We start from the raw sequence: 115,343 nt of genomic DNA, 5'->3' as shown, positions 1-115,343 counted from the left end.
TCGGTGCTGAGCGAGCTACAGCATCTTAAATCATTGATTAACAACTTATTGGAGCTCACCCAAGCCAATATTGCCAGCACCAGCAACGACGAAATCCGGCTCGACGAACTGCTCTGGGAAGCCCGCGAAGCCCTGCCGCCCGAACTGCGCCGCCGGGTGCAGATTACAATGGGTGAGCTGCCGGCTACCCCCGAGCAGCTGGAAATCCGGGGCAACCGGCAGTTGCTGAGCCGGGCTCTGACCAACCTGCTCGACAATGCCCTGAAGTACTCCGAGAGCCAGCCGGTGGCCGTGCATTTCGGCTTCGAGCACGGGCGGGTTCACCTGCGAATCGAGGATCACGGCATCGGCATTGCGCCCAAAGACCTTAGCCGCATCTTCCAGCCCTTCTTTCGGGCCGATAACGCCCGGGCGGTGGTGGGCCACGGCGTGGGCCTCCCCCTAGCCCGCCGCATCATCGAGCTTCACGGCGGCCAACTCCACATCCACTCCCAGCTCGGCACCGGCACCGTGGCGGAAGTGGTGTTTTAAAGTACTTATGAACGTCATTCCGAGCAGAGTGAGGAATCTCGCGCGCTATCGTTGTTGGGCACAGAACGTCATGCTGAGCTGGTCGAAGCATCTCTACCGCAGTGCTAATCAAGTAGCGTTGCAACGAAGCGGGAGAGATGCTTCGACCAGCTCAGCATGACGTTCTTACATAAAGCCGACTCGCACCAGCTTATTATTTCTTCCTATACAAACCCGCTTAAATAACCTCTAAACCCACTTTTCATCGAAATATTCAGATTCTAATCCGTTTCTAATGCCCCTCTAATTCGGGCCTAATACGGCCGGCGTACTCTTGCATATCAAACCTTTTGAAAGGATATGCAACGCCTTCTTTTGCTCCTGACCGCCCTGCTGCTGACCCGCGCCGCTGCCGCCGCCACTCCGGACGCCCCCGCTCCCGACACTACCCGCCTGACCTTGCCCGAGGCTGAGCAGCGCTTCGTGCAAAACAACCTCTCGTTGCTGGCCCAGCGCTACAGCGTGACGGCGGCCGAAGCCCAGATTGTGCAGGCCCGCCTCTGGGACAACCCCACGGTGAGCATCGAGCAGAACACCTACAACCCCCAGACCACCAAGGTGCTGGACGTGACCCGCACCGGCAACACGGCCTTCCAGGTGCAGCAGCTCTTTGCCCTGGCCGGCCGCCGCAAAGCCGCCGCCAGCGTGGCCCAGCAGAACGCCCTGGTCGAGCAGTTCACCTTCGAGGATCTGCTGCGCAACCTGCGCTACCAGTTGCGCACCACCTTTTATGATCTGTACTTCAAGCAGCAGACCATCGGGGTGTACGACAAGGAAATCAGCACCTTCCAGCACACCGTCAGCCAGTACCAGAGTCAGTACGACAAGGGCAACGTGGCGCTGAAAGAGGTAATCCGGCTCAGGGCCTTCCTGTTTCAGCTCCAGAATGAGCGCCAGGCCCTGCTGACCGATATAGCCAGTGAGCAGGCCGACTTCCACGTGCTGCTGCGCGACAACTCGGGCACCTACTACCGCCCCGCCGCCGACCCTGCGGCCCTGCGCAACCTGACGCTGGGCGCCTACTCCGAGCAACAGCTGGCCGATACTGCCCTGGTGCAGCGCGCCGACCTGAAAGCCCGCCAGGCCTACGCCGAGCAGCAAACCCAGAACCTGCGCCTGCAACGCGCCCTGGCCACCCCCGACCTGGCCGTGGGCTACGTGTACGACCGGGCCGGCAATTACATCCAGAACTACAACGCCGTGACCCTGGGCCTGGCCGTGCCGCTCTTCAACCGCAACCAGGGCAACATCCGCACGGCCCGCGCCCAGATTGAGGGCAGCAAGGCCCAGGTGGAGCAGCAGCAATTGGTGGTCCAGACCGACGTGCACCAGGCCTACCAGCTGGCCCGCCAGGCCGACCAGCTCTACCAGGGCTCCAGCCGCGACACCGGCGACTTCGACCGGCTCATCGGCGGCATCGAGCAGAGCTATGCCAAGCGCAACCTGACCATCGTCGAATTCCTGGACTTCTACGAGAGCTACAAGAACAACCTCGTGCAGCTCAACGCCCTGCGCGCCAGCCGCGTGCGGGCCTTCGAACAACTCAACTTCGCCGTCGGCCGGCCCATTTTCAAGTAGCTTTTTGTAGCCTGTCATCCTGAGCTTGCGAAGGACCTTATGGGATACGAACGACAGACATAGCAACGGCTTTTTCAGACGTGGTTAGGTCCTTCGCAAGCTCAGGATGACAGCTACTTTCCCTCCCAAACGACATTTCACCCCAACGTATATGAACCGCCTTGCCCCCCTCCTGCCCTTTGCCCTGAGCGTTACGCTGGCGGGCTGCTCCCACAAGGATGCCGAAACGGCGCCCAAGCCCGAAGCCGGCTTCTCGCTCTCGGATACCATGCTGCGCGAAATCAAGATTGATACGGTGCACGCCCAGCCCGTGCGCGACGAGCTGACGCTCTCGGGCCAGATTGCCTCCGACGGCGACAAAACCGTGAAAGTGTACCCGCTGGTGGGCGGCGTGGTCGAGCAGCTCTCCGTGGAGCTCGGCGACCATGTCACCAAGGGTCAGGTGCTGGCCGTCATCCGGAGCGGGGAAATTGCCGATTTGCAAAACCAGCGCAGCTCGGCCGGCACCGACCTCGACATTGCCCGCAAAAACCTGCAGGTGGCCGAAGACCAGTTTGAGGCCGGCCTGGCGTCGGAGCGCGACGTGACGCTGGCCCGTAAGGAGCTGCAGCGGGCCCAAGGCAACCTGGGCAAAACCCGCAAGCAGATGAGCGTCTACGGCGTGTCGGACGACGGCACCTACGAACTGCGGGCCCCGATTTCGGGCTTTATCACCGAGAAGAACGTGACGGACCACATGCAATTCAACGCCGACAACGTGGGCAACCTGTTCACCGTCAGCGACCTGGACGACATCTGGATTCTGGCCAACGTCTTCGAGTCCGACATCAGCAAGGTGAAGGAAGGCTACGCGGCCGACGTGACGACCCTGTCTTACCCCGACAAGCACTTCACCGGCCGCATCGACAAGGTGTTCAACGTGTTGGACCCCGAAAGCAAGGTGATGAAAGTGCGGGTGCGGCTCAACAACCCCGGCTATTTGCTCAAGCCCGAAATGTACGCCCAGATCAAGGTCCAGAACACCGAAAACCGGCAGATGCTGGCCGTGCCCGCCAAATCGGTGGTCTTCGACAAGGACCGCAACTTCGTGATGGTCTTCAAGGACCGCAGCCACGTGGAAACCCGGGAGGTGCAAGTGGCCAAAACCGTGGGCGACGTGAGCTACGTGCAAGCCGGCCTGCAAGCCGGGGAGCGAATCATCGGCCAGAACCAGCTGCTGGTCTACGACGAGCTGAACGACTAAGCCGGTCAACCCACAGCCAACAGAACGTCATGTCGAACGCAGTGAGACATCTCGCGTGCAATGCCATTGTCATGCTGAGCTTGTCGAAGCATCTCTACCGCTTCGTTGCAGCAGCAAGTACCACTGCGGGAGAGATGCTTCGGCTCCGCGTTGCTCCGCTCAGCATGACGTTCTTTTTCGACAACGTCAGCCCGCGAGATGTCTCGCTTGGCCTCGACATGACCTTACATACCTAAGAATTCAAGCTCCCTACCATGGGTAAGTTCATTCAATCAATCGTCGCGTTTTCGCTCAAGAACCGGTTTTTCGTGTTCTTCATGACGGCCCTGCTCATTGCCGGCGGCGTGTATAGCTACCTGCACACGCCCATTGAGGCGTTTCCCGACGTTACCAACACCCAGATTATCATCGTCAGCCAGTGGCCGGGCCGTTCGGCCGAGGAAGTGGAGCGCTTCGTGTCGACGCCGATTGAAGTGGCCATGAACTCGGTGCAGAAGAAGTCGAACATGCGCTCCATCAGCATGTTCGGGCTGTCGGTGCTCAAAATCAACTTCGACGACGACGTGGACGACTTCTACGCCCGGCAGCAAGTGAACAACCTGCTGGCCGGCGTCTCGCTCCCCTCCGACTGCGAAAACCACGTGCAGCCGCCCTACGGTCCCACCGGCGAGATTTTCCGCTACACCGTGCAGGGTAAGGGCCGCTCGACCAACGACCTGCTCGCCATTCAGGACTGGGTGGTGGAGCGGGCCCTGAAGTCGGTGCCGGGCGTGGCCGATATTGCCGCGTTTGGGGGCACCAAGAAGGTGTATGAAATTACGGCCGACCCGGCCCAGCTCCAGATGTACAACCTCACGCCCCTGGAAGTCTTTCAGGCCGTGCAGAAAAGCAACATCAACGTGGGCGGCGACGTCATCGAGAAAAACGGGCAGGCCTACGTGGTGCGCGGCATCGGTTTGCTCGACAACCCCGAGGAAATCGGCAACGTCATCGTGGACCACGTGAACGGTACCCCGATTCTGGTCCGCAACGTGGCCCGGGTCACCGAAAGCCACCTGCCCCGAGTGGGCCAGGCCGGGCTGGATGGCAACGACGACGTCATCGAAGGCATCGTGATTATGCGCAAGGGCGAAAACCCGGCCGAGGTGCTGGGCCGCGTCAAGGCCAAAATCGAGGAGCTCAACACCAAAGTGCTGCCTTCGGACGTGAAGCTGGTCACGTTCTACGACCGGGACGTGCTGATGGACAAGTGCACCGAAACCGTGATTCACAACCTGATTGAGGGCATTGTGCTCGTCACGCTGGTCGTGTTCCTGTTCATGGCCGACTGGCGCTCCACGCTGATAGTAGGCGTGGTGGTGCCGCTGGCCCTGCTGTTTGCCTTTATCTGTTTGCGCCTCAAGGGCATGTCGGCCAACCTACTCAGCATGGGCGCCATCGACTTCGGCATCATCATCGACGGGGCCGTGGTGATGGTGGAAGGCATCTTCGTGGTGCTCGACCACAAGGCCCACCAGGTCGGGATGCCGGTGTATAACAAGCTGGCTAAGCGGAGCTTAATCAAGAAAACCGGCGGCGAATTGGGCAAGGCCGTGTTCTTCTCCAAGCTCATCATCCTGACCTGTCTGCTGCCCATCTTCGCCTTTGAGAAAGTGGAAGGCAAGATGTTCAGCCCCCTGGCCTACACGTTGGGCTTTGCGTTGGTCGGCGCCCTGCTGCTCACCCTCACGCTGGTGCCGGTGCTGGCCTCGATTCTGCTCAATCAGAACGTGCGGGAAAAGAATAACCCCATCGTCAACTTCTTCGACCAGATTGTGGTGCGGGCCTTTGGCTTCACGATGGCCAACAAGGCGCTGAGCCTCACCGTGGCCTTTGCCCTTATGACCGGCGTGCTGTACTCCTTTACCTTCCTGGGCTCCGAGTTCTTGCCCGAGCTCAATGAAGGCGCCCTCTGGGTGGAAGCCAAGCTGCCCATGTCCTCGTCTTTGACGGCCACGACCAAGCAGGTGGCCGAGTTTCGCCGGATTCTGGGCTCCTTCCCGGAAGTAAACGGCGTGCTGAGCCAAACCGGCCGCTCCAACGACGGCACCGACCCCTCGGGCATGTACTACGTGCAGTGCCAGGTCAACCTCAAGCCCCAGGAAGAGTGGAAGCGCCACATTACCAAGGAGCAGCTCATCGACGAGATGGACAAGAAGCTGCGCGTGTACCCCGGCGTGATTTACAACTATTCCCAGCCCATCATCGACAACGTGGCCGAGGCCGTGGCCGGCATCAACGCTTCGTTGGCAGTGAAGATTTTCGGCAATGACCTCCAGGAAATCAATGCCAAGGCTGACTCGGTAGCCACCATTCTGCGCGGGGTGCGGGGCGTGAAAGACCTGGGCATTCTGCGCAACCTGGGTCAGCCCGAAATGAGCGTGCTGCTCGACCAGAACCGCATGGCCACCTACGGCGTGGCCGCCGCCGACGCCCAGGCCGTGGTCGAAATGGCCATCGGCGGCAAGGCGGCCACCCAGCTCTACGAGGGCGAAAGGAAGTTCGACATCCGCATCCGCTACCCCGAGCAGTACCGCAGCACCGAGGCTGAAATCGGAGAATTGCGGGTGCCCACGCTCAAGGGCGGCCGGGTAGCTTTGAAGGAAATTGCCACCATCCGCACCGCCAACGGCCCGGCCTCGGTGTACCACGACAACGGGCAGCGCTTTATTGCCGTCAAGTTTTCGGTGCGCGACCGGGACATGGGCTCCACCATTGCCGAGGCCCAGAAGAAGGTCGATGCCCAGATTCACCTGCCCAAGGGCTACAGCATTGCCTGGGCCGGGGAGTTTGAAAACCAGGTACGGGCCCAGCACCGCCTCAGCCAGATGGTGCCCGTGGCGCTGGTCATCATCTTCATTCTGCTCTTCATCACCTTCGGCAACGCCAAGGATGCGGGCCTGGTGCTGGTCAACGTGCCCTTTGCCCTGATTGGCGGCATCGTGGCCTTGCATGTCACGCACACCAACTTCAGCATCTCGGCCGGCATCGGCTTTATTGCCCTCTTCGGCATCTGCATTCAGAACGGGGTAATTCTGATTACAGTGTTCAAGCAGAACATGCGCAAGAAGATGAGTTTGGCCGCGGCGCTAAAACGCGGGGTAGAATCCCGGGTGCGCCCGGTGGTCATGACGGCCCTCATGGCCATGATTGGCCTGTTCCCGGCGGCCCTGAGCACCGGCATCGGCTCCGAAACCCAGAAGCCGTTGGCCATCGTCGTTATCGGCGGACTGGTGTCGGCCACGGTACTGACGCTGCTCATTTTCCCGCTGATTTTCAACGCCGCCTACAAAGCCGGGCACACCCACTACGGCGACCCGGAAGAGGAGCAGCTCACGCCCGAGCCCCAGTTGGTGCTGCACTAGCAGCCGAGTTGAGTAAGCATAAAAAAGGCTGGCAGGATCATCCTGCCAGCCTTTTTTATGCTTACTCAATCAACAGCCCCACAAAGCTTTACCGCTCCAGCTTGGCGCCAGGGTCTACCGTCACGCGCTGGGGCGTGTTGGCTACGGCCCAGCCGGTGGCGTACATCCAGCGCGTCATGCGGGCCAGCTTGGCAATATCGATGCGGGAGGCCTCGTCGCGGGGCGTGTGGTAGTCGGGGTGCAGCAGGGTGGTGAAGAACAGGCCCGGGATGCCCGCCCGCACGTAGGGCACATGGTCACTGCGGAAGTACCAGCCCTCGGGGTGGTCGGGGCTGTCCCAGGACGTGTCGAGGCTGAACTTGGTAAACTGCTGGTTGGCTTTCAAAGCCATGTCAACCAGGGCCGTAGAGTTGCGGTGGGGCCCCGTGGAGCCCAGTAGGGCCGCCGAATCCGGGGCGTTACGCCCGATCATGTCGCCGTTGAGCACCGCTACGATGGACGACTTGGCCACGGTCGGGTTTTCGGCGTAGTAGCGCGAGCCCAGCAAACCCCGCTCTTCAGCCCCGTGCCACACAAACAGCGCCGAGCGTTGGCCGGGCCGCTTTTTCCAGGCCCTGCCGATGGCCAGCATGGCCACGCTCACCGTGGCGTTGTCGTCGGCCCCGTTCCAGATGGAGTCGCCGGCCACGGGCGTCCCGATGCCGTCGTGGTCGTGGTGGCCGCTGAAGAGCACGTTTTCCTTGGCCAGAGTTAGGTCGGCTCCCGGAGCCCGGGCAATAACGTTGACCGACGGATACTCGAAGGTTTCCATGCCCAAATCAGCCTTGAGCGTAGCCGTGCCCAGCGAAAAATACTCCTGGGCCGCCTGCCGCAGCAGAATAACCGGCACGGCGGGCGCGGCCACGGGCATGGAGGGCAACTGGTACAGACCGTCCTGGTAGCGGTGGCCCACGAAGCCCAGCTGGGGCTCGGCCGTGGCATTGGCCACCAGCAGAATGGCCGCTACGCCCTTGGTGCGCAGGGCTGCGCTTTGCTTGGCCAGAGCCGCCAGAATGTAGCGGTAGCCCCACAAACTCATCTTGGGCGCCGGCAGCGGCACCGGGGCCAGCAGCTTCATGGCCACCACTTTACCGCGCAGGTTGCGGCCGGTGGTATCGGCCATGCTGTTGAGCCATACCACCGGCGCGTTCAGGTGGGCTTCCACCGGGGCCGTCACCCAGGCATCCTGCCACAGGCGCAGGGGCTGGCCGTTGAGCTGCAGACGGGTATCGGCCGACACGGTGGTGCGGCGCAATTGGTAAAACTGGAAGTAGGTGCCATTGTCGCCGGCCGGCTCCAGGCCGATTTTGCGGGCCCGCTCGGCCACCCACACGGCGGCGCGCAGCTCGTCGGGGGTGCCGGCGCGGCGGCCCCGCATACTGTCGCTGGCCAACTCAAAGAGGTCCTGGCGCAGCTCGGCTTCCTGGATGGCGGCAAAGGCCGGGGGCGCAGTGGCCGCAATGGGCCGGCGAGCGCAGCTACTAACCAGGCTGCTCACCAGCAACAAACCGGTCAGGGTGGGCAACAGGGAGGCCAGCGGCGAGGAGATTTTTTTCACGGGGCGACAAATGAAGAAGTGAAGCCCGGCGCGGCGGGCGGCGGCAAGCTACTACGGCCGCCGTCTTGTACGCAACTCCTCCCCGGCCCGCCTACTGGCTCTGTCTCGTTGCCCGGCTCAGACAATCAGCTTGTAGCCGATGCCGCGGATGTTGAGAATCTGAACCTGAGGGTCGTCCTTGACGTGGCGGCGCAGGCGGGTAATAAATACGTCGAGGCTGCGGCCGTTGAAGAAACTGTCGTCGCCCCAGAGCTCTTTTAGCACCGTATTGCGTTCCAGCACCTGGTTGCGCTGGTCGTAGAGGCGCTTGAGCAGCTCGGCTTCGCGGTTGGAGAGGTCGGCGCTGGGCCCCCCGTCGAGGGCCAGCTTCTGCTTGGGATAGTCGAAGCGGTAGCGGCCGATGGGCAGCGGGCCGGCCGGAGCAACGGCCGCGGTAGGTTGCCGGCTCAGCTGGGCGTTGATACGCACGATGAGCTCGTCCATGCTGAAGGGCTTTTTCAGGTAGTCGTTGCCCCCCAGCTCGAAGCCCTGCACCACGTCGGCAGTCTGGGAGCGGGCCGTCAGAAAGATGATGGGCACGGCTTGGTCCCGGGCCCGGATCTGGCGGGCCAGGGTAAAGCCGTCGAGCTTGGGCATCATCACATCGGCCACCACAATGTCGGGGGTGCGGGCCTGAAACCTGCGCAGGCCTTCTTCCCCGTCGGCGGCGTACTCCACCGTGAAACCGCGCATTTCCAGGCTGTCTTTCACAATCAGCGCCAGCGCGGCTTCATCTTCAATGAGCAGAATGGTAGGCATGGGCAAGGGGATGATGCGGAGGTCTATATTGGGTAATGTCGAGCAGAGCGAGGCATCTCGCGTGCTGACGTTGCAATGGTAAACAGTCAAAATCAGGACGTCATGCTTGATCTGGCGGCCACGCAGTCGAAGCATCTCTACCGCTTCGCTGCAATGGCAACTGATTACCATTTACGGGAGAGATGCTTCGACTCCGCTTTGCTCCGCTCAGCGTGACAGTTACCATTGCAGGCGAGATGTCTCCCGCTGGTCGACAGGACGTTCTTAATTTAAGCAGGCAAGCACTTTAGGCGGGCAGCCAGAAGGAAAACTCGCTGCCTTGGCCAGGCTCGCTGCGCACCTCGATGCGGCCGCCGTGGCGCTCCACTACCTGGCGCACGTAGTACAAACCCAGCCCGAAGCCCTTGACGGCGTGCAGATTGCCGGTAGGCACCCGAAAAAACTGGTCGAAAACAGCCTCCTGGTAGGTGCGGGGAATGCCGATGCCGTCGTCGGTGACGGTGAGGCGCCAGCCCTGACCTTCGGCCTCGCCCCGGATACCGATGGTGACCTGCTCGCGGGAATACTTGATGGCGTTGTCGATGAGGTTGCTGATGACGTTGCCGACGTGGAGCCTATCGAAGCAGACGGGGACGGCGCCGGGCATGCTCACCTGAAAATGCACCGGTTTGGGGGCCCGCAGCTGGTGGCGGGCTACGAGCTCCTGCACCAGCTCGACGGGCTGCACCGGCTCGGGGTGGAGCTCCAGGGTCTGGCGTTCTTCCACGGCAATGTGGAGCACTTTTTCCACCAAATCGGAGAGGCGCTGGAGTTCCTGCCGCGAAATGGCCAGGTACTTTTCGGTCTTCGCGGGGTCGTGGAGGGCGCCGAAGTGCTGCAGCGCCTCCACCGCCGCCGACACCGTGGCCAGGGGCGTTTTGAGCTCGTGGGTCATGTTGTTGATAAAGTCGTTCTTGACTTCGGAGAGCTTCTTCTGCCGCAGAATCGTAGTCAGCATCAGGCCAAAGCAGCCGGTGGTGAGGCCCAGCAGCAGCACCGAGCCGGCCAGTAGTCCGCCCATGCGGCGCAGCACGTACGACGTTGGGGCCGCAAACGAAGCCTGCACGTACTGGTCGCGCACGGGGTTGAGCAGCAGCGGCGGCGTACGGAAAGCCCGGCCCGCCCGCGGCGCCTGCTGGGCAAAGCGCACGAGCTGCACGCCGCTGCGCGCCTCGGCCCGGGGCCGGATGGTGAGCGTATCGAGGGTGAAGGGTGCATCGGCCTGACGCAGGCGCAGCTCGGCACGGTAGGCACGGCTGAGCTGGGCCAGATTTACGGGGCGCTTGTCGGACCAGTCGTGGAGCAGCAGCCGGGTCAGGTTGCGGGCCAGGGTGTCGGCGGCGGGCAGTGGGCCCCGACCGGGCCGGCGGCGCAGCTCCCGCTGCACGCTCACGGTTTGCAGCGCGCCGTCGGTAGTGGTGGTTTGGCGGGTGGTGGTCAGTTCCAGCTGGTCGGCGGTGTCGCCTTCGCCAAACTGGCGCAGAATCACGCGGACGGGCTTTTTGCCGGGGCCGGCGGGCAGCAAGTCCCGGGCTTGGCGCAGCTGCTGCTGCTGGAGCACGGTGCGCAGGGCCTCCCGGGCGGTGCGCTCCAGCTGGGTATTGGTGAGCTGATACGTAGTGTAGAGCCAGTACGCCTGGAAGCCGTTGATGCCCAGAATGCAGAGCGTCATAAGCCAGAAGATGGAGCGGATGCGCCGTTTCATAGGGCGGGGGCTAAGGGGAACGGGACGAAAATAGCTGGTTCCGAAGGGTTTTGGTGGCCCGTTAACACTCTTTAACAATCTATAACAGTGCTTAACACGCCAAAGCCGGAGGTTTGAGCCGTCAACTAACCGCTCATTTCCCATGAAAAAGCTTTTCCTTTTGCTTAGCGCCAGCACGGCTCTGCTGGCCAGTGCCCGGGCCCAGACTTCGGGCCAGATTCAGTACGAAGTGACCCAGAAAGTTGACCCCTCGCAGATGCGGGTCATGGTAAACGGGCAGGAGGTGAAGCCCGGCAGCCCCGACTTCCCCAGTGACATTTCCGACGTGCGCACCTTCCCGATGACGCTGAGCTTTGCCGGCGGCTTTGCCAAGGAAGAGCGGCAAAACGGGGCCGTGCGCACGGTGGTGGAAGGCGGCCCGGGCGCGGCTCCGCAAACCACCAACCTGGGCCGGCCCTTTGAGGAAGCGGTGTACGTGAACATGGCCCAAAACCAGCTCAGCACCGTGCTGACCGTGAAAAAGGACAACGCCACGACCACCTACCGCACCGATGCGCCCTTCGGCAAAGCCGCCGACTGGCAAAATACCGACCAGACCAAGAAAATTGCCGGCTACACCTGCCGCAAGGCCACGGTGCCCTTCAAAAAGGAAACCTACACCGTGTGGTACACCACCGAGCTGCCGTTTACCTACTCGCCGGTGAAGGAACTGCTGCCCGAAAAAGGGGTGGTGCTGGCCCTGGAAAGCTCCCGGGAGCAGTACCGGGCCACGAAGGTGAATCTGAAAGCCGTGGCCGAAGCCGAAGTGAAGCCCACCGCCCAAGCTCAAATCGTAACGGCCGCCCAGCTGCAGGATTTGCGCGAAAAAGCCCGGGCCGACTTCCGCCAGCGCCTCTTCGACCAGGAGCAGCGCGGCAACTAGCCCCCGACGATGCGCCTGTTCCTACTTTTGCTGCTGGCCGCGCTCCTGGCCGGCCCGCCCGCCCGCGCCCAGAAAGCCCCGGCCGGCAAAGGCACCATCACCGGTACCGTCCTGGATTCGGTGAGCGGCAAGGTGCTGCGCGAGGCCTCGGTGTCGTTGCTGGCTGCCCGCGACTCATCCTATCTGACCTTTACCATTACCAACGGCGACGGGCAGTTTGGGCTGCGCAACGTGGCCCCGGGCTCCTACCAAGTGCTCATCACGTTTCTGGGCTACAAAAGCCGGCTGGTGCCCGTGCGCCTGACCGAGGCCGACCCCACGGTGGCCCTGGGCGGGCTGGCGCTACGGGCTCAGTCGCACACGCTGGGCGAGGTGGTGGTGGAGCAGGAACGGGCGCCGGTGGCGGTGCAGGGCGACACGCTGGCCTTCAGCGCCCGGGCCTTCAAAACCCAGCCCAACGCCGCCGTGGAGGCGTTGCTCAAGAAGCTGCCGGGCGTGGAAGTCGACCGGGCCGGCAACATCCGGGCCCAGGGCCAGGCCGTGAGCCGGGTGCTGGTCGATGGCAAGCCCTTCTTCGGCGACGACCCGAAAATGGCCACCCGCAACCTGCCCGCCGACATCATCGACCAGGTGCAGCTCTACAGTCAGCGCAGCGACCAGGCCGCTTTTTCGGGCATCGATGACGGCAACCAGCAGCGCACCCTGAACCTGGTAACCAAGCGCGACAAGCGCCGGGGCTACTTCGGCACCAACGGCGCCGGGGCGGGCACCGACGGCCGCTACCAGGCCCGGCTGGGGCTAAACCGCTTCAACAACGGCCGGCAGCTCTCGGCCCTGGGCATGGCCAACAACCTCAACCAGCAGGGCTTTTCCGACAACGGCGGGCCGGCCTCGGCTTCCTTTGGGCCGCCCGCCAACGGGCCCGGCGGCGGTACGGCCCGCGTCCGGACCGGCGGCAGCCGCGCTACCGATTCCGACAACGAGCAGCCCGACAACATCCTCGAATCGGGGGCGGTGGGGCTCAACTACCGCGACGCCTGGGGTAAGCGGGCCGAAGTGGCCACCAGCTACCTGGGCAGCCGCACCCGGGTGCTGACCGACCAGCAGAGCCGGCGCCAGAACGCCACCACCCAGCCCGACGAGCCCACCGAAACGGCGGCCCCGCTGCTAACCGACCAGCAAGTATCGGCCCGCGAAACCACGCCCGGCCACCGCTTCAACCTGCGCCTCGACTACACTTTCGACTCGTTGACGACGGTGCGCGTCACGCCCTTTGCAGCCTGGCAGCGGCCCAAGGAGCAGCGCCAGAGCGCGCAGCAAACCTTCCGGGCCGGGCAATTGCTCAACCAGGGCCAGGTAAGCTACCAAGCCAGCACGCCTACCTGGAGCGGGGCCAACAACCTGCTGCTCATGCGCCGCTTCCCAACTGCCGGCCGCACGTTTTCCCTGAACCTGAACACGACCCTGAACGACCAGCGCGAACAAACCACCAACCAGGCCACCAACACGCTCTATGCCGCCGCCGGCACCGCCCGCAGTAGCAGCCTCGACCAGCAAATCCGGGACAACACCAGCGGGCTGACCAACGCGCTGAACCTGTCGTGGACCGAGCCCCTGTCGTTGACCCGCAAGCTGGAAGGCCACTACAACCTGAGCGCCACCCAGGACCGCGCCGACCGCGCCGTGCGTGACTACGCCGAAGCTACCGGCCACTACGACGCGCTGAACCCGGCCCTGAGCAACAAGTTTACCAGCCAGTTTTGGGCCCAGCGGGCCGGGCTGCTGCTCCAGACGCGCCGCCTGCGCTACACCTACAGCCTGGGCCTCGACGCCCAGGAGTCGGGGCTGCGCGGGCAGAACCAGACAGCCGACAGCCTCTTCAGCCGCCGTTTTCACCATGTGCTGCCCAACGCCCTGCTTAGCTACAACGGCAGCCAGAGCCGCACGCTGCGCCTGAACTACCGCACCCGCCTCAACGCGCCCCCGGCCGCCCAGCTCCAGCCCGTGGCCGACAACTCCAACCCACTGAATATGCAGGTGGGCAACCCCGCGCTGCGGCCCGAGTACGTGCACGCCCTGGTCGGGTCCTTTTCGCAGTTCAACGCCCGCACCAACCGCAGCCTGTTTGTGCGCCTCGACGCGGCCCAGGTCCAGGACCGGATTGTGACTTCCACCACCTTCAGCGCCAGCGGGGTGCAAACCACCCGGCCCGTGAATGCCGACGGCTACCGGGCCCTGAACGGCTTTCTGGCCTGGGGGCAGCGCCTGGCCGCACACAAAGTGAATCTGAACCTGACCACCAACGCCGGCCTGACCCGCAGCCGCAGCTTCGTGAACGAGGCCCCGAACCTGGCCCGCACCTGGAGCCTGGGTCAGGGCCTGAGCCTGAACTCGACCTACAACGACCGGCTGGAATTTGGCCTCAGCGGCAACCTGACCTACCAGCAGGCCCGCTACTCCCTGCTGCCCCGCCAGAACACGGCCTACTTCACCCAGACCCTCACGGCCGACGTGTTTTACCAGTTGCCCGGCCACTTTATCGTAACGTCCGATATCTGGTTTGTAAACAACTCGGGCCGGGCCGCGGGCTACAACCAGCGCGTGGGCCTATGGAACGTGGGCCTGACCAAGCAGTTTTTGGCCAATCAGCAGGCCGAGCTCAAGCTGCAGGTCTATGATTTGCTCAACCAAAACCGCAGCGTGGTGCGCAACGTGACGGACACCTACCTCGAAGACGTGCGCAGCCGGGTGCTGACGCGCTACCTGCTCTTAAGTTTTACTTACAACCTGCGTAAGTTTGGGGTGTAGCCCGCCGGCGGCCGGAGTTGAAATTCGCTGAGGATGAAGGCGAACCAACATATTAGACGAGTAATATACTGTTCGGCTAATAGTTGTTTCTTACTTTTACACATGCGGAAACTACTTCCCATACTATTTTTAGGGTATTGCACTTTCTTCAGCGGGTGGTCCCGGGCCCAAAGTCCGCAGACGGCCGGCCTGCGCGCAGCCCTCAGCCAGGCCCGGCACGATACCACCCGGGTGCTGCTGCTGGCCGACCTGAGCGCCTCTTTCCGCTATTCTCGCTTCGATTCGGTGCTGTGGTACGCCCGGCAGGGCTTGCAGCTGGCCCGCCGCATCGGCTACGCCAAAGGCGAGGGCCGCTGCCTCTCGCGCCTGGGTATTCTGACCAGTGAGCGGGGCAATCTGCCCCAGGCCCTGCGCATCGACTTGCAGGCCCTGCAGCTGCACGAGCAAAGCCACGACCCCGAAGCCACGGCCCGCACCCTCAACCAGATGGGCCTGCTTTACCACGCCCTGGAAGACTACCGCCCGGCCCTGTCGTACTTCTTCCGGGCTAAAAGGATTTATGAGCAGGGCTTCGGCGACGATTCCCAGCTCATCAGCGTGCTGACCAACCTGGGCGCCAGCTACGAGGGCCGCCACCAGCTCGACTCGGCCGCCTACTTTCTGAACCGGGCCTACGACCTGACGCGCCGCTCCCGCACCGTGCACCAAAGCTGCTGGGGCAACCCGCGACCCTACGTGCTGCGCGAGCTGGGTTTGCTGCAGGCTTCGCTGGGCCGGCCGGTCCAGGCCCTGGCCTACTACCGGCGCAGCGCCCAGGCCGCCTTCCCGGAAAACGACCGGCGCAGCGCCTGCCGGGCCTACCAGTACATGGCCGAGCTTTACCACCAGCGCCAACAGCCCGATTCGAGCGTGTACTACGCCCGTAAGGCCCTGGCCCTGGGCCAGTCGCTGCCGTTTATCATTGGGGTGGTGCGCACTAGCCAGCTGCTTACCGAAGCTTTCCAACGCCAGCAGCGCACCGACAGCACGCTCAAGTACATGCGCATTATGTTGCAGGCCGAAGACAGCCTCTACAACCCCCAGCGCATCAAGCAGCTCGACGCCATCGGCTTTGCCGAGCAGCAGCGCCTGCGGGAGCTGGAGCAGGAACGCACCCAGTTTGAGGCCCGCAACCGGCTCTACATTCTGGCCGCCGTGCTGGGCAGCCTTCTGCTGCTGGCCTTGCTCTTGTGGCGCAACAACCGCCTGCAGCAGCGCGCCAACGCCCGCCTGTCGGCCCTGAACCAGGAAATTACCGACCAGCGCGACAGTCTGGGCCGGATGCTGCACGAACTCAAAATTACCCAGAGCCAACTGGTGCTGCGCGAGAAAATGGCTTCCCTGGGTGAGCTGATGGCCGGTGTGGCCCACGAGATTCAGACGCCCGTCAACAACATGCGCGACCTGGCCGGCATCAGCGTTGACCTTGTGGACAGTCTGCGCCGGGAGCTGGTCAAACCCGAGGCGGTGGAAGAGCCCGACGCGGTGGCCGACAACCTGCAGACCCTGGGCCAGTACCAGCAAAGCATTGTGCGCTCCAGCCAGCGGGCGGCGTCCATCGTGAGCGGCATGCTGGAATACTCGCGCAGCAGCCCCGGCCCCCACCAGGCCACCGACGTCAACGCCTTTGTAGAGGACTATTTACGGCTGACTTACCACGATACCCGGGCCAAGAACCGCTCCTTTTACGCCGCCCTGCTGCCCACCCTGGACCCGGCCGTGGGCAGTCTGTCCATCATCCGCCACGACTTGGGCCGGGCCCTCATCAGCTTGTTTACCAATGCTTTCTACGCCGTGCAGCAGCGCCAGCGGCTGGGCCAAGAAGGCTATATTCCCCAGGTAGCCGTCAGCACCCGCAAAGTGGATAGTCACATCGAAATCCGGGTGCGCGACAATGGCCTGGGCATAGCGCCCGAGCTGCTGCCCAACGTGTTTGAGCGGTTTTTTACGACCAAAGCCCCCGAAGCCGGTACCGGCCTGGGCTTAGCCCTGAGCTACGACCTGATAACCAAGGGCCACGGCGGCACGCTCACCGTTGAAAGTCAGCAGGGTGAGTACACCGAGTTTATCATTACCCTGCCCGTAGCGGCCCAGCCCAGCTTCGCGGGGTTGGCCGCCCCGCCAGCAGCCCGCTAGAGCTCTTTTTCCAGTACCAACAGCTCCAGCGGCTGGCGCGGAATTCCAAACCGGGGATTGTCGGGGAAGGGTACTACGGCGCCGGTGCGGCGGTAGCCTTGGCGCTCGTACCACGCCAGCAGCTCGTGGCGCACCGATATAACCGTGATTTTCATTCGGCTACAGCCCTGGGCCCGGGCGTAGTCGTCGGCGGCCCCGAGCAGGTATTTGCCAATGCCCCCGCCCTGCCGCGTGGCGTCCACGGAGAGCATGCCCAGATACATAGTGCCGGCCGGCTGCTGCTGCAAGTACACCGAGCCGACCAGTGCCCCGGCCGCGTTGCGGGCCATCAGCAAGGTAGCGCCCTGGGCCGTCAGCATTTCCGCCAACGATTCGGCGTCGATACGCGGGCCGTCGAGCAGGTGGGCTTCGGTGGTCCAGCCCTGCCGGGAAGTTTCGCCGCGGTACACGCTGTTGACGAAGGCCACCAGGGCGGGCACGTCGGCGGCCGTGGCCGAAGTAATGGTAAACGTGGGGTTCATAGTACAAAAGTATACCTTGACGGTTGTTGCCTAAACATCCGCTTTTTTCCGTCTTTCAACTTCCTGCATGCCCGCCGACCTTGCTCCCGCCATCCGCGTTGCCCACGTCCGCAAGCAGTACGGGACCCATGCGGTGGTACAGGACGTGTCGTTTGCCCTGGCACCCGGCGAAACCCTGGTGCTACTCGGGCCCAGCGGCTGCGGCAAAACGACCCTGCTCAAGATGCTCAACCGCCTGGTGGAGCCCGACGCGGGCCTGGTCGAAATCAATGGGCGCGACGTGCGCCAGCAGCCGGCCGCCGCGCTGCGCCGGGGCCTGGGCTACGTAATTCAGCAGGTGGGTTTGCTGCCCCACTACACCGTGGCCGAGAATATTGGGGTGGTGCCCCGCCTGCTGGGCCAGCCCGAGGCCCAGGTCGAAGCACGCACGGCGACCCTGCTTACCCGCCTGCACTTGCCGCCCGCGCGCTACGCCCGGCAGTATCCGCACCAGCTCAGCGGCGGGCAGCAGCAGCGCGTGGGCCTGGCCCGGGCCCTGGCCGCCGACCCGCCCATCATCCTGCTCGACGAGCCTTTCGGCGCCCTCGACCCCATCACCCGGGCCAGCATCCGGCGGGAGTTTCGGGAGCTGGAGGAGCTGCGCCAGAAAACGGTGGTGCTCGTGACCCACGACGTGACCGAAGCCTTCGAGCTGGCCGACCGGATTCTGCTGCTCCACCAAGGCCAGGTGCAGCAGCTGGGCACCCCGCGGGAGCTGCTGCTGCAACCTGCCACCGACTTCGTGCGCCGGTTTTTTGCCGCCGAGCGACTGGCCTTGCAGCTGCGCGTGTTCACCCTGGCCGATTTGCAGCCCTACCTGCAGCCCACTGCCGCGCTGCTGCCGGCAATGGACACGACGGTACACGAGGCCCTGGAAAACCTGACCAGCGGTGCCCAGATGCAATATTCTTTTGATGTAGCCCAGCTCATGGCGGCCTTTGGGCGGGCCGTGCAAGACGCCGAATCCGCATGGAAACTCTAACTGAGCTGCTCACCTTCTGGCACATTCAGGCCGGCAAGCTGGGCGAGCAAACCCTGCAGCATATTGGCCTCACGGCCGCCTCGTTGCTGCTGGCCGTGCTGCTGGGCGTGCCCCTGGGGCTGTTGCTCACCCGCCGGCCCCGCTGGGCCCCGGCCGTGCTGGGCGTGGCCGGCGCCTTGCAAACCGTGCCCAGCATTGCCCTGCTCGGCTTCCTGATTCCGCTGCTGGGTATCGGGCCTAAACCCGCTATTTTCGCCCTGTTCCTGTACTCGCTGCTGCCCATCATCCGCAATACGCTCACCGGCATTCAGGGCGTGAATCCGGCCGTGGTGGAAGCGGCCCGGGGCCTGGGCCTGACCGACGGCCAAGTGCTGCGCCGGGTGGAACTGCCGCTGGCCTTGCCGGTGCTGTTTGCCGGCATCCGCACCGCTACGGTCATCAACGTGGGCGTGGCTACGTTGGCGGCCTACGTGGCCGCCGGCGGCCTGGGCGAGTTTATCTTCGGCGGCATTGCCCTGAACAACCCGGTTATGATTCTGGCCGGGGCATTGCCGGCAGCCGCGCTGGCCCTGGCCTTCGATGCCGCCCTGGCCGGTTTGCAGCGCCTGAGTTCCCGGCAACTGGTACGCGTGGGCGCCGCCCTGCTGGTGTTGCTCCCGCTGCTGGGTGCGCTTTACCTACTGCCCCGGGCCGCGGGCAAGCTGCTGGCCGGTTTCAGCCCCGAGTTTGTGGGCCGCGCCGATGGGCTGCCGGGCCTGCAGAGCGCCTACCGGCTCCGCCACCTGCCCAGCGTGGTCTTGGCTCCGGCCCTGGTGTATGAAGCCGCCCGCCACCAGGACGTCGATTTGATTGACGGCTACTCCACCGATGGCCGCATCCGGGCCTACAACCTGCTGGTGCTGCGGGACGACCGGCGCGTGTTTCCACCCTACTTCGCGGCTCCGGTCATTCGGCCGGCCGTGCTGCGGGCTCACCCGGAGCTGGGGCCCGTGCTGGCCCAGCTGGCCGGGCAGATTTCCGACTCGGTGATGACCAACCTCAACTACCGCGTCGACTACCTGCACCAGGAGCCGCGGACGGTGGCCGAGGCGTTTCTGCGGCGGCGCGGCCTGTGGCAGCCGCCCCGGCCGCTGGCCGCCGGGGCTCCGGTAGTGCGGCTGGGCTCCAAGATTTTTGCCGAGCAATACATTCTGCTGGAAATGTACGCGGCCCTGATTCGGGGCAATACCGGGCTGGCCGTGGAAACCAAAACCGGCCTGGGCGGCACCACCATCTGCTTCGAGGCCCTGCGCACCGGCGCCATCGATATGTACCCCGAATACACCGGCACGGGCCTGCTGGTGCTGCTGCAGCCCTCGGCCGCCGTCCTCGACTCGCTCGGGGGCCGCCCGCCGGCGGTGCTGCGCTACGTGCGGCAGGAGTTCCGGCGGCGCTACGGGCTGGAGTGGCTGGCTCCGCTGGGCTTCAACAATACTTACGCTCTGCTTATGCGCCGCCAACAGGCGCACGCCTTAGGTATTAGTTCTATTTCCCAGCTTAGTCAGTATTTACTGCCGTAGCGGCTTGGGTGCTAGCCGGATTGGGGCTGGTTGAGAAAAATGCGGAACGTGGTGCCCACGCCCAACTCACTTTCTACCTCAATGTGCCCCCCCTGGGCCTGCACCAGCCGGTTTACCAGGAACAAGCCCACGCCGGTACCCTCACCCGCTTCGGGGTGGAAGCGCCGGAACAGGTGAAACAGCTCCGAGCCGTCCCGCTCCAAATCGATGCCCAGGCCGTTGTCCTGCACTTCCAGCACGGCCTGGTTTTCGGTGGCCGTGCTGCGCACCGTAATCTGCGGGGGGCGCTCCGGCTGCCGGTATTTCACCGCGTTGGCTAGCAGGTTCAGCAGAATAGTGCGCAGACTGGTGCGCACGGCCACTATTTCGGGCAGCGCGTCGAAGTCGGTGCCTACCGTGCCCTGGGCGTCGAGCAGCTGGGGGCGCAGGGTCTGGAGCACGTCGGCCGTCAGGTCGGCCAGCAGCACGGGCTCGGTGTTTTCCTCGCCCGGGGCGCGGTCTACCTGCACCACAGCCGACAAATCGGTGACGGTCGTGGTCAGGTCGCGCAGGGACTCGTCGACCAAGCGCAGCACCTGGGCCTCGTCGGGGTCGTTGAAGGTGGCCGTGCGGCGCAGCTCCTCAAACAGGCCCCGCAGGTTGTTGATGGGCTGCTTCAGGTCGTGGGAAGCGGCGTACACGAAGTTGTCCAGGTCGCGGTTGGTGCGGGCCAGCTCCCGGTTACGGGCTTCCACTTCCTGGTTGGCAGCCAGCAGGCGGGCGTTGGTGAGCTGCACCTGCAGCCGGGCTTCAGTCAGCTCCTCCAGGGAATCACGCAGCTGCTGGTTCACGGTCTGGAGCTGCCCGTGGTAGCGGCCCACGTACTGGCGCCACTCGTTTTTCTCAATGGCGTGCAGTACCGTTTTGCACAGCAATTCCTGGTCGAAGCGGCCCTTCACCAGATAATCGAGGGCGCCGTTGTTGAGGGCGCGCACGGCCAGCTCCTCGCTGCCGCCGCCCGTAATCATGACCACGCACAGCGTATCGGGCGGCGTGAGCTGCTTCAAATCCTGCAGCAGGGTCAGGCCGTCGGTGTCGAGCAGGTTGTGGTCGAGCAGCACGCAGTCGGGCCGCACCCGCCGAAACTGCTCTATTCCTTCCTCGCCCGAGGTAGCTTCAACTATTTCCAACCGCTCGTGCCCTATCTGCTTGCCCAGATAGCGCTTATACAACATCCGGTCATGCTCGTTGTCGTCAACGAGAAGGATTCTTTTCACGCGGGCAATAACCTAATTGGTCGAGGGTAATTCCGAGGTATTGAGCCAATAGCGCACCAATAACCGGGTTTTTTCTTCCAGGGCCGCGTACTCGATGGGCTTGGTCAGGTAGCTGTTGGCCCCCAGCCGGTAGCAGTCTTCAATATCGCGGCTGTTGGTCGAGGTGCTGAAGATAATCACTGGAATAGACTGCAAACGCGGGTCGCGCTTCAAGGTTTCGAGCACGGTGCGGCCGTCGGTGCCGGGCAGGTTCAGATCCAGCAGCACAAACACGGGCAGCTGCTGGGGCCAGCTTTCGTGCTTGCCGTAGCCTTGCAGATACTCCAAGGCTTGGTCCCCATCTTCGCAGCGCAAGAGCTGGTTGGGCAGGGCGTGTTTGCGGAAAGCCCGACCCAGCGCCGTGAAGTCTTCCACACTATCTTCCACCACCAGAATGGGCTTATGAGTTGAGGCTGTCACTTTACAGGTGCTTTGAAATAGAGAAATAAAACGTGGCCCCTTGGCCTAGTACGGATTCAACCCAGATTTCGCCATCCTGCTTCTCCACCATTTTCCGGGCGATGGCCAAGCCGGCTCCCGTGCCCCCGCCATACTTTTCCTGGGGGTGTAAGCGCTTGAAAATCCGGAAGATGGACTCATGATGACGCGGGTCAATCCCGATACCTTCGTCCTGAACATAGAAGACGTGAAAATCGTCCCGGCCGCCGGAACCGCGCGGGCCCCGGACGCCCTCGGCCGCCAGCCCGATGCGAATCTGCTTCTCGGGCTGGTTGCTGTAGCGCATGGCATTGGTCAGCAGGTTGTTGAACACTTCGCGCACCCGCACCGCGTCGCAGCGGAAGGTGGGCAGCGCATCCACGATGGTCACCTGGGTGCGGGTTTGCTCGAAGCGCGGGTGCAGCAAATCCACCAGGTCCTCGACCAGCTCCTGCACGTTGGTTTCCTCGATGTTGGCTTCCTGCCGGCCCACGCGGCTGAGCTGCAGTAACGATTCGAGCAAGGACTCCATCCGCTGGCTCAGGCGCACCAGGGTCTGGAGGCGGCCTACGCCCTCGGAGTCGAGCTTTTCGGCGTAGTCTTCGAGCAGGAAGATGCTGTAGTTGTGAATGCCGCGCAGGGGCTCCTTCAAATCGTGGGAGGCTACGTAGGCAAACGAGTCGAGCTCGTCGTTGCTGCGCTCCAGCTCCGAGTTGAGGCGCACCAGGCTGGCGGCCCGGGTCTGGAGCTCGTTGAACACCTTCAGGCGCACATCCGACAGGTGCAGGCGGATTTCCTTGGCCGCTTCCACTTCCATCGGCAGCCAGGACGCCGAGGTGTTGACCACCGTCTGGGCCCAGGCCTCAAACGACTGCCGGGGCGAGAGTTTGAGCTGCCCGTCCTGCAGCACTTCGGCCTTCTGGGTTTGCCCGGCCCAGGTCACGGTCTGGATTTGCTCGGGCCGGAACCAGATGATGTAGTCGCCGGCTTCCTGGGCCAGGGAAATGGCAATAAAGCCGCTGGCCACCCCCCGAATGGCCAGGCCCTCGGGGTTGTGCTTGACGTAGGAATCGGTGTAGAACACGTCTTCCTTCACGTTGACCTTCAGCCAGTTGATCAGGCCCTGGATCTGCTCTTTGGTGGGCGTGGTACCCAGCGAGATAATATCGCCCTCGAAGCAGATGGCGGCCCCGCCGCAGTTGAAGGCGTCCCGAATGGTGGGCATGCGCTGGTAGAGGCCCTCCACGAAGTTGCTGTGCTGGCCCACCAGCTCGAAGATGCGCACCTGGGTGTCGCGGATGTGGAGGCGGTAGGCCTGCTCGTCCTGCTGCTGCTTGGTTTTGAGCAGGGCCGAGAAGGTTTTGCCCAGGAACAGGCACAGCTCGCGCAGCTCGTAGCTTACCAGGCGCGGCGTCATGTGGTGGCAGGTAATGAGGCCCCAGAGCACGCCTTCCTGGATAATGGAAATGGTCATGGTGGCCGCCACGCCCATGTTGCGCATGTATTCCAGGTGAATCGGGGACACGCTGCGCAGCACGGCGTAGGTCATGTCGGGCGGGCGGTGGGCCGTGGGGTGCAGCACGGGCACGAGCTTGGCCGGCTCGTAGCTCACGTTGGGAATAAAGCGGAGCCAGTTTTTGAGGTACATGGCCCGGGCCTGCTGCGGAATATCGGTGGCGGGGTAGTGCAGGCCCATAAAAGGCTCCAGGTCGTCGCGCTTGGCTTCGGCCACCACCTCGCCGCTGGCATCTTCGGCAAACTTGTACATCAGCACCCGGTCGAAGCCGGTGATGTCGCGCACCTGCTCCACGGCCAGCTGGCAGAACTCGGCCACGGAACTGGCGCCCAGCATCTGGCCCAGGGCCAGGTTCAGGGAAGGCAGGTCGACGGCGCTGACCGCCGTTTCGGCCACCGGCTCAAACTCCAGCCAGAGCAGACCGTCGTAGCGGTGGAGGATGATTTTGTAAAACGGCCGCTCGGCCACCGCGTCGAGGCGGGCCCCCAGCAGTCGGGCCGCTTCGGTGAGCGTGGGCAGCAGCTCCTCAATTTCGGCGATGGTAGCCGCGCCCAGCACCTTGTCCAGCCCGTGGCCGATGAGGTTTTCGGCGGGCACGCCAATCAGGGCCAGGGTATTCTCACTGGCGTGGACCACCCGCCGGGTTTCGGGCTGCAAACACAGCAGAAAGCCGTAGGGCTGCACCGAGCCGGGAATGTGAATGGGCTCCCGGTCGCAGTTGGTCAGCGTAATGGGCGAATTGAGCAGACTCTCGTCGCTGTAGATTACGGTTTCTCGATCCACGCGTGTAAAGTTTGAAACGTTGAAGCAGCTGAAGCCACAATTTCAGCCTGGTTGTCTTCGGTAGCGGCCTCGGCCAGCAGCTGGCAGAAGCTTTTCCACAGGGGTCCGGTTTGCTCGCCGTTGCTGGTGAAGTAGCGGCGGCCTTCGATACCGGCCTTGGCCAACTGCCGGGCCAACACCTGGCCGCCCAGCGTGGAGCCCTCCAATACGTACATGGCGCCCAACAGTTGAGGCCAAGTGTCGAGCTTAGGCAGGGCCGGGCACTGGGGCAGGGCGGCCGGGGTCACCCCCAGGTCCTGGGGAATAAGGTGGGCCCGCAGGCGCTGCCCTACTTGCCACTCGGGGCCCAGCGGCTGCTCACGCAGGCGGGTTTCGTAGGGCGCCAGGAAGCCGTACATCTTGGCCAGAAACTGCCCGGTAACCGCCTCCGTAATAGTGTCCTGCTGAATAGCCCGGTTAAACTCATTCTGCTCCAGGGCATCGTGGTAAGGCCGGGTTTCGGTGCGCAACAAGTGCAGAATAGCGGGGCGCTGAATAGTGGCTGACATACGGAGCGGCGGGTACAACGAGTAAAGATAAAGCAAAGACAACGGGATTTACGCGCCGGGAAGTTCAAGTTATCCGGCCAATACGGTTGCGTCAGCAAGTCGTGGAGCCTTTGGGGCCGCCAGGGTTCGGTTCAGGTCATCTTCAGAATCAGCGCGGACTTTTACAGTATTCCGAGCCTTACCCTTTGCCGCATGCGCCTGATTTTCACCGGACTTTTTCTTTTACTCACCTTCGTAGCCCAGGCCCAGCACGAGCTGCGCGCCGTGGTGCAGGACAGCCTGACCCGGGAGCCGCTGCCGGGCGTGACGGCCGTGGTGCCGGGCTCGGGCATCGGGGCCAGCACCGACGCCCAGGGCCGCGTGACGCTGCCGGGTCTGCCGGCGGGCAGCACGGCGGTGGCCTTCTCCTTGGTGGGCTACCGGGGCCGGACGCTGCGCGTAACGCTGCCCCAGGCGCCGGGCGCCGTGCTGAGCGTGCGGCTGGCTACCAGCAGCGCCGAGCTGGGTGAGGTAATCGTGACCAGCACCCGCACCAACTCCCGCATCGAGGATTTGCCGACCCGAATTGAGGTGCTGGGGGCCGAGGAAATTGAGGAGGAAGGCGGCCTCAAACCCGGCAACATCGTGAGTTTGCTCGGCGACGTGGCCGGCATTCAGGCCCAGCCCACGTCCGTCACCACGGGCAGCACCGATTTGCGCATCCAGGGCTTGTCGGGCAAGTACACCCAGCTGCTGCGCGACGGAGTGCCGCTCTTCGGCGGCTTCGCCGGCTCCTTCGGCATCCTGCAGATTCCGCCCCTGGATTTGCGGCAGGTCGAAATCATCAAGGGCGCCTCGTCCACGCTGTACGGGGGCGGGGCCATTGCCGGCATGATTAACCTCGTCTCGCGGGAGCCCCAGCTCAATGCCCCGGAGCGCACGTTCTTGGTCAACCAAAGCACGCTGCGCGAAACCAACCTCAACGGCTTCGTGGCGGCCCGCAACGAGAAGCTGGGCTACACCCTGTTTGCCGGCGGCACCCGCCAGCAGGCCGTGGATGTGGATAAGGACGGTTTTTCGGATTTGCCCCGCCTGCGCAGCTTTCTTCTGCACCCCCGCCTGTTCTGGTACCCGGCCGAGAATCAAAAGCTGATCGTGGGCTACACCGGCACCTACGAGGAGCGCCGGGGCGGCGACGTGCAGGTGCTCGGCGGCCAGCCCGACGCCCGCCACCAGTTCTTTATCAGCAATACCAGCTGGCGCCACACGGCCGATGCGCGCTACGAAAACACCGCCGCCAGCGGCAACCAGCTGCTGCTCAAAGCCAACCTGAGCGACTTTCAACGCACGGCCACCACCAACACCACCGGCCTCGACGCCCGCCAGCTCTCCTATTATACCGAGGCCAGTGAGCTGCTGCACGTTGCGCAGCATACTATAGTAGCGGGCCTGAACGTGACGGGCGAGAGTTTCCGGCCCCGCCACCCCGGGCAGCTCCGGCTGCGGAGCTACGACTACGTGACGCCGGGCCTGTTTGCCCAGGACGACTGGAAGCCCACGGCGGCCTTCACCCTGCAAACCGGCCTGCGCCTCGACCACCACAACCAGTACGGCACCTTCGTGCTGCCCCGGGTGAGTGGGCTGCTGCAGTTCAGCCCGGCGTGGTCGGCGCGGGTGGGCGGCGGGCTGGGCTATAAGGCGCCCACGTTTTTTGCTAACGAGCTCGACGAGCGGGACTACGCCAACCTGCTGCCCTTTGCCGCCGACGTGCAAGCTGAGCAGTCGGCTGGGGCCAACGTGGACGTGAACTTCCAAACCAAGGGCGGCAGCGGGGAAGACAGTTACAGCCTGACGGTGAACCAGTCGTTTTTCCTGACCCGTATTGCCCACCCCCTGCTGCTCAGCCAGGACGACGCCACCGGCCTGATCCGCTTTTTCAATGCCCCGGCGCCGTTTGTGACGCAGGGCTTCGAAACCTACGTGCGCTACCGTCAGGACGAAACCGAGCTCTACCTGGGCTACCTCTTCACCGATGCCCGCCGCCACCAAGCGGCCGACAATCCTTACCTGAGCCTGATTGCCCGCCACAAAGTAGCCGGCGTGGGCACCGTGGAGCTGGGTCCGCACTGGCGCGTGGGCGTGGAAGCATCCTACATCGGGCAGCAGTATCTGGATAACGGCCGCCGCACGCCCGGCTACTTCATTACGGCCGGCATGCTGCGTTACACCACTGGCCCGGTTTCCTTCGTGCTCAACGGCGAAAACCTGCTCGACTACCGCCAGACCCGCCGCGAAGCCGTGGTGCTCAGCGACGCCCAGGGCAGCTTCGCCAACCCCGGCTTCCGCCAGCTCTGGGCCCCGGTAGAAGGCCGCGTCCTTAATCTGTCGATGACGCTGAAGCTGTAGGGTTCAGCCTGGAACGCCCAGAGTAGAACGTCCTGTCGAGCAGAGCGAGACATCTCGCGTGCTGACATTGTTGGGAAAAGAACGTCATGCTGAGCGCAGCGTAGCGAAGTCGAAGCATCTCTACCGCAATGGTAATTCTGACGCCTGCACAACGAAGCGGTAGAGATGCTTCGACTCCGCTTTGCTTCGCTCAGCATGACGGTTACCATTGCCCGCGAGATGCCTCGCTTTGCTCGACAGGACCTTTTTCAGCTCGCAAACCCCTGGTAGCATTCGATGGCGCGACGTTTCTGAATGCTACTGAGCCGCTGCTCAGGACCTGTGGCGGAAAGCCTCGGGCGTCTGGCCCACGTACTTTTTGAAGTAGCGGGTAAAGTAGGAGGCATCCTCGAAGCCCACGGCATCGGCTACCTGGGCCACCGACTGGGCCGAGTGGGTGAGCTGGCGCTTGGCCTCGGCCACCACCCGCTCGTGGATCAGGTCACTGGCGGTTTTGTTGAGGATGCGGCGGCAGATGGCGTTGAGGTGGTTGGCCGTCAAGGCCAGGCGCTCGGCGTAGTAGCGCACCGATTTTTCCTGGCGGAAATGCTCGTTGAGCAACTGGCTGAACTCGCGCACCTGCTGCTGCCCGTAGGCGGGCGGCGAGTTTGTTTCTTCCTGCGGAAACGTGCGGGCGGCCAGCTCCAGCGTCAGGTAGACGTAGGCGCCCACCACGGCGTCGCGGTTGGGCAACGCGACTTGGTCTTCCTGGTAAACGCGCTGTAACAGGGGCAGAATGTCGGTTTCGGCCGCCGGCAAGTATACCACGGGCTGGTGGCCGGGCGCGAAAAACGGGTATTCGGCCAGACGGCTGGCCGGGTAGTACTGAAGGTAAAATTCGGCGGTGAAGAAGAGAATGAAGCCCTGAGCATCGGCCGACAGCGCCCAGGAGTGGACCTGGCCCGGGGCGAGAAAAAACAGGCTGCCCGGCCGGAGCTCGTGGGCAATCAGGTCGATGGTGTGGGTGCCCTGGCCCTGGGTGATGTAGAGCACGAGGTAGAAATTGTGGGCGTGGGGCTCACTCACGTGCGGAAACTGCCGGGCGTGAGTTTCCAGCTGCTGAATGTAGTACCAATGGTTGTTGCCGGCCCGCGGAAACGCGTCGAGGGCCAGTACGGGCAGGGCGGGTGCTTTCATGCGGCCGGCAAGGTACCCGCCACCGGGCAAAGTTCCACCGTCTCCCGGTTCAGCCGCCGCTCCATGACTTGCCGCTGGCAGCTAGTTTAGGCACCACCACCGCTGACCTTGTTGTTTGTCGTTCTGGTGCGCGAACTACAAAGTTCGCGCTACTGCGCCACTTCCGATCCGGCGCTCTGGGGACGCGACGCGTGCTGGAAGCTGTAGTACAAATAGCCCAGCGCGGGCAGAATAAACACGCTGCCCACCAGCAGAGCCCAGCCCAGGGCCGACACGGTTTTGGCCGGGGCCAGCTGTTCCACCAACGACAGGTGCTGGCCATTGCGCAGGCGGATAAAATCGGGAAAGTGGGCGTAACCGACGGCCAGCAGAATCATCGTGACCTGAAAGCCGGCCAGCACGCGGGGCAGCCAGGTGAGGCCGCGGCCCAGCACGTACCAGAGCAAACCGAGCGAAATAGTGGCCAGCCCGATGGCCGTGAGCCCCACCGCGTTGCCAAAAATCCAGCTCATCAGCGGCAAGCCTTCGTAGCGGGCGGCCACGAAGACCAGGGCCCCAGCGGCAAAGGCGACGATAATCAGCAGGCGGGTTTTGCGGATGAAACGCTGCCGGTCGGCCTCAGTAGTAGCTTCTCCTATGGTATAGACCGAGGCCAGAAAGCCGCACAAGGCCACCGTGAAGACGCCCACGGCCACCCCAAACCAGTGCAGCCAGCTCCAGACGTAGGCCGAGAGAAAGTCCGGGGCGGCGGGGTCGATGTAGCCGGCCAGGGCGCTGCCGGCCAGAATGCCAATAAAGAGCGGCGTAACCAGGCTCGAATACACGAAAATGGTGGCATACACGCTCTGCATCCGGTCGTGCACCGCGTCGTAGTGCCGGAACACGAAGGCCGTGCCCCGGGCAATAATGCCCAGCAGCAAGAGCAGCAGCGGAATGTGCAAGCTCACCGACATCACGCTGTAGATGCGCGGAAAGCCCACGAACAGGATGACAATGGCAATGATGAGCCACATGTGGTTGGCCTCCCAGATGGGCCCAATGGCCTGATAGAGCGTTTCGTGGGTTACGCGGCGGTTTTTGCGGGACGTAAACAGCTCGATGATGCCCGCCCCGAAGTCGGCACCGCCGAGCAGCAGGTAGAGCAGAATGGCCAGGTACAGGTAGGCAATAACGACGTAGTCCATGAAACAAGCAGCGGCTAGGCGTGGGCGGCTTCGGGCGTACCGGCGGGCACGTCGTAGAGCTGGGGTACCATCCGGATTTGGCGGTAGAGCAGGAACACCACGACCAGGCTCAAGGACAGGTACACGGCCGTAAACAGGTAAAACGAGTAGGCAATGCCCGGCATGGGCGTTACGGCGTCGGCCGTGCGCATCACCCCGTTGATAATCCAGGGCTGCCGGCCGACTTCGGTGACCGTCCAGCCCGCTTCTACGGCCAGAAACCCGGCCGGCGTAGCGGCCACGAACAAACCCAGCAGCCAGCGGCTCGTGAGCCACTGCTTGTTGCGCCACAGCGCCAGGAAGTACACGGCCGCAATGCCCATCATCAGCGTGCCCAGCCCCACCATCAGCTGGAAAGCAATATGCGGCACAAGTACCGGCGGCCGGTTTTGGGGCGCAATCCGGTCGAGGCCGGTGACTTCCTGCTCGAAGTTGCCGTGGGCCAGAAAGCTTAGCATCCCCGGGATTTTGAGGGCGTAGTCCACGCGCTGCTTGTCTTCGTTGGGCAAGCCGCCGAGGACCAAAGAGGCGTGCTTTTCGGTGTGGAAGTGGGCTTCCATGGCGGCCAGCTTGGCGGGTTGGCGGCGAGCTACGTCCTTGGCCGAAAAGTCGCCGCTCAGGGGCTGGAGCAGGGCGGCCACGGCCCCGAAGGCGGCGGCAATGCGGAAGGCCCGGGTATGAAACCCGGTATTGCGGCCCCGGCGCAGCATCAGGGCGTGGACGCCGGCCACGGCAAACCCGGTGGCGGCAAAGGCGGCCAGCGTCATGTGCAGGGCCTGGGACAGCCAGGCGTCGTTGAACATGGCCGCAATGGGGTCAATGTTGAGGTACTGCCCGTTCACGTAGTCGAAGCCGGCGGGGCTGTTCATCCAGGCGTTGGCGGCCACCACCAAGATGCCCGAAGCCAGCCCGCTCACGCCCACCACGACGCCCGTAAACCAGTGAAACCAGGGGTTGAACCGGTCCCAGCCGTAGAGAAAAAAGCCCAGGGCAATGGCCTCAATGAAGAACGCCGTGCCTTCCAGGGAAAACGGCATGCCGAAGATGGGCCCCGCGTGTTCCATGAATTTAGGCCAGAGCAAGCCCAGCTCAAACGACAACACCGTGCCCGACACGGCACCCGTGGCGAAGAAAATAGCCACGCCCTTGCTCCAGGCCCGGGTCACGTTGCGGTAGGTATTGTCCCGCGTCCGGAGCCAGAAATAGTGGGCCACGGCCATAAAAAACGGCATAACCATGCCGATGCAGGAAAAGATGATGTGAAAGCCCAACGACAGGGCCATCTGGGAGCGGGCAGCAAGAAAATCATCCATACGCAACGGGGCTGGGCGGAAAGCGGAAAAGTAGCCGGTAGTAAGCCAGAAAAAAGCCCCGAAGCCAGAATTTCTGACGGCGGGGCTAGCAGTTACAAAACAGCGGGGGCGTTGGCCCGACTTCGGGGCGAGGCTTCATCGGTGGGAAGTCGCCGCAGATTAGGGTCGTATTTGATGCCCCCGAACAAGTAAAGCATGATGGCCCGGGAGTAGCGCAACGTGGCCGGAGCCGTCACCAGCACCAAAGCCGTGACCAGCAGCACGTACACCCACACCGAGGGGTTGTTGAACAGGTAGTAAGCCGCTACCCCGCCGATGGCAAACCAGGCCACCGAAAAGGCGTAGCTCACGAACATGGCGCCCCAGTAAAAGCCGGGCTCGGGCTCATAGGCCACGCTGCACACCGGGCACCGCTCGGGCATGACGGCGTACTTGGTGAGCTTATAGGCCGGGTACGAAAACAACGGGCCCTGGTGGCAGCGGGGGCAGCGCAAATCAAGCAGGGCCAGCGTAGACGAATCGATGGGTTTCATAAGGCAGAAGTCTGGGCTTCGATAACAAGACAAAATTACCTACGGTGCCCACGCCAAGTAAGACACAAACCCGCGCATCTACCGCACAAATCAACGATGGTATACCCGCCGCCTGGGCACTCTGCCATTGCGCCCCGACTAGTCTCTCTGAGCTAATCATAAATCAATTGTATAGTGAAATCCATATTATTCACCCGGAGAAATGAATGCGTATAAACACAAAATAAAATTGAAATAAATCTATTTAACATGATGTGTTATATTAATTATTGATAAATTACACTTAAATATTACTTCTGTCCTCACTTTAAGAGTTTCTGCATCCCGGCCGGGCCCTAGCCTACGCCTGGCCAAGCCCTGTGCCTTTGGCTGCCGCAGCCAGGCAGCTTGCTCTTTTATCTACCACCTTTTGCATACCACCTGTATGACCACACCCGTACCCTCCATTCTCCGGCGGAGAAGGAGCAGCGCCCTGGGGTTGCTGCTCACGCTAATTCTCTTTTTAATTGCCTTAGGCGGCGCTGCCCAATCCAGCTACGCGCCCACCGTCACCTCGGACAAGGATGACTACGCTCCCGGCGAAGTGGCCCACATCAGCGGCAGCGGCTGGACCCAGGACCAGACGGTGCACGTTGAGTTTAAGGAGGAGCCGGATTATCCCGACTACCACCGCTACGATGTGCCGGTGGCAGCGGATGGCAGCTGGCAAATTGATTACAGCATCGAGCAGCGGCACTTGGGCGTGAAGTTCACCGTGCTGGCCGCGGGCGGCACCACCGCGTATTTGGCCTCTTATCAATTCACGGACGCGGGCGAATATCCATCGGGGGCGGCGCTGATTACGACTACTGCGCAGTCTTTCTGCCTTAATGGTACTACCACGGCTCTGCAAGCCAGGGTGCTTACGTGCGGCTCGGGAAGCAAGGCCAACATTGTGTATAGGTGGTATTATAACCTTACCAATACGACCAGCTTAACCAATGCGGTACTGGTTCAGGCAACGCCAACGAGTGGGGGGGGCATCTGGGCAACCAACACTAACGGGGGCACCTACAGCTATACGCCCAACTCCACGGTTGCCGGCACCCGCTACTACTTCTGCCAGATAACCCAACTGTCGGCGCTGTCTGGGGACCCAGGTTGCGGCAACACTGCGGCGCCCTTTTCTACCGCTACGGTGGCGGTTACGGTAACTCCCCCCGTTAGTGCGCCCACGCTCATTACCGTGGTGGCCGGCAGTACCGAACCGAATTGCCCGGTCACGAGTGCCACCACCACGGCCTATACCTCCTCGGCCGCCAACAGCACAGGCCTCAGCTGGTCGTTGAACAACTCGGCGGCCGGCACCATCAATGCCAGCGGCGTGGTAACCTGGGCGGTGGGGTTCGTCGGCACGGTCAATATCGAGGCAACGGCCGTGGGCTGCAACTTCTCTTCAGCCTCCACGACGCGCACCGTGACCCTGCGGGGCCCCACCGTTAGCGTGACGGGAGCCGCTACGTTTTGCAGCGGCGGCAGCACCATGCTCACGGCCAACGCCACGGCGGGTGCCGGCACCATCACCGGGTATCAGTGGTTTCGTAACGGCTCGGCTATCAATGGCGCACCCGCCCAGCAGCAAACCTACACGGCTAGCACGGCGGGAACCTACACCGTGCTGGTTACCAACAGCAATACCTGCACGGCCATGTCGGCACCCCTGCCCGTAACGGTTACCCAACTGCCCGTGCTGACCGTCACGGCTCCGGCGGCCGTGTGCGCCCCGGCCACCGTCAGCCTGACGGCCGCAGCCGTAACGAGCGGCAGTACGCTGCCCAGCGGCAGCACGCTCAGCTACTGGACCGATGCCGCCGCCACCACGCCGCTGAGCACCCCGGGCGCCGTAGCCGTCAGCGGCACGTATTACATCAAAGCCACGAACGGCAACTGCTCGGATATTGAGCCCGTGGCCGTGACCGTGACGCCCGCCCCCACGACGGCCAATGCGGGTCCGGCTCAAACTATCAGCGGCACCAGCACCACGCTGGCGGCCAATACGCCCATCGTCGGTACCGGCAGCTGGAGTATCACCGGGGGCCTCGACGGGGTGGTAGCCACTCCCGACAGTCCGACCTCGGGCTTTAGCGGCGTGGCCGGCACCACCTACCACCTGCAGTGGGCCATTGCCAACGGCAGCTGCACCTCGACGTCGCAGGTAACCATCACCTTTTCCGAGCTGCCGACCACCCTCACCGTAGCAGAAGCCACGGGAGTTTACGGCGGCACGACTACCCTGACGGCCACGCTCAGGGCCGGCAGCACCCCGCTCAGTGGCAAAACCATTGCTTTCCGGCTCAATAACCTGGCCGTGGGCACCGCCACAACCGACGCCACCGGGGCCGCCGCGCTGCCCAACGTCAGCCTGGCCGGTATCAATGCCAGCCCCACGGCTTATGTAGGGTATGTGGCCGCCAGCTTTAGCGCCGGGCCGGGCTACGCCGCCAGCAGCGCCACTGGCAGCCTGCTGGTGCAAAAGGCCCCGCAGACCATTACCTGGCCGAACCCCGATGCCATTGCCTACGGCACGGCGCTTTCCAGCAGTCAGCTCAATGCTGCCGTAACCGGCGTGGCGGGCGGTTCGGCGCCCGGGGCGCTTAGCTACACACCAGCCGCGGGCATTATCCTCAGCACCGGCCCGCAGCAAACCCTGTTGGTGGAAGCCGCCGCCACGACTAACTACCAGGCGGCCAGCGCCTCCGTGTTGCTGACCGTTACGCAGGTAACCCCGGACGTGACGGCCAGCGGCGGCACTTTCCCCTACGACCACCAGGCCCACGGCGGCACGGGCCAGGCTACCGGAGCTGGTACGCCGGCGGAAGTACTGACCGATGTCACCCTGCGCTATGTTGGTACGGGCCTTACCACGTACGGTCCCGCGGCGGAAGCTCCAGTTCGGGCCGGTACCTACGCGGTTACGGCGGTCTACGCCGGCAGCCTCAACTACACCCCGGCCACCAGTGAGCCCGCCGCCCTGACTATTCAACCCAAAGTCCTGACGGCTTCCTTTACGGCGGCCGGCAAAGTATACGATGCTACCCGGGCGGCCAGCATCACCGGCCGCGCCGTCAGCGGAGCCATAGCCGGCGACGAAGTCAGCCTGACGGGCGGCACGGCCACTTTTGCCGACAAAACCGTGGGCCCGGGTAAAACCGTTACCGGCCTGGGCTTCGGCCTCACCGGGGCCGATGCGCCCAACTACCGCCTGCTGGCGGGCCCGGTTACGGCCACGGCCAGCATCACCCCCAAAGCCCTGACGGCGGCCGTCACGGCCGACTCAAAAACCTACGACGGGACCACGGCGGCCATCCTGACCACCACCAACTTGGCCGGTATAGTGGACGGCGATGCCGTCAGCATCTCGATTGGTGGGGCGGCCTTTGCCGATAAGCACGTGGCCACCAGTAAAACCGTAACGGCCACCGACCTGACGCTGACGGGTGCCGACGCGGCCAATTACAGCGTCAACGCCACGGCCTACACCACCGCCGATATTACTCCCAAAGCCCTGACCATTGCCCTCAGCGCCCAAGACAAAGAGTACGACGGCACCTCCACGGCCGGCACGGCGGCCTTGCTGGCGGCAGGCAGCGGCCTGCTGACCGGCGACGTAGTAACGGTGACCAGCAGCAACGGGCAGTTCGACTCGAAAACGGTGGGCGCCGGCAAGCAGGTAACGGCGGCCGTAGCCATCAGCGGCGGGGCCGACGAGCACAACTACGCAGCCAATCCCACGGCTAGCGCCACGGCCAGCATTACGGCCCGCTCCCTGGTTATCGGCATCAGCGCCCAGGGCAAGCAGTATGACGGCACTACGGCGGCGGCCGTCAGCGCGGCCATCAGCAGCGGGCTGGTGCCGGGCGACAAGGTGAGCGTAGCGGCCACCAATGGGCAGTTCGACGACAAAAACGTGGGTTTGAGCAAGCCCGTCATGGCCGGCGTGAGCAAGTCGGGGGCCGATGCGGGCAACTACGCGGCCAACGCCACGGCTACTACTGCGGCCGCCATTACGGCCAAAGCCCTGGTAGCTTCCGTAACGGCCAGCGCGAAAGTGTACGACGGGCAAACCGGCGCCACCGTTACGGGCCGCACCCTGAGCGGGCAGCTCCCCGACGACGAGGTGGTGCCCGGGGGCGGCACGGGCAGCTTCGCCAATAAACACGTGGGCACCGGGAAAACCGTAACCGTGACGGGCCTGACCCTGACGGGCGCCGACGCGGCCAACTACAGCGTCAACGCCACGGCCTTCACCACCGCCGATATTACTCCCAAAGCCCTGACCATTGCTCTGACGGCCGCCCACAAGGTATACGACGGCACCCGCACGGCCTCGGTAACGCCGGTGCTGCGGCCGGCCAGCGGCCTGGTAGCCGGCGACGTCGTCACGCTCGGGGCCGCCAATGGCTTATTTGCCACTAAGAACGTGGGCACCGATAAGCTCGTCACGGCCGACGTGAGCCTGCCGGGCGGGGCCGACAAAGACAACTACGCCCCCAACACCACGGCTTCGGCCCAGGCCAACATCACCGTGCGGGAGCTGAAGGTGACGGCCACCGCTGCCAGCAAGGTATTTGATGGTAACACGGTGACCCTAGCCACCCTCCAGGACGACCGGGTGATCGGTGACCAGCTACTCCCGGTTTACACCACGGCCAGCTTTGCCGATGCCAACGTGGGCACGGCCAAAACCGTGACGGTGAGCGGCATCAGCATCGGCGGCGAGGATGCGCCAAACTACCTGGCCAATACCAGCACCACGGCCACGGCCAACATTTCCACCGCCACTTCGGACCTCATTCTCAGTCATAGCGGCCCGGTGCAGTACTCCGACCAAGTGACGCTCACGGCTACCGTGACTTCACTCTCGGCCCTGAGCGTGCTGACGGCTGTGGGGGGCACCATCGACTTTAAGCTGGGCACTACCACGCTGGGCAGCGTCGCGTTTCCGGCGCCCGGCGGCCTGAGCACGGTTAGCAAGACGTTTATTATCAGTCAGAAAGCCGGCAGCTACGCCATTACGGCCCTGTTCCGACCTAACACTACCAACGTGGGAGAGGCTACCGGCGCCACGCCTACGAATTTGGTTGTAACTCCGGAGAATACCGACGTGGTGTACTCGGGCCTGGAATACTTTGGCACGGCCAACTCGACTTCGGCCACGGCCAACGTGGAGTACATTGCTACGCTGACCGATGCTGCGGACAATTCGCGGGGCATTATTGGCAATGCCCGGGCCGCGTTTAAGGAGGTGAACGGCCTGGGGGAAACCAACCTGTTCGGCACGACTACCTTCGCCGTCAGCCCCGTCAGCACCGCCAACCTGCAGGGCACGGCCCGCACCGGCGTACTACCCGTAACGCTGAGCTCAGCCGACTTCGGCAACGGCGGCCGCACCTTCGATTTGCTGGTGGAAGCCCAGGGTGGCTACTACGCCGGCCGCACGCCCGAGCACACCCTGATTACCATTGCCGTGCCCGGCCAGGACTACGTGAATGGCGGCGGCAGCGTAGTGGTGGCCCAGTCGGGCGGCTCGTATGCGGCGCCGGGGGGCTCGAAGATGAACTTTGGCTTCACGATGAAGTGGAACAAGAGCGGCAAAAACATCCAGGGCCAGGCCACCATCATTTTCCGCCGGCTGGTAGGCAGCCTGTGGCGCACTTACCAGATCAAGAGCAACTCGATTAACACCCTGGGCACCGTGTCCAGCGCCAGCGGCAACCAGGGCGACTTCAACACCAAGGCCACCCTGAGCGACATCACCGACCCGCTGAATACAACCGGCCTCAGCGGCGGCCTGGACTTGTCGGTGCAGGCCTTGGAGTCGACCGTGACCGGGGCTCCGCATAAGATTGGCGTCACGCTGCGGTCCTCCACCGGGGAGCTGCTGTTTTCCAGCAACTGGACCGGGGGCAAAACGGTACTTCAGGAACTCAAAGGCGGCAAAATCAGCGTGCGGAGCAGCACCGCCATTACCACCACGGCCCCCGCTCCCACTACGACGACGAGCGTGACGCTGGGCAGCACCCCGGCCAAAGCCGCCGCCTTGCTGAGCAACGCCGCCGGGCTCGAAATCTACCCCAACCCGGTCGTGGATCAGGCCACCATCCGCTTCCGCCCGACGCTGGGCGGCAAGGCCCAAGTGTATTTGTACAACGAGCTGGGCCGCCTGGTAGCCACGCTCTACAACGCTGAGGTGGTCGGCGGCCAGGACTACCAGCTCGACCTGGGCCGCGCCGAGCTGCCCAACGGCGTCTACACCTGCCGGCTGATTACCAACAGCACCGTCGAAAACCGCCGCTTCAGCATCGTGAAGTAGCGGCGCGCTGCCGACGCCATGGCAGTGCGTAAAAAAGGCCGCCGGGAGTTTCCCGGCGGCCTTTTTCGGTCTTTACGCCCGGGCCCAGCTATTTCGCAGCAGTAGTTTGCAGGGTCACACTGGCGCTTTTCAGGCCTTTGCCGGTGGCTTGCAGCTGCACGGGCCCGGCCTTATCGGCGGCCTGCACGATGGCCACGAGCTGCCCCTGAAATGCTTTCATACGGGGCTCGTGAAACAGCTCCAGGCTGGCCGCGTTGCCGTTGGCCGCCGCCCGAAACTGCCCCGCCCCCGTGACCTTGAACTGCACTTCGTTGCTGGCTTCGGGGCAGAGGTTGCCCTGGGCGTCTTCCACCCGCACGGTTACGTAGGCCAAGTCCTGCCCGTCGGCGGCCAGGCTGGGGCGGTCCGTGACCAGCTTGATATGGTGGGGCTTACCGGCGGTGCGCACTTCCTCCTCGGCCACGGCTTTGCCCTGGGCGTCGTAGGCCACTACTTTCAGGCTGCCGGGCGCGTATTTCACCTCGTTCCACATCAGGCGGTACTGGGTCTGGGGCTTGTCGGATGAGCTCTTGGTTTGGCGGCCCTGGCTTACGCCGTTCACGAACAGCTCGGCCGAGGGATAATTCGTGTAGCAAAACACCGGCGTGGTCTGGCCTTCGCGGCCGGGCCAGGTCCAGTGGGGCAGCAGGTGGAGCGTGGCCGCGGTGGGGTTCCAGCGGGAGCGGTAGAGGTAAAACCGGTCTTTGGGCAAACCCGCCAGGTCCATGATGCCGAAGTAGGAGCTGTGCGAAGGCCAGGCTTCGTCGTAGGGCGTCGGCTCGCCGAGGTAGTCGAAGCCGGTCCACACAAACTCGCCCATGAGGTAGCCCAGCGCGTCCTGGGCCGCGAATTCCTCGTCCGGCGTCTGGGACCAGTTGCAGGCTTCCAGGTCGTAGGACGACGACTGATTATCCGGATACTTCTTATCCTTGGCCGTTACCACCGGAAACTTGTACACCCCGCGGGAGCTGACCGTGGAAGCCGTTTCGGAGCCCAGCATCAGGGCCTGGGGCAGCTTGGTGTAGGCTTCGGGGTAGCGGTGGGGCTTGTAGTTGAAGCCCGGCACGTCGAGCAGGGCCGCAAAGCCGTTGCCCACTACCGCGTCGAACTGGTCCATACCGGCCGTCACGGGTCGGGTCGGGTCTTCGCGGTGCACAATGTCTTGCAGGCGCCGAGCAATCTTGGTGCCGCCGGGGGCCCACTGGTCGGGCACCTCGTTGCCGATGCTCCACATAATGACCGAGGGATGGTTCCGGTCCCGGTGCACCATGTTCACCACGTCGCGCTCCGACCACTCGTCGAAGTACTGGCTGTAGCCGTTCTTGACCTTGGGCTTTTTCCACTCGTCAAACGACTCCACAATCAGCATAAAGCCCATTTCGTCGGCCAAACTCACCAGCTCCGGGGCCGGCATGTTGTGAGTCGTCCGGATGGCGTCGGCGCCCAGGTCCTTGAGCAAGGTCAGCTGCCGGCGCAGGGCGGCCGGGTTGATGGCCGCGCCCAGGGGGCCCAGGTCGTGGTGGTTGCACACGCCCCGGAAGCGGCGCGGCTGCCCGTTCAACGAAAAGCCCTTGTTGGCCTCAAACGTAAACGAGCGGATACCGAAGCGGGTCTGATACTCGTCTTTGAGCACCGAGCCGGCGTACAGCTTCGAGGTGGCCGTGTAGAGCACCGGCGTTTCCGGCGACCAAAGCCGGGGCTGGGGCACCACCAGGTTTTGCTCGAACTGCTGCCCGTCGGTAGCGGCCAGGGGCGTACTGGTGGTGGCTACCACCGTGCCCGCCGCATCCCGGATTTCGGTGTCGAGGCGCAGGCTCTGGGCCGCCGTGGCGCCGGCTACTGCGGTGCGCAGCTTTACCTTGGCAAAGTCGGCGGTGATGGTGGGCGTGGTGACGTAGGTGCCCCACACCGGGATGTGCACCTCATCGGTAACGACCAGGTGCACGTTGCGGTAGAGGCCGGCGCCGGGGTACCAGCGCGAGGCTTCGGGCTGGTTTTCCAGGCGCACGGCCAGGGTATTGGCGCCGCCGCCCGGGCTCAAAAACGGGGTGATATCGAAGTGAAACGAGTTGTAGCCGTAGGGCCAGTAGCCCACTTCCTTGCCGTTCACAAACACGTGGGCGTTGCTCATGGCCCCGTCGAAGACCAGCTCGGCGCGCTTGCCCGGCCCGAAGCCCGGCACCGCCAGCCGCCGCCGGTACCAGCCCGTGCCGATAAAGGGCAGCCCGCCGGTGCGGCCGGCTTTGGTGGTAGCCTGCTTCTCGTTGTTCTGCTCAATCTTGACCTGCTGCAAGTCGTTGGTGCTGCTAAACGGACCGTAGATGGCCCAGTCGTGGGGCACGCGCACGGTTTGCCACTTGGCGTCCTGGAAGCCGGGCTGGGCCGCGCCGGCCACGTCGCCCTTGGTAAATTTCCAGTCGGAAGTCAGCAGAATATCCTGCCGCGACTGGGCCAGGGCCGGGGCGGCCACCATCAGGAGCAGGGCCAGAAAGGAAGAAGAAAAGCGCATGCGGAAGAGTTTGGAAGCAAATGGAGTGGCAAGATACCCAGCTGGCCGAAGGCACCGGGCCCGCAGCGGGTGAGCAAGCGGCATTTACCGCAGGAAAATCGACTCAATATCAACCTGGGTAGCCGCGGCGGCATCTACCAGCAGCTGCACCACTTCGGTGTCGGCCAGCCGCAGCGGGCCGGGGTTAGAACTTTGGAAGCGCAGCGGCAAAAAACCCGGATACGGCCTCGGGCTCAGCAGTAAAGCACTGGCGTTGAAGCTACTCAGCGGAATCCGGATTTCGCGCAGCTCAGTAGTTAGCGGTACGGGCGCGGCAAAGGCGGCGGCATCCTGGGTGGCCAGCACCACCTGCGCCCCCACCGGCCGGCTGGCCCGGGCCTTGACTACCACCTCCGTAAAGCCGCTCAAATCCTGGCGGCGGGCCGGCAGCTTGTCACCGTAGTAAGCCCGCAGGCAGGCGGCCGGCCCGGTTTCGGCGGCCGGAGCCGCAGCCTCTTTGGCCTCGCCCTGCACGAAGCGCAGCGCCAGCGCCCCGGCCGCTTCGGTCGTGACGTACTCCGTCCAGGCGGTGCGGCTCAGGCTGCGGGCTTCCACCTGGCCTTGGTCGGCGGCAGCCCGAAACAGGAACAGCGGCGTTTGGGCCGTTACCAGCGGCACTTCCCAATGCTCCGGGGAGAAAAAGTCCCATTCCTGGGGCTGGCCGCGGAAGCCGCCGGGAAAGGTGAGCGGCTGCCCGGCCTTTTTCAGCACCAGCCAATAGCGCAGCAAGCCGGCGGTGGTCAGCTCGGCCGGCACGGTGGCTTCCACGGTGGCATACGCCGGCTGCCGCACGGGGAGCACCCGCGTACGGCCGTAGTAGTGCTGGGCCACCAGAAATACACTGTCGGCGGCTTCAATGCCGGTCAGCGTGGCCCGGATAATGAGGGGCTGCCCGGCCGTGGCCTGGGCCGGCGGGGTGTGGCGTACCTGGGGCCCGAGCTTGGTGGGCGCCGGGGCCGCAAACTCGCCCAGGCGCAACGAACCCAACGGCGAATCGGCCGTCCAGGCGCTGGTTTGCTTGCCGGCCGCGGCCAGCAGGTACACGCCCGGCCGCACCGTCAGGCGGCCGTCGGTGGCCTGTGCCTGGGCGGTGTTGCCTTCATTGAGGCCGCGCAGCGTAAAGCGGGGCCCCAGCTCGGGCAGCGCGAGGCGCAGGGGCTGGTCGTTCCACAGAATCTGAGTCACGGGCTTTTGCAGGGAGGCCGTTTCAAACGGGTCCCGGATAGGCACCGCGTCGGGCAGCACTTCCAGCCGCCACATGCCCGGCGCCACCCGGTCCAGGAAGTAGGCCCCCGAGCCCCCGTACTGCACCAGTGGGGAGCTGCCCACACCGGCCACGTGCCGTAGCTTGGCCACTTTCTTGACAATCGTTTGTGTAGAAGCCGTGTAGTAAAATTCCTCCTCGGTGCTCATCTCGCTCAGCCCCCGCCGGTAGCTCACCCGGAAGGCATCGAAGACGGAGTCGGCGGGGTAGCGCCCGAAGCTTTGGCCCCGCCCCACCCGGCGAAATACCTTGCCGGCAATAAGCAGGCTCAGGGCTTTGGCCGGGGTGTAGGCCAGGTTCAGATAGTGGGTCTGGTACTCGGTGTTGGCGTAGGCAATGGCCAGCGGGTCGTAGGCAAACTGGGTGGCCCACTGAAACCCGGCTTCCCGGAAGCTGCGGGCCATCATCGGGTACATCACCGGCTGGATTATGTCGCCCGACTCAAACTCGTACACCAGCTTGGCCCGGCGCCGAAACCGCGGGTCCTGCCGAAACGGAATGGGGTACTGGTCCACGTGGGGCAGCAAATTGCCGCGCAGCGTGTGCCCGCTCACTAGGCCGGCCGGGTACCACTGAAACGTCAGCCCATCCACGTTGGCGGCCAGGATGGCGTCTTCCACTTCCGGGTTTTCGGCAATGTTGTAGAAAATGGGCTTGCCGTAGCCTGTAGCCCGCATAGCGGCCACCATGCGGTTGGCAAAGGCCGTTACCTGGGCCGCCGGCTGCTGGTAGCGGGGCTCGTTGCAGACCTCAAAGGCGAGAATGTCAGGGTCTTCGCGGTTGAGCAGCCGGGTGTACTGGTTGCGGTGGTTGAGAAACTGCGTCAGATAGTTTTCCTGGGCCCGGATGGCCCGCGGATTGGTGTAGGCCTGCACTTTGGAATACATGCTGGAAAAGCCCGTGCCGGAGTCCTTCTCGGGGTAGCCGTTGTTCCAGTAAGCAATGGGCGTCAGAATAACCTTGATGCCGCGCTGCTTGAGTTGGGCCACCAGGTAGTCGAGCAGGCGCAAGTGCTCATTCTGCTGCAGATTGCCCAGCGTGTCAGTAATTTCCACGTCCCAGACGTGAATCCGAAAGGCGTCGAGGCCCAGGCGCGCAAGGTGGTACACATCCTGGTCGATGGCCTTTTCGGCGCTGCCGCCCACGGCCTGCTGGGCCCGGTAGGCGTGGGCAAACGGGGCGGTGTAATTGACCCCAAACAAGGCCACTTCCCGCTTGGTCTGCTGCCAGCGCAGCACGCCCTGCCCGTCTACGTACACGTCGCCGGTGGGCGGCGGGGTTTGGGCCCGGGCCGCCGGGCAAAGGCTAAACACGAGGGCCGCAAGGCCGAGCAGCCAGGGAAGAGCGGATGGCATAGAGAAAGTAAAATGGTAAACAGACCCGGGAGCGGTACTATCCGGCCTACGGCTGAACGGGCCAAACAGCAACGGCCAGCCCCAGGTTTTGTCCGCTGCCAGTTCCCATTCCGCCGGGTCATCGCGCCGCGGCGGGCTATTCCCGACGGCCAAAATCCCGCCCAGGCCATACCCGTTGCCAAAGAAAGCAAAGCATTTCACAAGTTAGCGCCGCGGAAGTCCCGTGATTATGCTTTTTCGTCCTTTCAATCGCAGTGTTGATACGCAGCTTTAATTACGAACTAGGAATTATGCGGCCAACTATACTACTTGCTCCCGCCTTCACTGCTCTGCAGGTGTAGAGCATTATAAATTATATAGCAAGGCATATTATTATTATGGAAAAGCAATTGATGACGATCCGCGCGTGGAAAGATGCCGAATACCGCGCTACCCTCACCCCCGAGCAACTGGCCCAGGTGGAGCCCAATCCTGTCGGCTCGGCTCTGACCGAGGAAGAACTCACCCAAAATACTGGCGGCCTGATGGTTGGCCCCGGCTGGTGGCCCACCATTAGCGGTGAGTGTAACGGCGGCTACTGCTGCAACCCCTTCGGCTCGAACATCGGCTAAGCTGGGCAAAACCGCTGTTAATTCGCAGCACCGCTTACTTTTTCGCCTGCACTAAATTGCCGCACTGCGAACTTGGGCAATGTTCTTCTTGCAAAGGCTTCCCATCCAGATATAAGCAAAACGCTGGCATATTTATTTACGGCGAATTTATTTAAGAAAGGCAACTCCGTAATTGTCCAGATTACGGAATCTAATTTCTCCGCTTGCTTGTGCCTTAACTGCTCTGCAGTTGTGGAGCATTGTAAAAATTATAAGTAAGGCATATTTTATTATTATGGAAAAGCAATTGATGACGATCCGCGCGTGGAAAGATGCTGAGTACCGCGCTACCCTCACCCCCGAGCAACTGGCCCTGATTGAGCCCAACCCCATCGGGGCAGCCCTGACCGAGGAAGAACTCACCCAGCACACCGGCGGTGAGGCCTTCGAAGACGTAGTTGGCCCGGGCTGGTGGCCCACCATCAGCGGCGAGTGCAACGGCGGCTACTGCTGCAACCCCTTCGGCTCGGGCCGCTAGGCTGCCCGCAACCAACGCCTGACTAGCGAATCACGCTACTCCGTTCCTACCTCCTGCTTTCGTTGGGCCTGAAGCGCGGCACTCCCCTTAGGGCTCCGTTTTCCGAGCAAAACGCCCCCTGGCCATCGGCCTCAGCCCGACTCCTCAGCCCCGGCGAAGGCAGGACGTAAGCCCAAACGCATCCGGTAGCTCACCAAGCTACCGGATGCCTGCTTACCAGTTCTTCTACCACTTGCGCACGTGCTGGCCCCGGCTGTTCACCAGCCCGTTACCTCTATCCTATTCTAGCCTTATCGTTATTCTATTCTATTCTATTCTATTCTCTTCCTATCATGAGCGACAAAACCGTTAGCCTCGCCGAACGCGCCGCAACCCTGCGCCGGACTGCTGTTTATGCTACTTCCCGCGCGCGCAATTCGGAATCAGCCTCTTCCTTTCGCGTGAAAGCGTGGCTGGAAACGCTGCGCCACCCCGGCATTCTGGAAAAGCGGCTCAAGGGCATCGGTTTAAGCCAGGAAGAATTCACCACCATTATCAGCCAGCCCGCCGAGCCCGACCAAGCCGTGGAAGCGGCCCTGGCTACCGTGCTATCCGAGCTGCGGGCACCCAACCGGCCGGAGCCCACCGACAGGCTCTCGGCCTCGTTCCGCCACGAATACCCGGTGGCCGGCTTCTTCGATGTCGTCGAGCCCATTTTGTTCTGGCAGCAGCAGCTCCTGGCCGCTGAGCTGGCCGAGCGCCACCCGGCCCACGCCGAGCTGCGCCACACTGGCATTCTGAAGTGCAAGCGCGGCCTGGGCGCCATCCTCTTTGAAATTATCAACCGCACGCTGGTCCTGGACATGAACGTGTCGCGGGAGCTGGGCCTGCTGCAGGGCGCCACGCCGGCCGAGCGGTTTGCTTTTTATTTGAACTCGCTGCGCAATCCGGCCAAAATCGAGAGCCTCTACGAGGAATACCCGGCCCTGTTCAAGGTGCTGTATATTACGCTCAGCAACTGGCGCCGCAACAGCGCCGACTTAATCAGCCGCCTGATTACCGATCAGGCCCAAATTGAAACTGAATTCGGCATTGTGGCCGATACGCTGATAAAAGTACAGCTCGGGGCCGGCGATGCGCACGTGGGCGGCAAAGCCGTGACCATTCTGACCTTTGCCTCCGGGCACAAAGTGGTGTACAAGCCCCGCTCCCTGGGCTCCGACGAGAAGTTCCACGACATCATCCGCTGGATCAACACCCAGCAGCTGGGCTTCACGCTCAAAACCGTGCGCACCATCGGGCGCGCCGACTACGGCTGGGTGGAGCACATCGACCAGCTGCCCTGCCAGAATGAGGCCGAAGTAGCCTGCTTCCACCAGAAGCTGGGCGCCCTGCTGGCCCTGTTGCACCTGACCAACGCCACCGACTTCCACTACGAAAACCTGATTGCCCACGGCTCCGACCCCACGCTGATTGACCTCGAAACCCTGGTTACGCCCAACCTGAAGGCCATCGACTCAATTGAGGGCATCCTGGAAGACTCCGTGCTCAAGATTGCCATTCTGCCCACCTGGCGCTACGACAAGCAGCAGCGCAAACGCGTGGACCTGAGCGGCATCAGCGTGGCCCAGGACCAGCAGAGCCTGACGTTGCGCCCGGCCTGGAATGCCTTCGAAACCGACGAAATGCGCATCGAGCCCCAGCAAATGCCGCTGGGCCGGGGCAAAAACAACCCGACGCTGAACGGCCAGAAAGTGGCCGTATCCGACTACATCCCGCAGCTGGAAGCCGGCTTCCGGGCCGTGTACTCGCTCATCGAGCGGAACAAGGAGCTGTTTACCGGTCCCGGCGGCTTTATCGACGCCTTCGGCACTACGCCCGTGCGGGTACTACTGCGCAATACCAGCGCCTACGGCGACCTGCTCTACGCCAGCTACCACCCCGACTACCTGATTCATTCCCTGGACCGCGACCGGCTTTTCGACCGGCTCTGGCACCAGGTGGAGTCGGACCGGCTGCCGGCGGCCCTGATCCAGCTGGAGCACGAGGACCTGACCCGCCAGGACGTGCCCCTGCTCACGGCCTTCCCGGCCTCGCGGGACTTGTGGCTCGACCATGCCCACTGCTTCCCCAACTTCTACGCCGCCTCGGGCGCCGACTGCTGCAAGGAAAAAATTGGCCGCATGAGTACCACCGACCTGGAGCGGCAGTGCTGGCTGATCCGCTCGACCATTGCCTCGGCCCTGCCCAACCAGATCAACTTCTCGACCCTGCGCTACCTCGAGGGCGGCACCCTGCCCGTCACATCGGAGTTGCTGCTGCAGGAGGCCCGCCGCATCGGCGACCGGCTCAGCGCGCTGGCCATTCACTCGAGCGACGACACGGTGAGCTGGTTTGGCTTCTCGATGAAGGGCGAGGTCTACGAGATATGGCCCGTAGGCGTCGACTTGTACAGCGGCCTGCCAGGCATCATCCTGTTTTTGAGCCACCTGAGTCATATTACCGGCGAGGCCAAGTACGGCACGCTAGCCAGCCAAGCTCTGCACACCTTCAACGGCTACGTAGACAACATCCTAGCCAAGGGCCGCCGCCTCGACGACAACATCGGCGCCTTCGACGGCGTGGGCGGCTGGGTTTACCTCTACTCCCAGCTGGCCCTGCTCACTGGCGACGAAGCCCTGGCCGAGCGGGCCCGCCGCATCGGGGAGCAGGCCGCCGAGGCCATCGACACCACCACCAACTTCGACATCATCAACGGCATGGCCGGGCTGATTCTGGTATACCTGGGGCTGTACAAGTCCACGGGCTCGGTGGCGGCCCTGGGCCACGCTACCCGCTGCGGGGAAGTGCTGCTGCGCCGCGCCGTGACTCCCGAACCGGGCGGCAGCGCCTGGCTTTCGTACAGCCAGCAGCCTCTCACCGGCTTTGGCCACGGCACCAGCGGCGTGGCCCTGGCCCTGGCCAAGCTGCACCACGCCACCCATGACCCGCGCTTCCTGGCCCTGGTGCAAGGCGCCCTGGCCTACGAGCGGACTCAGTTTTTGCCCGGCAAAGGCAACTGGGCCGACTTGCGCAACCTCAACGTGGAGGCCGGCAACGCCAGCAACGAGGTGGTAAACATGACGGCCTGGTGCGCCGGCGCCACCGGTGTGGGCCTGAGCCGCCTGGCCATGCAGCCGTATTACACCGATGCCCAACTGCCCCACGAGGCCGAAATAGCCCTGTGCACCACCCTGCGCTTCGGCATGGGCTGGAACCACTCCCTCTGCCACGGCGACTTCGGCAGCCTCGAATACCTGCAGCAGTATCAATTGGCCCATCCTGAGGCTGGTCTGGACGCCACGCTGGAGCGGCTGCTGGGCGCGGTGCGCTATAGTTTCCAGGAGCACGGCCCGATTTCGGGCGTGGCCCTGGGCATCGAAAACCCGGGGCTGATGACCGGCCTGGCCGGCATTGGCTACCAGCTGCTGCGCCTGGCCCGGCCCGCTCAGGTGCCGTCCATTCTGCTGCTGGAGTCGCTGTAAGCTGCTCTCTGGCAGGCAGCTGCGGGGGCACTATCCTTTGGGTCTTAAGACTATTCCGGATGAAAAACTTTCCTTTTTATCGGCAGCAAGACGAAATGGACTGCGGCCCCACCTGCCTGCGCATGGTGGCCAAGCACTACGGCCGCGACTATTCCCGGCAGTACCTGCGCCAGCATAGCTTCCTGAACCGGTCGGGGGCTTCCCTGCTGGGCCTGAGCGAAGCCGCCGAGGGCATCGGGCTGCGCAGCCTGGGCGTGAAGCTGACCCTGGAGCAGCTCAGCACCGAAACCCAGCTGCCCTGCATCCTGCACTGGGACCAGAAGCACTTCGTGGTGCTGCACAAGGTGGCCCGGGGCCACTACCACATTGCCGACCCCGGCCTGGGGCCCACCATCTGCACCCGGGCCGAAATGGAGCGGCACTGGCTGGGCGGCTCGGGCGTGGGCATTGCCCTGCTGCTGGAGCCCACCCCGGCCTTTCATGAGCGCGACGAGGAAGCCGGCGACGATGCTCTGAGTGGCTGGAGCCTGCTGCGCAGCTATATGCGGGTGCACCGCCCGCTGCTGGTGCAGCTCTTTATCGGGTTGCTCATTGGCAGCATCATTCAGCTGGCTCTGCCCTTTCTGACCCAGGCCATTGTGGACACCGGCATCCGGACCCGCAACCTGAACTTTATCTATCTGATTCTGGTGGCCCAGGTCACCCTCTTTGCCGGGCGCACCGGCGTGGAGCTGCTGCGGCGCTGGATTTTGCTCCACCTGAGTACCCGCATCAACGTGGCCCTGGTGTCGGACTTCCTGACCAAGCTGCTCAAGCTGCCGGTGGCCTTTTTCGAAGCCAAGCGTATCGGCGACCATCTGCAGCGCATCCGGGACCACGACCGGGTGGAAAGCTTCCTGAGCACCTCGTCGTTGAACGTGCTGTTTTCGCTTTTCAACCTGGTGCTCTTCGGGGCCGTGCTGGGCTACTACGATGCCACCATTCTGCTGATATTTTTGGGCGGCAGCGCCCTGTACGCGCTGTATATCACCTTTTTCCTGAAGCGGCGCAAAAAGCTCGACCAGCTCCGCTTCCACCAGCTGGCCCAAAACCAGAGCACCCTGATTCAGCTGCTGCACGGCATGACCGAAATCAAGCTCAACGGCTGCGAGGTGCGCCGCCGCTGGGACTGGGAGGCCATCCAGGCCAAGCTGTTCCGGCTGAACGTGCGCACCACGGCCCTGAACCAGTACCAGCAGGTAGGCAGCGCCTTTATCAACGAGCTCAAGAACCTGGTCATCACCTTCGTGGCTGCCCAGGCCGTTATCAACGGCGACATGACCCTGGGTATGATGCTCTCGGTGCAGTTTATCATCGGCCAGCTCAACGCCCCGGTCAACGACTTCATCGGCTTCATCCAGGAAATGCAGGATGCCAACACCAGCCTGGAGCGTATTAGTGAAATTCACTCCCTGGCCAACGAGGAAGACAACCAGACGGCTCAGCCCGCCCGGCGCCAACAGGATATCCACCTCCAGCACCTCGATTTCCGCTACGACGGTCCCGGCTCCCCGCTGGTCCTCGACGATTTGTCGCTGTTTATTCCCAAGGGCAAAGTCACGGCCATCGTGGGTTCCAGCGGCAGCGGCAAAACCACCCTGCTCAAGCTGCTGCTCAAGTTTTACCCGCTCAGCGGCGGCCATATTCTGGTCGGCAACAGCCCCCTGGACCAGCTTAGCTCCCGGGAGTGGCGGCGCAAGTGCGGGGTGGTCATGCAGGACGGCTACCTGTTTTCGGACACTATTGCCAACAACATTGCCGTGTCGGATGAGGAAGTCGACCCGCAAAAGCTGCAGCACGCCGTGCAGGTGGCCAACATTGAGGACTTCATCCAGTCCTTGCCCTTGGGCTACCACACCAAGATTGGCAGTGACGGAATCGGGCTGAGCCAGGGCCAGAAACAGCGCCTGCTCATTGCAAGGGCCGTGTACAAAGACCCCGACTACCTGTTTTTCGACGAGGCCACCTCGGCCCTGGACTCGACCAACGAGAAGGTTATCATGCAGAACCTGAACAAGTTCTTCGAAGACCGCACCGTCGTCGTTATTGCCCACCGGCTGAGCACGGTGAAGAATGCCGACCAGATTGTGATGCTGCACCGGGGCAAAATCGTGGAGGTGGGCACCCACGCCGAGCTGACCCGCTCCCAGGGCGCCTACTACGCCTTGGTGCACAATCAGCTGGAGCTGGCCTGAGCCCCGACCTTCGCTAGAGCCTTATCCATTATTTAGCTATCCGTTATGCCTACTATTCAGTTCACCGACCGCAGCGACGGGATTCAGGAAATAATCGGCACTACTCCCTCCTGGCTGCTGCGGGCCGGAGCCGGCTACTTGCTGGGGCTGCTGGTGCTGGTACTCACCCTGAGCGGGGCCGTCCGCTACCCCGACGTGCTGCCCGCTTCCATCGTCGTCACGAGCGAAGTGGCACCTTTTACGGCCGTTACCCGCGCCAATGGGGCTCTGCAGCTGCTCGTGCGCGAAGGCCAGGCCGTGCACGCCGGGCAGCCGCTGGGCTACGTGGAAAGCGCCGCCGCTTTTCCGCAGGTGCAGGCCCTGAAGAAAGTGCTGGCCCCGGGAGCTACCCCCGCGTGGACCGGCGGCGCCCCCGACCAGTTTCGGCAGCTAGGCGAGCTGCAAGCGGCCTACGAAACCTTCCGCAAGGCCACGGCCGACTACCAGCACTTCGAGCAGCTGGACGAGTACAGCCAGCAAGTGCGGGCTTTGCAGGACGAGGTGGCCGCCTACGAAACCCTGAACCGCAACCTGGCCGGCCAGCGGGAGCTCCAAACCCAGGAGTTGGCCCTGGCCCGCAAGCGCTACAGCATCGACAGCGGGCTGCTGACGAGCAAGGTAATTGCCGAAACCGACCTGGACGCTTCCCACCGCACCCTGCTACAGCAGCAAAAAAGCGTGGCCAACTCCCAGGCCAGCATCATCTCCAACGCCATTACGGCCTCCGAGCTGCGCCGCCGCATCGGGGAACTGCGTCTGCAGCGCGACGAGCGGCGCCAGCAGCTGCGGCTGGCCCAGGAGCAAACGGCCCGCTCCCTGCGCAACGCCATTGCCCAGTGGGAAGCCGACCATGTGCTGCTAGCCAAGCAGGCCGGCATGGTGGCCCTGCTCAAAGAGTGGGTGGCGGGCCAGTTTGTGCCCGCCGCCACACCCGTGCTGTCGGTCCTGACGCCCGCCACGGCCATGACCGGGCGGCTGCGCCTGCCGGTGCAGGGCTCGGGCAAGGTCAAGACCGGGCAGCGCGTTAATATACTGCTCGACAACTACCCGGCCGAGCAGTACGGCATGCTCGAAGGCCTGGTGGCCCGCGTAGCGCCCCTGCCGCAGGGCAACTCCTACGACGTAGTAGTACGGCTACCGACCGAGCTTATCACCACCTACCACAAACCCATTGCCTTCAAGCAGCAGCTACAGGGCCGGGCCGAAATCATTACCGAGGATTTATCTTTATTACAGCGCGTTTTTTACCAGTTCCGGGGCCTGTGGCAGTAAGCCAAAGCGGCCTTTGCTTCACTTAGAGCAGTATATCCAGCTATGCGTGTTCAAGACCTAAAACGGGCTGTGGTACTGCAGCTAGCCGTTATTTACACCCGCTACCTGCTCGGCGGTGCTTTTGTGTTTGCCAGCATCATCAAGATAAAAGGTCACCGCTTTACCACCCTGAGTGGGGAGCTGAGTCCGATTAACAGCGCTATGCACTTCTTCGAAACGATGTACCAGTCGGGGCTATACTGGCAGTTTATCGGGCTGGGCCAGTGCGTGGCGGGCCTGCTGCTGCTGACTCAGCGCTACGCCTTGCTGGGCGCGGTGCTGTTTCTGCCGATCATCAGCAACGTTTTCGTCATCACCGTGTCGTACAGCTTCTTCGGCCTTACGCCCCTCATCACGGGCGCCATGCTGCTGGCCACCGTGGGGCTGCTGGCCTGGGACGCCAACAGCCTGCAACCTCTTCTCAACCGGCCTTCCGTGGAGCTGCCTACTTCAGCCCTGTATCAAAGCAAAATCTGGGAAGTAGCTGGCCTGTTGCTATTTATGTCCACAGCGGGGTACCGCGCCTTCATCGACCACTACGATTTCCTACTGTGGGCCGGCGTGTGCACCGCCCTTGGCGGTGCGGCCCTGCTGGCCGCTTGGCTACGCTACCGCAAGCAGCAGCCGGCAGCCGTGCCCCAGGGCTTCTAAAGCCACGGCACTCCCATTGCAACGCGTAAGCTCTTGCAAGCCAAGGGTTGACCACAGAGCTTACTTGCTCCGCTAGCTACCAGGTATACTGCACGAGCAAGGCAGCCTGAGCTTAGGATTAAAAAGAAAAAGGGCGTTTCCGGATTGGAAACGCCCTTTTAGGTAGCGGGGACAGGACTCGAACCTGTGACCTTTGGGTTATGAGCCCAACGAGCTACCAACTGCTCCACCCCGCACTGTTTGGTGATGCAAATGTAAGAGGGTTTTTCGGAAATGCGTCATGCAAGGTTACAATACGGCCCGTAGTCAGGTCTTTTCACTGATTATCAGGAACAATAATTTTTCCTTGCTGCTTATTTTGGTTGGACAACACTGTATAGCAGTATTGTTATATCCTACTGAAAATTAGAATTACACAAACATTTAACTCAACGGGGCGTACTGGGAGAACAAGCTCAACTGCTCTCAACCACTACACCATGACTAGTTCTGTTCTTTTTGCCGGCCGCCCCGCGTGGCTGGCCGCTGCTCTGTTTGCCTCTTCGCTGGGCCTAGCCTCCTGCAACTCCTCCGCTACGAGCGAGCAAACCACCGAATCCACCACCACTGCCGACGCAGCCGTAACGGATTCGGCCGCTACGGCGGCTCCTAAGCCCGTGCAGCCCGCCGGCCCGGCTCCGGCGTGGGCGCCCAACATAGCGCCCGAGATGCAAACCGTTATTGAGAAGCTGGCCGCGCTGCAGGGCCCCACCCCACCCGAAACCCTCATGCCAGCCGAGGTGCGCAAAGCTCCTTCCGCCACCGACGCCACCATGGCCGTCATGAAGGACTTTGGGATTCCCACCCCGCCTTCCCCCCTCGATACCATGAGCAAAGAAGTGGCGCCGGGCGTGAAGGCCCGAATTTATATTCCCAAGGGCGCCACCGGCCCGCTACCGGTGGTGGTGTACTACCACGGCGGGGGCTGGGTTATTGCCAACCTGGACACGTACGACCCCTCGGTGCGGGCCCTGGCTGAGAAAACCAACGCCGTCTTTGTGTCGGTGGCATATCGGCAGGCTCCGGAAAACAAGTTTCCCACGGCCCACAACGACTCGTTTGCCGCCTACCAGTGGGTGCTCAAAAATGCTGCTTCCATCAAGGGTGACCCTAAGCGCGTGGCGGTGGCGGGCGAAAGTGCCGGCGGCAACCTGGCCGCGGCCGTGTGCATGATGGCCCGCGACAAAGGCGTGATGCAGCCCAAGCACCAGCTGCTGGTGTATCCCATTGCCGATTACAGCATGAATACCGAGTCGTACCAGAAGAATGCCCAGGCCAAGCCGCTGAGCAAACCATTTATGGCCTGGTTCTTCAAGCACTACCTGCGTACCCCGGCCGACGGCAACAGCCCGCTGATTTCGCTGGTGAAGGCCCCGAACGTGAAGGGCCTGGCGCCCGCCACGGTCATCACGGCCGGCATCGACCCGCTGATGAGCGAGGGGAAGGCCTACGCCGACAAGCTGCAGGCCGCCGGAATTGCAGTCAAATACCAGAACTACGACAACGTGACCCACGAATTCTTCGGCATGAGTGCCGTGGTGCCCCAGGCCAAAGAAGCCCAGGACCTGGCCGCCGGCGAGTTGAAAAATGCGCTGAAGTAGCTCAGGGTAGTTTCCGGATTGTAAAAAGCCCGCTCTGGTTTGCAGAGCGGGCTTTTCTGTGCGCCTTGAGCGAAGTCAAAACCGGCTGATAATGCCGAAGTGAATCTTGGAATTGCTCAGCGACATGCGCTGGTTGTCGGAGCGGCCCACCGAGTACACAAACTGGAACAAACCGGCCCCGGTGCGGAAGCTCAGGCCCGCCCCCAGGCCGGTGGGGGCCTCCCGGGTTTTGTCGTTCAGCAAGTCGCGGCGCAGGTAGGCTTGGTCCACGAAGAGGAATACGAAGGAGTCGGCGCCGGTAAACTGCCGGAATTCGGCGGTCCCGATGCCGTAGGTGTTGGCGTAGAAAGCATACTCGTTGAAGCCGCGCAGCGTGGCCAGCCCGCCGAGGCGAAACATGTCGTTGAGAAACAGCCGCTCGTTTACCAGCGACTCACCCCGCAGCCGGGTAAGCAGCACGCCGTTGCGCCCGATGCGGAAGTAGCGCTCCAAGCGCAGGCCCAGCGTTACCTGGGTGGTTTGCAGGGGTACCCGGTTGTAGAGCGAGTCTTCCAGGTCGGCATTCTTGGTGATGCGCTTGGTACCCACGGCCGCCTGCCCCGCCGCTAGGAAGCCCCGGCGCGGAAAGAGCAAGTCGTCGAGGCTGTTCCAGTTGTAGTCGAGGCCGTAGGAGTTATACTGCGAGTCAATGTTGTCGGGCAGCTTATCCAGCTCCCGCAGACTTTTGGGCTTGTCACTCAGCAGGCGGGAGCTACGGCGCTCGGTAAAAAAGCTGATGCGCCCGGCCCGTACCGTGGGGTAGGTAATTTGCAGGCGGGGCTGCACCGTCAGAAAGGCGTTGGTTTGCCGGTAGAGCTCGAAGTTGCCGCCCAGTTCCAGCGGCGTCCCGAAGAAGTTGGGGTGCACGTAGTGGGCCGCCAGCTGCTGGGAAGCCGCGTCGAGCTTGCGCCACTGCAGCCCCACCTGCTTGCCGCCCCCGCTCAGGTTGCGCAGGTTGATGTTGACGTCGCCGGTGAGCTGCAGCTTCTTCTGGCCCACGCCCGGCGAAGGGTTAGGCAGCACGCCCACAATGGCGTCGAACTGATTGGAGGGCCGGTCTTCGAGCAGCAGATACAGCCGGGCCTTGCCCTGGAAAAAGCGTACTTCGGGCTCGGCCTGCACCTGCAGGTAGGGCAGTTGCCGCAGCAGGCGCGCCGCGGCGTCCACGCGCTGCTGGTTGTAGGGCTGGTTGGGAAAAATCTGCAGGTACTTGGTCAGAAACCGCTTTTTCGTCTTGGTTTTGCCCACTAGCTGAATCGAGTCGAAAACCACGACCCGGCCCCGGTCCAGCACCACCCGGCCGCTGATATCGGCCCCGCGCAGCCCCAGGGAGTCGAGACGAACGGTAGCGAAGGGGTAGCCCTGGTTTTCGGCTTCGGCAAGGATGTTCTGCTGCAGCTTGCGCCACTCGTCGGGCTCGAAGGGCGTGCGATTGTAGAGCTTTTCGCGGTAGCCGGCCCGGGTCATGAGCCCGTCGCCGAGGTTGCCGTTGCGCAGCCGGGCCCAGCGGAATTTCTCGCCCACGTAGAGCTGCACCCGCAGCGTGTCGTGGCTCCAGCGCATGCCGTCGGCCGAGGCCGTCAGGTAGGAAGCGGCCTGCAAGGCCAGTACCAGCTCGCGCACCTCGCGGAAGGCCGCCAGCGAATCGGGCACCACGCTGCGGTAGCGGTAGCGGCGCAGCAGGGCCTGGTCGGCGGCCTCGGTTTCGAGCCGGATAACGAGGCGGCGAGTCGCACGAACTGCCCGAGCCCGCAGGCTGGAATCGGGCCGGGCTGGCGGTGGGGGCGGGGGCGGGGTGCTCAGGCCGGGCTGGTTGGGCACCGGCAACGTCGGGGTTTGGGCCCGCGCGGCCCCGGGCCAGCCGCCGAGCAGGCAGCTAGCCAAAAACAGGAAAACGAGGGCGCGGGCGTACATTTGGAAACACAAACGCGAAAACGCGCTTTTAATTTCCCGAAAATACGGCGTCGGGCCCTTTCGGCAGCCCGGGCAGTGAACGAAGCACCGGCCCGGCGCTGTTTTCCAGCGTTACCCGACTTTTCCGCGGGGCGCTTTTCCCTTTTCCATGGCTGGCATCTACCTCCACATTCCCTTCTGCAAACAGGCCTGTCACTACTGCGACTTCCACTTCAGCACGTCCATGGGCCTGAAAAGCAAGCTGGTCGACGCGCTGGTGCGGGAGCTGGAAATCCGCCGGGACTACCTGGGGCCGGCCGCCACGCTGGAAACCATCTACTTTGGCGGCGGCACGCCTTCCTTGCTGACCGAGGCCGAGCTGAATACGCTATTCGAGGCTATTTACCGGCATTTCCCGGTTAGTCCGCAGGCGGAAATTACCCTGGAAGCCAACCCCGACGACCTGACGCCGGCCAAGCTGCGGGACTTGGCCGCCTCCCCCGTCAACCGGCTCAGCATCGGCCTGCAAAGCTTCCACGAGCCCCACTTGCGCCTGATGAACCGCGCCCACTCGGCCCAGGAATCCACGACGGCAGTGCGCACGGCCCAGGACGCGGGCTTCGAGAATATTTCGGTGGACCTGATTTACGGCGTGCCCGCCCCCGACCATAGCCTGTGGGAGCAGGATATGGCCGCCGCATTTGCCCTGCAGGTGCCCCACCTGTCGTGCTACGCCCTCACCATCGAGCCCGACACCGTGTTTGGCCGCCGCCTGCGCAAAGGCTCGTTCACGGCCCCTCCCGACGACTTCGTGGCCCAGCAGTTTGAAATGCTGCTCCAGAACCTGCCCGCCCACGGCTACGAGCAGTACGAAATTTCGAATTTCTGCCGGCCCGGCCGGGAGTCGCGCCACAACTCGAACTACTGGCGCGGCGTGCCCTACCTGGGGCTGGGCCCGAGTGCCCACTCCTTTAATGGGCACAGCCGGCAGTACGCCGTGGCCCACAACCCGCAGTACGTGAGCAGCGTGCTGGAGCAGGGCGTGGTGCCGGCCACCACCGAAACCCTCTCGCCCACCGACCGCGCCAACGAGTACCTGATGACCTCGTTGCGCACCAGCCGGGGCTGCGACCTGGACTACCTGCACCACACCCTGGGCACGGACCTACGCACGGCCCGGGCCGCCTACCTGCAGGAGCTGGCGCACAACGGCTGGGCCACCGTGCACGGCTCCCAGCTGGTGCTCACCGACCGGGGCAAGCTACTGGCTGACCAGATTACGCTGGAGCTGTTTCTGGAGCCGGAAGCCCAGAGCTAGTTCTGTTTTCGACGTTGCGCTAACGTCTTACTTCTTAGCGGCTTGCCGAAACGGGCCGTCAAAATCGGGGAAATCTGCGTAATCAGCTTAGTTCGCGGCTTGGATTTACGTATGTTCAGAAGATGAAACGCCTCGTTGATGCTCTTGTGGATGACACCGACTTTTTCGTCGAGCAAGTCCAGATTACGGCCATTGTCTTTGATAACACCGACGACGTGACGGTGTGGGCCACCACGTTTTTTGACGACGACATCCACTTCTTCCACTTAGGACTGCAGTTTCCCACTCTCGATTTGCTGCTGCGCCTGGCCGGCTCCCGCGCCGAGGCTCTGCAGGAGCAGATTGCCGACGCCCTGGCCACCGTTACCGACTGGCCCTGCCTGCTGGAGTATACCACTGAGGATTCCCCGCCCGTGCCCCTGGACGGCGTGGCCCTAAAGCTGTCCTGCACCTACCCCGCCGACGAGCCCGAGGACGACGAGGACAGCATGCCCCACAATATATTTTACCTGGAAGGCGTGTTTATGCGCCTGGAGCCGTGAAATGGCTGCTTCTCGCGCTAACCCTAACCTGCTGCTCCGTGCCTTCTGCTGCCCGCGTCTTCTACCTGATTCCCGGCCTGGGAGCCGATGAGCGGGTATTCCAAAACCTGTTGCCCCTGCTCGACGGCGAGGCCCACGTAGTATACTGGCTGACACCCGAGCCCACCGAAACATTGCCTCACTACGTGGCCCGCATAGCCCAGGCCGTGCCGCCCGACCAGCCCTGCTTCGTGGTGGGCGTCTCGTTTGGGGGTGTCGTGGCCCTGGAAATTGCCCGGCTGCGCCCCCGCGCCCGCGCCGTGCTGGTATCCAGCATCCCCGACGCCGACGCCCTGCCCCGGCTGCTGCGCGTTATCCGGGCTACCCGGGTCTATAAGCTGGTACCGCCCCAGCTGCTCAAGCTCTTTCCCCGGGCCGGGCAGTGGTATTTCGGGGTCAATAATGGGGAGGAGTACCAGGTTTTCAAGCAGATTCTTAAGGACATGGAACCCGCCTACACCCGCTGGGCTATCGACCGGCTCCTGCACTGGGACAGTACCAACGTAGGCCGCAGCATCCAGATTCTGGGCTCCCACGACCGGGTTTTTCCGCCCGGCCCCACGCCGGTGGAGTACCTCATTCCGGGCGGCACCCACTTCATGATTCTAAGCCACGCCCCCGAAATCAGCCGGATTCTCAACGCCCTGCCCGCCGAGTAGGCTGGTAGTAGTCGGCTTGGCCCAGCCAGCTTAGTGCAGCGGATAGCTGGTTACGATGGAGCTACAGCCGGTTGCTTACCGGCCGTAGCGTTAGGCGCTTATCTTCGGGCCATCCTCGCCGCTTCACTCAGCCCATGTCTGCTACCTATTCCCACCACGGCCGCACGTTTTCTTTCGACCCCACCACCCCGCTCGACATTTCCCTGCCCCTGGCGCCCGGCCCCGGGCAGGTCAACTGCTGGTGGGCCGAGCCGGTAGAGTTCGAGACGATTCGCGTGGGCAGCTTCGTGGGCAGCGTGGCGCTGGGCGGCAGTACCAACTACCAGCGCGTGCACGTCACGCCCCACGGCAACGGCACCCACACCGAGTGCTACGGCCACATCAGCCCCGCGCCCGAGGCCACGCTCAACCGCTGCCTGCGCCGCTTCCTGTTCGTGGCCCAACTCATTTCGGTAGCTCCGCGCAAACAGTCGAATGGCGACCTGGTAATCCTGCTGGCCGATGTGCAGCCCCTGCTCGAAGCGGCGGCCGTAGCGCCCGAGGCCCTGGTGCTGCGCACCTTGCCCAACGAGCAGGCCAAGCGCCACCGCCAGTATTCGGGCACCAACCCCACGTATCTGGAACCGGCGCTGGCCCACTACCTCGTGGCCCATCATATTGAGCACTTATTGCTCGACTTACCCAGCGTCGACCGGGAGGAAGACCAGGGGGCCTTGCTGGCTCACCACGCCTTTTGGCAATATCCCGAGCGCACCCGCACCCATTGCACCATTACTGAGCTCATTTTCGTGCCCGACGAGGTGCCCGATGGGCTGTATTTGCTCAACCTCCAAATCACCAGCCTGGAGCTGGATGCCAGTCCCAGCAAGCCCGTACTGTATCAGCTTACTTAGGCCTGAGTTCGGCGCTTCGCAAGAAAGCAACGCAAAAAGGGATAGCCCGGTAGGACTATCCCTTTTCTGTGTCAAACCAGCTCCAGAGAGCGGCGACGAAGTTACTTAAGCAGCAGCTTCGGTGGTTTCGCTAACCGGAACAACCGTTACGAACGAACGGTCCTTGCGGCCTTTGCGGAACTGAACCGTGCCGTCCACCATAGCGAACAGCGTGTGGTCCTTGCCGATACCCACGTTCTGGCCGGGGTGGTGCTTGGTGCCGCGCTGACGCACGATGATGTTACCAGCAATGATATCTTGACCGCCGAAGATCTTCACGCCCAAGCGCTTAGAATGAGATTCGCGGCCGTTGTTGGAGCTACCTACGCCTTTCTTGTGTGCCATTGTATTTAGTACTTAGTGCTTGGTTATCAGTGCTTAGAATGTCGCGTTAGAGCCGAGCGACGCTGGAGTTATCCAGGCACCAAGCACTAACAACTAAGCCCTAATTAGCCGATGCTGTTGATCATTACTTTGGTGAACTGCTGACGGTGACCGTTCAGCTTCTTGTAGCCCTTGCGGCGCTTCTTCTTAAATACCAGCACCTTGTCGCCCTGTACGTGCGACAGGATGGTGCCCGTTACGGTTACGTCCAGCGTGGGCGAACCAATGGTGATGGTTCCGTCGCTGTCGGTCAGCAGGGCTTTGCCCAGCTCTACCGTATCGCCGACGTTGCCAGCCAAACGGTGGGCGTATACAAATTTATTGGCTTCGACCTTGGTCTGTTTCCCGGCTATGTTGACAATTGCGTACATCGGCGTCTTCGCGGTTTCTGAAAAATGGAAGGCAAAAGTAGAAGTTCCATTTCACAAAAGCAAGCCTAACTCGTTAATCATCATTCACTCGGGTGGGCTGCCAGCCCCCACACCTACCCCACGCGGTCCGCTGATAGTCCCTTAAGGAACGCCTGAGCGGGTGTGCGCATACTAAATTTGTGGATAAACTATCTTGTCCACAGGTGAAATGTGGATAACTTTTCTAAAATCGGGGTATTTGCACCCTTCCGGGCCCATTATGGGAAAGGCCCGCCCGGTGGATGTCCGGAAGTCATACAGAAAAATTAGCGGAGAAAAAACGTGAATACGGTCGGGCCGAGGTTTATATTTGATGCTTCGACCCGGCGCAGCAGCCCCAAAAAGCGGCCAAACATTTCGCCCTGGCCCGGGGTTGGCTTAGCTGTTCTTCCTGCCTGTTCAGGTTTTGTTAGAAGTTCTTTCCACGCCTTACTTCCCCCGCCATGGAACCCTTGCTCGTCGAGAATCCCAACCGCTTTGTGCTCTTCCCCATCCAAAACGACGATGTGTGGCAGATGTACAAGAAGGCCGAAGCCTCCTTCTGGACCGCCGAAGAAATTGACCTCTCCCAGGACCAGAAGGACTGGGACGGCCTCAACGACAACGAGCGGCACTTCATTTCGCACGTGCTGGCCTTCTTTGCCGCCTCCGACGGTATCGTCAACGAGAACCTGGCCGTCAACTTCATGCAGGAAGTGCAGATGCCCGAAGCCCGCTGCTTCTACGGCTTCCAGATCATGATGGAAAATATTCACTCGGAGACTTACTCCCTGCTGATTGACACCTACATCAAGAATCCCCAGGAGAAGGACCGCCTCTTCAACGCCCTCGAAACCGTGCCCTGCGTGAAGAAGAAAGGCGAGTGGGCCCTGAAGTGGATCAACTCCGAGAACTTTGCCGAGCGCATCATTGCCTTTGCCGCCGTGGAAGGCATCTTCTTCTCGGGCTCGTTCTGCTCGATCTTCTGGCTCAAGAAGCGCGGCCTGATGCCGGGCCTGACTTTCAGCAACGAGCTGATTTCGCGCGACGAAGGCCTGCACTGCGACTTCGCCTGCCTGCTCTACAGCTACCTGCAGAATAAACTCTCCGAGGAGCGGGTGCACAGCATCATCCGCGACGCGGTGAGCATCGAGCAGGAGTTCGTGACCGATGCCCTGCCCGTGAACCTGATTGGCATGAACGCCAAGAGCATGGCCCAGTACATTGAGTTTGTGGCCGACCGCCTGCTGCAGAGCCTGGGCTACAGCAAAATCTACAACTCCACCAACCCCTTCGACTTCATGGAAATGATTTCGCTGCAGGGCAAGACCAACTTCTTCGAGAAGCGCGTGGCCGAATACCAGAAGGCCGGCGTGATGAGCGAGCGGACCGAAAACGCCTTCTCCCTCGACGAGGACTTTTAAGTCATTGATACGATTTGATTTCAATTCGGCCCGTTGTTAAGTGCAGCGGGCCGTTTTTGTTGGTAGCACCAATGGATATTCCCCCAACTACATGGGCCCGGGCCAACGAGGCTATTGCCGGCCTGCACCCTTGGCTTAATGAGCAGACGGCCGCGCAAATCAAGACCCGGTACGGACTTGCTACCTATGCTTTGGTGCAAGACGCCTACCACACAGCGCTGGACTACCCGGTTGACTGGACGAAGGAAGCCTTGGACACTGTGCTGCCGCAAGTAGAGCACCGCCTGCGGCAGATATACCCATTTCTCACCAACGAGAGTATCCGGCGGCTAAGTGGCTGCTTCGCCTACGCCTGGCAATAGAGTACCGCGCAAACGCAAAAAGCCCCCGACGCTAGCCAGGGACTTTTTGTTTAAGACGCTGCAGTGCAGACCTTTGGTAGTGGCTACTGGACAACCACGCGCTTGGCCACCCGGAAACCGGCCGTTTGCAGTTGCAGCGAGTATACACCCGCCGCCAGCTTCCCGATGTTGAGCTCGGTGCGGATGCCGGCCGCGCCCTGGGGCAGCTGCCACTGCTGCACCTGCTGGCCCAGGCTATTGACCAGAGTAGCCTGCAGGATTTGCCCCGCGCCCACCGCAGGCATTACGAGCGTGAAGGAAGTATGGGCCGGGTTGGGGTACACCGCTACCTGAGCGGCTTGTGCCGACTGCGTGCTGGTAACCGTACCAGGGCGGAACCGCAGGCTGAAGCGCGAACCAGCCGAAGCAGTAGGCAGGCTGAAGGAGTAGCCCGCCCCCTGGCGCAGGTCCGTCAGAGTGCCGGTTTGGGCATCCTGGAGCAGCACTTGGGTGGTAGCCGGGAAGTTGAGTAGCTGGCTGGCCGTGAGCGTAAAGCTTCCCGCCGCGGCACCTTCCACACGCAAGGGCACTACCACTTCGCTCGTGAAGGGCGGCAACCCATTGATGCTGAGCTCCTGCGCACCGGCGGTAGTAAAGAGACTGGCACCGCTGGTATTGCGCAGCTTGTAGGCGTCGTAGCTAGCATCAGCAACGACGGTAGCCCCTTCCTGGAAGTAGACGTAGGCTTCGTCGGAGCCGGCACCAGCGCCGTTTAACGTGAGCTGCAACTGGGGGCGGGTGTCCGTTGTGGGTCGGTTAAAGGTAGGCTCGGCATCAAAGCTCGTCACCCGGTTGGCCGTGCCCAGCGTCAGGCTTCCCGTTTGCCCGGGGGCCGCCACACGCACGAAAAAGGCTTGCCCGGCGGCAATCAGTGGGGAGGCCCCCACCCCGTTGCTATAGCTGCGGTAAGTGCCTTCGTAGGGGCCCGTGCTTTGAAACACGTACACGGCCTGCCCCATGTTGACGAGGTTGGCACTGGTTAGCGTCGCCCAGTTAATAGGCGACGGGAAGGGGTTGCCCAGCAGGTGCCAGCCCGCCTGGGCGCCGGCGCCGTAGGTGAGGCCCGTGGCCGTGTGCGTACCCGAGCGAAATGAACCCGTAAAGTCAACCAGCTCAGTAGCCGGAATCTGCACCGTGAAGCCGCGCAGGTTGTCGTTCATCGACTCCGCCAGGCTAGCCGGCGAGGCATAGCCCTGAGTAAAGTCGTCGGCGCTGCCCGTGGCAGGTACGCGGCTTTCGTCGTAGCGGAATACGGTGGGAAACGGCGTGACGGTGTTGCCCACTGTGTTGTAGTCGGCATTCACCACCGGCGAATAAGTTGCCGTGGCCAAGTCGGCCAGGGTGTTGCCGGTAACCGGGCTGGCGTAGTGCCGGTAGCCCGACTGCCCGTTGCGGGTGGGGCTGATGTAGCGCTGCATCGTGCCCGGGCCCGTCACTACGCCGCCAGTGTTGTCAATCAGGGCGGTGCCGGCTGGTCCGGAAAGCAAGGTCAGGGCCTGGCCGTTGGTGAGCAGGTCGCCCTGGCTCAGGCGCAGCACCTGGGCCACGCTCAGCGGGCCCGACAGCGTCAGGGCGCCGCTGGTCTTGTTTACAGTCAGGTCGCGCACTTGCGTGGGCAGGCCCGAGCCGGTCACCTGGGCGCCGCTGCCGCTGTATTCGTAGCTGGCGGCGGGGCTGAAGGAGCGGCTGCCGCTGAGCTGCACGGCGCCGGTGGTGCCGGTGCTGGCAATGCCCTGGGCGTCGCAGATGCGTAAGGTGCCCTGGGCGGCCAGCACGAAGCTGCCGCTGCCGGTAACGGGCTGGCAGTTGGTATTGAGCACGCCTTTGCGCTTCACTATGAGCGTGCCGTTTACCGTGAGCGGGCCGGTCAGGGTGGCCACGCCGCTGCTGTCGATGGTTACGTTCTGGTACGTGCCCTGCACGTCCTGCGCGCCGGTTACTACCAAGTTGTTGAGCGGCGGCGTATCTTCCAGAATAGCCACGATCGGCCCGGCCCCGTTCAGCGTCAGGGAGCCGAAGGTGGAGGTAGTGCTACCCACCCTGAAGGTGGAATAAATTCGGTTGCCTTGAATGCTTAGCTGTTGCCCACTGTAATCATCCGGAGTGTCGGTACCACTGCCGCCTACTCCCTGTACCCAGGCCCAGTTGGCGGCAGTGCCCGAATCAACCAGCTTGCCTAAGAAGGTGTCTCTCGTGCGGGTAGGGGAAGTGCCGGGCAACGGCAACGAACCAATCATCATGGCGCTACTATTGGCCGCATCATTGGCGTAAGAGCCCAACACGTACACGTTAGACCCATTAGCTTCCAGCCCACTAACCCCATTGGGGCCTATGGCCGAGGTGGCCCAATCCCAGCTAGACGTAGTGCCTAAATCAGAAAGCTTGGCGACAAAAAAGTTTTCGTTGGTCCCGGCAGAAGGGACGGAAGCGTTACCAAAATGGACGCCCTGCGAGTTATTATTTGACCGCCCCCCCACGTACACGGAGCTTCCGCTAACCGCCAACTCGTAGGCCTGGTCAAGGTTGGTTCCGCCTCCAACCGCAGCCCAAACAAGACTGCTGGTCGCGCCGGCATCATTGTACTTCGCCACGTACACGTCCTCTGAATACTGCGCGGTGGCACCCAGTACAGGGGTAGCCGTAGCCCTGGATGAGCCAAAGTGTAGTTGCGTCCACAAACCGCTTATGGCATAGCCAGAGTTATTGGCCTTACCGGCACCTACCAGATACACGCTATTGCCACTCACGGCTACTTCTCCGCCTAGTACATCATCTTGGTCACCACCGGCGGTTTGCAACCAGGCCCAGTCCGCGCTGGTACCCTTATCAATGGCTTTGGCTACGAAGTTGTCCATACCGAAGTCATAGGCGCTAAAAGTGCCATTGCACATGGTAATGGGCGTGTAGTACTGGAGGTAGTAACCACCTACCGAACCTGCAATGTAAATATTAGCGCCATTGACGACGATATTATAAGGTCGGTTCGGCCCGTTACCAGCTCTTTTGGCCCACACCCAGTTGGCACTGCTGCCGTTGTCGGTCAGCTTGGCAATAAAAGAGTCAAAGCGGACATCCGTATTCGGCCCGGCCACCACGATGCTGCCGAAGCTGACCGGCTGACCAGTAGTTCCGTTGCCATTCATGGCCCCAACCAGGTACACGCTGGAGCCTACTACGGCCAAATCAACCCCGCTTTCTGCGCCGGTGCCCCCAGCCGCTATGGCCCATACCCAGCTTTCGGTAGTCGTGTTCCATTTGGCCACAACAATGTCTTTCGCCGTACCGACCGAAGTCAGGGTGGTGGCGCCAAACGTCACTTGGCCGGTGAAAGAACCCGTGACGTAGATGTTGCCATCGGCATCGGGGCAAGGCTTACCGGGCAAATACGAACTGCTGGCACCCAGCGTGGGGCGGCCCACAAAGCCTTTCCAGGTTTGGGCCTGAGCCTGGTACGCGTTGCCGCCCAGCAGCAGGGTCAGTAGGGCCGTTGCGGCCAGCCACTTGCGGGTTGGAGCCCACGCTGTTCGGGCGGGCCAGAAGGGTAAATACGGTTGCATAGGGTAGTAGTTAAAACGGAAAATACACGGAACGGAGAATCAAACAAGCAAGAGATACTGCCGGGCCAGCCTGCGCACAGCGGCGGCCATTTGCGGAAGGTAGAATCGTTCCTGCTATATTCCTATTATCCCGCTGTAGCCCGCCGGCTAAGCCCACCGCACGGAGGCTCTGCCGAAGCTCACGCCTACCAATTTTCCGCAAAACGAGCAACCCAATTTCGCAAGCTTAACATAGTCTTGCTGCTAGGCTTATTAGCAAGGAAAACCCCTTATACTGTGCGGTTTCGGCTAATGTGGAAAACTTCTAAACTTTCCGTTTGTCCTACCCAACGGAAGCGGATATCTTCCGCATCAAGAACACCGGATTAGTTCCCCGGCACCCTGCTTTTTGCACGTAGTCCCCGCCCTTTCACGGCGTGGTGTATTCCAACCATAAATCCAACACAACCTCGCACGCTTATGCTGGTAATCAAACGCGACGGCCGCCGCGAATCCGTGAAATTCGACAAAGTCACGGCACGCATCGAGAAGCTCTGCTACGGGCTCAACCAAAACTTCGTCTCCCCGATTGAGGTAGCCAAGAAGGTTATCGACGGCATCTACGACGGGGTAACGACCGTGGAGCTCGACAACCTGGCGGCCGAAACCGCTGCTTCGCTCACCACCAAGCACCCCGACTACGCCATCCTGGCGGCCCGCATTGCGGTGAGCAACCTGCACAAGGTGACCTCGAAGTCGTTTTCGAGCACCATGAAGCGCCTCTATACCTACGAGGACCCCAAGACCGGCGAGAATGCCTCGCTGATTGCCAAGGACGTGTGGGAGATTGTGCACAAGCACGCCGCTACCCTGGACTCGGCCATTATCTATGACCGCGACTACAGCTACGACTACTTCGGCTTCAAGACCCTGGAACGAAGCTACCTGCTGCGCGTGGATGGCAAAGTCATTGAGCGCCCCCAGCACATGCTCATGCGCGTGGCCATCGGTATTCACAAGGAGGACATCGAGTCGGCTATTGAAACCTACGAGCTGATGTCGGAACGCTGGTTTACCCACGCTACGCCCACGCTGTTCAACGCCGGCTCGCCCAAGCCCCAGCTCAGCTCCTGCTTCCTGCTCACGATGAAGGACGACTCCATCACGGGCATCTACGACACGCTGAAGAACTGCGCCCAGATTTCGCAGTCGGCCGGCGGCATTGGCCTCAGCATTCATAACGTGCGCGCCACGGGCTCCTACATCAAGGGCACGAATGGCACCTCCAACGGCATCATCCCGATGCTGAAGGTGTTCAACGACACGGCCCGCTACGTAGACCAGGGCGGTGGGAAGCGCAAAGGCGCCTTCGCCATCTACATCGAGCCCTGGCACGCCGATATCTTCGACTTCCTGGACCTGAAGAAAAACCACGGCAAGGAAGAAAACCGCGCCCGGGACCTGTTCTACGCCCTCTGGACCCCCGACCTGTTCATGAAGCGGGTGGAAGCCAACGGCGACTGGACGCTGATGTGCCCCAACGAGTGCCCCGGCCTGGGCGACACCTGGGGTGAGGAATTCGAGAAGCTGTACGCCAAGTATGAGCGCGAAGGCCGTGGCCGCCGCACCGTGAAGGCCCAGGACCTGTGGTTCGCCATCCTGGAAAGCCAGACCGAAACCGGCACGCCCTACATGCTCTTCAAGGATGCCGCCAACAGCAAGAGCAACCAGCAGAACCTGGGCACCATCAAGTCGTCGAACCTGTGCACCGAGATTATGGAGTACACCGACGAAAACGAAATTGCCGTCTGCAATCTGGCGTCGCTGGCTTTGCCCCGCTTCCTGAAGGAAGAAGGCGGCCACCTGGTGTTCGACCACCAGAAGCTGTATGAGGTGACGTATCACGCCACCAAGAACCTCAACAAGGTAATCGACATCAACTACTACCCCGTGCCGGAAGCGGAGCGCAGCAACATGCGCCACCGCCCCATCGGCCTGGGCGTGCAGGGCCTGGCCGATACCTTCATTGCCCTGCGCATGCCCTTCGAGAGCGACGAAGCCACGGGCCTGAACAAGGACATCTTCGAAACCATCTACTTCGCGGCCATGACGGCCTCCAAGGACCTGGCCAAGAAGAACGGCGCCTACGAAACCTTCCCCGGCTCCCCGCTGAGCAAGGGCAAGTTCCAGTTCGACCTCTGGGGCGTAACGCCCGAGTCGGGCCGCTGGGACTGGGAAACGCTGCGGGCCGAGGTAGTCGAGCACGGCGTGCGCAACTCCCTGCTGGTAGCCCCCATGCCGACCGCCTCCACGGCGCAGATCCTGGGCAACAACGAGTCGTTTGAGCCCTACACCTCCAACATCTACGTGCGGCGCGTGCTCAGCGGCGAGTTTATGGTGGTGAATAAGCACCTGCTGAAGGACCTGGTGAAGCTCGGCATCTGGAACGAGCAGATGAAGAACGACATCATTGCCGCCAACGGCTCGGTGCAGGACATTCCCACCATCCCGCAGCACATCAAGGACCTGTACAAGACGGTGTGGGAGATTTCCCAGCGCCGCATCATTGACATGTCGGCCGACCGGGGTGCCTACATCTGCCAGAGCCAGAGCCTGAACCTGCACGTGCAGAACGTGAACTTCGGCAAGCTGACCAGCATGCACTTCCACAGCTGGAAGAAGGGCCTCAAAACCGGCATGTACTACCTGCGCACCAAAGCCGCCGCCGACGCCATCAAGTTCACGGTGCAGAAGCAAGCTGCCGAAACCCTGGAGCCCCTGAACGTATCGGCCCAGAACGCCTCGGACATGGCCTGCTCCTTGGATAACCCGGACGCCTGCGAGGCCTGCGGGTCGTAGGGCGGGTAACGGCTAGTGTAGCCCCTCCGTAAACAGGACGAGACTAGCACCCAAGAAAAGCCGCCTCAGATAGGGCGGCTTTTCTTTTTTCTTGGTAACAAGTTCCGGGTGCCAGACTAATCTGAGTACACTTCATACTTTGCTTCTATGTTCGGGAACTACGAAATTGACTTCGCCAAAGTCAACTTGCACTGGATTAACAGCGTCAGTATTCATTTGGATGAAATAACCCATCTGCTCGAAGTTGCGGAACGTGCCCAAACATACTTGCGGACGAATGGACAGATTGAAATCGTAGGATATACGAACCACCGAAAGTTTATTGCCGTTCTTTATACCGTTGTCGGACAAACGCTTGTCATTGACGACGTAGAGCTCCCCCGTTATGAAACCATCCAAGACGTTGTCCTCCGCCGACTCGCCGAAGAATCCGAGTAACCTTTCTATGAACGGTAAGACCGACGAAGAATGGGTAGCTGGCCGCATTAGCGGCCCTCTGTCAAAGCGGGAGTTGTTTGCGTACTTAAAGAAAACGGGCAAGCTCCCTCCTGATGCCCAATACCGGTAGCCGCGGCTGTAGCACGATAAAGCAAGCCGCCGAAACTTTGGAGCCTCTGGACGTATCGGCTCAGAATGCTGCGGACATGACTTGCCCGCTGGATAACCCGGACGCCTGCGAGGCCTGCGGCTCGTAAGGGAAGGCCGTAAATCCTAATTAACTAATCGAAAGGCTGCTATTCAAGCTATGAATAGCGGCCTTTTGACATTATACTCCGCTAACCCATTCACCTATGGCGCTTAATAAAGGCTGGCTGACAGCTGCCTTCTGCTGCTCACTTGGTTTGAGCAACTGCACATCGACTCCGGACAAAGCTACTCCGCTGGGGTTTCATGATTACAGTTTGGAAGTAGAGGACACTAGCCCAATGGGCGGGGTACAATCTGCCTTCAAGGTATCGATTCCGGATGCCTGGGTCCGGCAGCAGGGCCAGCCGACTAGCTACGCGACGTTGTATCACTACTCCCGTTACTACACCGTGGAGCAACCGAAAGGCTGGATGCCGAGAACCCGCCAAGTACCTATGGACACGGTACGGATGGCGCTGAGCCGAGCGTACGTCGATACTATCTACCAAATGACTCGCGGGGTTTTCGCTATTGCTGCTTCCCCTGAACTCTATAACCTTAAATACCCGCTGCAACCTTCTTCACATGACTTGGATAACTACCTAATCGTGCGCTTTTCTCAACCAGCCTATGGTGGCCCAACCATGCAGTGTTCCGGCTACGAGGAATACAATTGGGCGGCTTATTCCCTGGCTAAGTATCTACACCGGCTTAAAGCAAGGCTCCTGCCAGCTCATAAGAATTAAGCTTCAACTGGCGCGAGTTTAGCGCAGCATAACTCGTGCCCAGTAACACCGTGGAGGTTGTACCTTTCGCCACAGTCGCTCGGCTGTGCCGAGTGACGCTTACACCGGAGCGGCTGTGCCGCGAGGGTCCCGCGCCGCTTGGGTTATTGATGCACAACGCCGCTGAACGATGTAGAGACGCATACTTGCGTCTCATTGTCCGCGCCGCAAGCACGAATCTCGGTCAACGATTGAGACGCAAGTATGCGTCTCTACACCCAGGCGGCGCGGGCGGATTCGCAGCAGAGCTGCTCAGAGCGTAGTCGTCACTCGGCACAGCCGAGCGACTGCGCGAGGAAATAATTCAGCCCAACTTACCAATCCATTTATGCCTCCCTTATCCGCTTCTACTCAGAGCCTATTGATAAAGGCCGGATGGCAACCCGGAAGGCACATCATTACCCTGCGCTACCGGTTGGCCCTTTCCCTCGAAGGATATCCGTGGCTTCCCGTAGTTGAGAAGTTCCTAAGCGAATTTGGAGGCTTGCGGATAACGTTTCCCCGGTACGATGGGACAGATACTTTCCACTTCGATGCCGCCGACGCAGCAGCTGGTATAGACGTGTACTGGGTGCAGAAGAACTATGCACAGCGGCTCGGTACCGACAAGCTTTGCGTGATAGGGGAAGCCTATGGCAGCCATTTACTGCTCTTCATGAGTGACACTGGCAAAGTATACGGCGGCTATGATGACATCCTCTGCTTCATTGCTAGCAGTGGAGAAGAGGCTATTGAAGCTATTTGCCAGTGTAAGCCGACACAGGATATTCCAGATCTAGAATAACTCCCCCACCCCCTGCAGTCGCTCGGCTATTGCTGAGTGACGCTTACGCTGGAGCGGCTGTGCCGCGAGGGTCCCGCGCCGCTTGGGTTATTCATGCCCATCGCCGCCTGCGTGTAGAGACGCATACTTGCGTCTCATTGTCCGCGCCGCAAGCACGAATCTCGGTCAACGATTGAGACGCAAGTATGCGTCTCTACACCCTGGCGGCGCGGGCGGATTCGCAGCAGAGCTGCTCAGAGCGTAGTCGTCACTCGGCACAGCCGAGCGACTGCGCGAGGCTGCCGCGAAGGTTAGCGTAAGCCCTGCTTAAACTTCAGGAAGTTTTGGAGCAGGCGGTTGATGTTCTCGGCTCCTACCGGGTTGGCCGAGTGGACGTTGAAGTTTTCGACCACCAGATCATTTTCGACCAGCCACTTGGCGCAGTCGTAGCCGCTTTTCAGTTCGCAGTCGTGCTCGTCGTCCCAGCCCAGGTCATGGTCGAAGGATATTTCCTGGGGCAGGCCGAGTTGGTTGATAGTCGCGACAAACTCATCGAAGCTCCTTACGACGGTCCAGCCCTCTCCCTTCGGCGTGCGGATATCATCTAGGTATAGTTTGTAGCCTGGCATGCGCTGAAACGGAATGATAGTGTGGGAAGCTCGCAAACATACGGCCGGTAGAAACTCCTCACCCCTCTCCTACAAAAGTTTCCAAGCCCTGAGGAATCCTCACGGCTTGGAAATTTTTATTTATACCCGGTGAGGATTCCTCACGGCCCGGAAACAATCGTTGGCAGACCGTGAGGAGTCCTCACGGTCTATATTTTTTTGTTTGGGTCGAGTGAGGATTCCTCAGGGCTCTAAAACATTTGTTTTCAGGCCGTGAGGATTCTGCTTGGGAATAGATAAGCAGAACGGTATATTCCTGACGTTGTATCCTTTAACCCCTTTTATCAATGTCTAGTAAAGCTACCGAGTCGGCCGCCGCGCCCACTGAACCCACCAAGTCCGTGAACCGGGCCAGCCAACTACCCACTTCGGCCATTGCCCTGGCGGAAGTAGCCACGAATGCCGCCAAAGCCTGGCAAGCCTCCGAGCTGCCCGTGCTGCTCTGGCTCAGCAAGACCGACTTTGCCGCCCAGGCCGCGGCCTTCGCCGAGAGCCGTGACGAAGCCGATGCGGCCGGTGATGCCCGCACCCCGCAATCCAGGCGCCTGCAGACGTTGGACACGCTGCTCAACCAAAGCCTGCGCTACGTGAAAGGCTACCTGGCCGAGGCCAACGACGACAAAAAAGCCTACTACGGCGAGTTTGGAATCGAGAAAGTAAACAAGTCCTATCAGCTGCCCCGCCACCGCACCGAGCGGGTGAAGTCGCTGGATAAGCTGCTCAAGGCCCTCAAGGCGCACAAGTTCGACAAGAACAAGTACGGCACCGCCCACTGGGAGCCGCTAATAACCGAGTACAAGGCCCTGGTGAAGGACAGCTCCGATACCAGCGGGGAGCGTAGCGGCAAGGTGAGCAGCAAGGACCAGGGCGAGGAACAGGTGCGCAAGGCCCTGCGCGCCCTGATTCACCACATCAAGGCCCAGTTCCCGGATACGTTCGAGGCCAAGCTCCGGGAGTTCGGCTTCCAGAAGGAAAGCTACTAGGAGCGGCGGGGGCTCCTGCCCCACGGGGCGGGCCGCGCGCCACTCGTTAGCCGACGGGGAGGTGCAAATGGCCCCGCCCGGCCCCCCGCCGCCCGAACACCCCGGGCGGCGGGGCTAGGCTTACCGGGGCGCCGGGCCGGGTTAGAGCGGCCTTCTTCCGCTCCTTTCCCTATCCTGCAACCAACATTCTACCTCCAGCCGAGCCCAATTTTTCAGCTCTATCGTTATGGCAACCACCTTGTATGCCCGGGTAGCCGCCGCCGGCACCTTGTTCCTGCTAAGCGCCAGCGCCTGCCGGGCCCAAACTCCCGACCCCGTCGGCTACCGCTGGTACGTGGGAGCCGACCCAACGCTGGAAATCCGGACGGTGGCGGTGGAGGACAGAAATGGGCAGGGCGTTTACTTGCTGGGCACCACCCTGCACGCGGGGTACGAAATCTTGCCGACGCTGACCCTGCAAGCGGGCCTGTTTCACGGGCGCGGCGGCAGCCTGGACGATAATTTTGCCGACGACGGCACTCCCAACTACGTGGCCGAGACCTTTAAAGAATCCGTGTGGGGCGTGCCCGTGCTGCTGCGGGTGCGGTTTTCCGAACCCACCCGCCGGTTTCAGGTCGATGCGTTGGCGGGAGTCAGCTTCTACCATATCCGGCAAACCAAGACCTACAATAAGCTGAATACCTACGTCAGCACCGACGGCTGGACTCCCATCGTTTCCCAGGCCCAGGCCTGGAACAGCTATTACACCTTCGGGTTCGGCTTTCGCTACGTCCTGAATCGTCGATGGAGCCTGGGCACTGATCTTACGGCCAGTGGCAACCTGTACCAACGGTGGCCATACGGTTTGGGCTCCGGGGCGACTCTGGGGGCGCGCTACTATTTCCACTGAGCCCGCCTGGCAGGGGAGCAAGCGTAGCCGGGCCCCGAGACCCTAACACCGCGCCGTCGGGAGGCACCCAGGCGGCGTGGTTGTTCTTGTCCTTGGGCTCGTCCGGCGCGCCCTGAGTTACCATCCCAAGGCCCAGTTTGCGGGCACGTTTGAAGCCAGGCTTCGGGAGTTCGGGTTCCAGAAGGAGGGCTACCAGGGCTGCAACCTTTACCGCCAAGAGCCGCTCCTAACCAGAAGCAGCTCTTGGGTTGCCCTAACCGCACCCTCACCCGAGTTGCCACCTTAGCCAGCACTGCACGGGGTTTGGTAGCAATATAGGGGCCGGCTATGTATCGTTTTACTTGTATCGAACTTCCCTATGAGGCCTCTTTTCGCGCTCCTACTCACGGCTGTCACTATTGCCTTGCCCGCCTGCGCCGACAAATCCGACGCCGACCAGGCCCCGCAGCCGGCCGCCGAAACCCGGATGCAGCGGGAGCTGCGGTATCCGCTGACGCCCTCCACCCCGAACGGCGACACGGTATTGGTGCTGCAAAGCGGCTACCCGGCCGAACGGATTAAGGCCACGGCCATGGGCCCGGGCGCGCTTATGTCGTCGTACCAGGGCCTGCAAATCGTGCTGGAGGTGCCCGACCAGGCCGAGCAGGTACGCCTGATGGTGCCGGCCACCCAGCTCGGCGCCGCCTGGACCGGCACTCACCCGTTCTACCTCTACAGCATCAACCAGCTGGGTGCCGGCGGGGCCTACCTGGTGGGCCCCGCCGTGGCCCGGCCCCTCATCGATACCTACTTCAGTGCCCTGGGCAGCGGCTCGGTCACCATCAGTAAGTACGACGCCCGGGCCCGGCAGGTCTCCGGCTCCTTCGTGCTGCGGCAAATCAGCGTCTCGGACCCCGGCGCCCTGGCCGGCTTGCCCGAGCCGCTGCGCAAGAAGTGCACGGTGGCCGTGACGGGCACGTTTGTGAACTTGCCGGTGCAGTAACCCGGCCCCACCGGTCTGTTGCCATGCCTACTAGCCGAAACCCCGCCGCTCCCTCGGCCGCCCTGGTACACGCCCTCAATGCGGTACCGAGCGTGCTGTGGTCGGGGCTGGCGCTGGTCCCGCTGAGCGTGTTTTGCTACCAGCACATGGCCCGGCCCTGGCTCTGGGCGCTGCTGGGGGTGAGTCTGCTGGGCTATCTGGTACCCCAGGCGTGGTTTCGGCACTGGCAGCTGAGCCGCTCGGCGGCGGTGTACCGGCGGCTGGGGGTGCCGGTGGTAGGGCGCTTCACCCAGCACGGCACGTTGGTGAATACGTTGCTGCGCCGCCGCTACCCGCAGTACCGGCACGTGCCCCACCGGCGGGCGGTGCGGGCCCTGGTGGCAAACAGCTACCACATGGAGCGGTTCCATGTAGTGCTGCTGGTGTTCTTTGGGCTGGTGAGCCTCTATGCGTTGGCCCACGGCTACTTCGGCTGGGCCGCGCTGCTGCTGCTGACGAACGTGGGCTACAACCTCTACCCGGTGTGGCTGCAGCAGTACCTGCGCCTGCGGGCCCCGACTGTCGGGGGCCCCGCCGGTCCGCGCTAAAGCCTGGCTTACCACAAGCCGGATGGTTACCGCCCCACCCCGGCCCAGGGCCCGCACGCAAGGCTGGCTTGTTTTCCGGCTGAGCAAGTCGGGACGCAGGTTTAAATGACCCGGGGGTAGTTAAATAACGCCGCCGGGGAGTTTTTCCACTTTCCAGGAGTCTCTACAAAACAGAGGCAGCCGGAATGATTTATTCCGGCTGCCTCTGTTTTGGCCTTTTGCTCAACGGGCCGGGCTACTATTACTGGGCTACTCAGACCCCGAAATAGTGGCCCTGCTCCAGGTCGGCGAGCAGGCCGGGGTGGGTGGGCTGCCAGCCCAGGCGCTGCCGGGTGAGGGTGTTGGTAGCGGTCAGGTCGAGTCCCACGAAGCGGGCCATCCAGCCGAAGTGGTCGGGAGCTTCCGCCGCCGTTTTGGTCACGACGGGCACGCCCAGGTGACGGCCGATGAGGGCGGTCAGGTCGCGCAGGGCAATGCCTTCGTCGGCCACGCCGTGGTAGCGGGCCCCGGCCTGCCCCTGCTCCAGGGCCAGGCGGTAGAGGCGGGCAGCGTCGAGGCGGTGCACGGCGGGCCAGCGGTTCAGTCCTTCGCCCACGTAAGCCGCCACGCCTTTTTCGCGGGCAATGTTGATGAGCGTGGGCACAAAGCCGTGGTCGTTCCGGTCGTGGACGGAGGCGGCCAGGCGTATTACTATGGCCCGCACGTCCTGCTCGGCCAGGGCCATAGCCGTCGGCTCTGAGAGGCGGGGCAAAGCGACGGGGAGGTCGTCCTCAGTAGCGGGGCGACCCGGGGCAAAGCCCGCCAGCCCGGCCGTGACGAGCAGGGGCCGCCCGGAGCCAGCCAGCACCTGGCCCAGGGCCTCAATAGCCAGCCGGTCGGTTTGGCCGGCGGCCTCGTACTCCTGGAAGTTGTGGTTGAAGGCGGTATGAATAACGCCGTCGGCGGCCTGGGCCCCGCGGCGCAGGCTGTCCAGGTCATCGAGGGAGCCGCGGTGTACCTCGGCGCCGGCCGCGGTCAGGGCCTGCGCGCCCGCCTCGGAGCGGGTCAGGCCGAGCACCTGGTGGCCCGCCCCGAGTAATTCCTGAACAATGGCCGAGCCGATAAAGCCCGTAGCGCCGGTTACGAAAACTCGCATGTGATATGGTTCTTTAGAGAGTAGTAGTTTTTTACCCTGCAAAGGACCGGAGCGCGGGCCGCCGCACCATTGCGCGAGTCAAACCATCTGCTGCAACATTCAAACAACGGGGGCTAGCTGCGGAAGTCGCCGGGGGTAAGGCTGGTCTGGCGCTTGAAGAAATTGCAGAAGTGGGCCACGTCGGTAAAGCCGAGGCTGTCGGCAATTTCGGAGACGGTCCAGGTGGTTTGCTTGAGCAGCATCCGGGCCTCCTGGGTTACCCGCCCGCCAATGAGCTCGGTGGTCGTGTGGCCGGTGGTTTCTTTGAGCACCCGGTTGAGGTGGTTGACGTGCACGGCCAAGTGGTCGGCGTAGTCCTTGGCCGTGCGCAGGCGCAGCTGCTGCTGGGGCGCGGCCAGGGGAAACTGCCGCTCGAGCAGCTCGCCAAACAGGCTGGTGAGCCGGGCCGCGGCGCTGTGATTGGGCGCCGCAGCCGGGGCCGGCTGCAGCTTCTGCCCGCCGTGCACCAGCTCCCAGAGGTAGGTGCGCAGCAGGTCGTACTTATAGGCGTAGGTGGAGGTGATTTCCCGGGCCATTTTCTCAAAAACGGCCTCCACGGCGGCATATTCGGCATCATTCAGTGCCAGTACTGGCTGCCCGCCGGGCTGGAACATCGGGAGTTCTTCCAGCACCACCCCGCTGCGGCCGGGCAAGAGAAACTCCTCGGTGAAGATGCAGAAGTAACCGCTTTGCTCCAGCGTGTGCGGCAGCCAACGGTAGGGCACCCGCGAAGAGGCAAACCACAGGGCCTGCCGCTCGACTTCCACGGCCTGGTCGGCGTACTCCACCCGGCTACGGCCCCGGATCAAACTCATCTTGTAGAACTCCCGCCGGTCGAACGACATCTGGGGCCGGTTGGGGTAGGTCCGCATCAGGTCTTCCACCCGAAAGATGTTGAAGTGGCCCACTTCGTGCTGCCCACCCGCGGCGGGCCGGGGTGTAGCCTCGGTGGGGGCCCGCAATTTGGCGTAAAAGTCTTCGAGGGAGTTGGGTTTCATACCGGACGACTTGGCTACTGTATAAATCAAAGGTAGGGCATCTACCAGCAGCCGGCGTAATAAGTTTGAACAGCAAGGCGGCGCAGCTCCCCTCAGCACCACCCCGACTAGCTGGTAGTTTGTCGAAAATGGGAAACAGCCGGCGGGCTCCCGCCCTGTTCAGTTGGCGGTTGTTTGTTTTGCGCGCTTTTGCTTAACTCGGAGCAGCAACCTCCTGCCCAGCGCCGCGGCTGGGAGGTTGGATATCTGCTTCTTATCCGTTACCGCCATGCCACTGCCCCTCCGCTACCATCTGTCCGCCCTGCTTGGCTTTGCCGCTTTGCTCACCAGTAGCTGCCAGGGTAACTCGGCCAACTCCCCCGCAGGCGGCGGGCTAGCCGAGAGCCTTACTCCCGACACACTGGAATGGGTGGGCCAGAAAACCCAGCGCCTGCACCTGCGCGCCTTCCGTAGCCCCAAACTCACTTCCCGCCCCACGCTGGTGGTCATTCTGCACGGCGACGCGCCCTTTCGCCCACCGGAGTACCAGTACACCCTGGCCCGGCAATTGGCCGCCACCTACCCCAACGTAGTGGCCGTGGGCCTGCTGCGGCCCGGCTACACCGATGCGCAGGGGCAGCAGTCGGCCGGCACCCGGGGCGAGGCTACCGGCGACAACTACACCGCTGCCGCCGTCGATGCCGTGGCGGCCGCCCTGCGGGAGCTGCGGGAACATTATCACGCGGGCCGGGTCGTCGTGGCGGGTCATTCGGGCGGAGCGGCCATAGCGGCCAACGTGCTGGGTCGCTACCCCGACCGGGCTGATGCAGCCCTGCTGGCTTCCTGCCCCTGCGACGTGCCCCGCTGGCGCAGCCATATGCTACAGCTGGAAGAAGGCAAAGCCATCTGGAAAAAGTCGGTGCGCAGCCTCTCGCCCCAGGCCTTGGTTGGCAATGTGGACGTGACCGTGCCCATTACCCTGGTTGTGGGCCAGGCCGATTCGGTAACGCCGCCGCGCTTCAGCTGGGCGTATTGGGAGGCTTTGCACCAGCGGCGCAGCCTCGCCAAATTAGTGCAGCTCCCCGGCCAGGGCCACGAGCTATTTCTGCTACCGGCAGTGCGCCAACAAATTGGGCCGCTGCTAGCCAGTCGGTAGCGGCAGTTTTTACTGTTTCCCCGCTTCAGCCCGATGGTAGGCAACTGCGGCCCGCACCTGCGCATCTGGGTTTTAGAATATAGCTCCGCTCCCTGCCGCCGCAGGAGGGCACGTTACTAGTTGTATCTTTTCATTTGCTTGTATGTCCCTATTTACCAAACGCCAGTTGGGCGTCGGTGCCCTGCTTCTGCTGCTGACCCTGCCGGTGCTGGCTGCCCCTTCCCCCGATTCCACTGCCTTCAGCGTAGAGGCCGCCACCCAGCACTACCTCAACACCCTGACCACGGCCCAGAAAGCCAGCTCCGATGCCTATTTTGAAGGCGGCTACTGGCTGCAGCTCGGCAACCTGCTCTACGGCCTGGCCCTGGCCGCCGTGTTCTTGGTCCTGGGCCTGTCCCGCCGTATGAAGGCCTGGACGCAGCGCCTGCCCACCAAAGTGCTGCCCACGTGGGCCTACATTGCCCTCTATATACTACTGGCCCACCTGCTGAGCTACCCGCTGAATATCTACGACAACTACGTCCGGGAGCATCAGTACGGGCTGTCGAACCAGAGCTTCGGCCAGTGGCTGACCGATGACCTGAAGAGCTTGGCCTTGTCGGTGGTGGTGGGTAGCGTGGCGGTGCTGGTGCTGTACGTGGCCATCCGGCGGGCGGGCCGCCGCTGGTGGGTGTGGGCTACGGCCCTGGCCGCGGGATTTCTGGTAGTGGCCGTATTTGTGTCGCCGGTTTTTATCAGCCCGCTGTTCAATAAATACACCCCGCTGCCCGACGGCCCGGTGCGCCGCCAGATTCTGAGCATGGCCCGGGCCAACGGCGTGCCGGCCGACAACGTGTACCTGGTGGATGCCTCCCGGCAGAGCAAGCGGATCAGCGCCAACGTGAGCGGGCTGGGCTCCACTATTCGAGTGTCGCTCAACGACAACCTGCTCAACCGCTGCACTCCGGCCGAGGTGCAGGCCGTCATGGGCCACGAGCTGGGCCACTACGTGCTCAACCACATTCCCAAGATGCTCATCTTCTTCGTGCTCATCGTCGGGCTGGGGCTGGCCTTCGTCGACTGGGCCTTTCACCGCCTGCTGGGCCGCTACGGCACACGCTGGGGCATCAGTAGCATCGGCGACGTGGGCGGCCTACCCCTGATAGCCGCCTTGTTCGGGGTGTTTACCTTCCTGGCTCAGCCCGGCTTCAACACCATCATCCGAACCCAGGAGCAGGAAGCCGACGTCTTTGGCCTGAACGCCGCCCGCCAGCCCGACGGGTTTGCCTCCACGGCCATGAAGCTCTCCGAGTACCGCAAAATCAGCCCCACTCCGCTGGAGGAAGTCATCTTCTTCGACCACCCCAGTGGCCGCACCCGAGTCCTGACGGCCATGCGCTGGAAAGCCGAGCATCTGCAGGACAAATAGGCCGGCGGGTTCGGCTAAAATGAGTTCAAATGACCAGAAAAACCACTTTCTGAAGTGTAACTACCGGTTTTTTGCCCGCGTATTAAGGCCGCTTGTATTCGTTTGTTTCACTTCAAACCTGTACGACCATGGCTATTCAAAAGTATCAGGATTCGTTTTCGGATCTGGCTTCGTCAAGCTTCAGCACGATGCTCGACCGGTTCTTCAACGACTCACTGGCGGCGCGGGGGCGCGTGAATAGTTTCTCTCCCCACGTAGATGCCTACGAAACTGAGAAGAGCTACGAGATTGAGGCGGCCCTGCCCGGGCTCAAGCGCGAGGATATCAAGGTGGATTTCCACCAGGGCCGCTTGACCATTGCCGGGGAGCGGCACTTCCGCAACGAGCAAAACCAGCGCCGCTACCACGTGGTAGAAAGCTCCTTCGGCTCGTTTAGCCGCTCCTTCCAGCTGCCCGATACCGTCGATGCTAGCGGCATTCAGGCCGCTTTTGAAGACGGTGTGCTGCGCGTGAGCGTGCCCAAGGATGAGCAAAAAACCCGACGCCACCAGATTGAGGTGCGCGGCGGACAGCCCCTGAGCAACGCCAGCACCTCGGGCGCCGGGGCGGGCCGGATGTCGGAGCGCGTGGGGCAAGAGGCGACCGATGTGCCCGTGCAAAATGGTCCCACCGGCACCGGTGGGCCGGACGACAACGCGGCGGCCGCGCCCGAAATGGCCGGCACTGAGCCCAGCAACGGCGTGGGCTCCTAGTTCCTGTTCGATACTGCTCCGTTACCAACAAGGCCTTTCCAGAGTGGAAAGGCCTTGTTATTAGGGCATGCTTAAGCCAGTGGAAATTGAACTACGCAGCGGCGGCCCCAAGCCAGTGCCACACTACCGCGCCGCAGATGGACTAAACATATAGAACAATCAATACTTTATATAATTCAATTTAACACCATCACGCTATTAAAAGGCTTCGTAGCAGGGGTATCGGCGCTGCCGGAAGATCTTGCCGTCCTTGAACTCGAAAACCAAACACAGCTGCGACGCTAGGCGTTGCCCCCGGGCCAGGTCCATTACGTCGCTCAGCACCGTGGCCTGCCAGTGGCCCTCCACGATTAGCGTGTCGTCGGCGCAGAGCTGAGTGCGCTGTACCTCGAAGTGGGGGTCGTGCAGTAGTTCCCGCCCAATGCGCAGATTATCGATAATATCGCTGAATGTGCGGCGCTGCATGGTCTTATACAGCGCATTAGGGTATTCGGTCTGCACCACGTCGGGGTGGAGCACCGCCGCATACGCGGCCGGATCAGTCGTGAACGAATCGACCAAGTCGAAATAGGCGGTGACTACGGTAAGCAGGGAATTCATAGAGCAGGGAAATGACGAGCCGCTCAAGATAGATACTGCATGGCATAGTGCCGCCATCCTCGCTGGCGGGCCTTCGTGCCCAGCACCAGAGCCCACCCTTGCAGTAGGGCGGGGCCAGGGCGCCCCTCCGTTCTTTTTTATAACCGCCGGACTTTGATACAACTTCCTTTCCTCCTATTTTGCTTCACCAATTCCCCGACCCTGCGCTTAGCGCAATTTCTCACACCTATCCAGCAATCATTTTTGTCAAATCCATGATTATTTCTACCTCCCCCGCTTTCCATGAAAAAGCTCCTCTTCGTTTGGCTGCTCCTCTTCTCCTCCTGTGTTGCTTTTGCTCAAACTAATCAACTGGTAGTAGCCCAGGACGGCAGCGGCACCTACACCACGGTACAGGCCGCGCTGGATGCCGTGCCGAAAGGCAATGATATTCCGATTACCATCTTCATTAAGAAGGGTACTTATAAGGAGAAGCTAAACCTGGCCAAAAAGCAGAACTTCGTTAAGCTGCTGGGGGAAGACCTCAACGAAACCGTCCTCGTCTACGACGATTACAACGGCCGCCAGACCGACGCCGGCGAAAAGCTGGGCACCTCCGAAGCGGCTAGCTTCCGGGTTTTTGGCAACAACTTCACGGCCGAGAACATTACCTTCCAGAACTCGGCCGGCCTGGCTGGTCAGGCCCCGGCCATGTGGGTCTACGGCGACAAGGCCCGTTTTATCAACTGCCGCTTCCTGGGTTTCCGCGACACGCTCTACACCTACGGCTACGGTAGCCGGCAGTACTACAAGAACTGCTATATCGAAGGCACCACCGACTTTATCCTGGGTGCCGCCACGGCCTGGTTTGAAGACTGCACCCTGTTTTGCAAGCCCAAGGGCACCTGCATCACCGCCGCCTCCACCCCCGACAGCATCGGTTTCGGCTACGTGTTTCAGCGCTGCAAGGTAGTCGGCGACGCGCCCGAGGAGTCGTATTTTCTGGGCCGGCCCTGGAAGCCGGCCGCCAAAACCGTGTTCCTGAACTGCGAATTGAGCAACGTCATCAAGGCCAAGGGTTGGGACCACTGGGGCAAGGAAGACAACAAGCAGGACGCTTTTTTTGCCGAATACAAGTCGAAAGGTCCCGGGGCCGGGGCCAAGGGCCGTACGGCCTGGTCGCGGCAGCTCAATGTCGACCAAGCGGCTTTCTACAACTACGAAACCGCGTTGCGCGGCTGGAATCCACAATCGGAAGAGGCTACAGTGCCCTCTTTGAGCACCACGCAGCCCTAGGTAAGGCAGGGGCAGCAGCCGGGCGGCTTACTCGGGCTGGCTCGGCTGCTGTAGCAACCATTCTTCGGCCTGAGGGGCCTTTTCAAAGGACCGGTACACCAGCGGCAACCCCTGAATATGGGTGGTAATATAGGCCGTAGCCAGGCGCACCATCACGTCGGCCGACACAATAATGGCCCCGTGCCGGTAGCCGGCCTGCACCGCCCGCGGCACCCATTCCTGGGCTACCCAGTGCTGCTCGGCCGATGAAAAGGGTGGCATGCCAACCTGATTAATCAGAATTCGGCTCCAGCCGTGGCGCTGCAAGGCCATGAGCATGTGCGTAAACAACGCCTGAGTATCCGGCAGCTGCCGGGGCGCCGCCGTCCAGTTGACCCGCAAAAACCCGGCAGGGTCTTCCAGCAGTTGGCCGGCCGCATTTTGGAAATAAATGGCCGAAGCCCACTTTGCACTCATATGTAGTATAGCAATAAACCGTCTTACGGTCCCAGTGTTCTGCCCGACTCAGCTCTGAATGGCTGGTTTGGCAAGTAACTAAGGTAGTAACACTGATTTATACGCAGAAAAAAGCTCCGCAGAGCTTTTTTCTTGTGGCCCTTTGCCAAGGGGTAAGCTGGTGCAAAACGGGCTGCTTATTTTTTGCGCTTGGCCGCAGCTATAGTAGTGGCGCGGATGTAGCGAATCAGCTTCTGTTGCTGGGTTTCGTCGATGTCGGGGGCCATTGTAGTGCCGCCCAGCAGAAAGGAGAAGTCGGTGCCAAACTTTTGTTGGGCCACGCCGTGGCAGCCCTGGCAGCCCCCGGCCGAGAGCAGCTTGCCCTTGAGCAGAATATTGGGCTTTTGGTCGTGGGGGTGCGCGAAGCCGCTGCCGTGGAAGTTGGCCAGCAGACTATCCGACTCTACCACGTAGTTGGCCAAAAAGAAGTTAGGGGTGCTGGTGTTGCTGGTGGGTGTGCCTTGTACGCCTACCAGGCGGTAGTTGAGCAGTACCGAGTTCCGGTTCATTGCCTTGATCTTACGGTGCGCGGCAACGGTGGCTAGGCTGTCGACCTTCGTGAGGGGATGCAGGCGCTGGTACGGGTAGTGCAGGGCGCTCAGGGAATCCTGCTTCTGTTTATTTTGCAGAATGAGGCGGAAGCCCATCTTATCCTTCTCCACGTCCTTGTGCTCAAAGGTCGCAAACACGAAGTCGGGGTAGTTTACGGTCTTGTGGATGATGTGCATCCCGATAAGCGCGAAGGTGGCATTATCGTAAAACAGGGTATCGTTCCCTGCTTTCTGGCGGTAATACACCACGTTGCGGGTCAAGAATTTGGAAGCGTCCTCGTTGGCGTTGAGCTGGCGCCAGGCCGTTTTTACCTCAATGGTGCCGATGCCCTGGCGAGTCTTGAGCGTGTCATTACCGCAGGGTAGGCATAACACACCGGGTGGGCAGTAGCAATTGCCTTTGTATTTTTTGTTTTTCGCGGCTGTCGTATCGTAATAAGCCTTATACTTTTTGATATTGGCTATGTTGGTCTTTATCGCCAACCCTAACGAACCTTGCTTGGGGTAGCGTTTAAGAATATAGTTATACTCGTTGCTGTTGACCTTAGCCTGGTACAACACCATCTGCTGCGGGGAAGAGGTTACTTGCCCATACAGGTTGCAGGAACCAATTTCGCTGTTCTCGTCCAGGTTGTTGAATAGCGAAAAGCTGACGCCTTTGCGGGCGCGCTTAATCTGTTCGCCGTAGCTGTAGCGCGGAGCCGAGTTGAAGGGCCGTATAGAGTCGTTGGCAGGCTGCAGCTCGGTGCGGTGGGCATAGGTTTCCCACACCGTGAGCTTGGGGCTCGGGTCATGGTAGTTCCAATTGGGGTCCGGAGCGTCGCGCTGCTTCCGGATGGTGTCGTAGTTAGACTGCCAGTTCAGGGCCAAGAACTCGGCCCAGGCAAACTCAGCCAACTGCTTGGGCGTGGCGCCGGCGGCCAGCTCTGCCGGGGGCAGCGAGCTGAAAGTGATAACAAAGGCCGTGTCGGTGGACGCCCCAGCCAGGCCGGTGGTGGCGCCGGCACCGGCGGCGTCGGGTTTGCTGTTCTGCTGACAGCCCGCCAGCAACAGGCCGCCCAACAACAGCGGATACAAAAACTTCATAGAGGTAACGGTAAGAGGTTGGGGTCGAGGTTCGCAGCCCGGCCGCGTTTTCCTGAGCCCAAAGGAGGAGCTTACCCCGCGCAATCAAAACCGTGTAAACACCTGATTACTAAACCAAGTATTTTTACCTGCTGCCCGCGGTCAGGTCTTCCGCCGGGGTTCTGCAGAGGCCCGTCAAAACATTACCGGGGCCTTTCCCTGTTACTGGTATACTGCACCTCTTGCCGTTCCTTAGCTAGTATCCCGCCGTGCCCGTACCCGCCACCGAGCTCGACTTCCTGCGTCTGTCTTACCGCCCCGATCTGCACGTGCTGTTTATGCGCTGGAACCGGGTCGTGACGCCCCAGGAGCACCGGGCGGGCTACCAGGCGGCCCTCGTATTTGCCCAGCCGCCGCAGGCCGCCAACTGGCTGATTGACCTGCGCATCCGCGGGCTGGCCGAAGCCGAGGATTTCACCTGGGTTCTGACTGACTTTCGGGCCGCAATGCGGCAGGCCCTGCCCGGCCGGGAGCTGCGGATGGCGTATCTGGTCACGCCCTACCAGCAGGCATTGATCAATAGCCGGATCAGCGCCCAGGAAACCGTGTTTCGTACCTTTATTGAGGAGCAAGCCGCCTACCAGTGGCTGGGCGTGCCCTTACCGGAAGCCCACTAAACCCCTGGCTTAGCCTTCGGCCCAGCGGTAGCGCCGCTCTTTCCACAGAATCGAGCTTGGCCAGACGGTATAACCCAGCACCGCCAACGACATCAGCAGCAAGTACCACTCGTAGAGCAGCAGCACGCCCAACGACTCCCGGTGCCCAGCCTGCTGCAGGGTAATGACCAAAAACAGGGTCTGACACAGGACCTTGGCCGCGTAGAGCAGAACAATCAGCTGGAGGGGCAGCAGGCCCGGCCAGCCCAGCACGGTGTAGAAAAACGCGTAGGAGCTGAAGAGCAGGCCCAGCTGCCAGGGCAGGCGCACGGCCCCTTTCATCCAGCGTTTGCGCTGCCGCAGCAGGTGCAGCACCGTGGGCTGGGGCACGGATATTCCCAGGGCCGAGGGCGTAATAATATTGCGGTAGCCCCAGCCCTGGCGCACAATCTGGTCGAAGAGCTGCAAATCCTCGGTGATGCTGAAGGCCAGGGCCTCGTAGCCCCCGATGGACTCGTAGGCGGCCCGCGTGACAAGCATGTTGTTGCCGACGGCCGTAATAGGCAGGCCCAGGTCGGTGAGGACCCGAATCAGGTTGAGGCCGAAGAGCCAGTCGAGGCCCTGGAGGCGGCCGAAGAGGCTGCCCGCGGCCGTGGTAATACCCGTCACGACGCCCACGCCTTCGGGGGCGGCGGCCAGCATGGTCTGCACCCAGTCGGGCGAGAGGGCCATGTCGGCGTCGGTGATGAGGAAGACGTCGGCGGTGGCGGCGCGGCAGAGGTGGGCCAGCACGTTGCTTTTGCCCCGGGCCGTACCCAGGCGGTGGCGGATGGGCAAGAGCCGAAACTGGGGCTTGTCGGCAATGAAGCGCTGCACCACGCCCATCGTGTCGTCGGTGGAGGCATCGTCGCCGATGAGGATTTCGAGCTGGGAAGCCGGATAGTTAAGCCCTGCCAAGGCCCGCAGGCACCGCTCAATGGTGGCTTCTTCGTTGCGGGCCGCAATCAGAATGCTGACTTTGGGCGTGGCCGTAAGCCGGGGTAAGGCCGGCCGGGGCCAGACCAGCAACAGCAGAATCAGGGCGTAAATGCCAAAGAAGGCGCTGAAGAAAATGGTGGCAAAGAGCATACGGCGGCCGGTGGAGTAAGCGTAGCGGGGCCGGATAGTCGGCGGGGCCCGCACAGATAACAGATAGGTTAAGTGAATACGGCGCCGCCCCGGGCCCGCGTTGCCGGGAAAAGTGCGGATTCGGGGCTGGGTAAGTACGTAGTTGGGGTTGGTTGTTGGTTGTTAGTTGATTGTTGGTGGTTGATGGTTGATTGTTGGTGGTTGATGGTTGATTGTTGGTGGTTGATTGTTGGTGGTTGATTGTTGGTGGTTGTCATCCTGAGCTTTGCGAAGGACCTTCCTCAGCTGAGTAACAAGCTTGATTCAACGTGACAGAGCCCTTTACTATTGGTGGGTAAAGGGCTTTTGCGCGTTGGCATCAGGCTTTGTGGGGTAGGTGAGGAAGGTCCTTCGCTCCGCGTTGCTACGCTCAGGATGACAGACAACAACCACCAACTAACAACCACCAACAATCAACTAACAACAATCAACAATCAACTAACAACTAAAAAAGCCTCTCCCGTTTCCGGAAGAGGCTTTGTAGAGACTCAAGAGGCGCCTTTACGTGCGCGGGACCGTGGCCGTGGGCGTGTCGTAGCCGGGCGAGTCTTCGACGTGGACGCTGGGGTGCACGTCGTCGTTGTCCTTAACCCATAGCGTAAACAGGCCGGCGGCAATCATCGAGGCCCCGCCCAGGGCAATGGTGTTCAGGGTATTGCCCTGGAACAGGTGCATCGTGGCCCAGCCCAGGATGGTGGCGGCCACAATCTGGGGGATGACGATGAAAAAGTTGAACACACCCATGTAGTAGCCCATCTTGTTGGCCGGCAAGGAGCCGGCCAGGATGGCGTAGGGCATGCTCAGAATGCTGGCCCAGGCCACGCCCACCATGGCCATGGATACCATAATCAGGTTGGGGTTGCCGATAAACTTCAGGGAAAGCAGGCCCAAACCGCCGATGAGCAGGCAGAGCATGTGGGTGCGGCGGCGGCTGGTGCGGGCGGCAATGAGCGGGATGATGAAGGCGAAGATGGCCGCCACCCCGTTGCGCACCGACGAAGCCAGGCTGAGCCAGTCGGCCCCGTCGTTGTACTGCTGCTGCACCCGCTTGAGCTCGACTTTGTCGTCGTACGCGGGCTGGGCGTGGCTCACGTAGTAGTTGGCCAGGTTGATGGTGAGAATCTTGCTGGGCTGGGCGGCCTGAAACTGGTCTATTTCCCTGATGTCGGCTTGCAGGGCGCTCAGCTCCTTCTTGGCCTTGTCGTCGGTAGCCTGGTTGGTTTGGGCGGTAATGAAGCTGGTGATACGGCCGTAGAGGGCGTTATCCACCTTCATGTCGTAGATGTTGCTGGTCACGGCGTTGGTGGAGTAAATCCACATCGAGAACAGGGCAAACCAGGTGAAGAACTGCACGATGGCCAGCTGCCGCATGGCCGTGGGCATGTGGAAGATGCCCATAAACGACTCCTTGATGCCGTCCAGGATGCCGGCCTGGGCATTCTCGCGCCGGAACTCCTCCATGTCTTCGGGCGGGGTTTCGGTGGAGGTAAAGACGGTGTAGAGCACGGCTAGGATGAAGGCCACCCCGCCGGCGTAGAAGGCCCACTTTACCGAGGGCGGAATCTCGCCGCTGGGGGCCGTGTTGCTCAAATGAAACCAGTTGTTGAACACCCAGGGCAGGGCCGCGGCAATGACTGAGCCCACCCCGATAAAGAAGCTCTGCATGGCAAAGCCGCTGGTGCGCTGCTCACTGGGCAGCTTGTCGCCGACGAAGGCCCGGAAAGGCTCCATGCTGATGTTGATGCTCGCGTCCAGAATCCAGAGCATGCCGCCGGCCATCCACAGGGCCGAGGAGTTGGGCATCAGAAACAGGGCCAGGGTGGCCAGCACGGCCCCGATGGCGAAGTACGGCCGGCGCCGGCCCCAGAACGGATGCCAGGTCCGGTCGGAGAAGTAGCCGATGATGGGCTGCACCAGCAGGCCGGTGAGGGGCGCGGCAATCCACAGAATCGGAATATCGTCCTTGTTGGCACCCAGGGTTTCGAAGATGCGGCTCACGTTGGAGTTTTGCAGCTCGAAGCCGAACTGAATGCCCAAAAAGCCGAAGCTCATGTTCCAGATCTGCCAGAAGCTCAGGCGGGGTTTGGGGCGGGTGTCTGTGCCAGACGAGGCCGCGACGCTGGTAGCCATTAGTGGGGGAATTTTAGGGGAGAGTAAGAGCTCCGAACTCGGAATGGCGAGGGTAGAGCGGAGAAGCAGGCGGTAGGTGACGAAGAAAAGCGGAAGCGAATGTTTGATCAGTAGGTAAGCCGGGATGGAAAGTCCCTACCGGGCAAGCCAAAGTCACTTTGGCTTGCTGCTAAGTCCCTTCTGCTTGCCTGGAAATGGCTTAGTAGCAAGCAAAAGTGACTATTGTTCTCCCGGAAGTGACTTAGGCGCAGGCCAAAGCTACTTCGGCGCAAGCGTTAAGGCCCTTCGAGGGCGGGGAAGTGACTTCCGCTTGCTCGGTAGCCACTTCCCCGGGAGCCCAAGCACCGAGCACCAGGCCCTAAGCTCTATTCCTTGGCTTTGATTTCGAAGACGTAGGCGCTCAGGGGAGTCAGGGTGATGTTCAGGTTCTCGGTGGTCGGGGCGTTGTTGAGCACGTCGGTGTAGGTGTAGAACTTCGTGGGGTCGAGGCCCATTGCCTTCATGGCCGACTTCGGAATGTCGATTCTGGGGGTCAGGGTCACGTCCTTGCTGAAGTTGGCAATGATGAGCAGCTTCTGCTTGTCGGTGTAGCGCAGGTAAGTGTACACCCGGCGCTGGTCGTAGTTCTTGCCCAGGTTGTTGGCGTCCTGCAATTCGTAGAACCGGCCCCGGCGGATGGCGTCGCTGGTGCTGGTCAGGTTGAGCAGGCGGGAGTAGAAGTCGCGCAGCTGCTTTTGCACCCCATCGAGCTTGCCGCCGTCAAACTTGCCGCCGTTCATCCATTTCTGATGCTCGGGCACGCCCCAGTAGTCGAAGATGGTGGTGCGGCCGTCGGCCGAGCTGAAGCCCTCGGCGCCGTGGGCGGGCTCCCCCACTTCCTGCCCGAAGTACACCATCACCGGGCCCGAGCCCAGCGTGGCCGACACCGTCATGGCCGGAATGGCGGTGCGGGGGTCACCGGCAAACTCCTTGGAGGCAATGCGCTGCTCGTCGTGGTTTTCCAGGAAGCGCAGCATGCGGGAGCTGAAGCCGCGGCTTTCCTCGCTCCACACCTTGGTAATATCCTCGGTGGTCCCGCTGCCCGTCATCAGGCGGCGCAGGCCGTCGTAGAGGCCTACTTTGTCGTAGAGGTAGTCGAATTTGCCCTTCTCCAGGTAGTTCTTATACTCCTTGGGGTTATAGGCTTCGCCCATGAAGATGATGTCGGGCTTTACCTTTTTGACCTCGGGAATCACCCAGGCCCAGAACTCGGTGGGCACCATCTCGACCATGTCGCAGCGGAAGCCGTCCACGTCCTTCTGGGCCCAGTACACCAGGATGTCGCGCATCTTGAGCCAGGTGTCGGGCATGGGCTCGAAGTGGGTTTTGCGGTTGTTCTGGTAATCGACGCCGTAATTGAGCTTCACCGTTTCGTACCAGTCGTCCACCTTGGGCGCTTCCGAAAACACGTCGTTGCCGCTGGCTTTGGCCGGCGTTTCGATGAACTTACCATCTTCCTTCGGGCCCAGGGCCGCGCCCAGCGGGTTGCCGGCTTTGGGCACGACCAGGCTCTTGCCGGGCAGGTAGTAGAAGTTGTTGTTGGGGGCAAAGGCCACCGTTTTGTCGTCTTTCTCACCCAAGTCTACCACGCCCACGGGCTTGGCATTCGACTTATAGCTGCGGGCTACGTGGTTGGGAATGAAGTCGATGATAACCTTGAGGCCGTTGGCGTGGGTGCGCTTCACCAGGGCCTCAAACTCCTGCTTGCGGGTCTTCACGTCCACGGCCAGGTCGGGGGCAATGTCGTAGTAGTCCTTGATGGCGTAGGGCGAGCCGGCCCGGCCCTTCACCACGTCGGCATCGTCGGGGCCGGGGCCGCCGAGCTTGGTAAAGTCGCTCATCGTGGCGTGCTCCAGCACCCCGGTGTACCACACGTGGCTCACGCCCATCTTCTTGATGGCCTGCAGGGCCACGTCGTTGATGTCGTTGAACTTGCCCACGCCGTTTTCCTCGTTGGTGCCGTAGGGCTTGTTCAGGGTTTTCTTATTGCCAAACAGGCGGGTCATCACCTGGTAAATCACCAGCTTATGATCCTGCGGTACTTCGTCGGTAGTATTGGGGTCGGTGGCAGCGGCAAAAGACTCGGACACGGCAGAAACGGAACTCGGAAGTGGAACAGCGAAAGAAGCCAAAGCCAAACTTGCGGCTACGGCAGGCAGGAGCAGTTTTTTCATAGTACGGGGAAGATAGAAGGTTAATGTGGAGAATGTGTTGGGATGTGAGAAATGTGGAAAATGAGGCAAACCACTCATTGAAGGCAGATACTACCCATTCTTCTCATTTCTCACATTCAATCACATTCGCACATTCTCCACATTAAAACCTTACCACTCCTGCGTCAGCGGGTGGATCATGAGCTCGTCGACGACGACGTGGGGTGGGGCTTCGAGGATGTAGCGCACGGCCTGGGCAATGTCGGCGGGCTTGAGGTGGGTTTTCTCCGAGTCGGGGCTGCCGGGCTTGGATTCGTTGAAGTAGGTATCGACCAGGCCCGGGTAAATGGTGCTGACTTTGACGCCGTGGGGCCGCACTTCCTTGCGCAAGGAGCCCAGCAAGGCATCCTGGGCAAACTTGCTGGCTCCGTACACCGTGCCGTGCTCGAAGGTGCGCCGGGCCACGTCGGAGGTAATGCCCACGATGTGGCCGCTCTTGCGGTCTTTGAGGTGGGGCACCAGAAACTTGCAGAACAGGAAGGTGCCCTTCACGTTCACGTCGAAGATTCGGTCCCACTCGTCGGCGGCGTTGTTTTCGAGCAGGTTGAACGAGCCCACCCCGGCGTTGCAGACCAGGATATCGACGTGGCCGTAGTGGCGGATGGCTTCATCGACGACGTTCTGCACGTCGGCTTCGTCGGATACGTCGGCGGGAATGGCCAGGCCGTTGGTTTTGTGCACCAGCTCGTCCAGCTCGTCGGTGGAGCGGGCCACGGATACTACCTTGGCGCCCTGCATGGCCAGCAGCAAAGACACCGCCCGACCAATGCCGCGGGAGGCTCCGGTGACGATGGCGACTTTATCAGTGAGGTCGTTCATAGCTGTTCTCGTAGGTTTCTCGCAGAGGTCCGCAGAGGGATGCGCAGAGGTTAAAAGGAGGTTGTTCTTTAGAGGCCGTTGGCTATCCGGACGATGCCGTCTTTGACGTGCGGGAGGTTGAAGTTGATGAGCAAACCTAGCTTGCGTTTCGAGAGCCGCTGGTAAGTCAGGAGCTGCTTGTGATGCACGTCCAGTAAGGCGTCGACTGATTTAATTTCGACAATTACTTTCTCTTCCACCAGCAGGTCGAGGCGAAAACCCAGCTCCAGCTTCACTTCATCGTAGTACGCCGGAAGGCCTACCTGCGTAGCTGCCAGCAGCCCTTGCTTACGAATTTCGTAGGCCAAAGCTGCCTCGTACACCGACTCCAGCAGTCCGGGGCCTAGTGCGGTGTGTACCTTAAAAGCTGACCCGCGCACTACGTAGGCAATTTCGTTCTCGGTCATTTTTCCTCGTTTTACCTCCGCGCATCCCTCTGCGGACCTCTGCGAGAAAACAAGATAGAACTTACTTCCGCAGCTCCACCACCAGCGCCGTCATGGCCGGCACCTTCACGGATTTCAGATCTGCTACGGCCGCTCCGGAAGTCACCTCCACGCCCGACGAGTACCCCGTGAGGCGCTCGGCAAAGCGGCTGGTGTCCACCGTTTTTTCCTCCTTGCCGGTGTTCATCATTACCATTACCGTTTCGCCCTGGTCGTTGTAGCGGAAGTAGGTGTACACGCTGCCCTCGGGAATGAAGTGCATCAGCTTGCCGGTTTGCAGCACGGGGTGGGCTTTGCGGTAGGTGCCCAGCTTGCTCACGTACTGGAACATATCCTGCTCCTGCGGGCTGCGGCCGGCGGCGGTGAAGGCATTGCGCTTGTCTTCTTTCCAGCCGCCGGGGAAGTCGGAGCGCACCAGGCCGTCGGGGTTGGAAAAGTTCTTCATCAGAATCTCGGTGCCGTAGTAGAGCTGCGGAATGCCCCGCTCGGTGAGCAGCCAGGCCAAAGCCACTTTCAGCTTGTTCACGTCCTCGCCCAGCACCGAGAAAACCCGGCTCATGTCGTGGTTGTCGAGGAAGATGAGGTTGCGGGTGGCATCCTGGTACATCCAGTCGCCCTGCAGGGTGTAGTAGATTTTGGACACGCCCTCGGCCCAGCCGGCGTCCTTGTTCAGGGCTTCCTCAATGGCGTACTTGAGCTGGAAGTCGATGGCGCCGGGCAGGTTGCTTTTGAAGCCATCCACGGGCGGAAACACGTTGCTGGTCCAGTACGCCTGCTGGGCCACGCCCTCGGCCTGCTGCATCCAGGTTTCGCCGAACATGCCCAGCTGCGGGTACTCATCCAGCAGGGCCTTGCCCCAGTCCATGAGGAACTTCGGGTCGGAATACGGGTAGGTGTCGATGCGGTAGCCGTCGAGGCCGGTGTATTCCACCCACCAGATAAAGTTCTGAATCAGGTAGTTGGTCACCAGCGGGTTTTCCTGGGCCAGGTCGGGCATCGTCGAGTCGAACCAGGTGGTGCTGAACATCTTGCGGTCCAGGGCCGAGGCGTAGGGGTCATTTACGGTGCCGTCCCGGTAGTTGCCGCGGGTGAAGGTGGGCCACTGGTGAAACCAGTCTTTGGCGGGCTGGTCCAGAAACAGGTAGTTGTAGGAGCCCATGTGGTTGAGCACCACGTCGTGAATTACCTTCAGCCCGTTCTGGTGGGCCTTCTGCACAAACTGGGCGTACTCCTCGGTCGTGCCGTAGCGCGGGTCACAGTTGTAGTAGTCGGTCAGGGCGTAGCCGTGGTAGCTGGCCTTGGGCATGTCGTTGGTGGTCACCGGCGTGGGCCAGATGGCCGTGACGCCCAGGCTCTTGAGGTAGTCGAAGTGCTGCTCAATGCCCTTCAGGTCGCCGCCGTGGCGGGCGTACATCGAGTCGCGGGCAATGTGGTCTACCTTGGTGCCTTTCACCACGTCGTTTTTCGGGTCGCCGTTGGCAAAGCGGTCCGGCATCAGGAAGTAGATAAAGTCCGCGCTGTTGATGCCCTGCACCCGGCTTTTGTCGGTGCTGCGCTGCCGCAGCTCGTAAGCGTACTTGAGCTTGGTTTTGCCCCCGGTGAAGCTCAGTTGCAGCTTGCCGGGCTTAGCCTCGGGCGAAATCGTGAGGTTGACCAGCAGATAGTTCGGGCTTTCCAGCTTTTGGGTGCCCTCCAGCGTCACGCCGGGGTAGGCAGCCAGGCTCAGCTTGCTGTCGGCAATGCCGGGGCTGTGCACGAGCAGTTGCAGCTTGGGGTTTTTCATGCCCACCCACCAAAAAGTCGGGTCGATGCGGGTAGAGGCAGCGGCTTTGGCCGGGGCGGCAACAAGGGCGGTGGGGGCGGCGGCGGCCGTGGCCATGGCCTGGGGAGCCGTAGCCAGCAGGGCCCCGGCGAGCAGGGGCAGGAAGGTTGGGAATTTCATGGACGAAATCAGGTCAGCGGGAAAGAGGAGCAGCAAGGTAACTTTAGCAGAAATAGCGAACAATAAAAGTCCAGTTGCCCGGCGCTAAAACTGCTTTTGCAGCCTGTTTTGGCCGAAAAAAGCCTTTTAACTGCGTCTTTGTTCGGGCTTTTTGTTGCGTAGTTTATTCGCGGTCTGCTTCTGCTTTTTGAATGCCGGCAGCCGGCCGGGGAATTTCATTTAGGCAAGCCGGGTGCCGGCGGCGGCCAAATCCGGCGAAAAAGAACTTCGAATGCAAACGTTTGCTCTGAGGCTCACGCCGTTCGGGCTTTTTTTAAGTCCGGATTTGTGCTGACCTTGGCGGCTTGGAGGGCCGGCTCGCGCCGCCGTCCGCTTCACTTCTTCCCTCCCCACTTCTCATGCCCTTCCAGTTTCAACCATACGCGCCGGCCCCCGAATTCTCCACCCAGGCCGCGTACTTCTCCATGGAGTTTGCCCTCGATCAGGCCCTGAAAACCTACTCGGGCGGCCTGGGCTTCCTGGCCGGCTCCCACATGCGCTCGGCCTACGAGCTCAAGCAAAACCTCATCGGCATCGGCATGCTGTGGAGCTACGGCTACTACGACCAGGGCCGCAACGAGGACCAGACCATGCGGGCCGACTTTCGCCTCAAGTCCTACTCTTTCCTCGAAGACACCGGCCTGGTGTTTCCCATCACCATCCACGGGGCCGAGGTGAAAGTGAAGGCTATGTACCTGGCCCCCGACACGTTCGGCACGGCCCCGATGTTCTTTCTGACCACCGACATTCCCGAAAACGACTACATTTCCCGCACCATTACCCACTACCTCTACGACGCCGACACGGCCGCCCGGGTGGCGCAGTCGATGGTGCTGGGCATCGGCGGTGGCAAGCTGCTCGATTTGCTGGGCGTGCAGATGGACACGTATCATCTGAACGAAGGCCACGGCCTGCCGCTGGCGTTTTACCTCTACGAAAAGCACGGCCGCAGCCTGGCGGAAGTGCAGAAGCGCCTGGTATTCACCACCCACACGCCCGAGCTGGCCGGCAACGAGGAGCACCCCATGCAGCTGCTCACCGACATGACCTTCTTCGGCACGGTGCCCGCCGACGAAATCCGCCGGGTGGCCCGGGTGGAGAACGAGACGCTGAACTACACGCTCACCGCCCTGCGCTTCTCGCGCAAAGCCAACGCCGTATCGAAAGTGCACGGGCAGGTGGCCAACGAAATGTGGGGCCACTACGAAGGCATCTGCCCGATTATCCCGATTACCAACTCCCAGAACGGCACCTACTGGCGCGACGCCCAGCTGCACGCCGCCCTGGAAGCCAACGACGACGCGGCCCTGAAAGCCCGGAAGCGGGAGCTCAAAAAGCAGCTCTTCGACTTCGTAGCCGACCAGACCGGCACCCTGCTCGACCCCGACGTGCTGACCGTGGTGTGGGCCCGCCGCTTTGCCGGCTACAAGCGCGCCAACCTGATTCTGCGCCACTTCGAGCGGTTTGCCCAGATGGTGAGCCGCCAGGACCGCCCCGTGCAGGTTATCTGGGCCGGCAAGCCCTACCCCAAGGACTACGGCGCCATCGGCATGTTCAACGACATCATTCAGAAAACCAAGCAGTTCAAGAACTGCGCCGTGCTGACGGGCTACGAGCTGGGCCTCTCCAAGCTGCTCAAAACCGGCTCCGACATCTGGCTCAACACGCCCCGCTTCCCCCGCGAAGCTTCCGGTACCAGCGGCATGACGGCCGCCATGAACGCCAGCCTCAGCCTGAGCATCCCCGACGGCTGGATTCCGGAGTTTGTGCGCCACGGTGAAAACGGCTTCCTGCTGCCCCTGGCCAACCTCAACGAGCCCGACAACGTGAAGGACGACGTGGAAGCCCGCGGCGTGCTCGACGTGCTGGAAAACGAAATCCTGCCGCTCTACTACGACGAGCCGGCCAAGTACCTGGAAATTGCCAAAACCGCCATGCGCGAAGTCGAGCCTGAGTTCGAGTCGCACCGCATGGCGACGGAGTACTACCAGGAAATGTACACGGCTTAGCCCCGCGGCTGCCGAAAGCCCGAAAAGCCCGGTTTCTGCGGAAGCCGGGCTTTTTGTGTTTGGCCCGGCTAGGCATTGGCTGCTCCCGACGCTACATATTACCTTGCCCGCCGCATGAGAAATTTGCTCCTGATTCTGACTCTGTTACTGGCCTCGGGCAAGCTGCGGGCCCAGCCAACTGTACCGGCCGGCCGGGTAGTGGTTACCTACCTCGATTCGAAGCTGCTGGCCCACAACCCCGGCGGTGAAAACCCGCGGCGGCGCGTGAGCGTGTATCTGCCGCCGGGCTACGATGCTGCGCCCCAGCGCCGCTACCCGGTGCTTTACTACCTCCACGGCTACGCCTGGAGCGACAGCCTGGTCTTCAATCAGGACGGGCTGCCCGCCCTGCTCGACCAGGCCATTGCCGCTGGTAAAATTCGGCCGCTAATCGTGGTGACGCCTGACGAGAAAACGCTGTTTGGCGGCAGCATGTACACCAACTCGGCCACCAACGGCCCCTGGGCCGACTTCACTGCCCAGGAACTAGTCCGCTTTATCGATGGGCAGTTTCGCACCCTGGCCCGCCCCGGTAGCCGCGGCCTGGCGGGCCACTCCATGGGCGGCAACGGTACCCTGCGTCTGGCCCTGCTCTACCCCGGCACCTGGGCTGCAGCCTACGCCCTGAGCCCCGCCTTCGTGGGCCCCAGCCCCGAGTACATGACCAACCCCTCGGGGCTGCGCACTGCCCTGCGTGCCCCCGGTCGGGCTGCTCTGGCGGGTAATTTTCCGGGACAAATGACCGTGGCGCTGGCCCGGGCTTTTTCGCCCGACCCAAAGACCACTCCTTTCGGGGCGGCGCTGCCCGGCTCTTTGGGCCCCGACAGCCTAACCCGGCGCGACGCGGTGCTACCGCGCTGGGAGGCCGCCACGCCTACGTACCTGCTGCCGGCCCGTGCGGCCGGGCTGCGTCAGCTGCGCGCCTTAGCCTTCGATTGGGGTGCCCAGGACGAGTTTCGCCATATTCCGGCTACCTGCCGCACCTTCAGCACGTTGCTCACCACATTTGGCATCCGGCACTCGGCTGAGGAATACCAGGGTACCCACGGAAGCGGCGTTATGGGGCCCAACGGGCGGATGTACCAGCAGCTTCTGCCGTTTTTCAACCAACACCTGGATTTTAAGCCTTAACCATACTTGGAAGTAGCCAAAACCGCTATGCGCGAAGTCGAGCCCAAGTTCGAGTCGCACCGCATGGCGACGGAGTACTACCAGGAAATGTACAATGCTTGAGCTTACGCTGGCTGAAGCAGAACAGTAGCCTGTAGTGGAGAGGTGGTTCGACAACTAAGTCGGGCCGCCTTTCCGGTTTTTTAGTAAGGCTAAGGCCGAGCTTTCAACCGGCCGTTTTACCGTTTAGTCTGGCTCTACAGCAAGTTCAACCGTAAAAGCGGGGAGGCTTACGCCAAACGGAAAAATTTGTTTAACAATTATATTAGCAAACTTCAACAGAAATCCAGTCGTATTCAAGGGCAGGAATAGAGCTATTCTGCTCCTGACTTCAACCGAATCTGTTGGATATGACTGATGAAGAACAAAATATAGAAACAACGGAATATCTTGATTTTATACAAAACCGAGACTTTCCTTGCGTGGCCGCCAAGACGGCCCTGACCTGGAACCAGATCCAGACCCTGGTCGTCGACCACATGGCCTGCCCCAAAGACGACGCGGCCATTCTGCAGTTTCTCTACGACTTTGTCGATACCTACCGGCAGAGTGAAAAGCTCTACCACAGCGCGGCCATTATTTTCAAAGGCCCCGAGCACCCGACCGAGGCGCAATTCGACGAGTTTTTGTGGCAGCGCCTGCAGGCCGTGTCCAACCTGGATGCCCAGCGCTACGGCTACGACAAGCGCGTGGTGGCCGACCCCGCTTCCCCCGACTTCAGTTACAGTCTCAAGGAAGAAGCCTTTTTCGTCATTGGGCTGCACCCGGGCAGCAGCCGGCCGGCCCGGCAGTTTAAGTACCCCACCCTGGTTTTCAACGCCCACGACCAGTTCGAGCGGATTCGGGCCGCGAGCCGCTACGACAAGCTCCGGGACACCATCCGGACCCGCGACGTGGCCTACTCGGGCTCCATCAACCCGATGCTGGAAGACTACGGTCAGGCCTCGGAAGTATACCAATACAGCGGCAAGGCGTATGACCAAGCCTGGAAATGCCCATTTTTAAGCCAACATGCCCGATAATCTCACCATCATTCCGCCCCGCAGCGGCGTTTCCTTTCTGCTCAAAAAAGGCCAGCGCCTCAAAGTTGTTGACCTGGAAGGCGAGCAGGTGTCCGACTTCGTGTGCTACAACCTCGCAGACAAAGGCGAGGTCATTTCCTCGGGCCGTACCATTGACTACGCCGAAACAATTCTGCTGACCAAGGGCCACCCCCTGTATTCCAACCGCAGCAACGTCATGTGCGAGATTGTGGAAGACACCGTCGGCCGGCACGACTTTCTGCTCACGCCCTGCAGCGCCGATACCTTCCGCATCATCTACGGGCACACCCATCCGCACCGTGGCTGCTTCGGCAACCTGTGCGCGGCCCTCAAGGACTACGGCATTAGCCCCGACGCCATTCCCATCAGCTTCAACATCTTCATGCACGTGACGGTGGACGGCGACACGGGTAAGGTGGCCGTGCTGCCGCCCAAAAGCAAGGCCGGTGACTACGTGGTGCTCGAAGCCAAGATGGACTTGCTGGTGGGCCTGACGGCTTGCTCGGCCGAAATGTCGAACAACTACGCCTTCAAGCCCATCGGCTACCAGATTGAAGGGTAAGCACTTAATCGGTTTGTCATAACTGCCCGACCAGCCCTAAGCCACTCCGTTGGTTTAGGGCTGGTCGTTTACCAGGGGGCCCAGCACGGCCCACACGTTGTTGGCTAAGATCTTCTGGCCGGCCGCGTTGGGGTGCACGCCGTCGGGCAAATTCAGCTGGCGCTGGCCCAGCACGCCCTGAAGCAGGAACGGCACGAAGGCGACGCTGTTTTTCTCGGCCAGGGTGCGAAACAGGGCCTTGAATTCGGCCGCGTAGCGCCCGTACTGGTGGCCACCCAGCACGCTCAGGTCAAAGGGAAACTCCAGGCCTACCAGCACGATGCGGGCCTGCGGATACTTGAGTTTCACCTGGTCGATGATGAACTGCAGGTTCTGGGTAGTTTCACGCACCGGAATGCCGCGCAGCCCGTCGTTGGCCCCCAGTTCCAGCACGAATACATCCACGGGCTGCCGGGCCAGCACGCTGGGCAGGCGCTGCCGCCCGCCGGCGGTGGTTTCACCGCTCACGCCGTAGTTGAAGGCTTTGTAGGGGAGTTTGAGCGAGTCGAGGCGCTCCTGAATCAGGGAGGGAAAGGACTCACTGGCCCGCAGCTGGTAGCCGGCCGTGAGGCTGTTGCCGAAGAAGATGATGTTCTGCATACGAGGAGGAGCGGCGGGTTGGCGGCGCTGAGCGGGGGATGAATCGGCCGGTCCGCAGGCGAAAAGCAGCAGACTCAGGCTTAGTATCAAGAGCTGACGCATACGACGGGCAACTACTGGATTATACAACCACCTCTATACTGCCCGGGCCGGCGCCGGGGTTGCTACTGTCGCGCTTGGCTTTTGTAATATCTTCTCTGTCAGGCTCAATATTTTCCTTAATAATTTCTAATTTTGGGAGCCTACCTAGCACACGTGTGCCCAGGTCGATTTCCGCGAGTATGAGCAAAGATTTACGGTTTCGTTTGTTGGTGGCGGCTGCCCTGGCAATTACTTCAGGATCAGCATATGCCCAAACCGGCAGCGTCGGCATCGGCGTCACTATCCCGAATTCGTCGGCAGTGCTGGACGTGAGCAGCACCACCAAGGGCATGCTAGTGCCACGCATGACCCAGGCCCAGCGCACGGCCATTGGCAGCCCGGCCCAGGGCCTGCTCGTGTACCAGACCGACGGCACCCAGCCCGGTTTCTACTACAACGCCAGCGCCACCGCTACGGCCACCTGGCTGTGGCTGCCCGACAAGGCCACCGCCGGCGACAACCTGGGCAACGCCACGGCTACCTCGCCCGTGAAGCTGGCCGGCAACACCCTCTCCAACAACGGCACCGGCGGCATCAGCATCAACGACGCGGGCCAGGTAACGGTGACCGGCAACAGCGTGGTAACCGGTAACAGCAGCGTGACCGGCAACAGCACGGTGAGTGGTGCCAGTGCGGTAACCGGTAATAGCACCGTGGGCGGTACCAGCGCCGTAACCGGCAACGGCAGCGTTGGCGGCAGCCTAGTGGTGGGGGCGGCGGCCCCGTCGGCTACCTCGGCGCTGCTGGAGGTGGCCAGCACCAGCAAAGGCCTGCTGCCCCCGCGCATGACCCAGACGCAGCGCAATGCCATCAGCAGCCCGGTCGTGGGTCTGCTTATCATCCAGACCGACAACACGCCCGGCTTGTACCAGTACACAGCCACGGGGTGGGCCACGGTGGGCGCGGGCAACTACACGGCTGAAAGCAATTCCGTGGCCCTGGCACCTACCACTTCCACGACCGTGAATCCGGCCGTGACCAACATCGTGTACAACGACAACAGCGCCACCAATGGCACAGTGACGCTGGGCACGGGCACCGAAGGCCAGCGCCTGGTCATCGTCAACAACGACAACGGCTACCTGACGGTCGTCTCGAGCAGCGGCACGGGCAACATTCTGTCGAAGTACGCGGCGCGCTATATCTACACCAACGGGGCCTGGCGCCGGGAGTCGTAGTCGGTCAGTTTCCTTCGTATTCCTCTTTCGAGCTCCGCTAGTTTCATGGCTGACTTTTCTACTTCGGCGTCCGGTTCCGTGGCCGGGCGCCGCTCCCTGCTCCAACGCTTCCAGCGCTGGCTGCGGCCCGGCGCGGTGGCTCAGCCCCGGCCGCTGGTATCCATGCGGCCCAATAGCAACCTACCCTACGTCGGGGAAATTGCCGTTTTCGCCGGCAACTTCGCCCCGGCGGGCTGGATGTTCTGTGATGGAAGCTTGCTGCCTATTTCCGAGAATGAGACTCTGTTTCAGCTGATTGGCACCACCTACGGCGGCGACGGGGAGTCGACCTTTGCCCTGCCCGACCTGCGGGGCCGGGTGCCGCTGCACATGGGGACTGGTCCGGGCTTAGGCACCACTTTCCAAATGGCCGAAATAGGTGGGCAGGAATCGGTGTTCCTCACCACCACGCAGATTCCCTCGCACACGCACACGCTCGGCGCCAGCTCGGCGCCCGGCACCTCGGCCTCCCCCATCGGGGCCGTACCAGCCGACAGCGGCTCGGGTTCGGCCCAGTACACCCAGGCTACCACCAACCTGGTGACCCAGCCCGCTCAGGTGCTGGGCCCGGTTGGCAGCAATCAGCCCCACGAGAACATGCAGCCCTACCTGGCCGTCAACTACATTATTTCGCTGTTTGGCGTTTTCCCCTCCCCAACGTAGCCTTTTGCGCACTATGTCTTCAATAAATGACTTGCCGGCCGGCGGCTTTTCCCGGCGGAGCTGGCTCAAAAAGCTGGGCGCGGTGCTGGGTGGTGGCGTGCTGCTGGGTAAAAGCCAGACCGCCACGGCCGGTTCGCTGAACGTGGCTTCTCCCCAGGGAATAGAATCCTTCCTGTCGGAAATCATGCTGGTTTCCTTCAACTTCGCGCCCAAAGGCTGGGCCCAGTGCAACGGTCAGCTGCTGCCCATCAATCAGAACCAAGCCCTGTTTAGCCTGCTGGGTACACGGTTCGGCGGCGACGGCCGGGTAAACTTCGCCCTCCCCGACCTGCGGGGCCGGGTTATTGCCCACAGCGGCAACGGCCTGATTGTGGGCGACAAAGGCGGCGAGGTAGCCCATGTGCTGCTGGCCGCCGAGCTTCCGCCGCACGTGCACGGCCTGAAAGCCAGCACCGCCACTGGCACCACCAACCTTTCGGGCACCTCGGGTCCTACGGTGCACCACTACCTGGCCGATAACGGCGGGGGCGCGCCACAGTACGGCGGCAATGTAAACACCCAGCTGGCCAACTCTCCCACCGCCACTCCGCCCGTCAACGTGTCGAGTGCCATCGGTGGCAGCCAGGCCCACAACAACATGCAGCCCTATATCAGCCTTAATTACGTTATTTGCCTGCAAGGCATTTTCCCCAGCCCCAACTAGCCGTGCCAACCGTGTCTACTGCTGATTCTTCTCCCAGCCAGCCGGCCCGCCGGAGCCTGCTCAAGCGTTTGTCGGGCGTGGTGGCCGGAAGCTTTCTGGCCGGTCCTCTACAGGCTCTGCTGGGCCGCGCCACTCCCGCCACTGCCGGTACGCTAACGGGTGGCGACGGGCCATTTCTAGCGGAAATCATCACGCTACCTTTCGACAACTTCGTACCAAAAGGCTACATGCGCTGCGACGGGCAACTTCTGCCCCTTTCCCAAAATACGGCCTTGTTTTCCTTGCTGGGTACCACTTACGGCGGAGATGGTAAATCAACCTTTGCCCTACCCAACCTGAACGGCCGCGTGGCCGTGGGGGCTGGTCAGGGGCCGGGGCTCAGCAATTACGAGCTGGGGCAGGCCGGGGGCAGCGCCACCGTGGCCTTGCTGGATACTGAGCTGCCGGCCCACCAGCACACGGTAGCCCTGACGTACAGCACCGAGCTAGGTACGTTAGGTTCGCCCGAAAATGCTTACTTAGCCAGCAATGGCTCCGGTGAGCCCCAGTATGGGACTACCGGCACTGGCTATATGGCCAGCGGGGCCGTGGGCACAGCCACGCCGCACAACAACAGGCAGCCCTACCTGACGCTCACCTACTGTATTGCCGTGCAGGGTATTTTCCCACCGCGCGGGTAAACGGCTTCTCCTTCTTACTATGAAACATTCTTTACCACTTGGGTCTCTATTTCTGCTGACGGCTCTGCCAACCCTGGGCCAGGGATTGTCCAACCAGGGCGCCGTTATCAGCATTCAGTCCGGGGCGCAGCTCGCGGTAGTCGGTGATGTTACTGTTAGCAACGGCGGTACCATCGATAACGCCGGCACCCTCTCCCTCACCGGCAACTGGACCAACAACACGACCGGCGGTGTACTCACGCCCGCTACCGGCACGGTGCAGCTCGTGGGCACTACCACCCAGCAGATTGGGGGCACGGGCACCACTACGTTTCATACCCTGGACGTGAGCGGGGCTACCAGCGCCGCTCAGCTGACGGCCGATATTTCGGTGGGCAACAGCAGCGGCCTGCTCACGCTGGGGGCCAATAAGTTGCAACTCAATACCCACGTGCTGACGCTCAACAACGGCGCTACCTCGGCCATCAGCCGCACCACCGGCTCGTTGGTGAGCGAAACCAACTCGACGGCGGGCTACGGGCGCCTGAACTGGGTTATCGGCTCCAACACCGGAACCTACACCGTGCCGCTGAGCAGCGGTACTACTGACGTGCCCATGACGGCCAACATCACGGCCGGGGGCAACAGTAGTGGCGGCCTGTCGTTTGCGACCTACAGCACCGGCCCCGACAACCTGCCCCTACCCACGGGCGTGACTTCGCTGCGCGGCAACTCCATCTACGCCTTGGACCGGTACTGGATTGTGCAGACCAACAACTACACGCTGGCGCCTACTTCCACCCTGACGTTTGGCTACCTCACTTCGGAGTTCAACACTGCTCCCAACAATATCACCGAAGGGCGCCTACGCCTGCAGCGCTGGAACGGCAGCGCCTGGGAAAGCCCCCAGGGCAACGTAAGCGTGCCCAACAATACGCTGACCTCGGACCTGCAGAACACCTACGGCATTTTTACCGGGGCCGACCAGAACAATCCCCTGCCAGTGGAACTGCGCGAGTTTACGGCTCAGGCTAAGGAAACTGATGCTGTGCTGAGCTGGACCACGGCCTCGGAGCTGAACAATGAAGGCTTCTTCGTGGAAGTCAGCGTGGACAGCAAAACCTTCCAGCGCGTGGGCTTCGTGGCGGGCAAGGGCACTACTAATATTGCCCAGCAGTACCGCTTCACCGATGTCGGTGCCGCCCGCCGCGGCAGCCTGCAGTACTACCGTCTACGCCAGCACGACACGGCCGAGGGCACCGATACCTACTCGCCGGTGCGCACCGTCAGCTTTACCCAGAGCAAGCTGGCCGCCAGCCTGAGCGCCTTCCCCAACCCCACCGACCGGGCCTACACCGTGCGCCTGACGGCCGCCAAAGCCCAGACCGTGCAGCTGACCATGTATGACGCCCTGGGCCGCATCGTTAGTCAGGCGCCGGTGGCACTGCAGGCCGGCGAAAACCAGCTGCCCACTGCCTTCGAGGCCAGCCAGCCCGTGGGCGTGTACCTGCTCACGGCCGTCATCGACGGGCAGGTGCTGCGGGCCCGCCTGGTGCGGGAATAGAAAAAGAGTTTGGGAAATTAATGACCGAATAAACCTTTTTGCCGCTTTCGTGCTTTAGATTTGCAGCCAGATAAGAATCGTTCTTATCTGGCTTCTTCTTGTTTACTCAATTTCCTTCCGCATAATGTCCGTTACGAAAGCAACTGATTCCGACTTCCAGCAACTGCTCGAAACCCATGAGAAAGTAGTGGTGAAATACTACGCCGACTGGTGTGGCAACTGCCGCCTGTTCTCGCCCAAGTTTAAGCGTATGGCCCAGGCCGAGCAGAACCAGAACATCAAGTTTGTGGACGTGAATGCCGAAACCAGCCCGGCGGCCCGTAAGCTGGCCAACGTAACCACGCTGCCTTTCTTCGCCATTTTCAAGGATGGCGAATTGGTCGACACCGTTTCGGCCAGCAAGGAAGAAGCCGTAGCCGACTTGATTAACCGCCTGAACTAAGGCCCGCTCCCGTCATGAAAATACCCGTAATCAAGCGCTTGGTGGAGACGCAGACTCTGGAGAGCCTCGTGGCCGCCGAAGAAGCCCTGCTCGAGGAGCAGCAGCCCGCTTTCGAGGTGGAAGGCGAGGACGAAGGCGAAAAGCTGACCCACGTGTTTGCCGCCATCTTCATCCTGAACCACATGAAGGATAGCGGCGCCGAGTTCAAGGACGCCCTGCGCGAGTACACCAAGAAAGTGCGCGTGTCTATCAGCTAACCAGCTGCTACATAGCTGCATAATGAAAAAGAGGAGCCCCGCGGGGCTCCTCTTGTGGTTTCGGGGCAGGTCGTTGCCGACTTACATGCGGGCAAAGTAGGAGGAAGCGGCTTTGAGCCCTTCTTCGGTGCACAGGCCCCGGATATAGTACAGGTACACACTGCGGAACACCTCGGCCACGTCGTAGCGACTGGGCGGGAAAATCTGCTCGTTGAGCACCATGTAGAGCTGCTCGATGATGATTTTGCTGACCAACGCAATGTTGATGTCGCCGCGCATGCTCTTGTGCAGAATAGCCTCGTTGAGCAGGTTGTGAATCTGGGGCATGGAGTACTCGGCCAGGTGCTGCTGCCCCATTTCCCAGGCCTGGGGGAAGTCCTGAATCAGGTCGGAGAAGTACTGGGGCGACTTCACCTTACGCAGGTCCCGGATGCCCATTTCCAGCAGGCTTAGCAGGCGGGCCACGGCATTATCGACGCGCTGGTAAAGCTCGGCGTGCTCCCGCTTCTGGCGCTCAATATCGTGCTGGGTGACTTGCAGTACCAGATCCTCCTTGTCGCGGAACATTTCCCGGAACGTGGCCGGCGAAATGTCCAGAGCCTGCATGATCTGCTCCAACGACAGGTCCGAGATGCCCCGGGCTTGAAAGAGCTGAATGGCTTCTTCGAGTAAGGTATTGCGTAACGTTGGGTTCATAGCGGGCCGTCGGAGTGGAACTCACGAAAGTTAGCGAATAAACCAGCCAAGGCCGAAGAAAAACAGCAGCTGCAGCAAGTACACAAAGGGAACCAGCGGGTTACGCTTTTCAAAGTCGGTCCGGTTGAAGTACACCTGCAGAATCAGGGCCACCGCAAACCAGCCCTTAAAGTTCTGAAGCGGAATGACGTCGTAGGCCCAGGTCCAGAAGTCGTACTGCACGGCCACGGGCTCCAGGCAAATATCCATGCCCACCAGCAGCAGGGCCGCCGCCACGGCCCGCAAAAATCCGCCCACGGGTAAATAGCGGGCCAGAATACCGGCCATATACGTCAGCATCAACCAGTTGAGACCAATGAGCAACGGTACCCCCAGCCACTTGGGCCCCAGCGTGGCCCCGTAAGAATACTGGCCGAAGAGCTTACCAGTCTGAATGCCCACCACTTCCACGAAAAAGCCCACGGCCATCGTCGTGATGCAGAAGCCGAGGAAGGCAAAGCCCCGGTCGCGCTGGAAGGCAAAGAGCAGCACGGCCGTCAGCAGCAGGTTCAGGGGCACAAACTGCAGGTAGAAGTCCGGGTCCTTGGAAAAGGCCAGCCCCAGAAAGCCCGTGACGTGAAACAGCAGCAGAATGCCCTGGGCCACGCGCAGGCGGCGCGGGTTGGTGTCGGGCACTACCGGCGGGGCGGGCAGGTGTTGGGTAGATTCGGAAGCAGACACTTAAGAAGGGAATTAGGAATCAGCAGTTAATATCTAAGAGTGGTTTTGGCCCCGGCGAAGCTGCCGACTGGCATAACACACGCTCAATTATTAATTACTAATTACTCATTACTAATTGATTAAATCAGCCACAATCTTGGCCGAGAGCAGGCTCAGCGGAATTCCGCCGCCGGGGTGGACGCTGCCGCCGCAAAAGTACAGTCCTTGCAGCTTCCCCGAAAAGTTGGGGTGGCGCAGAAACGCCGCCAGCGCGTTGTTGGAGGAGCTGCCGTAAAGGGCCCCGCCAAAGGAGGAAGTGCGCTGCTCAATACCGCGCGGGTCCCAGACCTGCTCGGCCCGCAGCAGGGGCTCCAGCTCCGTGCCCAGGGCCCGGCCTACTTTAGCCAGTACGGCCCGCCGGGTCTTTTGGATCAGCGCGTCCCAGTCCTGGCCCTGGTTGTGGGGCACGTTCACCATCACAAACCAGTTTTCGTGGCCGGCCGGGGCGTCGGTGGGCGTTTTCTTGGCCGTAATGTTCACGTACACCGTCGGGTCGTCGCTGACGGTTTTCTCCTCGAAAATGGCCTGGAACTCCCGGCGGTAATCCTGGCTGAAGAAGATGTTGTGCAGGTCCAGCTCGGGGAAGCGGCGGGCCACGCCCCAGTAAAAAATCAGGGCCGAGGACGAGCGGGGCTGGCCCAGGGTCCGCTCGGGGGCGGGCTGGGTGGGCAGCAGGCGGCGGTAGGTCGGCACCACGTCCATGTTGCTGACGACCACGCCGAAATCGTAGATGTCCCGGGCCGTGCGCACCCCGGTTACCTGCCCGCCGGCCGTCAGAATTTCCTCCACTGGCTCCTGGTAGCGGAATTCCACGCCCAGTTCCTCGGCCAGCTCTACCAGGCTGCGGGCAATGCTGTGAATGCCGCCTTCGGGGTAAAATGCGCCGATGCCGTGCTCCAGGTGCGGAATAAGGCTCAGCGTGGCCGGGGCCTGGTAGGGGTCGGAGCCGTTGTAGGTGGCAAACCGGTCGAAGAGCTGCACCAGGCGCGGGTCAGGGAAGGCCTTGGCGTGGCGCTGGTGCATGGTGCCCGTCAGGCCCAGACTGGGCAGGGCCGCCAGGGCGCCCAGCACGTCCTTGCTCAGGTAAGTACCCAGCTTGTGCAAGGACTTATGCAGAAACGTGCTTTCGGTGGCCTGGTAAGCCGCGCCGCTGCGTTGCAGAAATTGCGTGACCTGGGCCGCCGGCACGCCCAGCTTGGCCTCGACTTCGTCAGCAAACTTTTCCTCGTCGGCCCAGGCGGTGAGGCGGGTGCCGTCGGCGAAAAAGTACTGGGTAATCGGGTCGAGCCGCTCGTAGCGGAAGTGGTCCTGGGGGCGGCGGCCGGCCAGCCGGAACAGCTCATCCACCAGGGCCGGCAGGGTAAAGAGCGAGGGGCCGGCGTCGAAGCGGTAGCCACCGGGCAGGTCGAACTGGTACATCTTGCCCCCAAACGTGTCCTGGGCTTCAAACACCGTCACGGCGTGGCCTTTCAAAGCCAGGCGCAGGGCGGCGGCAATACCGGCAATACCGGCCCCAATAACGGCAACGGCGGGCTTGAGGGAGCTGCTGGACTTGGGTTTGCGGGCCAAAGCGGGGAGTTATAGGTGAAGCAGGGAAACGGTGCGTTTGCGCCGGGCGGTGGTAACGTCCACCGTAAAGGCCCGCGGCCCGAATACGGGACTGTCAATACCTTTCACAAACTGCCCGTCAAATTGTTCGAGCTGGAGTACCCGAAACCGGGGCGCCAGCACCCGCAGCTCGGCCGCTACGGTATCCAGAATTCCGATTCGGGCCAGGATACTACCCAGCCAGTTTCGCTCCCAGATGGGAAAAGCCACTCTTTGCCCACTGGGCTCCCACACGGGTGGACCGCCGCACCGTTTGTGCAACAAAAGCACGGGCTGCCCTGCTGAAACCCAATAACCTGGGGCCCATACCGGGCTGCCCTGCCCGAATTCGTGCAGTGGGCCGTAGTACATTGCCTGCGGCCGCCCGGGCGCCGGAAAGCAGCTCGGGAAATTCCAGGCGTCAACGGGCGGCTCGGTCATGCTGCGGGCCTTATTCCACGGCCAGCACCAGGCCCTTCAGGTATTCGCCCTCGGGGTGGAACAGGCTCACGGGGTGGTCGGCGGGCTGGGTGAGGCGGTGCAGGATGCGGGCCGGGCGGCCGGCTTCGATGGCCGCCGCCAGCACGGCGCCCTCAAACAGCTCGGCCGACACAACCTGGGAGCAGCTGAAGGTGAAGAGCAGGCCGCCGGGGGCAATCTGCTTGATACCGGCCACGTTCAGGCGCTTGTAGCCCATCAGGGCGTTGTGGCGGGCCGAGAGGTGCTTGGCAAACGCCGGCGGGTCGAGTACGATGAGGTCGTACTGGTTGTGGCGGTCCTTGAGGAAGCTGAACACGTCCTGGGCGTAGGCTTCGTGCTTGCTTTCGAGGCCGGTGAGGGCCGCGTTGCGCTCGGTCAGCTCAATGGCGCGTTTGGAGCTGTCCACCGAATGCACCAGTTCGGCGCCGGCCTGCAGGGCGTAGGAGCTGAAGCCGCCGGTGTAGCAAAAGGTATTCAGCACGCGGCGGCCGGGGGCGTAGCGGGCCAGCAGGCTGCGGTTGTCGCGCTGGTCGATGAAGAAGCCGGTTTTCTGACCCGTTTCCCAATCCACGGCGAAGGGGTGGCCGTTTTCGTGCACAATGTGCTCCTGCCCGTTGCTTTCCCCAAACAGGTAGCCGTTCTGGGCGCCGGGCGCGGCCTTGGCGGGCACGGTTTCGGCACTCTTGTCGTAAATGGCCCGCAAGCCCGGAATGACGGCCTGCAATGCCGCCGCAATCAGCGGGCGGGCCTTGTACATGCCCGCGCTGTGGGCCTGCACCACGGCCACGTCGCCGTACACGTCGATGATGAGGCCGGGCAGGCCGTCGCCCTCGGCGTGGGCCAGGCGGTACACGTTGGTATTACCCTGACCGGTGAGTTGCAGGCCTTTGCGCAACTCGTAGGCATTGCGGATGCGGCTTTCCCAGAAGGCCGCGTCGGGCAGCTGGGCCTCGGTCCCGAAGTCGAGCATGCGCACGGCAATAGAGCCGGGGGCGTAGTGGCCCATGCCCAGCACTTCGCCGTTGGCGGCCTGCACCATCACCACTTCGCCTTCCAGCACCTCGCCCTGCATGCGGCCGATGGCGCCCGAAAACACCCAGGGGTGGCGGCGGCGCAAGGATTGGTCTTTACCAGGTTTGAGCGTGACAATGGCGGGCATAACAAGAGAAGCTAAGTGGCGGTACGAACTACAAAAGTACGCCAAACCCGGCCAGCCCGCGTTATGGCCGGCCGATTAGGCGAATACGCGCCGGTAAATGGGCTTGCGGTAAGCAAACTGGGCCCACATGAGCGGGTAAAGCAGCGCGTCGAGCATGCGGGAAGCCGTGCGAAACTCCAGGGCATCCACAATGACGCTGCCGCCCCCGGGGCCGGGCTCGATGAGGTGGCGGTGCCGCCAAAACCGTAGCGGGGCGGGCAGGATCTGGCCCTCGTCGATGAAGAAATGAGTGCCGTCGGGCTGCACGCCGTGGTCGGTAATAAGGCTGGTCCAACGCTGGCGCAGCGGCCCGCTGACGAGCTCAATCTCCACCCGGTCGCCACGCTGGCAGCCGTCGAAGCGGTGGAGCTTCAGCCGGGGAAACGGCGGGGCCAGGGCCAGAAACAGCTCCCGGGTGAAGCCGGCAAACACCTGAGCGGGCGACTGGGCCACGGGCGTGCGAAGGGTGACGTGCATAGGCCGTGCTAACCCGGACTTGGGGGCTTTGGTTTTCAGCCGGAGGCCGCGGTACTGGTCGGGCCTGGTATTTTTTTGGCTTGCGAAGCCACCGGTAAGCAAATAAGGACCGTAAAAAAGCCGGACCTATTTTCCCAGCCCAATGCCTCTTCACCCCGAACTCGACAAGAAGCTGAGCAAGATCTACGAGGCTTCGACCAGCATTAACGACGTATTTAAAGGCTACGACATCACCTTCGTGACCAACGAGCACGGGGAGCCGATGACCCTGTTTTTTGGCAAGCGCCGCCCCGACGGGCTCATTGCCGGGGAGCGGTATACCCGCACTATCAAGCGGGAGCCCGACGGGCGGGCCGTAAAGTCCAGCCACTGGGACTTGCGCGGCAAGATCATGCGGTAAGACTACCGGTGCCGGGCAAACGTTGATTGCCGAATTCACTCAATCAGACGCCGAGGGCTTGTGGCGAACCGAAAACAGGCTTACTAAGCACTTGCCAGCCGTCAGATGAATCGATGGGGCGCGACTTCAGTAGCGGCTACTTGCCGGCTGCCGGTTGGTCGGTATCGGCGCTGAGCCGGTAGCTGAGCACCGCGCCCAGGGCCCACACGCTGACGCGGTAGTCGGCGTAGTACTGGTCCTGGTAAAGGCGGCTGTGCACCTGCAGGCCGAAGCGGTGGTGCACAAGGCCAACTTCCAGGTAGGGCAGCGCCGTGCCCCGGAAGCCAACCAGAAAGTCGTCCTTGCTGGCGCCGTACGTTATTTCCGACTCGGGCCTGAGGTAGCCGTTGATTTCGTAGCCGCCGCCGTAGATAAACTGGGTGGTGGGGCTCAGGGCTACGAAGCGGCGCAGCCCGACCTGCAGGTTGAGCAGCGTGCCGCGGTAGATAAACGAGCCGGTTCCTTTACTGTAGCGCAAGCTGACCGGCTGGGCGTGGCCAAACCGCGACGCCAGCAGCGCCGTGTGCAGCGCCAGCCGCCGCCCGCCCCCCACCACATCGGCGTAAGCTCCGAACTGCGCGTGCACCCGGCCATCGGCATTGAGGCCCGCTACGTCGGTGGCGGCGCCCGGCGCCCCGTCGAATTGGAAGGAGTTGTAGCGCACCCCGGCCAGCAGGCCCGCTCGTATGATAGTGCGGTTGGCGGGCACCTTGTCGGCGGCCAGCTCCTGACCAGCTTGGCGCGTGGCCGAACATTCGCGGTTGTAGGCCTGCACCACCGTGGTGAGGCCGGCCGCCGTGAATGGAGCCCGGGCGGTGGCGGCCGTAGCGGCGGGGCAGTCCCCGAAGTAGAGCAGCAGTTGGCCTTGGTAGTTGTTGGCATCGGCCACAACCTGCACGCCGTTTTGGAGCTTCAGGTAGTTGCGCTCGGTCATCTCGAAGTAGGGCTGCGCTTCGCGCCGCACGAAAAAATGGTGGACGCCCTGCAGCGTAACGCCCAACAGCGAAGCCGGGCCTTCTACCAGCACGTCGGCCAGCACCTGCTCGGGCTTCTGGAAGCTGCGCGCACTGCTGGGTAGGTGGCCCACGGTGGTGGTGGCGCTACGGTCGAGGGGGAGCAGCTCCAGGCGTAGTCGCCGGCCGCTGCCCAGCCCCAGGCCCCGCAGCTGCAGCGTCGAGTACGTCGTTAGGGCGGTCGTGGGTGTGGGCCGGAACCGAACCGCCGTGGGTGGGTCTTCCCAAAAGTCGTTTTCCACCTCACCCCGCAGCGTGTCGCCGCTGCTGAGTACTAAGTAACCCGGCTCGATGGTTTGGGCCCGTACGCTCACAATACAGGCAAAGAACACTAGAAACAGTAGTAGATAAGGACGCATACGAACCGGATAGTTTCCGTAAATGACGAGCTTTTTCTGCTACAAACCCGCGGCTGCTCACCTTGGTGTGATGCGAGTCAACCCGCCCGAAAACAAACCAGCCGCCCCCGGTAAGGGAGGCGGCTGGCGGCGTAAAAAGCTCTTTTGTAAACTCGATTACCCGTTTTGAGCGGGATGGCAGGAGGAAAACTATTCCACCACTACCTGGGCCCGGCTGGCGCCGGCTTCCACCAGGTAGAGGCCCGGCGTCAGGCCCGCCGTCGAAATGGAGGCGGAAGACTGTCCGGCGACCAGCGTCACCTGGCGGGCTACCCGGCCCAGGGCATCACGCAGGACCACGGCCTGGGTGCCGGTAGTGGCGGCCGACAAACGTAACGTGAAGGCGGCGCCCGACGGCGTGGGGTTGGGGTACAAAGCCAGCGGGGCGGCGTTGGCAGCCTGGCGCACCGTGAGTACGCCGGCGTTGGCGAGCTTGGCCACGTAGGCATCTCCGCCCTGCGAGCCGGTCAGCGTGGTGACGTCAAACGTGACGCTGCCGCGGCGGATGCGGCCGGCGGTCAGCAGGTTGCCGATACCGTCGAGAGTCATGTCTTCCACGGTGTAATTGCTGCTGGCAGCAGCCGTGGGGCTGGCGGGCGAAAGTTGAGCAAACTGCCACTGGCCGGCCGGGCTGAAGCGGGCCATAAAGTTGCGGGTGCTGCCGGCCGTGGAGAGCGTAGTGCTACCGAAGGCGTACGTGTCGTTGTTGGTACGATATTCCAGGTCGCCGGCCACAAGCACGTTACCCTGGGCATCGGCCGTAATCTGGGAGCCAATGGCGAAGCCGGGTCCCGAGGTCTGACGCACGATGTTGCCGACGGCACCCCACTGCCCGGCCGAAGTCAGGCGGGCCACAAACTCCTCGCTGTTGGCCGGAATAGTGCTGGTACCCAACTGGGCCCCGGTGCTGGCACTGCCCATCGTCCAGATGTTGCCGTTCCGGTCGTAGGTCAAGTCGTCGAGCTCAAAGCTGGCCGTTACGCCCTGAGGCTGGGCCAGCCACTGCCACTGCCCGGTGCTGCTGAGCTGGGCTACCGTGTTCTTCTCGTCGGCCGATGACGACGAAGTAACGGAGAGACTACCTAACGCAATGCTGCCGTTCGTAAGGCTAAAGCTCACCGCTACCTGGCCTTGGTAGCCCGCGGCTGCGGCATCAACATTCAAGTTGGCCGAAGCTCCCGTCGCGGCTACGCCCACGGCGCTCAGCCACTGGCCCGCCGCACTCAGCTTGGCCACAAAAATACCGCCTTTGGGCGCGCTGGGCAGCGTAGTGCTACCGAAGACCATGGCTCCGCCTTCGTACTCGCCTACTACGACCAAATTGCCGTTGGTAGCGTCCCAGTTCATGCTGACAACCGAAACCGAGCTGGTGGAGGTAGCACCGCTGAGCGAGGCCACGGCTATCCACTGGGGCTGGCCGCTGGTGTTGAGGCGGGTGAAGTAAGCCCCGTAGGTAGCCGTTACGGCCTGGGTCAGGCTGCCTACTTTAAGCGTGGTGTTACCTAGCTCTTCGATAAAGCCGCTGGCGTACACGTCGCCGGCCGGCGTGGCAGCGGTATGGGTAATGTAGGTACCTTCCCCATTGTTGCTCACCGGCACAGCCCACTGCCACTGCTGGGAAGTCGAAAGCTTACCGATAAAGCCCGTGCCGAAGCCGTTGCCGGCGTTGGTCAGCACCGTGGAGCCGAAGCTGCGGACGCCCGGTACCCCGCTGCCGCGGCCGTTGGTAAGGGTACCGCCCACGTAGGCGTTGCCGCTGGCATCGGCGCTGATAGCCAGGGCCTGCGACTCGGTGTCGTTGGTGGGCGCTGGGTTGACGTTTTGGGCGCCGCCCTGCCAGGAGGGCGTTTGGGCGTAAGCCGAGGAAACTGCCAGACCAAGGGTCAGGCCTAGAGTGAGTAAGGAGTTGCGCATAGAATCAGGTTAGATGCGGAGCGTGAATACCAGCACAAAGCTCTTTCAGCAGGCAAGGCGTTACAATACCTACTTGTGGGTATATTTCTAAGCCAAGTGCCCGTTTGGAGCAGTGACCCACGGACTACCCCGGAAAAAGAAAATCCGGACGCTCTATACTGCTAACGTCCTCAATCGAGTTATATAGCCTCAACCCTATTCTTACAACTCTTCCATGCCCCGTCTTTTCCACTTCGCAGCTCCTATCCTTGTTCTTGCCGGCCTGGCTTCCTGCCAGTCGGGGCCCGCGGCCACGGCCATGCCCCGGCAGGTGAAAAGCGTAGGCTACGGCAGCGTCACGGTGTACCCCGACTATGCCGTGCTGACCGTGGATGCGGCCTTTACCCGGCCCCGGCTCAAGGATGCCGTAGCCGAGGTGCAGGGCGTCGTAGACCAAGTGCTGGCGCTGTCGAAGCGCTACGCGCCGGGACCCGACGACGTGCGGGTGAGCAGCACTTCGTCGAACAAGGAATTCACCTACGCACGGGGCAAGGAGGTATTCGCCGGCTTCAACTCCACGCAGTCCGTCACGGTGCGCATCACCGATTTGAAGCGGCTGACGCCGTACCTGGAAGAGCTGCTGGCCACCCGCATCAGCCGCATCAAGGACCTGAGCTACGGCCACACCCGGGCCGACAGCCTGCGCCGCGAGGCCGATGTGCTGGCCCTGCGGGACGCGGCCAAAACCGCCGACAAGATGTGCGCGGCCCTGAACGTGAAGCGCGGGGCGGTGCTCGAAGCCAGCGACTCGTCGAGCCCCGAAAGCAGCTCCGGCGGCTACGGCCAATCGGCCGACATCGAATTGTATGGCAAGGGCTTCGGGGGCCGGGGCTTCAAAACCACGCCCGAACTGCTGCACTTCAATAGTTCTTGCAGCCTGGTATCGGCGCTGGAGTAAACGAGTAGATAAGGCAGCGGCAGCCGGCGTCTGGGCCAGAAGTTTGGTGCCGGGAAACAACCCGGCGGCCCTAGCGGTTTTAGAGCCTTACGCCGAAACCAATGCCTGACCATAGCTCCCGAGTACCCGTTTCCATTCTTGACCTGGCCGCCATTACCGAAGGCGCCACGCCCGCCGATACTTTCCGCAACAGCCTGGACCTAGCCCGCCACGCCGAGCAGTGGGGCTACCAGCGCTACTGGCTGGCTGAGCACCACAACATGGCCAGCATTGCCAGCTCGGCCACGGCGGTACTCATCGGCCACATTGCCGGCGGCACTTCCACTATTCGGGTGGGCTCGGGCGGCATTATGCTGCCCAACCACGCCCCGTTGGTGGTGGCCGAGCAGTTTGGCACCCTGGCCTCGCTCTACCCCGGCCGCATCGACCTGGGTCTGGGCCGCGCCCCGGGCACCGACCCCACCACGGCCCGGGCCCTGCGCCGCGACACGCTCGGCGCCGGCACCGATTTCCCCGACCAGGTCCAGGAACTACAGCAGTACTTGTCCGCAGAAAACCGGGTGAACAAGGTGCGGGCCGTGCCCGGCGAAGGGCTGGATATTCCCATCTGGCTGCTGGGCTCCAGCACCTACAGCGCCCAGCTGGCGGGCATGCTGGGCTTACCCTTTGCCTTTGCCAGCCACTTTGCCCCCACCCACCTGCAAGCCGCCCTGCACCTCTACCGCTCTTCCTTCCAACCCTCCGAGCACTTGCAAAAGCCCTACGCTGCGGCCTGCGTCAACGTCATCCTGGCCGATACCGACGAGCAGGCCCAGCAGCTGGCCACGTCCTTTCACCAGTTTGCCCTGAACATCATCCGCGGCACTTCCCGCCCTTTGCAGGCCCCGGTACCCAGCATGGACGGCTTGTGGAATGAAATGGAGGAAGAAGCCGTGCAGCATATGATGGCCTATTCGTTTATTGGCTCCCCGGCCACGGTGCAGAAGCAGCTGCAGTACTTTCTGGGCGCCACCCAGGTCGATGAGTTGCTGGCCGTGGCCCACATCTACGACCACGCGGCCCGCCTGCGCTCCTACGAGCTGCTGGCCGAGATTAGCAAGTGGTAGGCGGAGCTGAATAACAGTTGTAGTTCACTACAATGTATGTGGGCTATTTAGCCGGGAACAATCGGGCAAAACAATTTTCCAGTTGGTTGAAAGGGGGATATTCTCTCCCCGAAATCCATTGATCGACTGTCACTTGCCGCCCAAGATGATCTAGCATCAGTGTTTGTGATACCGGATCAGTGTGAATGAGTGTCGGTTCACCAGTATCAATATCAGTATCAATATCTGAAAAGGACATAGAGCGAAGACACCTGTTGGTAAGCATAAATAGGCTGTCTGCCTGAAGTGCAGTAACGGCTACCTCGAGGGTGTCGTATTGTGAGGTGCTCCAGTAATCGTGGTGTGCATCTACACGCGGCTTGATCAAATAACCGA

The 115,343-nt window shown here is 62.0% G+C and carries 91 protein-coding genes and 1 tRNA gene (1 of these 92 running past the window's edge); 51 read left to right on the top strand and 41 right to left on the bottom strand.

What is annotated here, in order from left to right:
* The 4 genes from CLV45_RS18020 to CLV45_RS18005 all read left to right on the top strand — a co-directional run.
* Positions 1-531: the end of a sensor histidine kinase gene (locus CLV45_RS18020; protein ID WP_157807628.1), read on the top strand. The gene continues 828 nt to the left of window position 1, outside the view; the window shows 531 of its 1,359 coding nt (coding positions 829-1,359); the start codon falls outside the window, past its left edge; the stop codon is at positions 529-531.
* Between the two features lie 339 nt (positions 532-870).
* A complete protein-coding gene (locus tag CLV45_RS18015) occupies positions 871-2,148 on the top strand; it encodes a TolC family protein (RefSeq protein ID WP_100337866.1) in 1,278 nt (425 codons plus the stop codon).
* A gap of 151 nt (positions 2,149-2,299) precedes the next feature.
* Entirely contained in the window at positions 2,300-3,391 is a 1,092-nt protein-coding gene (locus tag CLV45_RS18010) for an efflux RND transporter periplasmic adaptor subunit (RefSeq protein WP_100337865.1), read from the top strand.
* Positions 3,392-3,645: 254 nt separating this feature from the next.
* Positions 3,646-6,795 (top strand): efflux RND transporter permease subunit, encoded by a 3,150-nt coding sequence (locus CLV45_RS18005; protein WP_100337864.1) that lies wholly within the window; start codon positions 3,646-3,648, stop codon positions 6,793-6,795.
* A gap of 88 nt (positions 6,796-6,883) precedes the next feature.
* Here the strand turns inward: CLV45_RS18005 and CLV45_RS18000 are convergent, their stop codons facing one another.
* From CLV45_RS18000 to CLV45_RS17990, 3 genes are all read right to left on the bottom strand, one after another.
* Positions 6,884-8,392, bottom strand: coding sequence for a M28 family metallopeptidase (locus CLV45_RS18000; protein WP_245882910.1), 1,509 nt, complete (start codon positions 8,390-8,392; stop codon positions 6,884-6,886).
* 117 nt (positions 8,393-8,509) lie between these two features.
* The gene (locus CLV45_RS17995; RefSeq protein WP_100337863.1) at positions 8,510-9,190 is read right to left on the bottom strand and encodes a response regulator transcription factor; all 681 of its coding nucleotides are present in this window, start codon (positions 9,188-9,190) and stop codon (positions 8,510-8,512) included.
* 286 nt (positions 9,191-9,476) lie between these two features.
* Positions 9,477-10,934 carry a sensor histidine kinase gene (locus CLV45_RS17990; protein ID WP_100337862.1) on the bottom strand — a complete coding sequence of 486 codons (1,458 nt, stop codon included), beginning with the start codon at positions 10,932-10,934 and terminating at the stop codon, positions 9,477-9,479.
* Between the two features lie 142 nt (positions 10,935-11,076).
* On the opposite strand from CLV45_RS17990, the gene CLV45_RS17985 reads away from it, so the two are divergent.
* The 3 genes from CLV45_RS17985 to CLV45_RS17975 all read left to right on the top strand — a co-directional run bounded on the left by CLV45_RS17985 (position 11,077) and on the right by CLV45_RS17975 (position 16,839).
* Complete coding sequence (locus CLV45_RS17985; RefSeq protein WP_100337861.1) at positions 11,077-11,856, top strand: GLPGLI family protein; 780 nt, start codon at positions 11,077-11,079, stop codon at positions 11,854-11,856.
* Between the two features lie 9 nt (positions 11,857-11,865).
* Positions 11,866-14,664 carry an outer membrane beta-barrel protein gene (locus CLV45_RS17980; RefSeq protein WP_100337860.1) on the top strand — a complete coding sequence of 933 codons (2,799 nt, stop codon included), beginning with the start codon at positions 11,866-11,868 and terminating at the stop codon, positions 14,662-14,664.
* 102 nt (positions 14,665-14,766) lie between these two features.
* On the top strand, positions 14,767-16,839 hold the full coding sequence (locus CLV45_RS17975; protein ID WP_170061886.1) for a tetratricopeptide repeat protein: 2,073 nt from the start codon (positions 14,767-14,769) through the stop codon (positions 16,837-16,839).
* Here the strand turns inward: CLV45_RS17975 and CLV45_RS17970 are convergent.
* Positions 16,836-17,360 (bottom strand): GNAT family N-acetyltransferase, encoded by a 525-nt coding sequence (locus tag CLV45_RS17970; protein WP_100337858.1) that lies wholly within the window; start codon positions 17,358-17,360, stop codon positions 16,836-16,838. The two genes, CLV45_RS17975 and CLV45_RS17970, sit on opposite strands and share 4 nt — an antisense overlap.
* Positions 17,361-17,427: 67 nt before the next feature.
* Between CLV45_RS17970 and CLV45_RS17965 the strand changes: the two genes are divergently transcribed.
* Both CLV45_RS17965 and CLV45_RS17960 read left to right on the top strand, forming a co-directional pair.
* Positions 17,428-18,381, top strand: a complete 954-nt coding sequence (locus tag CLV45_RS17965; RefSeq protein WP_100337857.1) for an ABC transporter ATP-binding protein — start codon at positions 17,428-17,430, stop codon at positions 18,379-18,381.
* Positions 18,369-19,940, top strand: a complete 1,572-nt coding sequence (locus CLV45_RS17960) for an ABC transporter permease/substrate-binding protein (RefSeq protein ID WP_100337856.1) — start codon at positions 18,369-18,371, stop codon at positions 19,938-19,940. The genes CLV45_RS17965 and CLV45_RS17960 overlap by 13 nt, the downstream gene beginning before the upstream one ends.
* Before the next feature lie 11 nt (positions 19,941-19,951).
* Here CLV45_RS17960 and CLV45_RS17955 read toward each other — a convergent pair whose 3' ends face one another.
* From CLV45_RS17955 to CLV45_RS17940, 4 genes are read right to left on the bottom strand one after another with little or no spacing between them, the layout of a single operon-like run.
* Positions 19,952-21,196 (bottom strand): ATP-binding response regulator, encoded by a 1,245-nt coding sequence (locus CLV45_RS17955; RefSeq protein ID WP_157807627.1) that lies wholly within the window; start codon positions 21,194-21,196, stop codon positions 19,952-19,954.
* Positions 21,197-21,208: 12 nt separating this feature from the next.
* On the bottom strand, positions 21,209-21,655 hold the full coding sequence (locus tag CLV45_RS17950) for a response regulator (RefSeq protein WP_211289969.1): 447 nt from the start codon (positions 21,653-21,655) through the stop codon (positions 21,209-21,211).
* A 1-nt stretch (position 21,656) separates the two neighbouring features.
* On the bottom strand, positions 21,657-23,972 hold the full coding sequence (locus CLV45_RS17945; RefSeq protein ID WP_100337854.1) for an ATP-binding protein: 2,316 nt from the start codon (positions 23,970-23,972) through the stop codon (positions 21,657-21,659).
* On the bottom strand, positions 23,954-24,520 hold the full coding sequence (locus CLV45_RS17940; protein ID WP_100337853.1) for a biliverdin-producing heme oxygenase: 567 nt from the start codon (positions 24,518-24,520) through the stop codon (positions 23,954-23,956). The genes CLV45_RS17945 and CLV45_RS17940 overlap by 19 nt, the downstream gene beginning before the upstream one ends.
* A 192-nt stretch (positions 24,521-24,712) precedes the next feature.
* Between CLV45_RS17940 and CLV45_RS17935 the strand changes: the two genes are divergently transcribed.
* Positions 24,713-26,905: a TonB-dependent receptor gene (locus tag CLV45_RS17935; protein ID WP_100337852.1), complete on the top strand. Its 2,193-nt coding sequence runs from the start codon at positions 24,713-24,715 to the stop codon at positions 26,903-26,905.
* Positions 26,906-27,217: 312 nt separating this feature from the next.
* Here CLV45_RS17935 and CLV45_RS17930 read toward each other — a convergent pair whose 3' ends face one another.
* From CLV45_RS17930 to CLV45_RS17915, 4 genes are all read right to left on the bottom strand, one after another.
* On the bottom strand, positions 27,218-28,081 hold the full coding sequence (locus tag CLV45_RS17930) for an AraC family transcriptional regulator (protein WP_100337851.1): 864 nt from the start codon (positions 28,079-28,081) through the stop codon (positions 27,218-27,220).
* 149 nt (positions 28,082-28,230) lie between these two features.
* Positions 28,231-29,265 carry a cytochrome d ubiquinol oxidase subunit II gene (locus CLV45_RS17925; RefSeq protein ID WP_100337850.1) on the bottom strand — a complete coding sequence of 345 codons (1,035 nt, stop codon included), beginning with the start codon at positions 29,263-29,265 and terminating at the stop codon, positions 28,231-28,233.
* A gap of 14 nt (positions 29,266-29,279) precedes the next feature.
* The gene (locus tag CLV45_RS17920) at positions 29,280-30,617 is read right to left on the bottom strand and encodes a cytochrome ubiquinol oxidase subunit I (RefSeq protein ID WP_100337849.1); all 1,338 of its coding nucleotides are present in this window, start codon (positions 30,615-30,617) and stop codon (positions 29,280-29,282) included.
* A 92-nt stretch (positions 30,618-30,709) separates the two neighbouring features.
* Entirely contained in the window at positions 30,710-31,150 is a 441-nt protein-coding gene (locus CLV45_RS17915) for a DUF983 domain-containing protein (RefSeq protein ID WP_245882909.1), read from the bottom strand.
* Between the two features lie 424 nt (positions 31,151-31,574).
* Between CLV45_RS17915 and CLV45_RS17910 the strand changes: the two genes are divergently transcribed.
* Entirely contained in the window at positions 31,575-37,502 is a 5,928-nt protein-coding gene (locus tag CLV45_RS17910; RefSeq protein ID WP_100337848.1) for a YDG domain-containing protein, read from the top strand.
* An 88-nt stretch (positions 37,503-37,590) separates the two neighbouring features.
* On the opposite strand, the gene galB is transcribed toward CLV45_RS17910, so the two are convergent.
* Both galB and CLV45_RS17900 read right to left on the bottom strand, forming a co-directional pair.
* Positions 37,591-40,050: a beta-galactosidase GalB gene (galB, locus tag CLV45_RS17905; protein ID WP_100337847.1), complete on the bottom strand. Its 2,460-nt coding sequence runs from the start codon at positions 40,048-40,050 to the stop codon at positions 37,591-37,593.
* A gap of 84 nt (positions 40,051-40,134) precedes the next feature.
* Complete coding sequence (locus CLV45_RS17900; protein ID WP_100337846.1) at positions 40,135-42,708, bottom strand: cellulase family glycosylhydrolase; 2,574 nt, start codon at positions 42,706-42,708, stop codon at positions 40,135-40,137.
* 392 nt (positions 42,709-43,100) lie between these two features.
* Between CLV45_RS17900 and CLV45_RS17895 the strand changes: the two genes are divergently transcribed.
* From CLV45_RS17895 to CLV45_RS17870, 6 genes are all read left to right on the top strand, one after another.
* Positions 43,101-43,319, top strand: a complete 219-nt coding sequence (locus tag CLV45_RS17895) for a mersacidin/lichenicidin family type 2 lantibiotic (protein WP_157807626.1) — start codon at positions 43,101-43,103, stop codon at positions 43,317-43,319.
* A 274-nt stretch (positions 43,320-43,593) separates the two neighbouring features.
* Entirely contained in the window at positions 43,594-43,836 is a 243-nt protein-coding gene (locus CLV45_RS17890) for a mersacidin/lichenicidin family type 2 lantibiotic (protein WP_157807625.1), read from the top strand.
* A 440-nt stretch (positions 43,837-44,276) separates the two neighbouring features.
* A complete protein-coding gene (locus tag CLV45_RS17885; RefSeq protein WP_157807624.1) occupies positions 44,277-47,339 on the top strand; it encodes a type 2 lanthipeptide synthetase LanM family protein in 3,063 nt (1,020 codons plus the stop codon).
* A gap of 59 nt (positions 47,340-47,398) precedes the next feature.
* Positions 47,399-49,573: a peptidase domain-containing ABC transporter gene (locus CLV45_RS17880; protein WP_100337842.1), complete on the top strand. Its 2,175-nt coding sequence runs from the start codon at positions 47,399-47,401 to the stop codon at positions 49,571-49,573.
* A 45-nt stretch (positions 49,574-49,618) separates the two neighbouring features.
* Positions 49,619-50,884, top strand: coding sequence for an HlyD family secretion protein (locus tag CLV45_RS17875; RefSeq protein WP_100337841.1), 1,266 nt, complete (start codon positions 49,619-49,621; stop codon positions 50,882-50,884).
* 42 nt (positions 50,885-50,926) lie between these two features.
* Entirely contained in the window at positions 50,927-51,574 is a 648-nt protein-coding gene (locus CLV45_RS17870; protein WP_157807623.1) for a hypothetical protein, read from the top strand.
* Positions 51,575-51,737: 163 nt separating this feature from the next.
* Here CLV45_RS17870 and CLV45_RS17865 read toward each other — a convergent pair.
* Positions 51,738-51,810 (bottom strand) — tRNA-Met (locus tag CLV45_RS17865).
* Between the two features lie 243 nt (positions 51,811-52,053).
* Here CLV45_RS17865 and CLV45_RS17860 point away from each other — a divergent pair.
* Positions 52,054-53,214 carry an alpha/beta hydrolase gene (locus tag CLV45_RS17860; protein WP_100337839.1) on the top strand — a complete coding sequence of 387 codons (1,161 nt, stop codon included), beginning with the start codon at positions 52,054-52,056 and terminating at the stop codon, positions 53,212-53,214.
* 75 nt (positions 53,215-53,289) lie between these two features.
* On the opposite strand, the gene CLV45_RS17855 is transcribed toward CLV45_RS17860, so the two are convergent.
* Positions 53,290-55,167 carry a BamA/TamA family outer membrane protein gene (locus CLV45_RS17855; protein ID WP_100337838.1) on the bottom strand — a complete coding sequence of 626 codons (1,878 nt, stop codon included), beginning with the start codon at positions 55,165-55,167 and terminating at the stop codon, positions 53,290-53,292.
* A gap of 148 nt (positions 55,168-55,315) precedes the next feature.
* On the opposite strand from CLV45_RS17855, the gene hemW reads away from it, so the two are divergent.
* The 4 genes from hemW (at position 55,316) to CLV45_RS17835 (ending at position 58,597) form a co-directional block, all read left to right on the top strand.
* Positions 55,316-56,464: a radical SAM family heme chaperone HemW gene (hemW, locus tag CLV45_RS17850; RefSeq protein WP_100337837.1), complete on the top strand. Its 1,149-nt coding sequence runs from the start codon at positions 55,316-55,318 to the stop codon at positions 56,462-56,464.
* 122 nt (positions 56,465-56,586) lie between these two features.
* Positions 56,587-57,006 carry a hypothetical protein gene (locus CLV45_RS17845; protein WP_100337836.1) on the top strand — a complete coding sequence of 140 codons (420 nt, stop codon included), beginning with the start codon at positions 56,587-56,589 and terminating at the stop codon, positions 57,004-57,006.
* A 38-nt stretch (positions 57,007-57,044) separates the two neighbouring features.
* Positions 57,045-57,704 (top strand): alpha/beta fold hydrolase, encoded by a 660-nt coding sequence (locus tag CLV45_RS17840; protein WP_157807622.1) that lies wholly within the window; start codon positions 57,045-57,047, stop codon positions 57,702-57,704.
* A gap of 134 nt (positions 57,705-57,838) precedes the next feature.
* Positions 57,839-58,597 carry a cyclase family protein gene (locus CLV45_RS17835; protein ID WP_100337834.1) on the top strand — a complete coding sequence of 253 codons (759 nt, stop codon included), beginning with the start codon at positions 57,839-57,841 and terminating at the stop codon, positions 58,595-58,597.
* Between the two features lie 105 nt (positions 58,598-58,702).
* Here the strand turns inward: CLV45_RS17835 and rpmA are convergent, their stop codons facing one another.
* Together rpmA and rplU are read right to left on the bottom strand one after the other, a co-directional pair.
* A complete protein-coding gene (rpmA, locus tag CLV45_RS17830; protein ID WP_100337833.1) occupies positions 58,703-58,981 on the bottom strand; it encodes a 50S ribosomal protein L27 in 279 nt (92 codons plus the stop codon).
* A gap of 104 nt (positions 58,982-59,085) precedes the next feature.
* On the bottom strand, positions 59,086-59,391 hold the full coding sequence (gene rplU, locus CLV45_RS17825) for a 50S ribosomal protein L21 (RefSeq protein WP_100337832.1): 306 nt from the start codon (positions 59,389-59,391) through the stop codon (positions 59,086-59,088).
* A 482-nt stretch (positions 59,392-59,873) separates the two neighbouring features.
* Between rplU and CLV45_RS17820 the strand changes: the two genes are divergently transcribed.
* Both CLV45_RS17820 and CLV45_RS17815 read left to right on the top strand, forming a co-directional pair.
* Positions 59,874-60,833 (top strand): ribonucleoside-diphosphate reductase small subunit, encoded by a 960-nt coding sequence (locus tag CLV45_RS17820; RefSeq protein WP_100337831.1) that lies wholly within the window; start codon positions 59,874-59,876, stop codon positions 60,831-60,833.
* Positions 60,834-60,904: 71 nt separating this feature from the next.
* A complete protein-coding gene (locus CLV45_RS17815) occupies positions 60,905-61,195 on the top strand; it encodes a hypothetical protein (protein WP_100337830.1) in 291 nt (96 codons plus the stop codon).
* An 83-nt stretch (positions 61,196-61,278) separates the two neighbouring features.
* On the opposite strand, the gene CLV45_RS17810 is transcribed toward CLV45_RS17815, so the two are convergent.
* The gene (locus tag CLV45_RS17810) at positions 61,279-64,791 is read right to left on the bottom strand and encodes a T9SS type A sorting domain-containing protein (RefSeq protein ID WP_100337829.1); all 3,513 of its coding nucleotides are present in this window, start codon (positions 64,789-64,791) and stop codon (positions 61,279-61,281) included.
* A 459-nt stretch (positions 64,792-65,250) separates the two neighbouring features.
* On the opposite strand from CLV45_RS17810, the gene CLV45_RS17805 reads away from it, so the two are divergent.
* From CLV45_RS17805 to CLV45_RS17790, 4 genes are all read left to right on the top strand, one after another.
* Entirely contained in the window at positions 65,251-67,629 is a 2,379-nt protein-coding gene (locus CLV45_RS17805; RefSeq protein ID WP_100337828.1) for a ribonucleoside-diphosphate reductase subunit alpha, read from the top strand.
* A gap of 147 nt (positions 67,630-67,776) precedes the next feature.
* The gene (locus CLV45_RS17800) at positions 67,777-68,067 is read left to right on the top strand and encodes a hypothetical protein (protein ID WP_100337827.1); all 291 of its coding nucleotides are present in this window, start codon (positions 67,777-67,779) and stop codon (positions 68,065-68,067) included.
* 353 nt (positions 68,068-68,420) lie between these two features.
* Positions 68,421-69,002 carry a hypothetical protein gene (locus CLV45_RS17795; RefSeq protein WP_157807621.1) on the top strand — a complete coding sequence of 194 codons (582 nt, stop codon included), beginning with the start codon at positions 68,421-68,423 and terminating at the stop codon, positions 69,000-69,002.
* A gap of 367 nt (positions 69,003-69,369) precedes the next feature.
* Complete coding sequence (locus CLV45_RS17790) at positions 69,370-69,825, top strand: SUKH-3 domain-containing protein (RefSeq protein ID WP_100337825.1); 456 nt, start codon at positions 69,370-69,372, stop codon at positions 69,823-69,825.
* Positions 69,826-70,115: 290 nt separating this feature from the next.
* On the opposite strand, the gene CLV45_RS17785 is transcribed toward CLV45_RS17790, so the two are convergent.
* Positions 70,116-70,433, bottom strand: a complete 318-nt coding sequence (locus CLV45_RS17785) for a cyclic-phosphate processing receiver domain-containing protein (protein WP_100338253.1) — start codon at positions 70,431-70,433, stop codon at positions 70,116-70,118.
* Between the two features lie 326 nt (positions 70,434-70,759).
* Here CLV45_RS17785 and CLV45_RS17780 point away from each other — a divergent pair, with 326 nt between their 5' ends.
* From CLV45_RS17780 to CLV45_RS17765, 4 genes are all read left to right on the top strand, one after another.
* Positions 70,760-71,455, top strand: coding sequence for a hypothetical protein (locus CLV45_RS17780; RefSeq protein WP_100337824.1), 696 nt, complete (start codon positions 70,760-70,762; stop codon positions 71,453-71,455).
* A 226-nt stretch (positions 71,456-71,681) separates the two neighbouring features.
* Positions 71,682-72,344 carry an outer membrane beta-barrel protein gene (locus CLV45_RS17775; protein WP_100337823.1) on the top strand — a complete coding sequence of 221 codons (663 nt, stop codon included), beginning with the start codon at positions 71,682-71,684 and terminating at the stop codon, positions 72,342-72,344.
* Positions 72,345-72,702: 358 nt separating this feature from the next.
* Positions 72,703-73,326 carry a hypothetical protein gene (locus CLV45_RS17770; protein WP_157807620.1) on the top strand — a complete coding sequence of 208 codons (624 nt, stop codon included), beginning with the start codon at positions 72,703-72,705 and terminating at the stop codon, positions 73,324-73,326.
* Positions 73,327-73,349: 23 nt separating this feature from the next.
* Entirely contained in the window at positions 73,350-73,913 is a 564-nt protein-coding gene (locus CLV45_RS17765) for a glycosyl-4,4'-diaponeurosporenoate acyltransferase CrtO family protein (protein WP_100337821.1), read from the top strand.
* 253 nt (positions 73,914-74,166) lie between these two features.
* Here CLV45_RS17765 and CLV45_RS17760 read toward each other — a convergent pair whose 3' ends face one another.
* Positions 74,167-75,048 carry an SDR family oxidoreductase gene (locus CLV45_RS17760; protein WP_100337820.1) on the bottom strand — a complete coding sequence of 294 codons (882 nt, stop codon included), beginning with the start codon at positions 75,046-75,048 and terminating at the stop codon, positions 74,167-74,169.
* 113 nt (positions 75,049-75,161) lie between these two features.
* Complete coding sequence (locus tag CLV45_RS17755) at positions 75,162-76,085, bottom strand: helix-turn-helix domain-containing protein (protein ID WP_100337819.1); 924 nt, start codon at positions 76,083-76,085, stop codon at positions 75,162-75,164.
* Positions 76,086-76,353: 268 nt separating this feature from the next.
* On the opposite strand from CLV45_RS17755, the gene CLV45_RS17750 reads away from it, so the two are divergent.
* The 3 genes from CLV45_RS17750 to CLV45_RS17740 all read left to right on the top strand — a co-directional run bounded on the left by CLV45_RS17750 (position 76,354) and on the right by CLV45_RS17740 (position 79,380).
* Entirely contained in the window at positions 76,354-77,220 is an 867-nt protein-coding gene (locus CLV45_RS17750) for an alpha/beta hydrolase (protein ID WP_100337818.1), read from the top strand.
* 142 nt (positions 77,221-77,362) lie between these two features.
* The gene (locus CLV45_RS17745; protein ID WP_100337817.1) at positions 77,363-78,628 is read left to right on the top strand and encodes a M48 family metallopeptidase; all 1,266 of its coding nucleotides are present in this window, start codon (positions 77,363-77,365) and stop codon (positions 78,626-78,628) included.
* Between the two features lie 128 nt (positions 78,629-78,756).
* Complete coding sequence (locus CLV45_RS17740; RefSeq protein ID WP_100337816.1) at positions 78,757-79,380, top strand: Hsp20/alpha crystallin family protein; 624 nt, start codon at positions 78,757-78,759, stop codon at positions 79,378-79,380.
* A gap of 198 nt (positions 79,381-79,578) precedes the next feature.
* Here the strand turns inward: CLV45_RS17740 and CLV45_RS17735 are convergent, their stop codons facing one another.
* The gene (locus CLV45_RS17735; RefSeq protein ID WP_157807619.1) at positions 79,579-79,980 is read right to left on the bottom strand and encodes a nuclear transport factor 2 family protein; all 402 of its coding nucleotides are present in this window, start codon (positions 79,978-79,980) and stop codon (positions 79,579-79,581) included.
* A 282-nt stretch (positions 79,981-80,262) separates the two neighbouring features.
* On the opposite strand from CLV45_RS17735, the gene CLV45_RS17730 reads away from it, so the two are divergent.
* On the top strand, positions 80,263-81,255 hold the full coding sequence (locus tag CLV45_RS17730; RefSeq protein WP_100337814.1) for a pectinesterase family protein: 993 nt from the start codon (positions 80,263-80,265) through the stop codon (positions 81,253-81,255).
* A gap of 27 nt (positions 81,256-81,282) precedes the next feature.
* Here CLV45_RS17730 and CLV45_RS17725 read toward each other — a convergent pair whose 3' ends face one another.
* Positions 81,283-81,711, bottom strand: a complete 429-nt coding sequence (locus CLV45_RS17725) for a hypothetical protein (protein ID WP_100337813.1) — start codon at positions 81,709-81,711, stop codon at positions 81,283-81,285.
* 176 nt (positions 81,712-81,887) lie between these two features.
* Positions 81,888-83,387, bottom strand: coding sequence for a hypothetical protein (locus CLV45_RS17720; RefSeq protein ID WP_100337812.1), 1,500 nt, complete (start codon positions 83,385-83,387; stop codon positions 81,888-81,890).
* 248 nt (positions 83,388-83,635) lie between these two features.
* Between CLV45_RS17720 and CLV45_RS17715 the strand changes: the two genes are divergently transcribed.
* A complete protein-coding gene (locus tag CLV45_RS17715) occupies positions 83,636-84,043 on the top strand; it encodes a hypothetical protein (RefSeq protein ID WP_100337811.1) in 408 nt (135 codons plus the stop codon).
* Between the two features lie 9 nt (positions 84,044-84,052).
* Here CLV45_RS17715 and CLV45_RS17710 read toward each other — a convergent pair whose 3' ends face one another.
* The 6 genes from CLV45_RS17710 to CLV45_RS17680 all read right to left on the bottom strand — a co-directional run bounded on the left by CLV45_RS17710 (position 84,053) and on the right by CLV45_RS17680 (position 92,853).
* Entirely contained in the window at positions 84,053-85,150 is a 1,098-nt protein-coding gene (locus CLV45_RS17710) for a glycosyltransferase (RefSeq protein WP_100337810.1), read from the bottom strand.
* Positions 85,151-85,690: 540 nt separating this feature from the next.
* The gene (locus tag CLV45_RS17700; protein WP_211289968.1) at positions 85,691-87,319 is read right to left on the bottom strand and encodes an MFS transporter; all 1,629 of its coding nucleotides are present in this window, start codon (positions 87,317-87,319) and stop codon (positions 85,691-85,693) included.
* Positions 87,320-87,684: 365 nt separating this feature from the next.
* Entirely contained in the window at positions 87,685-89,364 is a 1,680-nt protein-coding gene (locus tag CLV45_RS17695) for an alpha-amylase family glycosyl hydrolase (RefSeq protein WP_245882923.1), read from the bottom strand.
* A 318-nt stretch (positions 89,365-89,682) separates the two neighbouring features.
* Positions 89,683-90,390, bottom strand: coding sequence for an SDR family oxidoreductase (locus tag CLV45_RS17690; RefSeq protein WP_100337808.1), 708 nt, complete (start codon positions 90,388-90,390; stop codon positions 89,683-89,685).
* A 68-nt stretch (positions 90,391-90,458) separates the two neighbouring features.
* Positions 90,459-90,836: a GxxExxY protein gene (locus tag CLV45_RS17685; RefSeq protein WP_100337807.1), complete on the bottom strand. Its 378-nt coding sequence runs from the start codon at positions 90,834-90,836 to the stop codon at positions 90,459-90,461.
* 61 nt (positions 90,837-90,897) lie between these two features.
* Positions 90,898-92,853 carry a glycoside hydrolase family 13 protein gene (locus tag CLV45_RS17680; protein ID WP_245882908.1) on the bottom strand — a complete coding sequence of 652 codons (1,956 nt, stop codon included), beginning with the start codon at positions 92,851-92,853 and terminating at the stop codon, positions 90,898-90,900.
* 362 nt (positions 92,854-93,215) lie between these two features.
* Between CLV45_RS17680 and glgP the strand changes: the two genes are divergently transcribed.
* From glgP to CLV45_RS17660, 4 genes are all read left to right on the top strand, one after another.
* Complete coding sequence (gene glgP, locus CLV45_RS17675) at positions 93,216-94,865, top strand: alpha-glucan family phosphorylase (RefSeq protein ID WP_100337806.1); 1,650 nt, start codon at positions 93,216-93,218, stop codon at positions 94,863-94,865.
* 114 nt (positions 94,866-94,979) lie between these two features.
* On the top strand, positions 94,980-96,035 hold the full coding sequence (locus tag CLV45_RS17670; protein ID WP_100337805.1) for an alpha/beta hydrolase: 1,056 nt from the start codon (positions 94,980-94,982) through the stop codon (positions 96,033-96,035).
* A gap of 389 nt (positions 96,036-96,424) precedes the next feature.
* On the top strand, positions 96,425-97,096 hold the full coding sequence (gene gntA / locus CLV45_RS17665) for a guanitoxin biosynthesis heme-dependent pre-guanitoxin N-hydroxylase GntA (protein WP_100337804.1): 672 nt from the start codon (positions 96,425-96,427) through the stop codon (positions 97,094-97,096).
* Positions 97,086-97,679 carry a DUF1989 domain-containing protein gene (locus tag CLV45_RS17660; protein ID WP_100337803.1) on the top strand — a complete coding sequence of 198 codons (594 nt, stop codon included), beginning with the start codon at positions 97,086-97,088 and terminating at the stop codon, positions 97,677-97,679. Before gntA ends, CLV45_RS17660 begins: the two co-directional genes overlap by 11 nt.
* A gap of 54 nt (positions 97,680-97,733) precedes the next feature.
* Here CLV45_RS17660 and CLV45_RS17655 read toward each other — a convergent pair whose 3' ends face one another.
* The gene (locus CLV45_RS17655; protein WP_245882907.1) at positions 97,734-98,420 is read right to left on the bottom strand and encodes an arylesterase; all 687 of its coding nucleotides are present in this window, start codon (positions 98,418-98,420) and stop codon (positions 97,734-97,736) included.
* A gap of 179 nt (positions 98,421-98,599) precedes the next feature.
* Between CLV45_RS17655 and CLV45_RS17645 the strand changes: the two genes are divergently transcribed.
* The 7 genes from CLV45_RS17645 to CLV45_RS17615 all read left to right on the top strand — a co-directional run bounded on the left by CLV45_RS17645 (position 98,600) and on the right by CLV45_RS17615 (position 103,964).
* Positions 98,600-99,637: a hypothetical protein gene (locus CLV45_RS17645; protein WP_157807617.1), complete on the top strand. Its 1,038-nt coding sequence runs from the start codon at positions 98,600-98,602 to the stop codon at positions 99,635-99,637.
* A gap of 45 nt (positions 99,638-99,682) precedes the next feature.
* Entirely contained in the window at positions 99,683-100,339 is a 657-nt protein-coding gene (locus CLV45_RS17640) for a phage tail protein (protein WP_317045123.1), read from the top strand.
* Positions 100,340-100,352: 13 nt separating this feature from the next.
* Entirely contained in the window at positions 100,353-101,042 is a 690-nt protein-coding gene (locus tag CLV45_RS17635; RefSeq protein WP_245882906.1) for a phage tail protein, read from the top strand.
* Between the two features lie 11 nt (positions 101,043-101,053).
* On the top strand, positions 101,054-101,722 hold the full coding sequence (locus CLV45_RS17630; RefSeq protein ID WP_317045122.1) for a phage tail protein: 669 nt from the start codon (positions 101,054-101,056) through the stop codon (positions 101,720-101,722).
* Positions 101,723-101,741: 19 nt separating this feature from the next.
* Complete coding sequence (locus CLV45_RS17625) at positions 101,742-103,265, top strand: T9SS type A sorting domain-containing protein (protein ID WP_100337799.1); 1,524 nt, start codon at positions 101,742-101,744, stop codon at positions 103,263-103,265.
* 124 nt (positions 103,266-103,389) lie between these two features.
* On the top strand, positions 103,390-103,707 hold the full coding sequence (locus CLV45_RS17620) for a thioredoxin family protein (protein WP_100337798.1): 318 nt from the start codon (positions 103,390-103,392) through the stop codon (positions 103,705-103,707).
* Between the two features lie 14 nt (positions 103,708-103,721).
* Positions 103,722-103,964 carry a DUF6952 family protein gene (locus CLV45_RS17615; protein ID WP_100337797.1) on the top strand — a complete coding sequence of 81 codons (243 nt, stop codon included), beginning with the start codon at positions 103,722-103,724 and terminating at the stop codon, positions 103,962-103,964.
* 81 nt (positions 103,965-104,045) lie between these two features.
* Here CLV45_RS17615 and CLV45_RS17610 read toward each other — a convergent pair whose 3' ends face one another.
* The 6 genes from CLV45_RS17610 to CLV45_RS17585 all read right to left on the bottom strand — a co-directional run bounded on the left by CLV45_RS17610 (position 104,046) and on the right by CLV45_RS17585 (position 109,161).
* The gene (locus CLV45_RS17610) at positions 104,046-104,660 is read right to left on the bottom strand and encodes a TetR/AcrR family transcriptional regulator (protein WP_100337796.1); all 615 of its coding nucleotides are present in this window, start codon (positions 104,658-104,660) and stop codon (positions 104,046-104,048) included.
* Positions 104,661-104,690: 30 nt separating this feature from the next.
* Positions 104,691-105,380, bottom strand: a complete 690-nt coding sequence (locus CLV45_RS17605) for a carotenoid biosynthesis protein (protein ID WP_100337795.1) — start codon at positions 105,378-105,380, stop codon at positions 104,691-104,693.
* Positions 105,381-105,491: 111 nt separating this feature from the next.
* Positions 105,492-106,988 carry a 1-hydroxycarotenoid 3,4-desaturase CrtD gene (crtD, locus tag CLV45_RS17600; protein ID WP_100337794.1) on the bottom strand — a complete coding sequence of 499 codons (1,497 nt, stop codon included), beginning with the start codon at positions 106,986-106,988 and terminating at the stop codon, positions 105,492-105,494.
* A 9-nt stretch (positions 106,989-106,997) separates the two neighbouring features.
* The gene (locus CLV45_RS17595; protein WP_157807616.1) at positions 106,998-107,237 is read right to left on the bottom strand and encodes a hypothetical protein; all 240 of its coding nucleotides are present in this window, start codon (positions 107,235-107,237) and stop codon (positions 106,998-107,000) included.
* 220 nt (positions 107,238-107,457) lie between these two features.
* On the bottom strand, positions 107,458-108,645 hold the full coding sequence (locus CLV45_RS17590) for a class I SAM-dependent rRNA methyltransferase (protein ID WP_100337792.1): 1,188 nt from the start codon (positions 108,643-108,645) through the stop codon (positions 107,458-107,460).
* 75 nt (positions 108,646-108,720) lie between these two features.
* Positions 108,721-109,161, bottom strand: coding sequence for an SRPBCC family protein (locus CLV45_RS17585; RefSeq protein WP_100338247.1), 441 nt, complete (start codon positions 109,159-109,161; stop codon positions 108,721-108,723).
* Between the two features lie 142 nt (positions 109,162-109,303).
* Between CLV45_RS17585 and CLV45_RS17580 the strand changes: the two genes are divergently transcribed.
* Positions 109,304-109,561, top strand: a complete 258-nt coding sequence (locus CLV45_RS17580) for a hypothetical protein (protein ID WP_100337791.1) — start codon at positions 109,304-109,306, stop codon at positions 109,559-109,561.
* A gap of 136 nt (positions 109,562-109,697) precedes the next feature.
* Here the strand turns inward: CLV45_RS17580 and CLV45_RS17575 are convergent, their stop codons facing one another.
* Together CLV45_RS17575 and CLV45_RS17570 are read right to left on the bottom strand one after the other, a co-directional pair.
* A complete protein-coding gene (locus CLV45_RS17575) occupies positions 109,698-110,972 on the bottom strand; it encodes a hypothetical protein (RefSeq protein WP_157807615.1) in 1,275 nt (424 codons plus the stop codon).
* Between the two features lie 189 nt (positions 110,973-111,161).
* Positions 111,162-112,925, bottom strand: a complete 1,764-nt coding sequence (locus CLV45_RS17570) for a T9SS type A sorting domain-containing protein (protein ID WP_100337789.1) — start codon at positions 112,923-112,925, stop codon at positions 111,162-111,164.
* Positions 112,926-113,139: 214 nt separating this feature from the next.
* Between CLV45_RS17570 and CLV45_RS17565 the strand changes: the two genes are divergently transcribed.
* Both CLV45_RS17565 and CLV45_RS17560 read left to right on the top strand, forming a co-directional pair.
* Positions 113,140-113,862, top strand: coding sequence for an SIMPL domain-containing protein (locus CLV45_RS17565; protein ID WP_100337788.1), 723 nt, complete (start codon positions 113,140-113,142; stop codon positions 113,860-113,862).
* A 101-nt stretch (positions 113,863-113,963) separates the two neighbouring features.
* Positions 113,964-114,968, top strand: coding sequence for an LLM class flavin-dependent oxidoreductase (locus CLV45_RS17560; RefSeq protein WP_100337787.1), 1,005 nt, complete (start codon positions 113,964-113,966; stop codon positions 114,966-114,968).
* A 43-nt stretch (positions 114,969-115,011) separates the two neighbouring features.
* On the opposite strand, the gene CLV45_RS25230 is transcribed toward CLV45_RS17560, so the two are convergent.
* Complete coding sequence (locus CLV45_RS25230) at positions 115,012-115,206, bottom strand: hypothetical protein (RefSeq protein ID WP_211289967.1); 195 nt, start codon at positions 115,204-115,206, stop codon at positions 115,012-115,014.
* Between the last annotated feature and the right edge of the window lie 137 nt (positions 115,207-115,343).

Origin of the sequence: Hymenobacter chitinivorans DSM 11115 (assembly GCF_002797555.1) — a bacterium.
Classification (GTDB): domain Bacteria; phylum Bacteroidota; class Bacteroidia; order Cytophagales; family Hymenobacteraceae; genus Hymenobacter; species Hymenobacter chitinivorans.
This window is presented reverse-complemented; position numbering and strand designations above follow the sequence as displayed.

What these genes read in the sequence shown, in the direction of transcription:
- CLV45_RS25230 (WP_211289967.1), bottom strand. Translation starts at nt 115,206, where the DNA reads ATGTCCTTTTCAGATATTGATACTGATATTGATACTGGTGAACCGACA.
- CLV45_RS17580 (WP_100337791.1), top strand. Translation starts at nt 109,304, where the DNA reads ATGCCTCTTCACCCCGAACTCGACAAGAAGCTGAGCAAGATCTACGAG.
- CLV45_RS17565 (WP_100337788.1), top strand. Translation starts at nt 113,140, where the DNA reads ATGCCCCGTCTTTTCCACTTCGCAGCTCCTATCCTTGTTCTTGCCGGC.
- CLV45_RS17930 (WP_100337851.1), bottom strand. Translation starts at nt 28,081, where the DNA reads ATGAAAGCACCCGCCCTGCCCGTACTGGCCCTCGACGCGTTTCCGCGG.
- CLV45_RS17740 (WP_100337816.1), top strand. Translation starts at nt 78,757, where the DNA reads ATGGCTATTCAAAAGTATCAGGATTCGTTTTCGGATCTGGCTTCGTCA.
- CLV45_RS17570 (WP_100337789.1), bottom strand. Translation starts at nt 112,925, where the DNA reads ATGCGCAACTCCTTACTCACTCTAGGCCTGACCCTTGGTCTGGCAGTT.
- CLV45_RS17990 (WP_100337862.1), bottom strand. Translation starts at nt 10,934, where the DNA reads ATGAAACGGCGCATCCGCTCCATCTTCTGGCTTATGACGCTCTGCATT.
- CLV45_RS17725 (WP_100337813.1), bottom strand. Translation starts at nt 81,711, where the DNA reads ATGAGTGCAAAGTGGGCTTCGGCCATTTATTTCCAAAATGCGGCCGGC.
- CLV45_RS17730 (WP_100337814.1), top strand. Translation starts at nt 80,263, where the DNA reads ATGAAAAAGCTCCTCTTCGTTTGGCTGCTCCTCTTCTCCTCCTGTGTT.
- CLV45_RS17965 (WP_100337857.1), top strand. Translation starts at nt 17,428, where the DNA reads ATGCCCGCCGACCTTGCTCCCGCCATCCGCGTTGCCCACGTCCGCAAG.
- CLV45_RS17880 (WP_100337842.1), top strand. Translation starts at nt 47,399, where the DNA reads ATGAAAAACTTTCCTTTTTATCGGCAGCAAGACGAAATGGACTGCGGC.
- CLV45_RS18005 (WP_100337864.1), top strand. Translation starts at nt 3,646, where the DNA reads ATGGGTAAGTTCATTCAATCAATCGTCGCGTTTTCGCTCAAGAACCGG.
- CLV45_RS17685 (WP_100337807.1), bottom strand. Translation starts at nt 90,836, where the DNA reads ATGACCGAGAACGAAATTGCCTACGTAGTGCGCGGGTCAGCTTTTAAG.
- CLV45_RS17670 (WP_100337805.1), top strand. Translation starts at nt 94,980, where the DNA reads ATGAGAAATTTGCTCCTGATTCTGACTCTGTTACTGGCCTCGGGCAAG.
- CLV45_RS17720 (WP_100337812.1), bottom strand. Translation starts at nt 83,387, where the DNA reads ATGAAGTTTTTGTATCCGCTGTTGTTGGGCGGCCTGTTGCTGGCGGGC.
- CLV45_RS17615 (WP_100337797.1), top strand. Translation starts at nt 103,722, where the DNA reads ATGAAAATACCCGTAATCAAGCGCTTGGTGGAGACGCAGACTCTGGAG.
- CLV45_RS17960 (WP_100337856.1), top strand. Translation starts at nt 18,369, where the DNA reads ATGGAAACTCTAACTGAGCTGCTCACCTTCTGGCACATTCAGGCCGGC.
- rplU (WP_100337832.1), bottom strand. Translation starts at nt 59,391, where the DNA reads ATGTACGCAATTGTCAACATAGCCGGGAAACAGACCAAGGTCGAAGCC.
- hemW (WP_100337837.1), top strand. Translation starts at nt 55,316, where the DNA reads ATGGCTGGCATCTACCTCCACATTCCCTTCTGCAAACAGGCCTGTCAC.
- CLV45_RS17890 (WP_157807625.1), top strand. Translation starts at nt 43,594, where the DNA reads ATGGAAAAGCAATTGATGACGATCCGCGCGTGGAAAGATGCTGAGTAC.
- CLV45_RS17985 (WP_100337861.1), top strand. Translation starts at nt 11,077, where the DNA reads ATGAAAAAGCTTTTCCTTTTGCTTAGCGCCAGCACGGCTCTGCTGGCC.
- CLV45_RS17805 (WP_100337828.1), top strand. Translation starts at nt 65,251, where the DNA reads ATGCTGGTAATCAAACGCGACGGCCGCCGCGAATCCGTGAAATTCGAC.
- CLV45_RS18015 (WP_100337866.1), top strand. Translation starts at nt 871, where the DNA reads ATGCAACGCCTTCTTTTGCTCCTGACCGCCCTGCTGCTGACCCGCGCC.
- CLV45_RS17745 (WP_100337817.1), top strand. Translation starts at nt 77,363, where the DNA reads ATGTCCCTATTTACCAAACGCCAGTTGGGCGTCGGTGCCCTGCTTCTG.
- CLV45_RS17920 (WP_100337849.1), bottom strand. Translation starts at nt 30,617, where the DNA reads ATGGATGATTTTCTTGCTGCCCGCTCCCAGATGGCCCTGTCGTTGGGC.
- CLV45_RS17995 (WP_100337863.1), bottom strand. Translation starts at nt 9,190, where the DNA reads ATGCCTACCATTCTGCTCATTGAAGATGAAGCCGCGCTGGCGCTGATT.
- CLV45_RS17690 (WP_100337808.1), bottom strand. Translation starts at nt 90,390, where the DNA reads ATGAACGACCTCACTGATAAAGTCGCCATCGTCACCGGAGCCTCCCGC.
- CLV45_RS17770 (WP_157807620.1), top strand. Translation starts at nt 72,703, where the DNA reads ATGAGGCCTCTTTTCGCGCTCCTACTCACGGCTGTCACTATTGCCTTG.
- CLV45_RS17975 (WP_170061886.1), top strand. Translation starts at nt 14,767, where the DNA reads ATGCGGAAACTACTTCCCATACTATTTTTAGGGTATTGCACTTTCTTC.
- CLV45_RS17970 (WP_100337858.1), bottom strand. Translation starts at nt 17,360, where the DNA reads ATGAACCCCACGTTTACCATTACTTCGGCCACGGCCGCCGACGTGCCC.
- CLV45_RS17790 (WP_100337825.1), top strand. Translation starts at nt 69,370, where the DNA reads ATGCCTCCCTTATCCGCTTCTACTCAGAGCCTATTGATAAAGGCCGGA.
- CLV45_RS17655 (WP_245882907.1), bottom strand. Translation starts at nt 98,420, where the DNA reads ATGCGTCAGCTCTTGATACTAAGCCTGAGTCTGCTGCTTTTCGCCTGC.
- CLV45_RS17925 (WP_100337850.1), bottom strand. Translation starts at nt 29,265, where the DNA reads ATGGACTACGTCGTTATTGCCTACCTGTACCTGGCCATTCTGCTCTAC.
- CLV45_RS17640 (WP_317045123.1), top strand. Translation starts at nt 99,683, where the DNA reads ATGGCTGACTTTTCTACTTCGGCGTCCGGTTCCGTGGCCGGGCGCCGC.
- CLV45_RS17980 (WP_100337860.1), top strand. Translation starts at nt 11,866, where the DNA reads ATGCGCCTGTTCCTACTTTTGCTGCTGGCCGCGCTCCTGGCCGGCCCG.
- CLV45_RS17795 (WP_157807621.1), top strand. Translation starts at nt 68,421, where the DNA reads ATGGCGCTTAATAAAGGCTGGCTGACAGCTGCCTTCTGCTGCTCACTT.
- CLV45_RS17810 (WP_100337829.1), bottom strand. Translation starts at nt 64,791, where the DNA reads ATGCAACCGTATTTACCCTTCTGGCCCGCCCGAACAGCGTGGGCTCCA.
- CLV45_RS17875 (WP_100337841.1), top strand. Translation starts at nt 49,619, where the DNA reads ATGCCTACTATTCAGTTCACCGACCGCAGCGACGGGATTCAGGAAATA.
- CLV45_RS17835 (WP_100337834.1), top strand. Translation starts at nt 57,839, where the DNA reads ATGTCTGCTACCTATTCCCACCACGGCCGCACGTTTTCTTTCGACCCC.
- CLV45_RS17855 (WP_100337838.1), bottom strand. Translation starts at nt 55,167, where the DNA reads ATGTACGCCCGCGCCCTCGTTTTCCTGTTTTTGGCTAGCTGCCTGCTC.
- CLV45_RS17900 (WP_100337846.1), bottom strand. Translation starts at nt 42,708, where the DNA reads ATGCCATCCGCTCTTCCCTGGCTGCTCGGCCTTGCGGCCCTCGTGTTT.
- CLV45_RS17860 (WP_100337839.1), top strand. Translation starts at nt 52,054, where the DNA reads ATGACTAGTTCTGTTCTTTTTGCCGGCCGCCCCGCGTGGCTGGCCGCT.
- CLV45_RS17755 (WP_100337819.1), bottom strand. Translation starts at nt 76,085, where the DNA reads ATGAAACCCAACTCCCTCGAAGACTTTTACGCCAAATTGCGGGCCCCC.
- rpmA (WP_100337833.1), bottom strand. Translation starts at nt 58,981, where the DNA reads ATGGCACACAAGAAAGGCGTAGGTAGCTCCAACAACGGCCGCGAATCT.
- CLV45_RS17575 (WP_157807615.1), bottom strand. Translation starts at nt 110,972, where the DNA reads ATGCGTCCTTATCTACTACTGTTTCTAGTGTTCTTTGCCTGTATTGTG.
- CLV45_RS18010 (WP_100337865.1), top strand. Translation starts at nt 2,300, where the DNA reads ATGAACCGCCTTGCCCCCCTCCTGCCCTTTGCCCTGAGCGTTACGCTG.
- CLV45_RS17735 (WP_157807619.1), bottom strand. Translation starts at nt 79,980, where the DNA reads ATGAATTCCCTGCTTACCGTAGTCACCGCCTATTTCGACTTGGTCGAT.
- CLV45_RS17800 (WP_100337827.1), top strand. Translation starts at nt 67,777, where the DNA reads ATGTTCGGGAACTACGAAATTGACTTCGCCAAAGTCAACTTGCACTGG.
- CLV45_RS17820 (WP_100337831.1), top strand. Translation starts at nt 59,874, where the DNA reads ATGGAACCCTTGCTCGTCGAGAATCCCAACCGCTTTGTGCTCTTCCCC.
- gntA (WP_100337804.1), top strand. Translation starts at nt 96,425, where the DNA reads ATGACTGATGAAGAACAAAATATAGAAACAACGGAATATCTTGATTTT.
- CLV45_RS17750 (WP_100337818.1), top strand. Translation starts at nt 76,354, where the DNA reads ATGCCACTGCCCCTCCGCTACCATCTGTCCGCCCTGCTTGGCTTTGCC.
- CLV45_RS17815 (WP_100337830.1), top strand. Translation starts at nt 60,905, where the DNA reads ATGGATATTCCCCCAACTACATGGGCCCGGGCCAACGAGGCTATTGCC.
- CLV45_RS17785 (WP_100338253.1), bottom strand. Translation starts at nt 70,433, where the DNA reads ATGCCAGGCTACAAACTATACCTAGATGATATCCGCACGCCGAAGGGA.
- CLV45_RS17845 (WP_100337836.1), top strand. Translation starts at nt 56,587, where the DNA reads ATGAAACGCCTCGTTGATGCTCTTGTGGATGACACCGACTTTTTCGTC.
- CLV45_RS17775 (WP_100337823.1), top strand. Translation starts at nt 71,682, where the DNA reads ATGGCAACCACCTTGTATGCCCGGGTAGCCGCCGCCGGCACCTTGTTC.
- CLV45_RS17870 (WP_157807623.1), top strand. Translation starts at nt 50,927, where the DNA reads ATGCGTGTTCAAGACCTAAAACGGGCTGTGGTACTGCAGCTAGCCGTT.
- CLV45_RS17700 (WP_211289968.1), bottom strand. Translation starts at nt 87,319, where the DNA reads ATGGCTACCAGCGTCGCGGCCTCGTCTGGCACAGACACCCGCCCCAAA.
- CLV45_RS17560 (WP_100337787.1), top strand. Translation starts at nt 113,964, where the DNA reads ATGCCTGACCATAGCTCCCGAGTACCCGTTTCCATTCTTGACCTGGCC.
- CLV45_RS17625 (WP_100337799.1), top strand. Translation starts at nt 101,742, where the DNA reads ATGAAACATTCTTTACCACTTGGGTCTCTATTTCTGCTGACGGCTCTG.
- CLV45_RS17645 (WP_157807617.1), top strand. Translation starts at nt 98,600, where the DNA reads ATGAGCAAAGATTTACGGTTTCGTTTGTTGGTGGCGGCTGCCCTGGCA.
- CLV45_RS17695 (WP_245882923.1), bottom strand. Translation starts at nt 89,364, where the DNA reads ATGACCCGCCTGTTTGGCAATAAGAAAACCCTGAACAAGCCCTACGGC.
- CLV45_RS17935 (WP_100337852.1), top strand. Translation starts at nt 24,713, where the DNA reads ATGCGCCTGATTTTCACCGGACTTTTTCTTTTACTCACCTTCGTAGCC.
- CLV45_RS17765 (WP_100337821.1), top strand. Translation starts at nt 73,350, where the DNA reads ATGCCTACTAGCCGAAACCCCGCCGCTCCCTCGGCCGCCCTGGTACAC.
- CLV45_RS17620 (WP_100337798.1), top strand. Translation starts at nt 103,390, where the DNA reads ATGTCCGTTACGAAAGCAACTGATTCCGACTTCCAGCAACTGCTCGAA.
- CLV45_RS17585 (WP_100338247.1), bottom strand. Translation starts at nt 109,161, where the DNA reads ATGCACGTCACCCTTCGCACGCCCGTGGCCCAGTCGCCCGCTCAGGTG.
- CLV45_RS17710 (WP_100337810.1), bottom strand. Translation starts at nt 85,150, where the DNA reads ATGCTCTTTGCCACCATTTTCTTCAGCGCCTTCTTTGGCATTTACGCC.
- CLV45_RS17915 (WP_245882909.1), bottom strand. Translation starts at nt 31,150, where the DNA reads ATGAAACCCATCGATTCGTCTACGCTGGCCCTGCTTGATTTGCGCTGC.
- CLV45_RS17610 (WP_100337796.1), bottom strand. Translation starts at nt 104,660, where the DNA reads ATGAACCCAACGTTACGCAATACCTTACTCGAAGAAGCCATTCAGCTC.
- CLV45_RS17660 (WP_100337803.1), top strand. Translation starts at nt 97,086, where the DNA reads ATGCCCGATAATCTCACCATCATTCCGCCCCGCAGCGGCGTTTCCTTT.
- galB (WP_100337847.1), bottom strand. Translation starts at nt 40,050, where the DNA reads ATGCGCTTTTCTTCTTCCTTTCTGGCCCTGCTCCTGATGGTGGCCGCC.
- glgP (WP_100337806.1), top strand. Translation starts at nt 93,216, where the DNA reads ATGCCCTTCCAGTTTCAACCATACGCGCCGGCCCCCGAATTCTCCACC.
- CLV45_RS17590 (WP_100337792.1), bottom strand. Translation starts at nt 108,645, where the DNA reads ATGCCCGCCATTGTCACGCTCAAACCTGGTAAAGACCAATCCTTGCGC.
- CLV45_RS17940 (WP_100337853.1), bottom strand. Translation starts at nt 24,520, where the DNA reads ATGTCAGCCACTATTCAGCGCCCCGCTATTCTGCACTTGTTGCGCACC.
- CLV45_RS17780 (WP_100337824.1), top strand. Translation starts at nt 70,760, where the DNA reads ATGTCTAGTAAAGCTACCGAGTCGGCCGCCGCGCCCACTGAACCCACC.
- CLV45_RS17895 (WP_157807626.1), top strand. Translation starts at nt 43,101, where the DNA reads ATGACGATCCGCGCGTGGAAAGATGCCGAATACCGCGCTACCCTCACC.
- CLV45_RS17760 (WP_100337820.1), bottom strand. Translation starts at nt 75,048, where the DNA reads ATGCGAGTTTTCGTAACCGGCGCTACGGGCTTTATCGGCTCGGCCATT.
- CLV45_RS17635 (WP_245882906.1), top strand. Translation starts at nt 100,353, where the DNA reads ATGTCTTCAATAAATGACTTGCCGGCCGGCGGCTTTTCCCGGCGGAGC.
- CLV45_RS17910 (WP_100337848.1), top strand. Translation starts at nt 31,575, where the DNA reads ATGACCACACCCGTACCCTCCATTCTCCGGCGGAGAAGGAGCAGCGCC.